This is a genomic window from Marinobacter pelagius, from assembly GCF_900114925.1.
GTDB classification, from domain to species: domain Bacteria; phylum Pseudomonadota; class Gammaproteobacteria; order Pseudomonadales; family Oleiphilaceae; genus Marinobacter; species Marinobacter pelagius.
This window is the reverse complement of sequence record NZ_FOUR01000003.1, coordinates 57,329-172,671: the sequence shown is the minus strand read 5'-3', so window position 1 is coordinate 172,671 and position 115,343 is coordinate 57,329. Positions and strand designations below refer to the sequence as shown.

98 protein-coding genes (2 of these 98 running past the window's edge) are annotated in these 115,343 nt (G+C 59.8%); 47 read left to right on the top strand and 51 right to left on the bottom strand.

Going from position 1 to position 115,343, the window contains the following annotated elements; all coding sequences use genetic code 11:
* Window positions 1–135, bottom strand: partial view of a trimeric intracellular cation channel family protein gene (locus BM254_RS07755; RefSeq protein WP_092001259.1) — the start only. The gene continues 483 nt to the left of window position 1, outside the view; the window shows 135 of its 618 coding nt (coding positions 1–135); it begins with the start codon at window positions 133–135; the stop codon falls past the left edge of the window.
* Between the two features lie 201 nt (window positions 136–336).
* Between BM254_RS07755 and BM254_RS07750 the strand changes: the two genes are divergently transcribed.
* Window positions 337–906: a BLUF domain-containing protein gene (locus tag BM254_RS07750; RefSeq protein WP_092001256.1), complete on the top strand. Its 570-nt coding sequence runs from the start codon at window positions 337–339 to the stop codon at window positions 904–906.
* A gap of 148 nt (window positions 907–1,054) precedes the next feature.
* The gene (locus BM254_RS07745; RefSeq protein ID WP_092001254.1) at window positions 1,055–2,035 is read left to right on the top strand and encodes an NADPH:quinone oxidoreductase family protein; all 981 of its coding nucleotides are present in this window, start codon (window positions 1,055–1,057) and stop codon (window positions 2,033–2,035) included.
* Window positions 2,036–2,429: 394 nt separating this feature from the next.
* Here the strand turns inward: BM254_RS07745 and BM254_RS07740 are convergent, their stop codons facing one another.
* The 8 genes from BM254_RS07740 to BM254_RS07710 all read right to left on the bottom strand — a co-directional run bounded on the left by BM254_RS07740 (window position 2,430) and on the right by BM254_RS07710 (window position 13,258).
* Window positions 2,430–4,256 carry a long-chain-acyl-CoA synthetase gene (locus BM254_RS07740; RefSeq protein ID WP_092001251.1) on the bottom strand — a complete coding sequence of 609 codons (1,827 nt, stop codon included), beginning with the start codon at window positions 4,254–4,256 and terminating at the stop codon, window positions 2,430–2,432.
* Window positions 4,253–6,208: an acetyl/propionyl/methylcrotonyl-CoA carboxylase subunit alpha gene (locus BM254_RS07735; protein ID WP_092001247.1), complete on the bottom strand. Its 1,956-nt coding sequence runs from the start codon at window positions 6,206–6,208 to the stop codon at window positions 4,253–4,255. The genes BM254_RS07740 and BM254_RS07735 overlap by 4 nt, the downstream gene beginning before the upstream one ends.
* Complete coding sequence (locus tag BM254_RS17750; RefSeq protein ID WP_175497219.1) at window positions 6,202–6,366, bottom strand: hypothetical protein; 165 nt, start codon at window positions 6,364–6,366, stop codon at window positions 6,202–6,204. Before BM254_RS17750 ends, BM254_RS07735 begins: the two co-directional genes overlap by 7 nt.
* Entirely contained in the window at window positions 6,363–7,184 is an 822-nt protein-coding gene (locus BM254_RS07730) for an enoyl-CoA hydratase/isomerase family protein (RefSeq protein WP_092001244.1), read from the bottom strand. The genes BM254_RS17750 and BM254_RS07730 overlap by 4 nt, the downstream gene beginning before the upstream one ends.
* A gap of 160 nt (window positions 7,185–7,344) precedes the next feature.
* Window positions 7,345–8,505 carry a citronellyl-CoA dehydrogenase gene (gene atuD / locus BM254_RS07725; RefSeq protein ID WP_092001241.1) on the bottom strand — a complete coding sequence of 387 codons (1,161 nt, stop codon included), beginning with the start codon at window positions 8,503–8,505 and terminating at the stop codon, window positions 7,345–7,347.
* Window positions 8,506–8,956: 451 nt separating this feature from the next.
* A complete protein-coding gene (locus BM254_RS07720) occupies window positions 8,957–10,573 on the bottom strand; it encodes an acyl-CoA carboxylase subunit beta (protein WP_092001238.1) in 1,617 nt (538 codons plus the stop codon).
* A gap of 10 nt (window positions 10,574–10,583) precedes the next feature.
* Complete coding sequence (locus tag BM254_RS07715) at window positions 10,584–11,450, bottom strand: SDR family oxidoreductase (RefSeq protein WP_092001235.1); 867 nt, start codon at window positions 11,448–11,450, stop codon at window positions 10,584–10,586.
* Window positions 11,447–13,258, bottom strand: a complete 1,812-nt coding sequence (locus BM254_RS07710; protein ID WP_092001231.1) for an acyclic terpene utilization AtuA family protein — start codon at window positions 13,256–13,258, stop codon at window positions 11,447–11,449. The genes BM254_RS07715 and BM254_RS07710 overlap by 4 nt, the downstream gene beginning before the upstream one ends.
* A gap of 140 nt (window positions 13,259–13,398) precedes the next feature.
* Between BM254_RS07710 and BM254_RS07705 the strand changes: the two genes are divergently transcribed.
* Window positions 13,399–14,022: a TetR/AcrR family transcriptional regulator gene (locus BM254_RS07705; RefSeq protein WP_092001227.1), complete on the top strand. Its 624-nt coding sequence runs from the start codon at window positions 13,399–13,401 to the stop codon at window positions 14,020–14,022.
* Here BM254_RS07705 and BM254_RS17745 read toward each other — a convergent pair.
* The 4 genes from BM254_RS17745 to BM254_RS07685 all read right to left on the bottom strand — a co-directional run bounded on the left by BM254_RS17745 (window position 13,983) and on the right by BM254_RS07685 (window position 16,802).
* Window positions 13,983–14,372, bottom strand: a complete 390-nt coding sequence (locus BM254_RS17745; protein WP_175497218.1) for a hypothetical protein — start codon at window positions 14,370–14,372, stop codon at window positions 13,983–13,985. The genes BM254_RS07705 and BM254_RS17745 overlap by 40 nt on opposite strands.
* A 205-nt stretch (window positions 14,373–14,577) precedes the next feature.
* Window positions 14,578–14,937 carry a hypothetical protein gene (locus BM254_RS07695; RefSeq protein WP_092001224.1) on the bottom strand — a complete coding sequence of 120 codons (360 nt, stop codon included), beginning with the start codon at window positions 14,935–14,937 and terminating at the stop codon, window positions 14,578–14,580.
* Window positions 14,928–15,764: a hypothetical protein gene (locus BM254_RS07690; RefSeq protein WP_092001221.1), complete on the bottom strand. Its 837-nt coding sequence runs from the start codon at window positions 15,762–15,764 to the stop codon at window positions 14,928–14,930. The genes BM254_RS07695 and BM254_RS07690 overlap by 10 nt, the downstream gene beginning before the upstream one ends.
* A gap of 15 nt (window positions 15,765–15,779) precedes the next feature.
* On the bottom strand, window positions 15,780–16,802 hold the full coding sequence (locus tag BM254_RS07685; RefSeq protein ID WP_092001218.1) for a carboxypeptidase-like regulatory domain-containing protein: 1,023 nt from the start codon (window positions 16,800–16,802) through the stop codon (window positions 15,780–15,782).
* Between the two features lie 1,036 nt (window positions 16,803–17,838).
* Between BM254_RS07685 and BM254_RS07680 the strand changes: the two genes are divergently transcribed.
* Window positions 17,839–18,729, top strand: a complete 891-nt coding sequence (locus BM254_RS07680; protein WP_092001215.1) for a LysR family transcriptional regulator — start codon at window positions 17,839–17,841, stop codon at window positions 18,727–18,729.
* Here BM254_RS07680 and BM254_RS07675 read toward each other — a convergent pair.
* The 6 genes from BM254_RS07675 to BM254_RS07650 are packed head-to-tail and all read right to left on the bottom strand — an operon-like array spanning window position 18,711 to window position 23,005.
* Window positions 18,711–19,175 (bottom strand): GNAT family N-acetyltransferase, encoded by a 465-nt coding sequence (locus BM254_RS07675; protein ID WP_092001211.1) that lies wholly within the window; start codon window positions 19,173–19,175, stop codon window positions 18,711–18,713. The two genes, BM254_RS07680 and BM254_RS07675, sit on opposite strands and share 19 nt — an antisense overlap.
* Complete coding sequence (locus BM254_RS07670) at window positions 19,172–19,555, bottom strand: hypothetical protein (RefSeq protein WP_092001208.1); 384 nt, start codon at window positions 19,553–19,555, stop codon at window positions 19,172–19,174. Before BM254_RS07670 ends, BM254_RS07675 begins: the two co-directional genes overlap by 4 nt.
* Window positions 19,552–20,532 (bottom strand): aspartate-semialdehyde dehydrogenase, encoded by a 981-nt coding sequence (locus tag BM254_RS07665; RefSeq protein WP_092001205.1) that lies wholly within the window; start codon window positions 20,530–20,532, stop codon window positions 19,552–19,554. The genes BM254_RS07670 and BM254_RS07665 overlap by 4 nt, the downstream gene beginning before the upstream one ends.
* Complete coding sequence (gene rarD / locus BM254_RS07660; protein WP_092001202.1) at window positions 20,529–21,449, bottom strand: EamA family transporter RarD; 921 nt, start codon at window positions 21,447–21,449, stop codon at window positions 20,529–20,531. Before rarD ends, BM254_RS07665 begins: the two co-directional genes overlap by 4 nt.
* A 48-nt stretch (window positions 21,450–21,497) precedes the next feature.
* Window positions 21,498–22,253: an iron-containing redox enzyme family protein gene (locus tag BM254_RS07655; protein ID WP_092001198.1), complete on the bottom strand. Its 756-nt coding sequence runs from the start codon at window positions 22,251–22,253 to the stop codon at window positions 21,498–21,500.
* A 17-nt stretch (window positions 22,254–22,270) separates the two neighbouring features.
* Window positions 22,271–23,005: a HalD/BesD family halogenase gene (locus BM254_RS07650; RefSeq protein WP_092001195.1), complete on the bottom strand. Its 735-nt coding sequence runs from the start codon at window positions 23,003–23,005 to the stop codon at window positions 22,271–22,273.
* 406 nt (window positions 23,006–23,411) lie between these two features.
* Here BM254_RS07650 and BM254_RS07645 point away from each other — a divergent pair, with 406 nt between their 5' ends.
* Window positions 23,412–24,116, top strand: a complete 705-nt coding sequence (locus tag BM254_RS07645) for a TIGR02391 family protein (protein WP_092001192.1) — start codon at window positions 23,412–23,414, stop codon at window positions 24,114–24,116.
* 355 nt (window positions 24,117–24,471) lie between these two features.
* Here BM254_RS07645 and BM254_RS07640 read toward each other — a convergent pair whose 3' ends face one another.
* Window positions 24,472–24,912 (bottom strand): penicillin acylase family protein, encoded by a 441-nt coding sequence (locus tag BM254_RS07640; RefSeq protein WP_175497217.1) that lies wholly within the window; start codon window positions 24,910–24,912, stop codon window positions 24,472–24,474.
* A 631-nt stretch (window positions 24,913–25,543) separates the two neighbouring features.
* Between BM254_RS07640 and BM254_RS07635 the strand changes: the two genes are divergently transcribed.
* From BM254_RS07635 to BM254_RS07605, 7 genes are all read left to right on the top strand, one after another.
* On the top strand, window positions 25,544–26,608 hold the full coding sequence (locus tag BM254_RS07635) for a hypothetical protein (protein WP_092001186.1): 1,065 nt from the start codon (window positions 25,544–25,546) through the stop codon (window positions 26,606–26,608).
* A 59-nt stretch (window positions 26,609–26,667) separates the two neighbouring features.
* A complete protein-coding gene (locus tag BM254_RS07630) occupies window positions 26,668–27,678 on the top strand; it encodes a putative solute-binding protein (protein WP_092001182.1) in 1,011 nt (336 codons plus the stop codon).
* Between the two features lie 15 nt (window positions 27,679–27,693).
* Complete coding sequence (locus BM254_RS07625; protein ID WP_092001179.1) at window positions 27,694–29,745, top strand: TRAP transporter large permease subunit; 2,052 nt, start codon at window positions 27,694–27,696, stop codon at window positions 29,743–29,745.
* 173 nt (window positions 29,746–29,918) lie between these two features.
* Window positions 29,919–32,573: a S8 family serine peptidase gene (locus BM254_RS07620; RefSeq protein ID WP_092001176.1), complete on the top strand. Its 2,655-nt coding sequence runs from the start codon at window positions 29,919–29,921 to the stop codon at window positions 32,571–32,573.
* Between the two features lie 2 nt (window positions 32,574–32,575).
* On the top strand, window positions 32,576–33,061 hold the full coding sequence (locus BM254_RS07615; RefSeq protein WP_092001173.1) for a protease complex subunit PrcB family protein: 486 nt from the start codon (window positions 32,576–32,578) through the stop codon (window positions 33,059–33,061).
* A 67-nt stretch (window positions 33,062–33,128) separates the two neighbouring features.
* Entirely contained in the window at window positions 33,129–35,024 is a 1,896-nt protein-coding gene (gene parE, locus BM254_RS07610; RefSeq protein ID WP_092001170.1) for a DNA topoisomerase IV subunit B, read from the top strand.
* Between the two features lie 95 nt (window positions 35,025–35,119).
* Window positions 35,120–36,895 carry an SLC13 family permease gene (locus BM254_RS07605; RefSeq protein WP_092001167.1) on the top strand — a complete coding sequence of 592 codons (1,776 nt, stop codon included), beginning with the start codon at window positions 35,120–35,122 and terminating at the stop codon, window positions 36,893–36,895.
* On the opposite strand, the gene BM254_RS07600 is transcribed toward BM254_RS07605, so the two are convergent.
* Window positions 36,882–38,177, bottom strand: coding sequence for an EAL domain-containing protein (locus BM254_RS07600; protein WP_245777395.1), 1,296 nt, complete (start codon window positions 38,175–38,177; stop codon window positions 36,882–36,884). The two genes, BM254_RS07605 and BM254_RS07600, sit on opposite strands and share 14 nt — an antisense overlap.
* Before the next feature lie 442 nt (window positions 38,178–38,619).
* Here BM254_RS07600 and BM254_RS07595 point away from each other — a divergent pair, with 442 nt between their 5' ends.
* Both BM254_RS07595 and BM254_RS07590 read left to right on the top strand, forming a co-directional pair.
* Window positions 38,620–39,165: a cytochrome b gene (locus tag BM254_RS07595; RefSeq protein WP_092001164.1), complete on the top strand. Its 546-nt coding sequence runs from the start codon at window positions 38,620–38,622 to the stop codon at window positions 39,163–39,165.
* A 68-nt stretch (window positions 39,166–39,233) separates the two neighbouring features.
* Entirely contained in the window at window positions 39,234–39,818 is a 585-nt protein-coding gene (locus tag BM254_RS07590; protein ID WP_092001161.1) for a YceI family protein, read from the top strand.
* 95 nt (window positions 39,819–39,913) lie between these two features.
* On the opposite strand, the gene BM254_RS07585 is transcribed toward BM254_RS07590, so the two are convergent.
* Window positions 39,914–40,153 carry a hypothetical protein gene (locus BM254_RS07585; RefSeq protein WP_092001157.1) on the bottom strand — a complete coding sequence of 80 codons (240 nt, stop codon included), beginning with the start codon at window positions 40,151–40,153 and terminating at the stop codon, window positions 39,914–39,916.
* A 256-nt stretch (window positions 40,154–40,409) separates the two neighbouring features.
* On the opposite strand from BM254_RS07585, the gene parC reads away from it, so the two are divergent.
* The gene (gene parC, locus BM254_RS07580) at window positions 40,410–42,704 is read left to right on the top strand and encodes a DNA topoisomerase IV subunit A (protein ID WP_092001154.1); all 2,295 of its coding nucleotides are present in this window, start codon (window positions 40,410–40,412) and stop codon (window positions 42,702–42,704) included.
* Entirely contained in the window at window positions 42,697–43,929 is a 1,233-nt protein-coding gene (gene serB / locus BM254_RS07575; RefSeq protein ID WP_092001152.1) for a phosphoserine phosphatase SerB, read from the top strand. Before parC ends, serB begins: the two co-directional genes overlap by 8 nt.
* 55 nt (window positions 43,930–43,984) lie before the next feature.
* Here serB and BM254_RS07570 read toward each other — a convergent pair whose 3' ends face one another.
* The 3 genes from BM254_RS07570 to epmB all read right to left on the bottom strand — a co-directional run bounded on the left by BM254_RS07570 (window position 43,985) and on the right by epmB (window position 49,273).
* Window positions 43,985–46,069 carry an EAL domain-containing response regulator gene (locus tag BM254_RS07570; RefSeq protein ID WP_092001150.1) on the bottom strand — a complete coding sequence of 695 codons (2,085 nt, stop codon included), beginning with the start codon at window positions 46,067–46,069 and terminating at the stop codon, window positions 43,985–43,987.
* A 195-nt stretch (window positions 46,070–46,264) separates the two neighbouring features.
* Window positions 46,265–48,076, bottom strand: a complete 1,812-nt coding sequence (locus BM254_RS07565; protein ID WP_092001147.1) for a GTPase — start codon at window positions 48,074–48,076, stop codon at window positions 46,265–46,267.
* 156 nt (window positions 48,077–48,232) lie between these two features.
* Window positions 48,233–49,273, bottom strand: a complete 1,041-nt coding sequence (gene epmB, locus BM254_RS07560) for an EF-P beta-lysylation protein EpmB (RefSeq protein ID WP_092001145.1) — start codon at window positions 49,271–49,273, stop codon at window positions 48,233–48,235.
* 45 nt (window positions 49,274–49,318) lie between these two features.
* Between epmB and efp the strand changes: the two genes are divergently transcribed.
* Together efp and epmA are read left to right on the top strand one after the other, a co-directional pair.
* Window positions 49,319–49,894, top strand: a complete 576-nt coding sequence (gene efp, locus BM254_RS07555) for an elongation factor P (RefSeq protein ID WP_092001142.1) — start codon at window positions 49,319–49,321, stop codon at window positions 49,892–49,894.
* Between the two features lie 7 nt (window positions 49,895–49,901).
* Window positions 49,902–50,870 (top strand): EF-P lysine aminoacylase EpmA, encoded by a 969-nt coding sequence (epmA, locus tag BM254_RS07550; RefSeq protein ID WP_092001139.1) that lies wholly within the window; start codon window positions 49,902–49,904, stop codon window positions 50,868–50,870.
* Between the two features lie 2 nt (window positions 50,871–50,872).
* Here the strand turns inward: epmA and asd are convergent, their stop codons facing one another.
* Window positions 50,873–51,727: an archaetidylserine decarboxylase gene (gene asd, locus BM254_RS07545; RefSeq protein ID WP_092001136.1), complete on the bottom strand. Its 855-nt coding sequence runs from the start codon at window positions 51,725–51,727 to the stop codon at window positions 50,873–50,875.
* 82 nt (window positions 51,728–51,809) lie between these two features.
* Window positions 51,810–52,865: a small ribosomal subunit biogenesis GTPase RsgA gene (gene rsgA / locus BM254_RS07540; protein ID WP_092001133.1), complete on the bottom strand. Its 1,056-nt coding sequence runs from the start codon at window positions 52,863–52,865 to the stop codon at window positions 51,810–51,812.
* A 254-nt stretch (window positions 52,866–53,119) separates the two neighbouring features.
* On the opposite strand from rsgA, the gene orn reads away from it, so the two are divergent.
* Window positions 53,120–53,662, top strand: a complete 543-nt coding sequence (gene orn / locus BM254_RS07535; protein ID WP_092001130.1) for an oligoribonuclease — start codon at window positions 53,120–53,122, stop codon at window positions 53,660–53,662.
* On the opposite strand, the gene queG is transcribed toward orn, so the two are convergent.
* Window positions 53,652–54,737 carry a tRNA epoxyqueuosine(34) reductase QueG gene (gene queG / locus BM254_RS07530; RefSeq protein ID WP_092001127.1) on the bottom strand — a complete coding sequence of 362 codons (1,086 nt, stop codon included), beginning with the start codon at window positions 54,735–54,737 and terminating at the stop codon, window positions 53,652–53,654. The two genes, orn and queG, sit on opposite strands and share 11 nt — an antisense overlap.
* 147 nt (window positions 54,738–54,884) lie before the next feature.
* Between queG and BM254_RS07525 the strand changes: the two genes are divergently transcribed.
* The 11 genes from BM254_RS07525 (at window position 54,885) to BM254_RS07475 (ending at window position 67,835) form a co-directional block, all read left to right on the top strand.
* Window positions 54,885–56,444 (top strand): NAD(P)H-hydrate dehydratase, encoded by a 1,560-nt coding sequence (locus BM254_RS07525; protein WP_092001124.1) that lies wholly within the window; start codon window positions 54,885–54,887, stop codon window positions 56,442–56,444.
* Window positions 56,441–56,938: a tRNA (adenosine(37)-N6)-threonylcarbamoyltransferase complex ATPase subunit type 1 TsaE gene (gene tsaE, locus BM254_RS07520; RefSeq protein ID WP_092001121.1), complete on the top strand. Its 498-nt coding sequence runs from the start codon at window positions 56,441–56,443 to the stop codon at window positions 56,936–56,938. Before BM254_RS07525 ends, tsaE begins: the two co-directional genes overlap by 4 nt.
* A gap of 36 nt (window positions 56,939–56,974) precedes the next feature.
* The gene (locus tag BM254_RS07515) at window positions 56,975–58,330 is read left to right on the top strand and encodes an N-acetylmuramoyl-L-alanine amidase (protein ID WP_092001118.1); all 1,356 of its coding nucleotides are present in this window, start codon (window positions 56,975–56,977) and stop codon (window positions 58,328–58,330) included.
* Between the two features lie 20 nt (window positions 58,331–58,350).
* A complete protein-coding gene (gene mutL, locus BM254_RS07510) occupies window positions 58,351–60,261 on the top strand; it encodes a DNA mismatch repair endonuclease MutL (protein ID WP_092001115.1) in 1,911 nt (636 codons plus the stop codon).
* 10 nt (window positions 60,262–60,271) lie between these two features.
* Window positions 60,272–61,300 carry a tRNA (adenosine(37)-N6)-dimethylallyltransferase MiaA gene (gene miaA / locus BM254_RS07505; protein ID WP_092001111.1) on the top strand — a complete coding sequence of 343 codons (1,029 nt, stop codon included), beginning with the start codon at window positions 60,272–60,274 and terminating at the stop codon, window positions 61,298–61,300.
* 36 nt (window positions 61,301–61,336) lie between these two features.
* A complete protein-coding gene (hfq, locus tag BM254_RS07500; RefSeq protein WP_008170056.1) occupies window positions 61,337–61,588 on the top strand; it encodes an RNA chaperone Hfq in 252 nt (83 codons plus the stop codon).
* A 119-nt stretch (window positions 61,589–61,707) separates the two neighbouring features.
* The gene (hflX, locus tag BM254_RS07495; protein WP_092001107.1) at window positions 61,708–63,006 is read left to right on the top strand and encodes a ribosome rescue GTPase HflX; all 1,299 of its coding nucleotides are present in this window, start codon (window positions 61,708–61,710) and stop codon (window positions 63,004–63,006) included.
* 78 nt (window positions 63,007–63,084) lie between these two features.
* Complete coding sequence (hflK, locus tag BM254_RS07490) at window positions 63,085–64,284, top strand: FtsH protease activity modulator HflK (protein ID WP_092001105.1); 1,200 nt, start codon at window positions 63,085–63,087, stop codon at window positions 64,282–64,284.
* Between the two features lie 3 nt (window positions 64,285–64,287).
* The gene (gene hflC / locus BM254_RS07485; RefSeq protein WP_092001101.1) at window positions 64,288–65,166 is read left to right on the top strand and encodes a protease modulator HflC; all 879 of its coding nucleotides are present in this window, start codon (window positions 64,288–64,290) and stop codon (window positions 65,164–65,166) included.
* A 177-nt stretch (window positions 65,167–65,343) separates the two neighbouring features.
* On the top strand, window positions 65,344–66,525 hold the full coding sequence (locus tag BM254_RS07480) for an ATP phosphoribosyltransferase regulatory subunit (protein WP_092001099.1): 1,182 nt from the start codon (window positions 65,344–65,346) through the stop codon (window positions 66,523–66,525).
* Between the two features lie 14 nt (window positions 66,526–66,539).
* Entirely contained in the window at window positions 66,540–67,835 is a 1,296-nt protein-coding gene (locus BM254_RS07475; RefSeq protein ID WP_092001096.1) for an adenylosuccinate synthase, read from the top strand.
* A 56-nt stretch (window positions 67,836–67,891) separates the two neighbouring features.
* On the opposite strand, the gene cmoB is transcribed toward BM254_RS07475, so the two are convergent.
* The 5 genes from cmoB to BM254_RS07450 are packed head-to-tail and all read right to left on the bottom strand — an operon-like array spanning window position 67,892 to window position 71,497.
* Window positions 67,892–68,884 (bottom strand): tRNA 5-methoxyuridine(34)/uridine 5-oxyacetic acid(34) synthase CmoB, encoded by a 993-nt coding sequence (cmoB, locus tag BM254_RS07470; protein ID WP_092001094.1) that lies wholly within the window; start codon window positions 68,882–68,884, stop codon window positions 67,892–67,894.
* Window positions 68,885–68,898: 14 nt separating this feature from the next.
* Window positions 68,899–69,663 (bottom strand): carboxy-S-adenosyl-L-methionine synthase CmoA, encoded by a 765-nt coding sequence (gene cmoA / locus BM254_RS07465; RefSeq protein WP_092001091.1) that lies wholly within the window; start codon window positions 69,661–69,663, stop codon window positions 68,899–68,901.
* Window positions 69,656–70,015, bottom strand: coding sequence for a PA3694 family proteiin (locus tag BM254_RS07460; RefSeq protein WP_092001088.1), 360 nt, complete (start codon window positions 70,013–70,015; stop codon window positions 69,656–69,658). Before BM254_RS07460 ends, cmoA begins: the two co-directional genes overlap by 8 nt.
* Window positions 70,016–70,047: 32 nt before the next feature.
* Window positions 70,048–71,064 carry a serine/threonine protein kinase gene (locus tag BM254_RS07455; protein ID WP_092001086.1) on the bottom strand — a complete coding sequence of 339 codons (1,017 nt, stop codon included), beginning with the start codon at window positions 71,062–71,064 and terminating at the stop codon, window positions 70,048–70,050.
* Window positions 71,065–71,074: 10 nt separating this feature from the next.
* Window positions 71,075–71,497, bottom strand: coding sequence for a hypothetical protein (locus BM254_RS07450; RefSeq protein ID WP_092001083.1), 423 nt, complete (start codon window positions 71,495–71,497; stop codon window positions 71,075–71,077).
* Window positions 71,498–71,602: 105 nt separating this feature from the next.
* On the opposite strand from BM254_RS07450, the gene BM254_RS07445 reads away from it, so the two are divergent.
* A complete protein-coding gene (locus BM254_RS07445) occupies window positions 71,603–72,718 on the top strand; it encodes an NAD(P)/FAD-dependent oxidoreductase (protein WP_217647743.1) in 1,116 nt (371 codons plus the stop codon).
* A 17-nt stretch (window positions 72,719–72,735) separates the two neighbouring features.
* On the opposite strand, the gene BM254_RS07440 is transcribed toward BM254_RS07445, so the two are convergent.
* A complete protein-coding gene (locus BM254_RS07440; protein ID WP_245777394.1) occupies window positions 72,736–73,296 on the bottom strand; it encodes a ComF family protein in 561 nt (186 codons plus the stop codon).
* 224 nt (window positions 73,297–73,520) lie between these two features.
* Between BM254_RS07440 and bioB the strand changes: the two genes are divergently transcribed.
* The 6 genes from bioB (at window position 73,521) to BM254_RS07410 (ending at window position 81,725) form a co-directional block, all read left to right on the top strand.
* Window positions 73,521–74,579: a biotin synthase BioB gene (gene bioB / locus BM254_RS07435; RefSeq protein WP_092001073.1), complete on the top strand. Its 1,059-nt coding sequence runs from the start codon at window positions 73,521–73,523 to the stop codon at window positions 74,577–74,579.
* 184 nt (window positions 74,580–74,763) lie between these two features.
* On the top strand, window positions 74,764–75,942 hold the full coding sequence (gene bioF, locus BM254_RS07430; protein ID WP_092001070.1) for an 8-amino-7-oxononanoate synthase: 1,179 nt from the start codon (window positions 74,764–74,766) through the stop codon (window positions 75,940–75,942).
* The gene (bioC, locus tag BM254_RS07425) at window positions 75,933–76,754 is read left to right on the top strand and encodes a malonyl-ACP O-methyltransferase BioC (protein ID WP_092001067.1); all 822 of its coding nucleotides are present in this window, start codon (window positions 75,933–75,935) and stop codon (window positions 76,752–76,754) included. Before bioF ends, bioC begins: the two co-directional genes overlap by 10 nt.
* 179 nt (window positions 76,755–76,933) lie before the next feature.
* A complete protein-coding gene (bioD, locus tag BM254_RS07420) occupies window positions 76,934–77,626 on the top strand; it encodes a dethiobiotin synthase (protein WP_092001063.1) in 693 nt (230 codons plus the stop codon).
* 303 nt (window positions 77,627–77,929) lie between these two features.
* Window positions 77,930–79,729 (top strand): acyl-CoA dehydrogenase C-terminal domain-containing protein, encoded by a 1,800-nt coding sequence (locus BM254_RS07415; protein WP_092001060.1) that lies wholly within the window; start codon window positions 77,930–77,932, stop codon window positions 79,727–79,729.
* Between the two features lie 205 nt (window positions 79,730–79,934).
* A complete protein-coding gene (locus BM254_RS07410; RefSeq protein WP_092001056.1) occupies window positions 79,935–81,725 on the top strand; it encodes an acyl-CoA dehydrogenase C-terminal domain-containing protein in 1,791 nt (596 codons plus the stop codon).
* 86 nt (window positions 81,726–81,811) lie between these two features.
* Here BM254_RS07410 and BM254_RS07405 read toward each other — a convergent pair whose 3' ends face one another.
* A complete protein-coding gene (locus tag BM254_RS07405; protein WP_092001053.1) occupies window positions 81,812–82,447 on the bottom strand; it encodes an endonuclease in 636 nt (211 codons plus the stop codon).
* Window positions 82,448–82,574: 127 nt separating this feature from the next.
* Here BM254_RS07405 and BM254_RS07400 point away from each other — a divergent pair, with 127 nt between their 5' ends.
* Window positions 82,575–83,720, top strand: coding sequence for an RNA-guided endonuclease InsQ/TnpB family protein (locus BM254_RS07400; RefSeq protein WP_092001050.1), 1,146 nt, complete (start codon window positions 82,575–82,577; stop codon window positions 83,718–83,720).
* A 221-nt stretch (window positions 83,721–83,941) separates the two neighbouring features.
* Here the strand turns inward: BM254_RS07400 and BM254_RS07395 are convergent, their stop codons facing one another.
* The 4 genes from BM254_RS07395 to leuS all read right to left on the bottom strand — a co-directional run bounded on the left by BM254_RS07395 (window position 83,942) and on the right by leuS (window position 88,494).
* Window positions 83,942–84,205, bottom strand: a complete 264-nt coding sequence (locus BM254_RS07395; protein ID WP_092001047.1) for a hypothetical protein — start codon at window positions 84,203–84,205, stop codon at window positions 83,942–83,944.
* A 110-nt stretch (window positions 84,206–84,315) separates the two neighbouring features.
* Window positions 84,316–85,323 (bottom strand): DNA polymerase III subunit delta, encoded by a 1,008-nt coding sequence (holA, locus tag BM254_RS07390; RefSeq protein ID WP_092001044.1) that lies wholly within the window; start codon window positions 85,321–85,323, stop codon window positions 84,316–84,318.
* Window positions 85,320–85,907: an LPS-assembly lipoprotein LptE gene (locus BM254_RS07385; protein ID WP_092001041.1), complete on the bottom strand. Its 588-nt coding sequence runs from the start codon at window positions 85,905–85,907 to the stop codon at window positions 85,320–85,322. Before BM254_RS07385 ends, holA begins: the two co-directional genes overlap by 4 nt.
* 1 nt (window position 85,908) lies before the next feature.
* A complete protein-coding gene (gene leuS / locus BM254_RS07380) occupies window positions 85,909–88,494 on the bottom strand; it encodes a leucine--tRNA ligase (RefSeq protein WP_092002178.1) in 2,586 nt (861 codons plus the stop codon).
* Between the two features lie 433 nt (window positions 88,495–88,927).
* Here leuS and BM254_RS07375 point away from each other — a divergent pair, with 433 nt between their 5' ends.
* Window positions 88,928–89,476 carry a zinc ribbon-containing protein gene (locus BM254_RS07375; RefSeq protein WP_092001037.1) on the top strand — a complete coding sequence of 183 codons (549 nt, stop codon included), beginning with the start codon at window positions 88,928–88,930 and terminating at the stop codon, window positions 89,474–89,476.
* 254 nt (window positions 89,477–89,730) lie between these two features.
* On the opposite strand, the gene lnt is transcribed toward BM254_RS07375, so the two are convergent.
* The 5 genes from lnt to miaB form a co-directional block, all read right to left on the bottom strand.
* Window positions 89,731–91,281, bottom strand: coding sequence for an apolipoprotein N-acyltransferase (gene lnt, locus BM254_RS07370; RefSeq protein WP_092001033.1), 1,551 nt, complete (start codon window positions 91,279–91,281; stop codon window positions 89,731–89,733).
* Window positions 91,271–92,116, bottom strand: a complete 846-nt coding sequence (locus BM254_RS07365; protein ID WP_092001030.1) for a CorC family transporter — start codon at window positions 92,114–92,116, stop codon at window positions 91,271–91,273. Before BM254_RS07365 ends, lnt begins: the two co-directional genes overlap by 11 nt.
* The gene (ybeY, locus tag BM254_RS07360; protein ID WP_092001027.1) at window positions 92,113–92,586 is read right to left on the bottom strand and encodes an rRNA maturation RNase YbeY; all 474 of its coding nucleotides are present in this window, start codon (window positions 92,584–92,586) and stop codon (window positions 92,113–92,115) included. Before ybeY ends, BM254_RS07365 begins: the two co-directional genes overlap by 4 nt.
* Window positions 92,583–93,569 (bottom strand): PhoH family protein, encoded by a 987-nt coding sequence (locus tag BM254_RS07355; protein WP_092001024.1) that lies wholly within the window; start codon window positions 93,567–93,569, stop codon window positions 92,583–92,585. Before BM254_RS07355 ends, ybeY begins: the two co-directional genes overlap by 4 nt.
* 491 nt (window positions 93,570–94,060) lie before the next feature.
* Window positions 94,061–95,407 carry a tRNA (N6-isopentenyl adenosine(37)-C2)-methylthiotransferase MiaB gene (gene miaB, locus BM254_RS07350; RefSeq protein WP_092001021.1) on the bottom strand — a complete coding sequence of 449 codons (1,347 nt, stop codon included), beginning with the start codon at window positions 95,405–95,407 and terminating at the stop codon, window positions 94,061–94,063.
* A 359-nt stretch (window positions 95,408–95,766) separates the two neighbouring features.
* Here miaB and trmH point away from each other — a divergent pair, with 359 nt between their 5' ends.
* Window positions 95,767–96,468, top strand: coding sequence for a tRNA (guanosine(18)-2'-O)-methyltransferase TrmH (gene trmH / locus BM254_RS07345; RefSeq protein WP_092001017.1), 702 nt, complete (start codon window positions 95,767–95,769; stop codon window positions 96,466–96,468).
* Between the two features lie 191 nt (window positions 96,469–96,659).
* Here trmH and BM254_RS07340 read toward each other — a convergent pair whose 3' ends face one another.
* The 4 genes from BM254_RS07340 to BM254_RS07325 all read right to left on the bottom strand — a co-directional run bounded on the left by BM254_RS07340 (window position 96,660) and on the right by BM254_RS07325 (window position 101,325).
* Entirely contained in the window at window positions 96,660–97,676 is a 1,017-nt protein-coding gene (locus BM254_RS07340) for a nucleoid-associated protein (RefSeq protein WP_092001014.1), read from the bottom strand.
* A 273-nt stretch (window positions 97,677–97,949) separates the two neighbouring features.
* Window positions 97,950–99,608, bottom strand: a complete 1,659-nt coding sequence (cysN, locus tag BM254_RS07335) for a sulfate adenylyltransferase subunit CysN (RefSeq protein ID WP_092001012.1) — start codon at window positions 99,606–99,608, stop codon at window positions 97,950–97,952.
* 234 nt (window positions 99,609–99,842) lie between these two features.
* Window positions 99,843–100,757: a sulfate adenylyltransferase subunit CysD gene (gene cysD / locus BM254_RS07330; RefSeq protein ID WP_342714226.1), complete on the bottom strand. Its 915-nt coding sequence runs from the start codon at window positions 100,755–100,757 to the stop codon at window positions 99,843–99,845.
* Between the two features lie 151 nt (window positions 100,758–100,908).
* Entirely contained in the window at window positions 100,909–101,325 is a 417-nt protein-coding gene (locus BM254_RS07325; protein WP_092001006.1) for a PilZ domain-containing protein, read from the bottom strand.
* A gap of 291 nt (window positions 101,326–101,616) precedes the next feature.
* Here BM254_RS07325 and rimO point away from each other — a divergent pair, with 291 nt between their 5' ends.
* Window positions 101,617–102,957: a 30S ribosomal protein S12 methylthiotransferase RimO gene (rimO, locus tag BM254_RS07320; protein WP_092001003.1), complete on the top strand. Its 1,341-nt coding sequence runs from the start codon at window positions 101,617–101,619 to the stop codon at window positions 102,955–102,957.
* Between the two features lie 502 nt (window positions 102,958–103,459).
* Here the strand turns inward: rimO and gatB are convergent.
* The 3 genes from gatB to gatC are packed head-to-tail and all read right to left on the bottom strand — an operon-like array spanning window position 103,460 to window position 106,751.
* Window positions 103,460–104,926 carry an Asp-tRNA(Asn)/Glu-tRNA(Gln) amidotransferase subunit GatB gene (gene gatB / locus BM254_RS07315; RefSeq protein WP_092001000.1) on the bottom strand — a complete coding sequence of 489 codons (1,467 nt, stop codon included), beginning with the start codon at window positions 104,924–104,926 and terminating at the stop codon, window positions 103,460–103,462.
* A 22-nt stretch (window positions 104,927–104,948) separates the two neighbouring features.
* A complete protein-coding gene (gene gatA / locus BM254_RS07310) occupies window positions 104,949–106,406 on the bottom strand; it encodes an Asp-tRNA(Asn)/Glu-tRNA(Gln) amidotransferase subunit GatA (RefSeq protein WP_092000997.1) in 1,458 nt (485 codons plus the stop codon).
* A gap of 57 nt (window positions 106,407–106,463) precedes the next feature.
* Entirely contained in the window at window positions 106,464–106,751 is a 288-nt protein-coding gene (gene gatC / locus BM254_RS07305) for an Asp-tRNA(Asn)/Glu-tRNA(Gln) amidotransferase subunit GatC (protein WP_092000994.1), read from the bottom strand.
* A 410-nt stretch (window positions 106,752–107,161) separates the two neighbouring features.
* On the opposite strand from gatC, the gene BM254_RS07300 reads away from it, so the two are divergent.
* The 6 genes in view from BM254_RS07300 to BM254_RS07275 are tightly spaced (at most 39 nt apart) and all read left to right on the top strand, a layout consistent with a single transcriptional unit that may run on beyond the window.
* Window positions 107,162–108,202 carry a rod shape-determining protein gene (locus BM254_RS07300; protein ID WP_092002175.1) on the top strand — a complete coding sequence of 347 codons (1,041 nt, stop codon included), beginning with the start codon at window positions 107,162–107,164 and terminating at the stop codon, window positions 108,200–108,202.
* Between the two features lie 29 nt (window positions 108,203–108,231).
* On the top strand, window positions 108,232–109,098 hold the full coding sequence (mreC, locus tag BM254_RS07295; protein ID WP_092000992.1) for a rod shape-determining protein MreC: 867 nt from the start codon (window positions 108,232–108,234) through the stop codon (window positions 109,096–109,098).
* Window positions 109,098–109,577: a rod shape-determining protein MreD gene (gene mreD / locus BM254_RS07290; protein WP_092000989.1), complete on the top strand. Its 480-nt coding sequence runs from the start codon at window positions 109,098–109,100 to the stop codon at window positions 109,575–109,577. Before mreC ends, mreD begins: the two co-directional genes overlap by 1 nt.
* Before the next feature lie 2 nt (window positions 109,578–109,579).
* Window positions 109,580–110,182 carry a Maf family protein gene (locus BM254_RS07285; protein WP_092000986.1) on the top strand — a complete coding sequence of 201 codons (603 nt, stop codon included), beginning with the start codon at window positions 109,580–109,582 and terminating at the stop codon, window positions 110,180–110,182.
* Window positions 110,179–111,660 (top strand): ribonuclease G, encoded by a 1,482-nt coding sequence (gene rng, locus BM254_RS07280; RefSeq protein ID WP_092000983.1) that lies wholly within the window; start codon window positions 110,179–110,181, stop codon window positions 111,658–111,660. Before BM254_RS07285 ends, rng begins: the two co-directional genes overlap by 4 nt.
* A 39-nt stretch (window positions 111,661–111,699) precedes the next feature.
* A protein-coding gene (locus tag BM254_RS07275; protein ID WP_092000980.1) for a YhdP family phospholipid transporter crosses the window boundary here: on the top strand, window positions 111,700–115,343 show its 5' portion. It continues 91 nt past the right edge of the window; 3,644 of the gene's 3,735 nt are visible here — the first part of the coding sequence; the start codon lies at window positions 111,700–111,702; the stop codon falls past the right edge of the window.

Below are 115,343 nucleotides of genomic sequence, written 5' to 3'. Positions count from 1 at the left end.
GCCACCGAGGGCCGTGATAAAGCCGATGGTAAACACACCCACAGGGTCCATGTTCTTGGAGCGCGCCACGATCATGCCGGAAATGGCAAAGGCGACGACCCCGATCATCTCAAGCAGGTAGATAATGTCGAACATGGAAGATCCCGGCAAACAGACAACAGAACGGGCGCAGGCCCGCGACAGGTGCGCGAAGGATAGCCGAAATCGTCCTCTGATTCATCTCCGGCCCCCACACCGGCATCGGGTCGAAGCATACCTGTGATCCGAGGCGACAGGTTCCAGCGTATCTTGCAGCCAACTTACTCTTTTCCCTTCGCCACTCAATGGAGACGCAGTATGTCCCTGATACGCCTGGCTTATGCCAGTGAAGCCACGTTTGATGCCCAGCCCGTCGAAAAAGGCGTAGAGCCCCATGTTGCCCGGATCCTGCTGACGTCCCGCAACAACAACGCCAAAGCAAAGCTGGTGGGAGGCCTGTACTACGGTAATGACCGGTTCTTCCAGTATCTGGAGGGGGAAGAAGAGGAAGTCCGGAAGACCTTCGACCGCATCAAGCGGGACAATCGGCACAGGAACATCCTCACCCTGATCGAAGAGCCCATCGAGGCGCGCACCTTCAGCAACTGGTCCATGAAATACGTACCGCTGTCGGCCGACGTCCGAAAGTTTCTGGAACGCCACGGGCTGGACAAGTTCAATCCCCAGGCATTCTCTGCCGATCAGTGTGAAGAGATGATCGAGCTTATCCGGGACTCCAACCATGACCAGAAGCTGGTCAACCACGACGAATCGGTTACTGCTCCCGCCGGCAAACCTTCGGGTTTTTCCCCGGCCCTGAAGTTCGGCCTGATCGCCGCGGCGCTCTGCCTGGTTGGCGCGCTCATCTATGCCGGATCGCTGCTCTGAGCACGCGCGGAACAGCCCGACAATAAGCCGCGTTTATTCTGAAAAATAAAGGATCCTGATTTGCCTCATGGCCCGGGAGTGTTTAGTTTGACCTCTATCAAGAATTCCGGAACCGCCGGTCGAACAATAAACAATCTCGGGAGAATCCATGAAAGCCATACTCTGCAAGGAATACGGGCCCGCCGACAAACTGGTCATTGAAGAAGTAGCCAGCCCGGAAGTGAAGGGCAGAGGCGTGAAAGTCCGCGTCAAGGCAGCGGGCCTGAACTTCCCCGACACCCTGATCATCGAGAACAAGTACCAGTTCAAACCGCCCCTGCCGTTCTCGCCGGGCGGCGAAATGGCGGGCGAAGTTATCGAGGTGGGCGAGAAAGTCACCCGCTTCAAGATCGGTGACCGGGTCGCCGGCCTCACCGGTCACGGCGCCTTCGCAGAGGAAGTGGTGACCGCAGAAGACAACCTCCTGCCAGTGCCGGACGGCATGTCCGATGAGAAAGCCGCCGCCTTCACCATGGTATACGGCACGTCCTACCACGCCCTCAAACAGCGGGCCAACCTCCAGCCGGGCGAAACCCTGCTGGTGCTCGGCGCCAGCGGCGGCGTGGGCCTGGCCACCGTTGAACTCGGCAAAGCCATGGGTGCAAAAGTCATCGCCGCAGCCAGCTCGGCCGAGAAACTGGCGGTCGCCAAAGAAGCCGGCGCCGATGAGCTGATCAACTACTCCGAAGAACCCCTGAAGGAAACCGCCAAGAAACTCACCAAGGGCAAAGGCGTGGATGTCATCTACGACCCCGTCGGCGGCGACTTCACCGAACAGGCCCTGCGCGCCATGGCCTGGAACGGCCGCCACCTCATCGTCGGCTTCGCCGCCGGCGAGATTCCGAAGATTCCGGCAAACCTGACGTTGCTAAAGGGCTGTTCCGTGGTTGGTGTATTCTGGGGCGACTTCACCCGTCGCGAGCCGGAGGTCAGTGCCCAGAACATGATGGATCTGATGAAGCTTTTCTCCGAAGGCAAGATCGATCCCAAAATCAGTGCCGTCTACGAATTCGAGGATTACGTGGAGGCCTTGGGGGCGCTCACTGGTCGCAAGGCTACCGGTAAGGTGGTGCTCAAGGTCGGTTCTTGAGTGGGCCGTGAATCTGGGCCCTAGCCTGCTGGATTCGGAGTAGGCCCTGCTGGGGCGGACTTCCCAAAAACCGCTACGAGCACGTCCATGTGCGCTTGTTTCAGGCCATCCCTGGCCTTCAACATTTTTGGGAAGTCCGCCCCAGCAGGGCTTTCGAATCTTTCGGGATAGTCGTCAATGAACGGCCGGGTGTTTTCCGCTCATGCCTTTATGACTATATCTCTGAAGCCTGACGGTGAGGGTGGGTGGCCCCTCCCAAAAATGTAGAGGGCCAGGGACGGCCCGAAACAAGCGCACACGGACGTGCTTGTAGCGGTTTTTGGGAGGGGCCGCCCACCCTCACCACACCGCTAACCCAGAAGGCTAGGGCCAAAACAAACGGGCCCGCCAAAAGTCAGAACCGAACCTCCCCAGCATCAATCCGAGAAACCAGCTCAGAATCAACCAAGGTGTAGCCAGAAGTCCCCGGCAACCAGGCGTAGACCTCTTCACGGGGTCGGAGCGAGTAACCGAGCTTCTGGATATCAACCTTCCGGTACTTGAAGGTACCCGTTTTCTCGATGGCGCGGGTTACGCGGACAAACACCGGTACCGCGTAGGGCGGCAAATTGGCCTGCAGGTAGGCGAACAGACGGTTGACGTCGAAATCCTTGCCGTTGTTGTGGGGCACCAGGGTGACCATGCCGGCCTTGCCGTTCGTCCCGGGGATCTCCACACCATAGACAATGGCTTCCTCCACCATGCCGGAGCCATCGATGATGTTCTCCACCTCCGTGGTCGAGACGTTCTCCCCCTTCCAGCGGAACGTGTCTCCCATCCGATCCACGAACTGCAGGTGTCCGAAACCGATCTCCTTGAGTACGTCGCCGGTATTGAACCAGGCATCGCCCTTCTTGAAGGCATCCCGGAGGATGGATTGCTCCGTGGCTTCCTTCTGGGTGTAGCCCTCGAACGACCATTTTTTGGTGATTTCACCGATCAGCAGGCCCGGTTCGCCCTTTTTGACCTCTTCCAGTTTGCCTTTGCCGTTGCGAATCGGGTCCCGGGTGCCTTCGTGGTACTTCACCAGTTTGTAGGGCGCGGTGGAGAAGCCAACGGTGTTGTCCATGTTGAAGAAGTTGCTGAAGCCGATATTGCCCTCGGACGAGGCGTAGAGTTCCGCCACGGTCTCGATACCGAAGCGCTCCTTGAATTCTTTCCAGATGGACGGGCGCAGGCCGTTGCCGATCATCTTGGTCAGGCTGTGGTTGCGGTCCTGGTCACTCGGCGGCTGGTTCAGCAGGTAGCGGCAGAGTTCGCCCACGTAGCCGAAGGTAGTGGCGTTGTAGCGGCGCACGTCGTCCCAGAAGGCGGTGGCGGAGAACTTGCGGCGCAGGGCGATGGCGGAGCCGCCGGCCAGTACCGAGCCCCAGCACACCAGCAGGGCGGTGCCGTGGTACAGGGGCAGAGTGCAGTAGAGAACGTCCTCCGGCTCCATGGCCAGGGACATCATGCCGAAGCCGCCGTAGGCTTTGACGAACTTTCGGTGCGAGCCGGGGGCGGCCTTGGGCAGGCCGGTGGTGCCGGAGGTGAACAGGTAGATGGCGGTATCGCCCATGGTGGGCGGGTTGCTTACCAGTGGACGGGTGCCTGAATAGCTGCTGATCTGCTCCGCCATGTTGGTATAGCCGGCTGGAGCGTCGCCGAAGCTGTTCATGGTGTTGGTGTCCGCCAGGAACTGGAATGGCTGACTGTGCCGGGGGCGAATGTCTGCGCGGATGTCCTCGATGTGTTCCACCAGCTCTTCACCGACCACCACCATGCGAGGCTGGATCAGGTTGATGCTGTGGGCCAGTACCTTGCCCTTCTGGGACGTGTTGAGCATGGCACAGGCAATGCCGACCTTGGCCGCGCCGGCGACTACGGCCAGCAGTTCGGGCCGGTTCTCCAGCAGTACGGCAATGGCCTCGCCCTTTACCAGCCCCTTGTCTTTCAGATAGTGGGCGATGCGGTTGCTCCAGGTATCGAGTTCGCTCCAGGTGATGGATCGGTCCTCGAACAGGATGGCGGGCCGGTTGCCGTACTTCTCAGCGTTCTGCTCGATCAGCTTGCCCAGGGTCAGGTCTGCGTTCTCATCCTTCACGGAGTAGTAGTACAGTCCCTTCGCAATGGCGGGAAACCGGCGGAGGACGCCGGGCAGGCTGCGGAAGATGTCTCGGGCAGATACGGTGTCTTGGTTCATGTTTTCTCTTCAATAACGGTGATTTCCACCAGGAGTTGGCTGCGTCTGACCTGTTCCCCGGCACGGGTATGCACGCCGGCGACCACGCCAGGCCGGTCGGCCTTGACCGGGTGTTCCATTTTCATGGCTTCGAGGATGACCAGGGTCTGGCCCTGTTCCACGGTGTCGCCTTCGGCCACCAGTACATCAATGATAGCCCCGTCCATGCTGGCCTGGAGCTTTCCGCTCCCGGTGCCGGCGCTGCCAGCCGCTGGTTGGTGGGTCACATCCCGCACCGACCAGGACTGGCCGAACGCCTGCAAATATAGGGAATCGCCTTGCCGGTGGTATTGGCAACGCTGACGAACACCATTGTCGATAATGCATAACAGGCCATCGCAGTGGCTATGGACCTCCAGATGGTATTCCTCGTCACCATGGCTCACGGACAGGCTGGTGCCGCTTTTGCGAACCTTCAGTTCGAGGGTTTCGCCTTGGACCTCCAGCTTGATTGGTATCACCGTGGCGGGCGCGTTACTCCAGCCGCCTTGGCCCGAATTGCCAAGGCCCAGGGCGCAGGCGCTCAGGGCCAGTTCCCGGATGCTGAGTTTTTGCGGTGACAGGGAGGGATCGTCGGCGAACGCGCTTTGCAGGAAGCCCGTGGTGGCTTCACCAGCGCCGAAGGTGTCATCGGCGATGATCCGACTGAGGAACCAGCGGTTGGTGGTGACACCGAATACGGTTGTGTCTTCGAGAGCGCGGATCAGCCGGCGGCGGGCCTCGTCCCGTGTCTGGCCCCAGGCGATGACTTTAGCCAGCATGGGGTCGTAATGGGGACTGACCGTATCGCCCGAGCGGACACCCGTGTCGTAGCGCAGGCCTTCACCTTCAGCAGGTTCAAACCGGTGGATTTCCCCGGTTTGCGGGGTGAAGCCGTGGGCCGGGTCCTCAGCGTAGAGGCGCACTTCGATGGCATGGCCATTGAGTGTGATCTCCTCCTGGGTCAGCGGCAGGGGCTGCCCCTCGGCAACGGCAAGCTGCCAGGCGACCAGGTCCTGGCCGGTGATCAGTTCGGTGACCGGGTGTTCCACCTGCAGGCGGGTGTTCATTTCGAGGAAGTAGAAGTTGCGGTCCATGTCTACGAGAAATTCCACCGTGCCGGCGCCTTCATAGCCACAGGCCAGCGCGGCCCGCACGGCGGCTTCACCCATGGCCTGTCGGAGCTCGGGAGTGACGAAGGGGGAAGGCGCTTCCTCGACCACTTTCTGATGGCGCCGTTGCACGGAGCAGTCCCGCTCGCCCAGGTAGACGGCGTTGCCGTGGCGGTCTGCGAACACCTGGATTTCCACGTGCCGGGGTTCGATAACCGCTTTTTCCAGGATCAGTTCGTCGTCACCGAAGGCCTGTTTGGCCTCGGAGCGGGCTCGTTTGAGGTTGTCAGCCAGTTCGGCTTCGCTTTCAACCAGCCGCATGCCCCGGCCGCCACCGCCGGCGGAGGCCTTGACCATCAGCGGGAAACCGATATCGGTTGCGGCCTGGATCAGCTCGTCGTCGCTGGCGTTGTCACCCTCGTAACCGGGAACGACGGGGACGCCGGCTTCCTGCATGGCGATCTTGGAGCGGCGTTTGCTGCCCATCAGTTCAATGGCGGATTCGGGCGGGCCGACGAAGACCAGGCCGGCGTCTTTGCAGGCTTTGGCGAAGGCGGAGTTCTCCGAAAGGAAGCCGTAACCGGGGTGAACGCAGTCGGCACCGGTTTTCCGTGCCGCATCGAGTATGGCTTCGGCATTCAGGTAGGAAGCTGAGACCTGCGCCGGGCCGATGCAGACGGCTTCGTCGGCCAGTTCCACGTGCATGGCGTTGGCGTCCGCTTCGGAGTAGACCGCGACGGTGCGGTAGCCCAGGGCTTTGGCAGTGCGGATCACCCTTACGGCGATTTCGCCTCGGTTGGCTATCAGGAGTTTTTTTAGCATTGTGGTTTTCTCTGAGTTGGGTGCAAGTCCGCAGCGGTGTGCCGGGAGGCGTTCCAGAAAACCGCTACGAGCACGTCCATGTGCGCTTGTTTCAGGCCATCCTTGGCCTTCAACATTTTCTGGAACGCCTCCCGGCACACCGCTGCTTCCGCGATCATTCGGTGTCGCCTGCCCACTTTGGTTCGCGTTTTTGCATGAACGCCATGGTGCCTTCGGCACCTTCCGCACCACGGATGGCCTCTGCGAATTTTTCCGCAGCGCTGTCCAGGAGTTTATGCATCGGTTCGTGGCCGACCCGGTGCAGCAGCGCCTTGGTCTCGGCCGTGGCGTTGGGGGCGCAAAGGCGGACGCGTTCAAGGGCCTGTTCCAGGAGTTGGTCTAGCTCTTCGTCTGTTTCCGCAACCTGATGGACGATGCCCAGGGCGCAGGCTTCTTTGGCGTCGATTCGAAGGCCGAGCAGGGCCAGCCGCCGCGCCTGAGTCAGACCAATGCGTTCCACTACGAACGGAGCGATCTGTGCCGGGATAACGCCCAGGGTGGTTTCCGGCATCCCGAATTTAGCCGTGGGTCCGGCGATGGCGACGTCGGATACGCAGGCCAGGCCGAAGCCTCCACCCATAACCGCACCTTCGGTCACCGCGATAACGACTTTTGAGGATTGGTTGACTTGCTCGATCATCTGGCCGAAGGCCCGGTTCAGTTTGTAGAACGGGTCGTGCTGGCCCTCTTCCGGTTTCTGGCCCCGCGCCCCGGCCATGTCCTTGATGTCGCCGCCGGCGCAGAAATGGCCTCCGGCACCGCGGATGACGACGGCGCGGATGGTTTCGTCGTGTTCGATCTGGGTGAAGATCGTCGCCAGCTCCGCCACCATTTGCAGGCTCATGGCGTTGCGGACATCGGGGCGGTTGATGGTTAAAAACAGGGTTGGGCCCTGTTTTTCAAGAAGAAGCGTTTCGCAATGAGGTAACTGTTCCATTTGTGACTCCACGCACTAAATTTGGGGTCGGCAGCCCGGAAGCACTTGCCAGGACCGTTGAGGGCCAAGGACGGCCCGAAACGAGCGCACATGGACGTGCTCGTAGCGTGTCCTGGCAAGTGCTTCCGGGCTGCCGACCATGCACCGAGTTTGGCTCTGGTCAGTCGCGCCGCTTACCAGGCAACGTGCCCATCAGCTTGCAGATAATCCCGAGCATGATTTCGTCGGCACCACCGCCGATGGACACCAGGCGGACATCCCGGTAAGCCCGTGACACGGGGTTGTCCCACATGTAACCGTTACCACCCCAGTACTGCAGGCAGCTGTCCGTCACCTCGCGACCCAGACGCCCGGCCTTGAGCTTGGCCATGGACGCCAGCCTGGTCACGTCCTTGCCGGCAATGTGAAGCTCGCAGGCCTGGTAGGTCAGCGCCCGAAGGGCCTCCACCTCGGTCTGCAGCTCAGCCAGCCGGAAATGGATGTACTGGTTATCCAGCAGCGGCTGACCGAAGGTCTTGCGCTCCCGGCAGTACTCGATGGTCTTGTCGATACAGACCTCCAGCGCCTTGATGACATTGGCCGCGCCCCACATCCGCTCCTCCTGGAACTGCAGCATCTGCATCATGAAACCTGTGCCCTCGGCCCCGATCCGGTTACGCTGGGGCACCCGGACATCGTCGAAGAAGATCTGGGCGGTTTCCGAGGAGCGCATGCCCAGTTTGTTCAGATGCGGACTGAAGGTGATGCCAGGGGAGTTCATCGGCACCACGATCAGAGACTTATTCTTGTGCGGCTTGTCGTCGCTGGTGTTGGCCAGCAGGCAGATGAAGTCCGCCTTGGGCGAGTTGGTGATCCACATCTTCGAGCCGTTGATGATGTAATCATCGCCGTCTTTCTTAGCGGTGGTCTTCAGACCGGCAACGTCCGAACCGGCGCCGACCTCGCTTACGCCGATGCAGCCCACCATGTCACCGGCAATGGCCGGGGCCAGGAAGTCTCGTTTAAGTTCGTCGGAGCCGAACCGGGCGAGGGCGGGGGTGCACATATCGGTCTGCACACCGATGGCCAGTGGCACGCCACCACAGAGCGCCGTTCCCAGTTCCTCGGCCGCCACCAGGTTGTAGCTGTAATCGAGGCCCATGCCCCCGTATTCCTCGGGCTTCTGGATGCCGAGGATGCCGAGGTTGCCGAGTTTCTTGAACAAATCATGGATGGGAAACTCGCCGGCTTCTTCCCACTCGTCGCAGTAGGGGTTGATCTCTTTTTCGACGAAGTCTCTTACCGTTTTCCTCAGGGCTTCGTGTTCGGCTGTGAATTTCACGTTCTTGTTCTCCGTTTTTGTTAGTCCTGGCCTGCTCCTATGGGTGCAGGTCCGTTAACCTGGGTGGCGGCTGTGGGGGTGGGGCTTCAGAAAACCGCTACAAGCACGTCCATGTGCGCTTGTTTCGGGCCATCCATGGCCCTCTACATTTTCTGAAGCCCCACCCCCACAGCCGCTCCAATCCTCAAATTTGTTGCTGCATTCTGGCAGTTTGTTTGCTTTGTTCCCCGTTCTTCGAATTCTGAAATCGGCGCTTTGATGACCGAGTCGCGTTAACTCGTGACTTGGTCGCGCTGTCTGGGAAACGGTGGCCAAAAATGTTGAAGGCCAAGGATGGCCTGAAACAAGCGCACATGGACGTGCTCGTAGCGGTTTTTGGCCACCGTTTCCCAGACAGTGCACCCCCGATACTCGCAGTCTTGCATTAGGAGTCGGACTCCCGAGGCAGACTTTAAAACCGGGCCACACCATAACTATTGGGCCGTAGCTGCCGCTGTTCCGCCTCGCGACAGACTGACAGAACCAGAGCCAGAACCCGCCGGGTATCCCGTGGGTCAATCAGGCCGTCATCCCAGAGACGGGCTGTTCCGTACAGAGCCGTAGACCCATCCTCCAGTTTCTTGGCCGTCGCCTGCTCCAGGAAATCCAGAGTCTTCGCATCCGGCTCCATGCCGCCCCGGCGCTGCTTCTCCTCCGCTACGATGCGCATCACCTTGCCCGCCTGCGCAGGACCCATGACGGCCGTCCGGCTGTTGGGCCAGGCGAAGATGAAACGGGGATCGAGGCCACGGCCGCACATCGCGTAGTTACCTGCACCATAGGAACCGCCAACCACAATTGCGAACTTGGGCACCCGGCAGTTCGCCACCGCCTGAATCATCTTTGACCCGTGTTTGATGATGCCGTTCTGTTCCGAGTGGGTCCCCACCATGAAACCGGTGGTGTTGTGCAGGAACAGGATCGGGGTGCCGGCCTGGTCGCAGAGCTGGATGAACTGGGCGGCCTTGGTGGAGCCTTCGGGGGTGATCGGGCCGTTGTTGCCGATGATGCCGACGGAATGGCCTTCAATCCGGATGGTGCCGCACACAGTCTGGTCGTCGTAGCCGTTCTTGAAATCCAGGAACCGCGAGCCGTCGGCGATGCGGGCGAGGATTTCCCGGACGTCGTAGGGTTTCTTGGAATCGGCGGGGATCACGCCCATTAGTTCTTCGGCCGGATACAAAGGCTGTTCCCACGCCATTTCCCGCTGGGGCGGCAGGTGTTCGTTCCAGGGCAGGGCGCCGAGGATTTCCCGGGCCTGGCGGATGCCGTCGGCATCGTCTTCGGCCAGGTATTCGGCGGTGCCGGCGACGGTGGCGTGCATTTCGGCGCCGCCCAGCTCCTCATCGGTGGCCACTTCGCCGGTGGCGGCTTTCAGCAGGGGCGGGCCGGCCAGGAACATCTTGGCCTGTTCGCGCACGGTGATCACATAGTCCGAGAGCCCGGGCTGGTAGGCGCCTCCGGCAGTGGCGTTGCCGTGGACCACGGTGACCTGGGGGATGCCGGCGGCGGACATGCGGGCCTGGTTGGCGAAGCCTCGGGCCCCGAGCACGAAAATGTCGGTGGCGTAGTTGAGGTTGGCGCCGCCGCTTTCGGACAGGGACACCACTGGCAGTTTGTTTTCCATGGCGATCTGCTGCAGCCGCAGGGTCTTGTCCAGGCCGGCCGGGGTGATCGTGCCGCCCTTGATGGCGCTGTTGCTGGCCACGACCAGGCAGCGGACGCCGCTTACTGTGCCGATGCCGGCAATAATGCCGCCGCCGGCCTGGGAGCCGTCCTTGTCGTCGTGCATCTTGTAGCCGGCCAGGGAGCAGAGTTCCAGGAATTCGCTGCCCCGGTCCAGCAACCGGTTGATCCGGTCACGGGGCAGGAGTTTGCCCCGTTTGGTGAATTTTTCCCGTGCCGATTCGGCCAGGTCCAGCACTTTCTGCTCCACCTCGCGGAATGTGCGGATGTGGGCTTCCATGGCTTCGGCGTTGGCCCGGAAGTCGTCGGACTGGGGATTTACCGTGGTTTCTAGTACCTGCATATCTGTTTCCTCAGTCCTCGCTCAGTACCTTCGGCGTGACGGCGCGGTGGAAGCCGTTCCAGGCCTCGTTGTTCTTGGCTTTGGGCATGGGCCAGACCCGGCCACCCTGGGAAGCGGCACCGTCAATTCTCAGGCAATCACCGGAGATGAAGGCCGCGGCCGGGCTGAGCAGGAAGCAGATGGCGGCGCTGACTTCGGATTCGGTGCCCAGGCGCTTGATCGGCACGGCATCGGCCAGGCTGCGGATCCAGTTCTTCATATGGGCGGGATAGTTGTCCATGCCGCTGGAGGCGATCCAGCCCGGAGCCACGGCGTTGACACGGACACCGGACGGAGCCCATTCCACAGCGGCGGTCTGGGTGAAATTGACCATGCCGGCCCGGGCTGCGCCGGAGTGGCCCATGCCGGGCATGCCGCCCCACATGTCGGCGACAATATTGACGATGGCGCCGCCGGTTTTACTCAGGGCCTGGGTGTAGGCCTCACGGGCCATCAGAAAGCCGCCGGTGAGGTTGGTCCGGACCACGGTTTCCCAGCCTTTCTGGTTGATGCCGGTCAGGGGTGAGGCAAACTGGCCGCCGGCATTGTTCACCACGCCGTTCAGGCTGCCGTGTTCGGTGATAATGGCGGCGACCGTGGCTTTGACCGACTCTTCTTCGCGGATATCGCACGCATGAGCGGAAGCGGTGCCGCCGTCCTCGGTGATCTCCGCCTTCACCGCATCAACTTTCTCCTGCTTGCGGCCTACCAGCGCGACCCGGGCGCCCAGGGCGGCCAGTTCGTGGGCGGTGCACCGGCCGATACCGGAGCCACCGCCGGTGACGATGTAGACGTGGTCTTTGAACAGGTCCGGCTGGAATACAGAGCGATAACTCATCGTTTTTGTCCTTTTTCATACACGGCCCGACTGATGGGCACGGGGAATTCCAGAAGTTGCTGGGCGAAGGCCTTGCCTTGGGGATCGATGCGCAGGCTCGCGACACCGCCGCCCCCGAGGCTGTGTTCCAGCAGGAAGTTGAAGGCATGCAGCCCGGGCATGGCCCACCGGGTCACCTTGCCGGTTTCGGGATTCAGGGTATGGGCCATCCAGTCCGCGACGGCGGCTTCGGTCAGGGCGGAAGCGATGTAGGGCTTGAAGGCCGGGTCGCGGGCGATGACGCCGATGTTGCTGTGATCGCCCTTGTCGCCGCTACGGGCCCAGGCCAGTTCGATCAGGGGAACGACCAGATCGGTTTCCGAAACAGTGTCGGACTCGGCAAGCTCTGGCAGTTTTTCAGGGTCGAAACCGCCATCGGTGCGGATGTCGACCGGCGACTGTTCGCCTTCCAGATCCACGGTCACCGATACGTCGGTCTTTGGAACCAGGCAGGACCAGAGCCGGATCTTGGGCCAGACGGTCGGCCGCCCGCCCACTATACCGGTGATCCCCGGCGCCATACCGGTGGCGGCCTGGGCGATTTCCCGGGAGAACAATACCAGGGCCTCTTTCTTCGGGTGGGCGGTGCTGATCTTAACCACCACTTCCCGGCAATCCTGACCCCGGGCATGGGCGCCGTAGGTGGTCTCGGTGCCCAGCAGTTCGATGCTGGTTTCGGAGTAATCGGGCAGGCTCCGCTCGCTGAACATGTGGGAAGTCTTCGCGAGAATAGCCTCGGCCACGGTCTGCGCCTTGTTGCGGGCATCGAGACCGGCCAGCAGGAAGGTGACGGTGCATTTGAATCCGTCTGGCCAGGTGCCGGAGACCTTGTAACTGTCGGTGGGAGCCTGGCCACGGGCCCCTTTGACCGTTACCCGGTCGGGGCCGGACTCTTCGAGGGTGACGCCGGTGAAATCACACACCACGTCGGGGAGCAGGTAGGCACGAGGGTCGCCGATTTCATAGACCAGTTGTTCCGCGACGGTGCCCCGACTGACCATGCCGCCGGTACCCTCGGGCTTGGTGATGGCAAAGTCGCCCGAGGCGCTGACCTCGGCAATCGGGAAACCCATGTCGGCATAGCCTTCGGCGACGTCCTGCCAGTCGGTGAAGTTACCGCCGGTTGCCTGGGCGCCGCATTCCAGCAGATGGCCGGCGAGGCTGCCCTGGGCGAGTTTGTCGTAGTCGTCCCATTGCCAGCCGAACTCATGCACCAGCGGTGCCAGCACCAGCGCGCTGTCCGCCACGCGGCCGGTGATGACAATGTCGGCCCCCTGTTCCAGAGCGGTCACGAGGCCTGGTGCGCCCAGGTAGGCATTGAGGCTGACCATCATGGCCGGCATGGGCTGGCCGGTGGTCATCTCGGTGATGCCGGCGTCGGAGAGTTTTTTCTTCTTCATCAGCAGGTCGTCACCGAGTACCAGGGCGATCTTGAGATCGACACCCGCCTTCTCACACAACGCCTGGAGGGCATCGCGGCAGGCCACCGGATTCACGCCGCCGGCATTGGCCAGTACCCGGATACCTTTCTCTTTGATCTCGCCAAGCAAGGGGCCCATCACGGTCTGGACAAAATCCCGGGCATAACCCTGGGTGGGGTCCTTCATCTTCTGGCCGGCCATGATCGACATGGTGATCTCGGCCAGGTAATCCGCCACCAGGTAGTCGATATTGCCCTTCCTGACCAGCTGGGCGGCGGCGGTCTCGGTGTCGCCCCAGAAGGCGGCGGAGCAGCCGATGCGCACGGTGTTGCGGTTGGAATCTGACATCTTCTCTGCCTTGTTTTTGTCGCCCGCATCCCGCGGGTTTATCGGAGGATGGAAATGACAATACCAAGCAAGCGCTTGGTTTGTAAACAGGCAAATTTGAGGTAGTATTAAAGGCCTCATCAGCCAACCGGACAGCCTTAGTGAGCCAGAATCAGATCCTCCAGTCCCTCATTGCCGAAAACCTCGTTTCCGACCCCAAAGGAGCCCGTGGGCGGTTGTTGAAGGAAGCAGCCCGTTTGTTCCGGGAGAAGGGGTATGAGCGCACCACGGTCCGGGATCTGGCCGCTGCCGTGGGCATCCAGTCCGGCAGCCTGTTTCACCATTTCCGCACCAAGGAGGAAATCCTCAAGGCGGTGATGGTGGAGACCATCCGGTTGAATACCGCCCTGATGCAGGCGGCCATGGAGGCGGCCGAAACCCCGAAAGACAAGCTCCGGGCACTGGTTCGTGCCGAGCTGGAATCCATTAATGGCCAGACCGGTGAAGCCATGGCGGTTCTGGTCTTCGAGTGGCGAAGCCTCTCCGCGGATTCCCAGGCGGACGTTCTGGAGCTGCGGGATATCTATGAAGCGCTCTGGCTGGATGTGCTCGGTGCCCTGCGAGACCAGGGCCGGCTACTGGCGGAGCCTTTCGTGGTTCGGCGCATGCTGACCGGCGCCCTGAGCTGGACCGTCACCTGGTACCGGCCGGAGCGGGGTGGGCTGACCCTGGATGGGCTCACCGATCAGGTCATGGCCATGCTCGGATTTCCGGCAACGCCCTGAAAGGCGTCTGCAAGAGCGACGCCAACATGCTCAAGAACTAAACCCAAATTGTCATCGACAAGCGCCCCACTGCGTATAGCGAAGCCCAGTCCGAAACGAGCGCCGAGTTGCTCCCGTCCTTGAAAGGCATTTGCTCCGACAACGGGATTAAGGCGTTGCAGACCGTCTTGACGGATGAATGGCTGGACAAGCTCGGTTTTCAAGCGAATGTCCTGGGGCAGGTAAAAGATGGGGTCGGTACGGAAATATTGCCTCTCGGCTTCATGAAAGCCATCAAAAGATACTGGGTGAGATTGATTAGTGATGGCCGGGAATAAACAGAAGCGAACATTCGCGCGCCCAAGATCCACAAGAGGGCTTGGCTCGATAGGAATAGCTGACCACTACACACACGCGAGCAGGCGGAAACATCTAATTGTCCGCGTTACTCAAACAGGGATGTTTGCAATTCCAACTCCCTCGGAGGATGCGATTGAAGCATATCAACGTTTAGCCATCCGATTTGTTGGTGCTAGGAATAAAACGGGGGACAAATAATGTCCCCCGTCCAAGCCTCTATTCAGACCTTACAAGATAAGGTTCGATCGCGGCTTTAAGCTCTGGTGATGGGGTCCTGATGACCAATCGTTCCGATGCCATATCATGAACGACCATCATTGAAAGAGCCTCATGGCCGAGCACGCGGATCATGACCTGACTGCCCAGGTTGTCCTTTGCTGTGGCAGCCAGTTGGCTGCTTCCACTTGGTGTAAGCTTCAGCCAAATAGCCCCCTCAGAGATAACCGCAGCTTCAATGGCCTCGCTGGTTAAATTAACCATCAGGCCTTCGCTCTCTTGAGCATTCACGGGTTGCGATTGGACACTGCAAGCAGACCCGATAATCACCAGGGTGAAAACACACAGTCTTAGTAACATGGATTAGGTGGCATCCCTTCGGTCCAAGTTGATTCGACACCATATGAAACGACGAAGGCATCAGATTTTGTTGATACCTCAAAGTTCCACCCCATTGGTTCTTCCCCGAAACTGGAGAACGTGAAGGTTACGCTCTGCTGAGGCAGGATGATCGACTCTTTCGTTTCTCCAAAAGGCCCAGTATCTTTCACAGATATGGTGGTGCCCAGAATATTCTGGTTCTTGAACGTCAGCTTTACTGCCTGACCGTAGGAGCCACTGATAGTCGCAGAGCCTGTCAATGCACCACCTTCACCTGGAACCGGTACAAATTGCTCTGTGCGCAAGATCTTCACAGCGTCGACTGCCAGGGCAGAATCGACAATCGTATCGCCGACATCTTGAACTTCATACGCCAGCTGCACGGTTTTTCCTACCAGTCCTGATAGATCAACGTTGTAATTGATCTCGGGCGTTGCGCCATTGTAGCCAAGCATACCTGACGACCAGCTGGAGCTGTTAACGTTACCACTCGCGATGATTTCGACCTTCCCAGGAGCCGTTAAACGCGCAAGATAAGTATCGTTGTACTCGGTGCCGTAATACTGTGGCCACTCACTAGAGAGAAACCGGAGCCTGCCGGAGACGGCTTCATAGGCGGGTGGAACTACAAACGCTTGGCTCAGAGTACCTTTAGCTGATTGAGAGCCGGCATTGCTAACAACCGCGGCTTGGGTAACTGGACATCCATCCGCTGCGGTTGCTCCTTGTGCTCCGGCGAGAAGCATTAATGCGGTACATGGGACCACAGCGCTGATTGCTGGCAATCGGAACTTCGTCATATCCATATCGTTAACTCTCCCTTAGTTGCCTGAGTCCGGAGTGGTGAAAACAAGGTCGCGATCGATGATGGTGACGGAACCCTCTGTCGACCATCCGTCCAGTCCATTTTCGAAACCGCTGTTGAGGAGTTCGGCATTAACTGTCTCAGGCGCTTTGAGTGTCAGATTGCGCGTGATCTGGGAGGTGTAACTGGAGAGGACACCGGTAGTTGAGCCGCTAGCGCCGGTATCATTTTTGAAACCAACGAGGATCAAGGTGCCGTCGCCATGGACGTTCATCAGAGAAAAAGAGCCATCGGCGGAAGAGGTTGTTGAATATTTTCTGTCAGTGTCGGGGAAAATGGCAGTTACCAACGCACCTGGTACGGGCTGTCCCGAGCTGTCAAAGACGGTCCCATAGATTGCACTGCTACCAGCCAAATCAACGGTTACAAGCACTGATGATGAGCTTTCTGTTTCAAGCAAGCTGCCCTGGGCACTGCCTGTTCGACCGTCCGATGTTGTGACGTCAGCAACGTAAACCCCGGACTCTGTGAGATCAGTGATTGAAAAGAGACCATTGCTGTCAGTAGTTACCGTGAAGCTTGAGCCAGATTCAATAAACGACACGGTGACTGTCGCCCCTGCGACAGGTGCTTGGTCGCTATAACCGAAAACTCCCCCGTTAATCGCCATAGTGTCAGGTTCGAAAGTCCCAGTAATGATTGAAATCACTCGCTCAGCCTCAGATACCAAGGCAGCTGCGTAGCTTTCTTCAATGGACTTTCCGCTTCCCTGGTTTATGCCAGCAATGTACTTGTTGAGCTCTTGAATCGCTTTGTCGTCGGAGCCTTTTTCAAAGTGCTTTTCAGCATTGGCTACTCGGTGGCAAAGCCCTACTTGGGGTGGGTTTTCAACAGATGGATCCAGGGTCATTGTCGCGAGCTGCTGAAAAGGCTCTGGAAGAGCTTCGCAAGCAGCGGTTCCGTTGTTGCTTGCGTAGGTTTGGAGAGGAATGAGTGAAATGGTTAATAAAGACGAGAATAAGACTATTAGTCTTAGCATCTAAAGCCTCCTTGTTAATTTCGGTCCTTTTAGCTGCTACTCCCCGTAGAGTTGCAAGGGGCAGTAGCAAGCTAGTTAGAATATTAGATGAGGATTTGAATTTCCGTGTAACGGTTTGTATTTTCATTGTTAAGTTGTGACGCCCAGATGTTTTTCCCCTGTTTGGGGTGGGCGGGCCGACGTGAGTTCGTAAAGCTTTTCTAAGCTGTCCTGAAGTGAAACTTGGAGAAGTTGGAATTCTGCAGCTCGAAATAACTCTCCTGCTTGAACTCGTTTTCAACCCCTTTAGATCCTCACCGGTCTAGTGGTTCAACGATTCTGGACAGATCAGCAGTTTGATTAAATGCTGGGGACCGGTCAGAGAGTGAACAATGGTTAGAGAATCCCTAACAAGTGACTATGGTTTTGCACTGCGACTGAACGTTCGCTGTGCGACCAGCCCTTACTGGGTTTAAACAAAAAGCGAACATTCGCGACGCTCCAAATTGATGGCTTTTTTCCCACCAAAAACGGGCGAAATGAAGCGCATTATGATCCTGGCAATCGATCAAATGGACTCACTGTTCCAGTCCGTCGATCACCCAATATATGCGTGTAGATTTCGGTTGTTCTGACATTGCTGTGTTCGAAAATTTTCCTGAGCTGTTCGAATATCACTTCCTGATCTCAACAGCTCCGTTGCAAAGGCATGCCTGAATGAGCGGAACGGCTCATCGGGATGAGTGCCTCCTGATGCGAGCCAGATGCACGCAACACCAAGGATAAGTAGCGGTGCGCCGAGGGCGCATGATTAAAGCCAGAGCTAGCCCCCGATCTCTGTATCCTCACTCAGTTTTTGACCGCCACAGCGGCCCGTTTTGACGCAGTGAAACCAACCGGAGTTTACTCAGGTTGTGCTTTTGCCAACCCCATCACACCATAGAGAACTGTGTAAAAAAACGATGAAGAGTTAATGAATTACCATTGTTTTTTGCCATTCACTCTCCCTAATATTGAGGGTTCTTTTTGCCCACCTGGTTGAAGGACGTTGTACTCCATGGATATCGGATCGCTGGAATCTTTCGTTTTGTTTTCCGAACTTGGCTCGTTCGCCAAAGTTGCAGAGAAACGATTTAGAACCAATGCCGCGATAAGCGCACAAATGAAGCGGCTGGAGGAAGAGTTTGAAGTTCAGCTTTTCCGGAGAGAAGGACGGAACGTGGTCTTGACTCAGGCCGGCGAGGATTTATTGCCCTTTGCTCAGTACATGCTAGACCTGAATCGTCAGGCGAAAGACCGCTTGCAACAGAACAGCAAACCGCTGACGCTTGTGATTGGCACGCCCAGTGACTACGCCAACGAGTTCTTGATGGTGATTCTGAACTATGTCCAGGAGATCGTACCCGACCTCTTGACCAAGCTTGTGATCCGACCGACGGAAGAACTTAAGACGGCGTGGGAGAACGATGAGATTGATATCATGCTGTTCAGCAGTGCGTCGCCGAGCGGCGAGGCCTCCGTCATCGGGAAGATCCGAGGAGTCTGGGTCAAATCCCAAGGCGTTACGGTCTCCGGCAACCCTTGGCCCGTCGTGCTTTACGATGACTCGTGCTTGTTTAACCGCCACGCCATTCGTGGATTTAAAGAGGCCGAGATTGACTATCGGGTGGTCTCAACCAGCTCCGATACCAACGTGATCCACCATCTGCTGCACAAAAACAGTGTGATCGCGGCGATGGGGGATGCCTGTTTGACCAGTGGATTAGAGCAGGTAACGTCACCGCAGTTGCCGCCATTGCCTACCGTCTACCTCATGGTTCGCGTGTCCCAGCGGTTTTCCGAAATTGATCAGGACAATTTGGCACAGGCGATGCTGGGGATCTTGGACGACAAGATTGCGGCCTACCTGACACCGCGATCGGGGACGACTCAGAGAGAGATGGCGTAATCGATCGCTGCGTCCGACTTGTCGGCGCGAATCTTTTGATAAAAGCGTTGAGCGCCAACATTGGTTTTCAGCGCTTGCCATCGAAGCTCCCGACACGCCAAACCCTTTGCGATAGTTTTCAGCTCATCGATAACCTTCTCTCCCAGACCGCGTCGGCGGGCGCTTTCCTTCAGGTAAATATCGTCGATGAAAAGAATTGGCTGTGCTCTGGAGGAATTGATGCCGGTGTATCCGGTGACGTAGCCGACGATTTCTCCATCGAAATTGATAAACCACGCAAGGCCGGGTTCACCCGAGAGAAAATTCTCTCGGATGTCACTTTCCTTGGCACTGACCGGGTGTCGCAGCTCGATCGTCTTCGCCATTTCCACGAACAGTTCTTTGAGCAGTCCAGCTTTGTCCGGCTGGACAGGGACCAGGCATAACTCTTTAGTGGCAACGCTCACGCTGAGACCTCCGAGTCCATAACCGAGCCCAAACGTCGTCGAGAGGGCTTGGCCGCTTCCAGCTGCTCAGCCAATCTCTCTCGCAGAGCGCTTCGGATTTCCGCTGCGTCTTCTCGGTCAAGAATGTAGCAGTGCACCTCTTTCACGTCGTAACAACATTGCTCAATGCTGAACGTCATCTGATAGAAGAGGCATCCCACGATCTGCAGTTCCTTGCGAGCAACCAGTGCTTTGAGGCAGTGATGGCGCCCAAATAAGACATCGTCCAGGTGATCGAAGGAGATCAGGTTGCGCGAGTTGCCCTTTTGGCAACGTACCACCAGATCAACGATGGCCTCGATATCAAACGGTGCAACTGTCTTCACATGGACATTGCTCATCGCTCCAGCTCCCGCGCAATTCTTACCGCATTCCATGCCGCGCCTACCCAGAGGTTGTCTGCAACGACCCATAGCCACAAACCGTTGCGAGCGTCTGGCTCTCGACGGATCCGACCTACGTAGACGTCTTCTTTATTCGCGATAGTCCGAGGGGTAGGGAAGTCCTCCGGATTTTGAGCAACCTTGATTCCCTGCCCCACCAGCGCAGCCTTGACTGCACCCATATCCAACGCTTTGTCGGTCTCAATGTAGGCCGCCACGCTGTGGCCACGGAAAACCGGGACACGCACCGCAGTGCAAGTCACAAACATGTCCGGCTCGTTCAGAATCTTCCGCGTCTCAAACCGAACTTTCTCCTCTTCGAAGGTAAAGCCGTTATCCATGAAGCGGTCAATTTGAGGAATGACGTTATGGGCAATGGGACGGCTGAACGGCGAAGAATCGCCGGCACCCTCTGAGTCCACCAGAGAGGCATGAAGGCCATTAACGCCCTCGTTGCCCGCACCGGAGACGGCCTGATAGGTGGACGCAATAACTTTGCGCACACCAAACCGCTCATGAATCGGCGCCAGTGCACGAACCAGCTGGATCGTCGAGCAGTTCGGGTTGGAAATCAGCTTCTGGCCGGTGTAGGCAGACCGATTAATCTCCGGAATGATCAGAGGCACCGTATCCTGCATCCGGAATGCGCTCGTGTTATCAATCACGATCGCACCCTGAGCAGCGGCTTTGGGCGCCCATTCCCGGCTGACGTTTCCGCCAGCTGAGAAGAAGGCGTATTTCACCTGAGAGAAATCAAACTGCTCGATATCAACGACTTCGTAGTCGCCGAACACCGTTTTCAGGACTTTACCTGCAGAGCGCTTGGAGGCGATAAGATGAAGCTGCTCAAACTCGAACCCCATTTTTTTCAGGACCAGCAGGAACTCGGAGCCAACAGCTCCGGTTGCACCTACGATCGCGATCACTGGCTTCATTGTTCACCCGCCGCAAGAGTCTTTCGTGAAAATACTTTCGCCTGATCCAGCAAGTACACAAGGCTGGCTAGGAACACCAGTGCGAAGGTCACTTGGTGGTGCTCTGTGAATTCCTCTCCAAAGAGGAACACCGCGAAGATGAAGTTGCAGGTAGGCGGAATCAGCTGAAAGAACGCCAGTGTAATCATCTCCAGGTTCTGCGCGGCGACGGTATACCACCACAGGGGCAGGACACTGATCAGGCCAACGATCGCTAGAACCGCCCACTGAGTCGTGATTGTCTCAGCACCGAAGCTGGGGCCACCCTGAAACGCCAAGAAGATGAAATAGCCAATGGCAAACGGAAACAGGAATATGCACTCGATCGTCAGTCCCGGCAGAGGCTTGATCGCCACACCCTTTCGAATGGCTGCGTAAAGCGAGAAGCACATACCAATGATCAGCGCGATCCACGGCGTTTCGCCGTAGCCTGCGATCAGGTTCAGGATTGCCGCCGCCGTCAGGATGATGGCGAACCACTGGACCATACTAGGCCGCTCTTTAAACACCAGGAATCCAAACATCACGGAGAAAATCGGGCTGATGTAATAGCCGAGCGAAGCTTCCAGAACCATATTGTTGGTCACCCCAATGATGTAGGTGAGCCACCAGATTCCTGAGATTGCAGCACTGCATGCCAAAACCAGCCGGGCCCGCTTGTCCTTCAACAACGCTTTCACGTCAAAGAACGAGGCGTTCTTTGCCATCCCCAGAAGAATCAGAACAAACAGAAGCGAGCCGACCACTCGGACAGCCAGAACATCGACCGAATCGATACCTTTAAGAGGGCTGTACCACAGCGGGTAAGAACCCCACAGCAGGGTGGCCATCAAGGCGAAGACCACGCCCACAGAATTATTGGCTTGATTGTTTTGCATATCGGATTCCCTTTGGGTGCGATCGCACGCACCCGTTGATTTTACCTATCAGGCGCACGCCGCTGCCGTTTCTTGCACGCGCAACTCAACGTTGTCCCAGAACTTTTCCATCAGCTGCAGGTAATGAGCAATGCCAGACTCGAAACGCTCCTTGCCTTCATCGTCGGTTACATAGGGACCGAGGATGTTGTAGATGGCATTGCTGTGACCGATTTCCGCTTCAATGTGCAGCTCCCAGAAATGCCGGGTACGGGCGTCATAGCCCTGATTCTTTAGGCCTTCGTTGTAGCGCGAGCACATCGCTGCAGACTGGGTCTCGTCGGCGAATAGAGCGCCAAGCGCACGTTCCAGAGGCAGGCTGTTGTAGATTTCCTTGATGCCCTCGTTCAGTGCCACCGAGGATTCCAGAGGCTCGTAGGCCTCGATGTCCTCGGAGGTGATATCAAGCATGTCCAGGAATTGCGCAAACATGTCACTGTGCGATTTCTGGGTACCTAGCTCATCCGTAGAGTTATGGAGCACCTCGCGAAGCACTGCTTCGTCTCGCGTGATGGTCGAGATGTTCGCCACGTAAAATGGCAGGTACTTGAAATAGGCGTTCGTCTCCAGATACAGCTGCTTTTCCTGTTCCTTGGACAAAGCATTCTCGCCATACCACGCCAGAAATGGGTGATTGACCGAACGGTGAGCCAGGATCTCTTCCACTTTCTGGTCGAGATACGCTTTGACTGACTCAGACACGCCCGATGATCTCTGCATGACTTTGAAGTCGTTCTCTTGGAAGTCTTTTGCTAATACAGTCATTGATTCAATTCCTTTTATTAAATGAACGCCGCGACCATGGTTTCGTGCTCGACCTGCTCGCGCTTGTCGTTCGCACTCGCCCAGCACGTATTGAGAATAATCCGGGTGACTTCACCTTTCATCGGCGTGACCCGGTGCAGAGTAGTGTCCGACTTCAGGAAATACGCCTGTCCGGTGACGTGGTAATAAGAACGAATGGGGTTATCGACGATGTACTGGTCGATCTGAGGGTTTTGCTTATCCCAGGTGGTGTGAGGGATACACTGCAGGATACCGCCGTGCTCGATCGCCGGTGCTTCCAGAATCCAGATCACGGTGTAGGGGTAGTCGCCCCAGTGCCAGCCGTGGGTGTCGCCTTCCCGCTCCAGCTTGTTGATCAGGAAATGCTCTTCTTCCCAGCAATCCGCTAGCTCGTCACCCGCGATGCTGCCAAGCAATCCACGCAGCGCGGGAGACTTATACAGCGCGTTGATGATGGTGCCGTGATCCCGAATGCCCTGCGCTGTTACATTGCTCATGAAGCGCTTGCTGTATCCGATTGATGCGACTTTAACGTCACGGCGAATGCTGTGCTCTTCAAGCAGCTGATCAGATTCAGCAATCACTTGGTCGAACAGCTGGGCCGGAATGAGCTCCCCAATATCAAATTTTAGATAGCCATTGCGAGAAAACTCCTCGGCACGCGTTTTCAGCTTCTGTGCCGGGAAAGCATCTCGATGATGTGTCTCAAGCAGACTTTCAAGATTTTCCATTGCTAATCCCTAAATTGCGTTTTTGTGCTTCCTTGTCAGTGTTAAACAAGTGATAGCTACTTTACTGAGCGGCTAACCGCATGAATAACCAAAAATTTTTAGGGATCGCCAAATATTTCTTGCCGATTTTATGCTGATATTTGTGATTCAGTTCCTCGCCACTCAATGTCCTCAATACAATTGCCAAGCATGCGAGACGATAATCTGGCGTTCAACCGGATGCCAAACTCGCGGCGCTTTTGGTTCTCTGCGCTGGCGCTTCGGCGCCGGTTACCTCAGCGCTAGGTTATTATCGCCAAATCTGAATGTTCGCTTTGCGACCGACGCCTCCTGCTTTGCTCCGCAGAACTGCCTGCGGTTTAATGCGAATTCAAACTAATAAGCTGATAGATGCCACGAGGAAAAAATGAGCAAGGTAAGATCCGAAGCGCTGTCGAATCTCTTAGAGGAGCTGGAGGGGTTTGAGCTAAATCTCAATCAATACTACGATGACGCCGAGCCGCAGAGTATTATCGACAGTCACCTCAGTGGAAAGCTCGAAGCCCTTGCCCACTATTGTCAGGCGTTCGGCTGGTCTGAACTCGCGGAAACAATCGACAAACAACTTCCACTTCGCTGTTCGGCCCAAGAAACGTTGTCCGTAATTCAGGGCTACGTGCTGCCGGAAATACGGCACCTTGTGGAGCAAGTGGATGTCGACTCTGAACCGGCTCCAACAGATTGGTTCTGGAACTTTGTTCATCCTCGGGTCAAGGCTTTAGCTCAGCCAAGATTTGAAGCGGGCTTTTTTGGTGATGCCGTCGAGGCCTCGTTCAAAGAAGTAAACGATTCGATTAAACGCTTTTTCGCAGAATCCGAAGGTCGGGAGGCTGACGGTGCTGGGTTGATGAATACAGCCTTCTCCCCAAATAACCCAGTGATCAAGCTCGCTGAACTTGATTCTGAAACGGGGCGCAACATTCAACAGGGCTACATGCAGATCTTTGCGGGCGCGATGACAGGCATTCGCAATCCAAAAGCGCACGGCAACCTCAACCCGGACTCGAGGAAAGCGTTGCACCTTATTGCCTTAGCCAGCCTTCTCATGTGCAAGACTGATGAACGCATATAACAAGTTGCTGCAAGCGGATAAATTACTCGCTGCGCTCCTAATTTACCGGTGAGCAAAGCGTTATCGCACCAGCTGAATGTTCGCTTTGCGACCAAGACGCACTTATTACCGCCCATCAGCTTGCCCATCCGTTCAGCGCTAGCTACAAAACGCCTCCCGTGAATCGCAGCACATATGGCGAGAGGGCAGAGCCCTCCACAAAGCTCACGGTATTTTTTTACATACGTGCTTACATACTGTGTAAAAAATAGAAATGCCCCGAGAGCAGCTGCTCGCGGGGCATTCAGTCACTCACCAACTTACATAAAGTTTACTATTTACTTTGACGGGGGCCCTTTGTTCGTTCCAGACCGGATTAATCGCGAGCCAGTTCCACGAGCCGGTATTCCACCAGGTTCGGATCGGAACGGATGGCTTCCTCGGTATAGGGGAAGGTAATCCACTGCTTCTCGGAATAGGCCTGAGTCATATCCTTGAAGTAGGGGGAGGCCGGGTCGGTGGACTGGGAGTAGGTCACAAATCCCTCGGCCTTTGGCATGCCATTTTCTCCCCAAGTGACGGTCTGGATGTAGCTGTTGCCGTAGTTCACATCATAGCGCCCATCACTGAGATCATTCGGTCGGGAACTGGCGATGGTAAAGCTGCCTTCGAAACCCTCACCGCCGAAGATGGGGATGGGCGTGTCGTGGATCCCGGACAACTGGATATCCCTTACGGAAGCATCCAGCGCGATCGGCGAGTCCTGAATTCGTTTCACGCCATCGGCGAAGGCGGTCTGGATCAGGGGGCTTGCCACATTGAGATTCGCCGGTACGGCTCGCCTCAGCAGACAGGCCATACATGTTGCTGCCGATTGGCAGCTCTGTGCTGAAGGGGAAGGGCAGGCTTTCGCCGTCCTCGCCCTCCAGAGCCGAGAGCAGATCCTCGGCGGTGGGCGGGGTGGTATCGGTGGTTTCCGGTGGCTGCGCAGTCGCTATGCCATCAACGAATACCGACGAACTAGCCAGTACTGCAAGCCGCAGGTAGCGCCGGGTCACTGTCGGAAATGCATCCGGTCAGGATAAAGGGAATCAGTGCCAGTTGAATTGCTTGTTTCGGGTTCATCATCGTGTCGCCTTGTTTTGTTGTTTTGGCAACGCAGGGAACGGGGCGAACCGGCAAAAGGTTCCGGACTTTGGCTGTGATATTCTTCGTTCGCCTACCGCATAGCCGACACACCTGAACGTACTGTTCCTCTGAATGCATTGATACGTATCAAAAAAATGGATATGCAGTCCTTTCCATGAGGGCCATTGGCCTCATCGGCATATCCGCTTCGGCATTCGAGCCATTTTTGTCTGACAGTTTTGATCGCATCCTTGCACCCAAGGACGATGAGGGTAGGGATACCTTTCAATCTATAAAAACAATGCAAAGCAGGGCGAATTATGATTTCCACTCTGGTTAACTCTTTCCGCCGCATTCCCGTGGCTCCTCAGAAACTCCTGACCGCCGGGGCGTTGATCCTGCTTGCCGGCTGTTCCGCCAACCCGATCTACACCACCACCGGTGTGGTGCTCTCGAACTATTCCGAGGGCGAAGCCACCCCTTATGTGCTGCAGATGTCCGATCCCAGGATGGCTTGTGCATTGGGTGAAGGCATTGATCCGCTGCTCTATTCCTTCTCGCGAGTGACCGATGCACCGGACAGCACCGGTTCTTTGCTGATGCTGCTGGCGGGTAACTGTGCCGAGTACAAGGCCTGGGAGGCGGAGCTGGCCTACCTGCGGGCGGACTACCAGGGCAATGTTGAAGCTGCCAAGGACGCCAGGGAGGAAGCAAAACGCCTGAACGCTCTGACCGCCAAGCGCCGCTATGCCTCCTTCCAGCGGGCGATGGCCGCCTATGAATTCGATCCTTCGGCCGAGCCGGTGGAATGCCCGTTCCTGTTCAGCGAGCAGGACGAGCTCACCTTCCTGCTGGGGCTGCTGACCGGCATGCAGGCCATCGTGAACGATGCCAACTCCGGTGCCATGGCGGGCGTGCCCAAAAACATTGCGCCCCAGGCCGAGCGCGCCGCCACCTGCCTGGATAATGAAAAGTGGGGCGGCATGCCCAACGCGATCCGTGCCCTGGTCTGGCTGCTGCTGCCTGACACCCGGCCAGCGCTGTCTCCGGATCCCTGGCAGGTGCTTGAGCACAGCACGGAGCTTGGCGTCGAAAAAGGCATGCGGGTTCCCCACGCCCTGCAGGCCGTGGCCGCCGAAACCTTCGGCCGGCCGGACAAGCTCGAGGAAGCCATCGCCTCCTTCGTCGAAGCCAACGCAACTATTGATGTCTGGGACGAGTACCGTCTGGTGGATGAAGTGGCCGCGGGCGTAATCCGCTTCTCCTCGGACAAGCACTGGTCCGCCAACTACGGCTACCGGACCCCGCAGACCTACTTCGGAAAGATGAGCCCGGAGCGGGAAACCGAGAACGTTGAAACCATGAGTCTGGACGGCCTGCTGTAAGGCGGGCTGTCATTACCCTCTGAACAATTGATAAACACAAGAATGACCCGGAGGTCGTTATGATCCGCAAATCCCTAACCGCCATGGCCCTTGTCGCAGCATCTCCCTTTGCGTCGGCACAGAGCGTTTCGATGTGTGTGTTTGATGTCATCGGTGCCAACGGTGACTTCTACAACTTCGTCAAGGATTACGCCCTGGAGATGAAGAGCCACGGGGTGGATTTCCAGCTGAAACCCTATACCGACGAGGGTGTTGCGATTGGTGACTTCAACGCCGGCCAGTGTGACGCGGTGGCGGCAACCGATATCCGGATCCGGCCGTTCAACAAGTTCACCGGCAGCATCAGTGCCGTGGGTGCCATTCCCACCTACGACAACCTGAAAACCCTGCTGGCGACCCTGGCTCAGCCCAAGGCAGCCCCGTTGATGAAGGATAACGGCTATGAGGTTCTGGGCATTGTGCCGGTGGGCGCGGGCTATCTCTTCGTGAACGATCGGAGCATCGACACCGCCGGTGAGCTGGCGGGCAAGCGAATGGCCACACTGGATTACCAGAAAGATGCCATCCACATGGTGAACTACGTGAAAGCGACGGTAGTTCCGTCCGATATCACCAACTTTGCCGGCAAGTTCAACAATGGCTCAGTCGACACTGCCTACGCGCCGGCTTTTGCCTATGAAGCCCTCGAACTTTACAAGGGCATCGGCGACCAGGGTGGCGTTGTGGACTACCCGCTGGCACAGCTGACCCTCCAGATGGTCGCCCGGGATGAGGTCCTGGATGACGAAACCGCTCAAAAAGCCCGTGAAGTTGCCTGGGGCATGTTCCCGCAGGCCATGAACCTGATCGAGAAGCAGGAAGCTGCGATTCCGGACGAAAAATGGGTCCGTATCCCCGAGAAAGACATTCGTGGCTACCAGGAGATGTTCCGGGAGAACCGCATCGAAATGCGGGATGGCGTGAACGGCGCCCCGGACGTATACCACCCGAAGATGATGGGCCTGCTTAGCAAGATCCGCTGTGCCAGCAATCCTTCGGCTGCCGAATGTACCGCGGCCAACCGCGAATAAAAGGGCGGAACGAGCATGAACTGGCGAGCACTGACCGCTCCGGCCGCTAAGACCCTCTACCCCGTGCATCGCATGCACGGGGCAGTCCTCCTGCTCCTGCTGCTGTTTACCCTGCTGCTGGGCATGGGGAACTCCCTGCATTCCCGGCTGTTGTGGGTCGGTGAGCAGACGTGGCCGAACTACTACCTCCTGAACCCGGATGCCACGGAACCCTCGTGCCAGCTGGAAATGGACATCGATGCGGAAGTGGCCAAACGGGTAGCCGCCTATAAGCCGGACCCCGATGACCTGTTCAGCTCACCGCCTGATCCGGACGCGATCCGCAAGTCGCTGGAGAGCAACCTGGAACTGTGCGAGCAGAGGTACGCGGTATACGAGCAGAACCTGAAACACGCCACCCCGGCGCTGGGCGTGTTCAAAACGGTGGAGCAGGGGCTGGCCGAGTACCTGCTCGACAACATTGAACTGACCAAGTACCTGTTCATTGCCATGTTCGCCATGGCGGCAGCGATTGCCGCACTGGACACCGACCACATTGCGCTGCGCCTGCCCCGGAACCGGGCCGAATGGCGTTTGAGCCAGGGTGTGCAGTTTGTGGTCAACGGCCTGATGGTCCTGTCCCTGAATGCCTATCTCGGCAAGCTCGCCACCTCGCCAGGCTCCGAGGACACCATGAGTCTGCAGTATGCCTGGGCCGGGGTGTTTGGACTGTTCATGGTGATCAATGCGATCCGGTTCCTGAACGTTCCGGACCGGATCCGTGCCGGCAAGCTCAGGGCATCCTCGGGGCTTGTGATACCGCTGTATTGCGGTATGGGCCTGATCGCCATGAGCTATTTCTTCCTGGTGGACGGTTACGCCTCGGGCCTGGCCATCTACTTCGGGATGATGTCCAACCTCTCATCGATGTTCATCAACATCGGCCTGTACGTGCTGGTGGGCATGATGCTCAAGCAGACCCGGATCCCGGAACTCCTGCTGAACGTCATCAAGCCCTTCAACCTGCCGGCGCCACTGCTGGCGTCAGTGATCATCTTTGCCACCGCCTTCCCGACGGCCTTTACCGGTGCATCGGGCATCTTCATCCTGGCGGTCGGTGGTGTGGTCTACGACGAGCTCCGCCGGGCCGGCGCCGGGCGCCAGCTCTCGCTGGCTACCACCGCCATGTCCGGGAGCCTGGGTGTCGTACTTAATCCCTGCCTGCTGATCGTTGTGGTTGCGGCCCTTAACAAGGAAGTGACCACCACCGAGATGTATGGTTGGGGTTTCTGGGTCTTCATCATGTCCGCGAGCCTGTTTTCGCTGATCGTGTGCAAGACCGAAGGCAACTGGAAACCGCGGCCTGCCCCCGGTGCTTTCCGGGCGGCCATCGGCGAAACCCGGGCGCTGCTGCCCTACGTGATCGCGGGTGCCATCGTCATTCTGGCGATCTGGGTCATCCTGGGGCTGAAGTTCAACGAGTACAGTGCGCCCCTGATTCTGCCCCTAGTGATGTTGGCCCTGGTGCTGCTGGATGCTGGCCGGGACAGCCGGGAAGACGGCGAGACCCGCGCCCAGGCATTCTGGAGCCGAAGCTCTGCGGCCGCCAGCGATTCCGCGGTGCATATTGGCGCGCTGCTGGCCCTGATCGGCTTCTCGATTTGTCTGGGCGGTATCCTGGAGCGTTCGGACATCGTCCATGCGCTGTTCCCGGAAGATCTGACCAGTCCCTGGTTTGCGATGCTGGTGATCGTGGTGATGCTGACCGTTATCGGCATGGTGATGGATCCTTTCGGTGCCGTCATCCTGGTCTCTGCAACCATTGCCCAGCCTGCGATCCAGCTGGGTATCGATCCGCTGCATTTCTGGATCGTGTGTCTCGTTGCCTTCGAGCTGGGGTATCTCAGCCCGCCGGTGGCGTTGAACCACCTGCTGACCCGGCAGGTGGTAGGGGAAACGGAAGTGCTCGCTGCCGAGCGCACCGGTTCCTTCTGGCACCGCTATGAGCGTCTCCTGCTGCCCCTGGCGGTCATGGGGCCGACACTCCTGCTGGTCGCCTTTGTTCCGATGTTGTTCTACGCGCTTTGACTTCACTTCGATAGATTGAAGTAACCGCCACCGGTCCCGCCGCTGGCGGTTTTTTCATCCGTGGGGGGTGAAATCCCGTACTCGCTCAAAGGCGCGGTAATAAAGTCGGGGGATGGTGTATGCTTCAATTGGCAGACGGAAAAGGCAGATTGGAAGAAGGAAAGGGACCCGGGATGTTTCGGAAAAGCTTGGTAGTGGGCCTGGCAGTGGCTTTGGCCGGTTGTGGTGGTGGCTCCGGTGATGGCGAAAGCGCGCCAGTGGACGTGGCACTGTCCGGGGTTATTGATATCGAGGCGGGTACGCGTGTGGATGTCGATACTGCCGATTCACTTTCCCTGAATCCGTCTCCGTCTGACTATGTGCCGACATTGCCAGCGGAATTCATTCTCGCCGGCTATGTGAGTCGCGAGGAAGGAAGCTATCCGACTGTCGGCGGGTTTCCCGGCACCGACTACTTCATTGATGCCCTCGATCGGTTTGCATTGAACCTGGCTCCGGACCAGCGGGTGTCGCTGCAGGCGTTTGCAACCCGGGCCGGCCGCTCCAATGTAACCCTGAGGTTATTGGATCCCGAATCAGGTGAGCTGATCGCCAGCGCCAGTACCAGTGATACCAGCTCCCAAGTGAGCGTCAGCCTTGCTGATGACACCACCCCCTGGCCGGAAGACACCTACCGGATTGAGGTGCTGGCCGACTCCACCCCCATGCTTTATATCCTATCGTCGTCTGCGTCCGGCCTGTCTGCCCAGTCTGTCCATGAATGGCCCAACCATCAGTTTGCCGAGGGCGAGGCCATAGTTGCCCTGGAACAACAGCAAGGTTTTTCCGGGGCAGCGTCTGCGCAGATGTCCGCGCTCGGGATGACCAAGGCCCAGGGGCTTGGCCGGGGCCTCTGGCGAGTACGCATGGCCGAGACTCTGAGTCAGGGCCATGGGAATCGGGCAAGTCAGACTCTGGCGTGGATTGAGAGCTTGCGTAAAGAGGGAGCGGTAAAAAGCGCCGTGCCCAACTACCTGGTCAGATCCCAGGAGACGCCAGTCAGTGAGCCCCTTTATGCGGACCCGGCTTTGGGTCAGCAGTGGCATTATGAGTTGTTGAATGCTCCCATTGCCTGGCAGCTGGCTCCTGGTGGTGGACTTGGTGTGGATGTCGCGGTTCTGGATACTGGCCTCTTTGGCCAGCCCGGTAACTGGCACCTGGACCTGAACGCCAACGTCGGTATTACTGAAGATTTTGTCTCCGGCGAATACGACAACGACGGGGACCCCGAACCCGACGATAATCCGTCCGACCCCGGCAACAGTGTGGGTGGTAGCGTCTACCACGGCACCCATGTGGCGGGCACGGTAGCTGCGGCTGTCAACAATCGAGGCGGGGGCGGTATTGCCTACCAGTCAACGCTGGTGCCTGTCCGGGTGTTGGGCGAGGGTGGTACCGGATCCTCGTTGGATTTGCTCAATGCAATCAACTGGGTGAACGGTGATGGTACCGGTCACCCCATGGCGGATATCGTCAACCTGAGCCTGGGCGGCCTGCCTTTTCTCCGGCACTTGCAGGATGCCATCAACGCGGGCACAGAACGTGGTGTGATCTATGTGGCCGCCGCGGGCAATGCCGCGTCCAGCACGCCGTCCTATCCGGCGGCCTTTGATAATGTGTTTGCTGTCAGCGCGGTGGATGGAGCCGGGGTTTTATCCACCTATTCCAATTTCGGCTCCTGGGTCGATCTGGCGGCGCCGGGCGGTGATGCCAGCCGGGACGGCAATGCCGATGGCCGGGGCGACCTGGTCAGCAGTACCAGTGCCGCCGTGATTGACGGTACCCTCACGGCTACCTATGCCGGCCTTCAGGGCACCTCCATGGCCGCGCCGCACGTTTCCGGTGTGCTGGCGTTGATGAAGAACGAGAACGCTTTGCTTGATTATACGGCGGTCAATGCAATGCTTCAGGCTGGCAAGCTCACGGTTTCCAGTTGTGGGACTGCTTGCCGAAACGACGAGCTTGGCTGGGGGCTGATGGATGCAGCCAAGTCGGTGTTGGCGGCTTCGGAGGCACCGGTGACTGACCTGCTAACGGCGTCTCCCGCCATTGTCACCCTGTCCAACGAAGGTGTGCCTGCCGTCACGGTATCGTTGGAGGTGTATGGTGATTCGCCTACCACGGTCACCATTGATTCTGTTGAACTGGAATCGCCAGCGGCCTGGCTGGAAGTGGGAGCTGTAGAGCCATCTGACTCGGGAATCAGTTTTACGATTGATCTCTCCCTGATACCTGAGGCATTGGAGGAAGGGGTTTCGGAGCGAACAGCACTTCAGATCAATTATACCGGCGATGAATCCCGCACTCTCGAAATCCCGGTCATCGGCCAGCAATTGGCCGACCAGGCGCTCCGCAACGCTGGCCGTCACTTTGTCCTGCTGGTAGACCCGGTCCCGGAAGGCGACATCTTCACCACGGTATCCCAGGCCACGGTAGACGTGGTTGAAGGCCAGTACCAGTTCAGCTTCCGCCCGGACGACGGCATCGAACCCAGATACCTCTCCGAAGTCCCGCCCGGAACCTACTTCCTGGTGGCCGGCTCGGACCTCGATAACGACGGTCTGATCTGTCATGCTGGCGAGGCCTGTGCCGAGTACCCGGTCTCCGGTCTTCGGGAGGAGATCACCATTACCGCAGGCGAAGCCATCCAGGGCATCCGGATGACCACCAGCTACTCGAGGCCGACGATTTCCGCCCAGTCCCCCGACGTGCTCCCGCGCCCGGGATTTGAAGGCTATCGTCTGCTCTCGGCACCGCCGGATAACCAAACTACCAAGAGTATTCGCTGATCATGACGTTGTTGTCCCGTTGTCTTTCTCTCACCCTCGCCGGCGCCAGTTTGTTGGTTGCCGGCTGTGCAACCAGTGAGCCCCAGGTGCAGACCGACGAGGGCGCGCCCCTGGCCAGGCAGATCAGCCAGTCATCCCACTGCGGGCTGACGGCCCCCGGTCATGTACTTCTGAAGAGTGAAACCGATGTCGGCCGTCTGGATGGGTTGCAGGGCCGGACCTTGCCCCTGGCACCACTCCGGGCCGTGGATTTTGACCGGGAGCGGGTGGTGCTTGCAGCCCTGGGCCAGAAACCCACGGGCGGTTATAGCGTCACCCTGGTGTCCTCTGCCATCGAGGATGACACCCTGGAGCTTGTCGTCAGTATCCGCGAACCGCAACCGGGCATGTTGGTCACCCAGGCGCTGACCACTCCCTGCGCCGCCATTGCCGTCACTGCCAGCGGCTGGAGTGACATCCGTATCACGCCTGAGCAAAACAACCGTTGATCTTTGCCGTTGAATCCCTAAGCTATGGCTCAGCTTTTCTGACCAATTGCGGAGTCACTTCCTGACTATGAGCCAGCAACAGTACAACGCCGACGCCATTGAAGTCCTGAGCGGTCTGGATCCGGTGCGCAAGCGCCCGGGTATGTACACGGACACCTCGCGCCCGAACCACCTGGCCCAGGAAGTGATCGATAACAGTGTCGACGAGGCCCTGGCCGGCCACGCCCGACGTATTGATGTGATCCTGCACAGCGACGGCTCCCTCAGTGTCGAGGACGACGGTCGTGGCATGCCGGTGGATATTCACAAGGAAGAGGGGCTCTCGGGTGTCGAGCTGATCCTGACCCGACTGCACGCTGGCGGCAAGTTCTCCCAGGGCAACTACAACTTCTCCGGCGGTCTGCACGGGGTGGGTGTCTCGGTGGTCAATGCCCTCTCTACCGAGCTGGAAGTGACAATAAAGCGCGACGGCCAGCTGCACCGGATGACCTTTGCAAACGGCGACAAGGTCACCGAACTGGAAGTGATCGACACCGTCGGCAAGCGCAATACCGGCACCCGGCTGCGCTTCAAGCCGGATCCGAAGTATTTTGACAGCCCGAATTTCTCCATCAGCCGCCTGCGCCATAACCTCCGGGCCAAGGCGGTCCTGTGCCCGGGTCTGATCGTCACCTTCCTGCAGGAAAAAACCGGCGAGAAGGATGAATGGTTCTATGAGGATGGCCTGCGGGATTACCTGCGCTCCGCGCTGGCGGACATCGAGGCGGTTCCCCTGGAACCGTTCACCGGCAGCTTCTCCGGTAACAAGGAGGCCGTGGACTGGGCCATCCAGTGGTTGCCGGAGGGCGGCGAAGCGGTCATGGAAAGTTATGTGAACCTGATCCCGACTGCCCAGGGCGGTACCCACGTCAACGGGCTTCGGACCGGTCTGCTCGAGGCCATGCGGGAGTTCTGCGAGTTCCGCAACCTGCTGCCGCGGGGCGTGAAGCTGTCGCCGGAAGATATCTGGGAGCGGGTGGCCTACGTGCTGTCGTTCAAGATGCAGGAGCCCCAGTTCTCGGGGCAGACCAAGGAACGCCTGTCTTCCCGGGAGGCTGCCGCCTTTATCTCTGGTGTGGTGAAGGATGCCTTCAGTCTCTGGCTGAACCAGCATACCGATGTCGCCGAAGCGCTGGCTGAGCTGTTCATCAACAATGCCCAGCGCCGCCTGCGGGCGAGCAAGAAGGTGGCCCGCAAGAAAGTGACTTCGGGCCCGGCGCTGCCCGGCAAGCTTGCCGACTGTTCCGGTGGCGATACCGCCCGTTCCGAACTGTTCCTGGTGGAGGGGGACTCCGCCGGTGGTTCCGCCAAACAGGCCCGGGACCGGGAGTTCCAGGCGGTGATGCCCCTGCGGGGCAAGATTCTCAATACCTGGGAAGTGGACTCCGGCGAGATCCTGGCGTCCCAGGAAGTCCATGACATTGCCGTGGCCATCGGTGTGGATCCGGGCTCGGACGACCTCGCCGGCCTGCGCTACAACAAGATCTGCATCCTGGCGGATGCGGACTCCGACGGGCTGCACATCGCCACCCTGCTGTGCGCGCTCTTCGTGAAGCACTTCCGTCCACTGGTGGCTGCCGGCCACGTCTTCGTGGCCATGCCGCCTCTGTACCGTGTCGATCTGGGCAAGGAAACCTTCTATGCTCTGGATGAGCACGAGAAGCAGGGCATCATCGATCGCCTGGCGGCGGAGAAGCGCAAGGGCAAGATCCAGGTCACCCGGTTCAAGGGTCTGGGCGAGATGAACCCGCTGCAACTGCGTGAGACCACCATGGCACCGGACACCCGCCGGCTGGTCATGCTCACGCTGGAGGAGGGTGACCAGACCGATGAACGGATGGATATGCTGCTTGGCAAGAAGCGGGCTTCGGACCGCCGGGCGTGGCTGGAAACCTACGGCAATATGGCCGACGTCGCGGTTTGATATTCTATAAAGTGCTTTAAAAATCGCGCTTTATTCTTTTTAAGTATTCCAAATAGTCGCTATGCTGCCAGTTTTCATAACGGGGAATACCGGATATGGACTGGCAGGGCTGGTTCGCGTTGGGTCTGTCCGGCGCGGCATTACTACTGATGAGTTCAGGACGCTTTGCGCCCCACATGGTCATGATGGGGGTGCTGGTGGTGTTGAGCGTCAGTGGCCTGATTTCCCCGGAACAGGCCCTGGCCGGCTTCAGTAACACCGGCCTGATAACCGTGGTGGCACTGTTCGTGGTCGCCTCGGGCATTCACCATTCCGGCGGCGTTGATCTCCTCGTCCGGCACCTGCTTCGTTCCCCCAAAACCGTCCGCAGTGCCCAGGCCCGCATTGCCCTGCCGGTGTCCCTGCTCAGCGGGTTCCTGAACAACACACCGGTGGTGGCGACCATGATTCCGGCGGTGCATGCCTGGTCCCGAAAGATCGGGATTTCACCGTCCAAGCTGATGATTCCCCTGAGCTATTCCGCCATTCTCGGCGGTACCCTGACGCTGATCGGCACCAGTACCAACCTGGTGGTGAATGGCCAGTACCAGCAGCTGACCGGCGGCGACGGCTTCTCCATATTCTCCATCACCATGGTGGGCCTGCCGGTGGCTGTTATTGGGCTGGCCGTCATGCTGCTGGTGATGCCCCGTGTACTGCCGGACCGGAAAGACCAGCAGAAATTCGGTTCCATGCGGGAATTCACCCTGGAAGTGGCGGTTTCGGTCGGTGGCCCGCTGGTGGGCAAAACCGTGGGCGAGGCGGGGCTGCGAGAGCTCGAGCGCCTGTACCTGGTGGAAATCGAACGGGATGGCAGCGTGGTGACGGCCGTACCTTCGGAAGAGCATTTGCGTGGAGGCGACCGGCTGGTCTTTGCCGGCGATACCCAGGCCATCTCCGATCTGCTGCGGATCAACGGCATCGTGCCCTCCGTGCATGAGGATGAACCTTCCCTGAGCAAGGACCGGACCGAGCGGCGGCTGGTGGAAGCGGTACTGTCGCCCCAGTCTGACGTACTCGGGCTGACCATCCGGGATGCCCGCTTCCGGGACCGCTATGGTGCGGTGGTACTGGCAGTGGCCCGCGGTGGCGAGCGGGTATCCGGCAATCTGGGCAATATCCGTCTGAAGCCGGGGGATGTCCTGTTGCTGGAAGCCCGGCCAGCCTTCGTCAGTCGGCAGCGTTATAACAAGGATTTCCTGCTGATCAACGATCTGGATACCGATACGCCCCGCCATGATCGGGCCTGGCTGTCCTGGACCATTCTGGTGGTGCTGGTGGGCCTGGCGGCCTGCGGGATCATGAGCATGCTCAACGCGGCATTGCTGGCGGCCGCATTGATGATTCTGACCGGATGCTGTTCCGTAGGGCAGGCCCAGAAATCGGTGGATGTGCCGGTGGTTCTCACCATTGCCGCCTCGTTCGCCCTTGGGGCGGCCCTGCAGGAAACTGGAGCCGCCAGTTACCTGGCCGAGGGTATCCTGGGGCTCAGTCATGGCCACATCCTGCTGGCGATCCTGCTGGTCTATTTTGCCGTCTCCACCCTGACCGAGATGGTGACCAACAACGCCGCGGCAGTGCTGGTGATACCCGTGGTGCTGTCCATGACCACGGCCATGGGGGCACCCGCCGAACCTTTCGTGATTGCGGTCATGATGGCCGCATCCGCCAGTTTTGCCACGCCCCTGGGGTATCAGACCAACATGATGGTGTTCGGCCCCGGCGGCTACCGCTTTGCCGATTTCGTGCGGGTCGGGTTGCCCATGAACCTGTTTATCGGCCTGGTGACGGTGGCAGTGATTGCGGTGGTCTACGGGATCAGTCTGTACTGATCCGGGGATCGATCGGGCTGGAGAGGATGTCGCAGCACAGTACCCTGAGTTCTCCGTTCTGGTAGAACCCCAGGGACAGTGTCACGCACATATAGGCGCCGGTGACACACAGGTAAGGTGCGGTCACCTGCAGCGTCTCCGGCTGCGCCAGGGCCTGGCGGAGGTACTGCTGGCGGTACCAGTCGGCGCTGCTGCTGTCTTCCAGCGGCCGGAACCGGGGGTCAAGGTTGCGTGTGCCGGCATTCGATACCAGGGTTGCATCGATCTGAATGCCGTTGGCGTCCACCAGATAGCAGCGGGAAACCGTCGGGTGGTTGAGGAGGTCGGTGCAGGCCTCTGCCATGGTGGCGCCGGACCACATCCGGTCAACGGCTCTCAGGAAGAAGCGTTCGAAGTAATTCACCACCTGCCGGGTCGGATCAAAGCTGATCTGGTTGCGTTGCTTGTACTCGTCCAGTAACTGGCCAAAGTCCGCTGGCGATGTTTCCAGGCCGCTGAGCTCGGTGCTCGGCTTGCGGAAATAGAAACCCTGGACGAAGTCCACGCCGGCATCAATGGCGATCATGGCCTGGCTCCGGGTTTCCACACCCTCCAGTAATACCAGGCACGCCGACTGGTGCAGCAGGGAGACGATGCCGTTGAGAATCTGCCGGGCCTTCGGATCCTCGGTGGCCCGTGTCAGCAGGGTCCGGTCCAGCTTGACGATGTCCGGCGACAGGTTCCAGATCCGTTCGAAATTGGAGTGGCCCGCTCCGAAGTCATCAATAGCTGTCAGGCACCCCAGTTCCCGGTAATAGGCCACGGTCTCCCGCAGTCGCTCGGCGTCATCCGTGGGCTGTTCGACGATTTCCATCACGATCCGGTGCGGTGGCAGCCCGGTTTTCTTCAGCAGCTGGCCAAAGAAGGAATCAGACGGGTTGCCAACCGTGGCCACCTTGGGCGAAACGTTCAGGAACAGCCAGTTCAGTTCATCCTTGATGCTGCCGTAGTTACGGATGTGCAGGTAGCGGCACAGCCGGTCCAGCAGGAGGTTCTCGAAATCCGAGGCTGGCAGCTTGAACAGGTCCACCGGCAGGATCTGGTTTGCTTTGGTATCGAAGGCCCGGATCAGCGCTTCGTAGCCGACGATCCGTTTGTGGGAAATGCTGTAGATGGGCTGCAGCGCGGTTTTCAGTGTCAGACCCTGGAAATCCGCGGTCCAGACATCGCCTTCCTGGTTGAGCATGGGGGAGAGCTGGTCAAGCTCGGGGGAGCTCAACTTGTGAGGCAATGGCTGGGGCATGGTTTCTTCGGGTCGTCGTTACGGCGCGAGACTGCATTCTTTCGCGGAGATTGCCAAAAAAATGCAGCCATTACCACAACTTCCCTGAAGAAACGGGAATCCGTCGGTGTTCTGGAGGGAGACAGCGGGATGAGAGAATGAAAAAAGCGGCCCGAAGACCGCTTTTACTCAGTTGTTGCTGGGAACAACAACGCTTTCGTCGAATTCGAGTTCCATGACGTTTCTCCTGGATTCATCCCGGCTGATTGAAAAGGTATGTGAGAAGTTTATCTTTGTCATGAATTTGAACAATCCGTATAACCCGTATACGACTAAAGGAATAGGTCAGAGCGGATGATCAGAATTTCTGATGTTCGGCAGCAAAACATTTTGATTTTATTCATCATCCGGTCTTTCTAGACTCTTTCCATCAACTCAGCAGACAGGGAGTGGTCTCCAGGCAATGCAGTTTCGAAACAGTATCGACCGTTATGGTGCGATCGCGATTCTTATCCACTGGCTGGTTGCTGTTGCAGTGATCGGGCTGTTCGCCCTCGGTTACTGGATGGTAGACCTGACCTACTATGACGACTGGTACCGTCGTGCCCCCGACATTCACCGGAGTGTCGGCATTCTGTTGCTGGCGGTCATGGTTCTCCGGGTGATCTGGCGTTTCATCAATCCGCCACCAGCGCCCCTGTCGGAGCACACGCGACTGGAAGTGTTGTCTGCCCATGCGGCGCATGCGGTGTTATACCTGCTGCTGTTTGTCGCAATGGTCAGTGGTTACCTGATAACGACGGCCGACGGTTCGTCCATCAGCGTCTTCGGCTGGTTCGATGTGCCTTCGGTTACCGGACAGGTGAAAGGCATGGAGGACATCGCCGGCACCATACATTACTGGTCAACCTGGGCGATTGTGGTGCTCGCCGGGCTGCATGCCCTCGCGGCGCTGAAACACCACGTTGTTGATCGTGACCGGACCCTGCTTCGTATGCTCGGTAAGTGAGTGGCGAGGCAACAAAGAAGTGACGCCCGATGACCGGGCTGGTTTACCAAATAAGGGAGAAACCATTCATGAAGAAAATATTGCTTGCATCCGCGGTATCCATGGCGCTGGTCGGCGGTGCCGCCCAGGCTGATGAGCACGGTGGCACCTACGCCTTCGACAACGAGGGTACACACCAGTTCATCACTTTCAAGATTTCCCATCTGGGTTATAGCTGGCTGTATGGCCGCTTCAACGATTTCGACGGTCAGTTTGTCTATGATGCCGAGAATCCCGAGAACAGCTCGGTCAACGTGACCATCGATACTTCCAGTGTTGATTCCAATCACGCCGAGCGTGACAAGCACCTGCGCAGTGAAGATTTCCTTTACGTGGACGAACACCCGGAAGCGTCTTTCACCAGCAAGCGTGTGGTTGTCGACGAGGATGGCGAAGCGGACATTATCGGTGACCTGACTCTTCGCGGTGTTACGAAAGAAGTTACCCTGGATGCCGAGATGATCGCCCACGGTGAGGACCCCTGGGGTGGCTACCGTATGGGCTTTGAGGCAGAGACCGAACTTCGGTTGAAGGACTTTGGTATTCCAATGGATCTCGGCCCGGCTGCCGAGACTGTTGAAATCATTATCTCTGTCGAGGGGATTCGACAGTAAGCCTGGCTGACCCTGCCAGATCCGGTTCCGGGCTCAGCCCGGAACCTTCCTGCCTTTCAAAGTCTTCCGCCAGAAGACAGGAATATTGCCGTTAATCAGATCGAGCCTGAGGACTCCCGGGAGGACGGGCAGTTCTTGCACAGGTGGCGTTGACGCCAGAACTGACCGGCAAAAATCACCAGCCAGATCAGCAGACCCGCCCACAGATAGGGCTCCGGTACCGCGAAACTCCCACTGATTGCAAACTCCACCAGGAGCATCAGCGCTACTGCCAGTACTGCATTGACCATGGCTGTCACCATGGCTTGCCCGCAGGCCTTGAGGTTGGGTTTCATAGTGTTCCGCTTGTTCGGGAGTGGAAACGGTCTTCTATTAACTGTTGGTGAGAATACGGTGACCCTTACAGTCTCTCCATGCGGGAATTCCGCTATTGGCGTTTGCGTACCCTCACTGGATCAGCACCGGATTGGTGTATCCGCCCCTGCGTCCATATAATGTGCCTTCTTCCTCTGCCCCCGTGTAATTCAGGGGCGCGGAGAGTAGCATCACAGCCATTCCAAACAACAGGCAATTCAGGCAAAAGGGGCATCCATGCCAGAATTTCAGACCACCGATGAAGGCTTCGAGCGCGTCTCGCTAAGGGATTACACGGAGAAGGCCTATCTCGATTACTCCATGTACGTCATCCTCGACCGGGCCTTGCCCAACGTCGGGGACGGACTGAAGCCGGTCCAGCGGCGGATTGTGTACGCCATGTCGGAGCTCGGGCTCAAGTCCACCTCCAAGTACAAGAAATCCGCCCGTACCGTCGGTGATGTCCTGGGTAAGTTTCACCCCCACGGTGACAGCGCCTGCTACGAGGCCATGGTACTCATGGCCCAGCCCTTCTCCTACCGCTATCCGCTGGTGGACGGGCAGGGTAACTGGGGTTCTCCGGATGATCCCAAGTCCTTCGCCGCCATGCGTTACACCGAGTCGCGGCTGGCTCCCTTCGCGGAGGTGCTGCTCAGCGAGCTGGGGCAGGGTACGGTCGACTGGGTGCCCAACTTCGACGGCACCATGGAGGAGCCCTCGGTACTGCCGGCGCGCTTGCCACACGTGCTGCTGAACGGCACCACCGGGATCGCGGTGGGGATGGCCACCGATATCCCGCCGCACAATGTCCGGGAGGTGACCGCTGCCTGTATCCGCTTGCTGGACAAGCCAGAGGCCGGTGTCGACGAGCTGTGTGAACACATCAAGGGGCCGGATTTCCCGACCCGGGCGGAGATCATCACGCCCCGCAAGGACATCCGCCAGATGTACGAGACGGGTCGCGGTTCCCTTCGCATGCGGGCCCGTTGGATCCGGGAAAATGGCGAAGTGGTGGTCACCGACCTGCCGCACCAGGTCTCCGGCAACCGGGTGCTGGAGCAGATTGCCCAGCAGATGCAGACCAAGAAGTTGCCGATGGTGGCGGACCTCCGGGATGAATCCGATCACGAAAACCCGACCCGGCTGGTGATTGTGCCGCGCTCCAACCGCGTCGACCTGGACGGGCTGATGGCCCACCTGTTCGCCAGTACCGATCTGGAGAAGACCTACCGGGTCAATATCAACGTCATTGGTAACGATGGCCGCCCGGGGGTGAAGGGTCTGCACCAGATCCTGACCGAGTGGCTGGCGTTCCGTCGCACCACCGTGACCCGCCGTCTCCAGCACCGCCTGGACAAGGTATTGGCCCGGCTGCACATCCTTGAGGGTCTGCTGGTCGCCTACCTGAATATCGATGAAGTGATCGAGATTATCCGCTACGAGGACAAGCCCAAGGACGAGCTGATGGCCCGGTTCGGCCTCTCGCCCGAGCAGGCGGAGGCGATCCTCGAACTGAAACTGCGCCATTTGGCTAAACTGGAAGAAATGAAGATCCGCGGCGAGCAGGACGAACTTTCCGCCGAGCGGGACGAGCTGCAGGCGATCCTGGGCTCCGAGGACCGGCTCCGGGAGCTGATCAAGACCGAGCTGCAGCAGGACGCCGAGACGTTCGGGGACGACCGTCGCTCGCCCATTGTCGAGCGTGAGGAAGCCCGGGCCTTCAGTGAAGTGGACCTGGTCTCCAACGATCCGGTCACCGTGGTGCTCTCGGAGAAGGGCTGGGTGCGCGCCGCCAAGGGCCACGATATCGAGCCCGAAGGCCTGAGCTACAAGGCCGGCGACCGCTTTGCCCTGGCCGCCCGTGGCCGCAACAATCAGCAGGCGATCTTCCTGGACTCCACCGGCCGTGCCTACGCCCTGATGGCGCACTCTCTGCCCTCGGCCAGGGGGCAGGGCGAGCCCCTGACCGGCAGGATCAATCCACCCTCCGGCGCCTCTTTTGCGGGATTGTTGATGGGTGACCCGGGCAGCAAGACCCTTCTCGTCACCGACGGTGGCTATGGTTTTGTCACCTCGTTGCAGGACATGATCAGCAAGAACCGTAATGGCAAGGCGGTGGTATCGGTACCCAAGGGAGCGAAGATCATGCCCCCGGTGATGGTGCCCAGGGCCGACAAGACCCTCTACCTCGCAGCCATTTCCAACGAGGGACGGATGCTGGTATTCCCCCTGAACGAGTTGCCGGAACTGGCCAAGGGCAAGGGCAACAAGATCATCAGTATCCCTTCGGCGAGAGTTCAGAACCGGGAGGAATTCGTGGTGGCCGTGGCGGTATTTGCCGAAGACGACCAGCTCGAGATCCGGGCCGGTAAACGCAAGATGGGGCTGCAGTTCAGTGACCTGGAGCATTACCTGGGTGAGCGCGGCCGGCGCGGCCACAAGCTGCCCCGGGGCTTGCAGCGGGTTGATGCCATTGATGTGATTCCTTCGGCGGCACGGGCCGGACAAGAGGAGAGCTCCGACAGTGAGTGAACTGGTACTGATTAATGTCTCCGGGCGTGACAAGCCGGGGCTGACTTCCGAGATTACCGGTATCATGGGCCGCTACCACGTGCGGATCCTGGATATCGGCCAGGCGGTGATCCACGACCACCTGACCTGGGGCATCCTGATCGAGATTCCCGACGAGTCCAAATCCTCACCGGTGATCCGGGACCTGCTGTTCCGCCTGCATGCCTTGGACCTCCAGGTCCACTTTGCTCCGATCACCGAGAAGGAATACCAGGCCTGGGCCGCCGGCCGGAACCGTGCCTGCTACATCGTTACCCTGCTGGCCCGGGACATCAAGGCGGAACAGATCGCCCGGGTTTCCGCGATCACCGCGCGCCACGGACTGAACATCGACAACATCAGCCGGTTGTCGGGCCGGCCATCCCTGAACCCCGCGGAGAACCGCATTGCCTGCGTGGAGTTCTCGGTGCGCGGAACACCTTCGGATCTGGAACAGCTTCGGGCGGATTTTCTGCAGATAGCCGGTGAGATGAACGTGGACATTGCCTTCCAGGAGGACTCCATCTTCCGCCGTAACCGGCGCCTGGTGGTGTTCGACATGGATTCCACCCTGATCGAGGCCGAGGTGATCGACGAGCTGGCGCTGGAGGCCGGCGTGGGGCCCCAGGTGGCAGAGATCACCGAAAGGGCGATGCAGGGGGAGCTGGACTTCAGTCAGAGCTTTGCCGAGCGCCTGGCGCTGCTCAAGGGGCTGGATGAGTCGGTACTTGAGGGTATCGCGGCCCGCTTGCGCATGACCGAGGGCGCAGAGCACCTGATCCGCAGCCTCAAGGCCCTGGGCTACCGCACAGCGATTCTCTCCGGTGGCTTCACCTACTTCGCGCGGCACCTCCAGCGTAAGCTGGGGATCGATTACATCTATGCCAACGAGCTGGAAATCGAGGACGGTAAGGTGACCGGGCGGGTCGCCGGCCAGATTGTCGATGGCAAGCGCAAGGCGGAACTACTGTTGGAGATTGCCGAGAAAGAGCACATTTCCCGGGAGCAGGTGATCGCCGTCGGGGATGGTGCCAACGACCTGCCCATGCTGAGCCAGGCGGGCCTCGGGGTCGCGTTCCGGGCCAAACCGCTGGTGAAGGAATCCGCCCGTCACTCGATCTCGACCCTGGGCCTGGACGCGATCCTGTACCTGATTGGCTTCAGGGAGCGGGAAACCACCCAGACCCTGCAGGATTCGGAGTTCTGAGGGCAGGTAGTAAGCTGCAATGAACAAGGGCGCCATCTGGCGCCCTTGTTGTTTCTCAGCCCTCGCCGAAATCGTAGTTCATTTCCGGGGCCGGGGCCTGCAGGTAGTAGCCCTGGATATAGTTCACGCCGGCCTGCCAGAGTGTGGCCAGGATACTGGCATTCTCCACCAGCGGAATGATCGAGAGCTTCCCGGAATTCTGCAGGGTCTTGATCATTTCCTTCACCTGTTCCTTGGCCTTGTCGCTCTTCTGGAGCTCCTCGGTGAAGGAGCCGTCCAGTTTCACAAAGTCCGCGTTCACATGCTTGAAGGTGTTGAAGGGGTTCAGGGCACAGCCGAACTGGGAAATTGACACCTTGCAGTGCAGCTCGTGAACCGCCCGGGTAAATTCCTTGGCTTGCTTCATGTAGTTGTTGGCATCGCCTTCCCGAACCTGGAGGATCAGGACATCGCCGGGCAGTCTCGCAGCCTTCAGGGCCACGCTCAGCCAGGGAGTAAAGGTCTTGTCCTGGAGGGTCTCTGCCGTGATATTGACGAACAGGCGGGTATCGTGGCCGTGGGAGCGGTGGTTGGCCAACTGCTTTATCGTGTTCAGGATCACCCAGCGATCGATCTTGATCGCGGTTTCGTTCGGGCCCACGGGCGGCAGGAAGTCATAGGGCGAGACTTCCTCGCCGTCCTTGTCGAGCATGCGCACGAAGGCTTCGTAGTGCTCCTCGCCTTCACCGCGCAGGTTGATGATCGGCTGGAACAGGAGGCGGAAACTGTTGTCCTCGAGGGCTTTCTGGATAGCCTCCACGGAGTTGCTGGAATCGAGGGTTTCGTAGTCTGCCGGGTTGTAGACCAGCACCCCGTTGCCCTGGGCATGGCCGTCCTGCTTTTTGACATCGGACGAGGCAGTGTGGGCCCGGCCGAGCAATTCTTCCGCCTTGGGTGAGTTTTCGGTAATCGCCGCCACGCCGATACTGACCGTCATCGGAACGGTTTTTCCGTTGATGTCGAACAGGTTGTCCTCGATGGCCTTGCGAACTCTTTCCGCCCGATCGGCCATGGATTTCTCATCGCAGGGCAGGCACATCATGCAGAAGGCATCATCACTCAGCCGCGCCAGGGTGGCATCCTCTCCGGCGGTTTCCTTCAGCAGTGCCGCCAGGTCGCCCAGGAGCAAATCGGCGCCGGCGATACCCACCTGCCCCTTCATGGTGATGAAGTTATCGAGTGCGATGTAGGCCAGGGCCCCGGTCTGGTTGTCCTTACCGGCCCGGGCGATGGTTTCTGAAAGGGCGTCCATCAGGTACTGCCGGTTATACAGGCCGGTGAGCAGATCCTGGCTGCTGATCTGGCGCAGCTTCTCCTCCAGTTCGGCATCGCTGTGCTCGGGCTGGAGTACAATCTGGGTGCAGAATTCACCATCGTAGGTAGCCGAAGACACGCTCATGGTGACCTTCAGTTCCTGGTCATCACTGCGCCGCGCCGTGCAGTTGAGGGTCATGCCGTCTTCGCCCTTCTCGGCGAAGCGCTTCATGAATTCCTTGTACCGCTCCTGGCTTTCGGGGGTGAGCGTATCGAGGACCGGAATGCAGATCAGGTCATCGATATCGTCGTAGCCGAGGAAGTCCATGTAGGACTGGTTGGCATAGATATGCATGCCGTCATTGATGTAGGCAATGGCATCCTTGGAGCTTTCCAGCAGCAGTTGGCAGCGCTGTTCCGCCTCCCGGAGGTGGGACTCCAGCACGCGCCGGCGCCGGCGCTCTTCCAGGGCGGAAATCTCACGGTTGACCGTCAGCACGAGCTGATCCGAATAGTCGAACGGCACTGCGTCCTGGGCGCCGGCCTTCATGATGCCAACTCTCCGTTCCCGGCTTTCTTCGGTCATCAGCAGGATGAACGGGATGTCCTTGTCCATCCGGCGAACCATTGCCAGGGCCTCGTCGGCACCGAATTCATCGTTCACATCCCGGGCCAGCAAAAGATCCCAGTTGCCGGTTTTCAGCACCTCTTCGAGATCTTCTTCCGAGGTGATGCGATGGGCCCGTGTGGCCTTCCCGGAATTCCTCAGCAGGCTGACCAGTGATTCAGCATCATTTTGAGATGGATCAAGAATCAGCAGGTGTACTGTGGCGTTCTTTTTCTGCATTCGTAAGAAGTCTCGTGCTACTCGTTTGCGGAGCCGGCTCCAGGGCAGCATTAAGATCTGCTTGTAAAACAGTGCCTTGAGGAAAACTGCTTGCCGAGAGTCAGAGGCCGGTCTATCACTTATGCAGAATGATGCAGGGGATAGGGGGTAATAACAACCCTCTGTTTGGCCAGTTCGCCACCCGCGTCTCGCTTATCAGAGCGACGGCCACAGCGAATCAAACTCATCCTCACTGGCCACCGGCGTATCGGTCTGGCTGGAGATATTCAGTGCCGTATTATTCTGAAGTTTCAGTTCGAACTGGCTGATACTGCCTGTGGACGAGACTTTGCGACCGAGTGTGCCCTGGTCCTGCCTGCCATCGTGCAGGAGGGAGATCCTGCTCCCGGACTGGAACGGCAGTCGGGGAGTGATCAGGGTGGCGGCCTGGTTGACTACGCTTATTTCCGGCAGCAGTAAACCACGGAGGTACTCGCTGTTGTTTCCGATTTTCTGGAGCAACCGGACCCCGCAGGGCGCAGCACTGGGGGCCAGCAGCTCAATGCCCACCTGGGTGCCCTGGTGTTTTACCTGCCGGATCCAGCGTACAACGGCAACGCTCCAGGGATGGGATTGCTGTTCGCGGACGCCGAGGATCTCACCGGCCTGGATGGACGGAGGCACATTGGTTTCCCAGCCAACACAGTAGCCGCCAGGGCTGGTGTTGATCAGCAGGGCCTGGTGGGAGCGGGGCAGATTCTTCTCCGGAATCGGATCTGCAGCGGGCTTGCCGAAATAGCCACCACGAAAGTTGATCGGGGTGTCTGGGGAGGAGTGCCGCTCCTCGCTGGGGCCGGCATCATGGGCGCCGGCCCAGGCATCTTCCGCTTTCTTCGATTCGGTCAGGAAGTGGTTGTCCTCTTCCTCCCGGGCGCTGGCATTACCACTGACGAATTCCGCGAAGGATTTTTCACCGGCGATGAAATAATGGACAGCGGTGAGGCCGACGCAGACCTCCAGGGTGCCCTGGCTGGCAATGCGGTTGAAGTTGCGTTTGGCCAGGATGCCGAGGGCCTGGCTCAGGTGAGTAAGCAGGGTGTCGCTGATATTGGCCGGGATACGCAGGGGATTTTCTTTTTCCTGGTGCGTGCGCCGGGCCTGGAGCGTCTCGGAAACCATGTTGGACAGCTCCCGGGTGTCGAAACCGAAGCTGTCGTCACCGGGCTGGTTATCGAGCAGGCTGCGATAGATCGGCGGATTGTCATGCTCCATGTTCACCACAAACAGGCTGTCTTCGCCAATATCCGGGCCGCACTGGGTGTGTTCCGTCCAGGTCTCGAACAGCTCGTACGCCTGGTTGAGTTCGGACTGCCGCAACTGGTTGGGGCGAGCGCAACCGAGCAGCAGAACCCGCTTGTAACTGTCGGCCAGGGAGCTGGTGCGGCGGGACTTCAGGGTGTTGTCTTCCACCTGAAGATGGGCCATGCCGTTGCGGTAGGCAAAACGATATAGACGATGGCATTCCAGCCAGCTGCGAGCAGGGCTCGGGCAATAAAGCTGATGGGAGCGCAGGATGGTGGCGGACAGCTCCGAGATGGCCCGGTGAATTGCCATGGTGACGGGCTTACGGTTCCTGTCCAGGCCGCCGTTGTCAAGGCCGTCTAGGATACAAATCTTGTAACCGGTGGCCAGGTGCATCTGCAGGGCCTGGGCCAGGTTGGCAATTTTGCGCTGCTTCTCCGGAAGGGCGACGGCCAGGCCCAGGTAATGCCGGGACAGCTCGTTGCAGACAAAATGGATCTTCTCCCGGATCAGTTCCAGAAACTGCAATCTCTGCTGGGGCGCGACCGAAAGGTGGTTCAGCTCGATGATCGCATGGTAGAGCTGTCGGGACACCTCGCCAATGTTGGCCATGGGCAACTGAGCCACCCAGTTGCGGAAGGGCTTCGGCGCCGTTTCGCAAAAGGACAGGGTCGTGGTTTTCTGTTCCGGTACTCGTAGATCAGGTTTCAGAATCGTGCCTTCCATGAATTCGCGCCAATGTCCGGGCCACCGTCGGTTTCCCTTATGTTTTTATTTGTAACCCATAGTCGACTGTAAAATAGCAAACGGTCGACGAAAAGCGAGAAGATCACGAGTTAACAAACTTTTGCAAGTGATCGACGTCCAGGTTTGTGATCTCGCTCACGACCACAGGTCCAGAGGCGTCTTGCTTTCTTCGCCCGGAACCTCTCTGACCAGTTTCGGAACCAGGAACCCGGGCAGCCGTTTGAGCAACTCCCGTACCAGCTCGCGGGCCTCATTATCACCCACATCAAAGTGATGTGCACCGGCCACCGGGTCGAAAGCATGCAGGTAGTAGGGCATCACCCCGGCTTCGAACAGGGTTTCGCTCAGGTCCTCAAGGGCGTCCGCCGTATCGTTGACGCCCCTGAGGATCACGCTCTGGTTCAGGAGTATGGCTCCGGCCGCACGCAGATAACCCAGGGCCCGGCGGGTCGGCTTGTCGATCTCGGCCGGGTGGTTGATGTGCAGCACGATGACCACCTGCAGCGGCGAGCTGCTGACCCACTTGAGCAGGGCGTCGCACACACGCTGGGGAATCACCACCGGAAGCCGGGTGTGCAGCCGGATCCTTCGGATGTGGGGCACCTTGGCGATATCCGCCGCCCAGCGGGCCAGCAGCCGGTCATTGACCGCCAGGGGGTCGCCCCCGCTGAATATGACCTCATTGATCTCGGGGCTGTCCCCAAGCGTGCGCAGTACCTGGTCCCGGTCCTCAGGGGTGAGACGTTGCTCTTCGTAGGGGAAATGCCGGCGAAAGCAGTAACGGCAATTGATGGCACACTGGCCGGTTACCATCAGCAGCGCCCGGCTACGATACTTCCGGATCAGCCCGGTGGTCTGGATAGCCCCATCTTCATGCAGAGGATCCCGGATGAAACCGGACACCTCGGCCGCCTCGTCCATTCGCGGCAGCACCTGGCGCAGCAGTGGGTCGTCAGGGTTTCCGGGCGTCATACGGGCGATAAAGGGCTCCGGAACCCGGATCGGAAACAGCCGGTGTCCGGCCCGCGCGCCCTCCAGCCAGGATTCGGCGGGCAGGTTCAGCCGCTTCAGCAGCGCCTCGGGCGTAGTGACCGAGCCTGACAGCAGCTCCTGCCAGCTACGGGAATCCTGTTCACAGATGTGGGCTTCTATACGGGCGGGGGTTCGCTGTATCATAGCGACCTTTGAAATTTTAACGACATTGTGTCAGGTGGACATTTCATGGCTTCATATTCTACCAACGAATTCCGCGGCGGTCTTAAGGTTTTGCTGGATGGCGACCCCTGTATCATTCTCGAGAACGAGTTTGTAAAACCGGGCAAGGGCCAGGCCTTCAACCGGGTAAAACTGCGGAACCTGATGACCAACCGCGTCTGGGAGCGGACCTTCAAGTCCGGCGAGAGCCTCGAGGCGGCCGACGTGATCGACCAGGACATGGAATACCTCTACACCGACGGTGAGTTCTGGCACTTCATGAAAACCGACGGATCTTTCGAGCAGTACCCGGCCGACGCCAAGGCGGTGGGCGATACCGTCAAGTGGCTCAAGGAGCAGGACGTCTATACCGTAACCCTGTACAACGGTGCTCCCCTGACCGTAACCCCGCCCAACTTTGTCGAGCTGGAAGTGGTGGATACCGATCCGGGTATGAAAGGCGACACCGCTCAGGGCGGCTCCAAGCCGGCCACCCTGTCCACGGGTGCCGTAGTCAACGTGCCCCTGTTCATCACCATCGGTGAAGTGCTGAAGGTCGACACCCGGACCGGCGAGTACGTCAGCCGCGTCAAGAGCAGCTGATTCGGCAATGACTGATCAACCTGTCTGGCAGCCCGCTGCCTCGCAGGCTGCCCTGGAAAGCCGTGCACAACAACTGGCGTTTGTGCGCGGCTTTTTTGCGCAAAGAGGGGTGGTGGAAGTCGAAACCCCGGTGCTGGGGCGCTGCGGCGTGACCGACGTGAACCTCGACGGCATTCCGGCGCAGGTATCCGCCTCCGGCATCGAGGGTGGCTGGCTGCAGACCTCCCCGGAATACCACATGAAACGCCTGCTGGCCGCGGGCTCCGGCCCGATCTATCAGGTCTCGAAGGTCTTCCGCAATGGTGAGCGTGGCCGGCGCCACAACCCGGAGTTCTCGATGCTGGAATGGTACCGGCCGGGATTCGATGACCGGGAGCTGATGACCGAGGTCGCCGACCTGGTCTGCGGCTGGCTGGGCTGCGAGCGACCGGAGGTCCTGTATTACCGGGATGCCGTGAAGACCTGGGCACACGTGGACCCGTTCGAGTCCTCGGAGCGGGAGCTGATGCGCCGCTGCGAGGAATGGCTGGAGCCGGAACAGCTGGCAGGGTTGGGACGGGATGGTTGCCTGGACTTGCTGATGAGTTTTGCAGTCGAGCCCAACCTGGGTATTGAGCGCCCGGTGTTTATCACCGGTTATCCCGCTTCCCAGGCGTCACTGGCCCGGGTATCGGAACATCAGGGCTACTCCGTGGCGCACCGTTTCGAGCTGTATGTCCGGGGACTGGAGCTGTGTAACGGCTACTGGGAGCTGACCGATCCGGTGGAGCAGCGGCGCCGGTTCGAGGCGGATAACCATCAACGCCGATTGTTGGGTAAACCTGAAATGCCCATCGACGACGCGTTCCTGTCGGCGCTGGAGCAGGGCCTGCCGGATTGCGCCGGGGTCGCCCTGGGGCTGGACCGGCTGCTCATGCTCAAGCTCGGAGCAACCGATATCTCGGACGTGCTGGCGTTCCCGTTCGAGCGCGCCTGAACTCAGGCGAGCTCGCCGAAAGCCTCACCCATGCGGACGGTCTTGCCGGCAACCTGATTCTCGTTCCAGCTGACAGCACCCTTGGGCATCACCATGATCACCGTGGAGCCCAGCCGGAACCGGCCCATCTCCTCGCCCTTGGCAAACTCCCGGGCCTGCTCGCCCTCATACTGGAAGTCGGTGACGAGACCATTGCCCGGCACCACCACGCCGGACCAGGTGGTCTCGACACTGCCGACAATCATCGCGCCCACCAGCACCATCGCCAGGGGGCCGGCGTCGGTATCAAAGATGCAGACCACCCGCTCGTTGCGCGCAAACAGGTTGGGTACATGCTCCGCCGTCACCGGATTGACCGAAAACAGCTTGCCGGGGATGTGCACCATCTCCCGCAGCTTGCCCGCCATAGGCATATGGATGCGGTGATAGTCGCTGGGAGCGAGGTAAATGGTGGCAAACTCGCCTTCGGAGAATGTTTCGGTGCGCTGCAGGTTATCCCCCAGCAGCTCATTCAGGCTGAAGGACTGACCCTTGGCCTGGAAAACCCGGTCACCGGTTACTTGGCCCAGCTGTGAAATGGTTCCATCCACGGGGCTGACAAGGGTTTGCTCACCCCCGGCAAGGGGGCGAATACCCGGCTTCAGCGCCCGGGTGAAAAATGCATTGAAACTCGGGTAAGCGGTCGGGTCCGGTTCCGCAGCTTCGCTCATGTCCACGCCATAGCGGCCGATAAACCACTTCACTACACGGTTCTTCAAAGCCTGATTGCCTTCGCTGTCCGCAAACCGACCAGCAATACGTGAAACAGCCAGTTGCGGAGTGAGGTACTGGCTCAGAACGAACAGTTTATCGAACATCAAAACGAACCCTTTACTTGAGAAGGCGCGCAGTTTAGCAAAACGGCGTAGGCGTGTAGATACGGTTTTACCGCTTTGCGAATCAGTCCACCTTCAGGCCCCGGGCCTGCTGCTCGGCCATATCCGCCAGAATCCGGTGAAAACTCTTCAGCCGCTCCGGACTTATCCGCCCGTCAGCTGCCGCCGCCTCCAGGGCGCACCCGGGATCTCCCATGTGCCGGCAATTCCGGAACTTGCAGGTACCGATCAACTCCCGGATCTCCCGGAAACCGTACTCGATCTCCTGCGGCGTCATATGCCACAGCCCGAACTCCCGGATACCCGGCGAATCAATCAGATCTCCACCCAGGGGCAGATGGAAAAGCTTGGCGGTCGTAGTGGTGTGAATTCCCTTGCCGGTACTTTCCGAAACCGCCCCGACCCGAAGCGATTCCCCTGGCAGTAGCGTCTGGATAATCGAGGACTTGCCGACACCGGACTGACCAACAAACACACTGGTCTGATCCTTCACCAGTGCAGCAACCTCCGGCGCCGGCTCATTACCGGATTCGGCGGCCGACGTACGGACAACTTCATAACCCAGGTTCTCATACCGGGAGAGCAACGATTCAATCTGCTCCCGGTTCTCATCGGTAATCAGATCCGTCTTGTTCAGCAGAATCACCGCCGGAATATCACTGGTCTCCGAAGCCACCAGGTATCGGTCGATCAGGTTATCGTGGGGTTCCGGCTCCGGGGCAATCACCAGAATGATGTGATCAATATTCGCCGCCACCGGCTTCAGTGCCCCAAAATTGTCCGGCCGCTGCAGCAGATTCTGGCGATCACAACGGGCAACGATCACACCCGTCTCACTCTTGCCCTTGCGCCAGATCACCCGGTCGCCAGTCACCAGACTGTCGATATTGGCCCGGACAAAACAGCGGAAAACCGTCCCGGAATCCTCGCCCTCCAGGGCCTCAACATCCAGCTGCTGACCATAGTGGGCGATGATCAGACCTTCCTGCTCCGGCCCCAGCTCACCGGCCTCGGCCTGCTGTTCAATGACCTTTTCTTTTTTGGCAGCACGGGCAGCCCGTTCCTGCTGGATCTTCTTGATCCGCCACTGTTGCTGTTTGTTCAGTCGCCGTTTTGCCATAAATGATTAGAGAGATCCCGTGAAAGTTCGTCATCGACCGTGCCATCATACTGGAATCACTTGTGGGTCGCTGTAGTATGTTGAAGACCTTAAAGACTATATCTCCGGATTATGAGCTAGCGGTGGGGTAGCCTCTTCGGGAATGTTGAAGGCCAAGGATGGCCTGAAACAAGCGCACATGGACGTGCTCGTAGCGGTTCCCGAAGAGGCTACCCCACTGCTAGCCTGCCCCCAAATCAGAAGGTTAGGAACACATGTCAGAAGGCAACCGCCTAGTTTGGATCGACCTGGAAATGACCGGCCTCGATCCGGAAAAAGAACGCATCATAGAAATGGCCACCATCATTACCGATGCCGAACTGAATATCGTCGCGGAGGGCCCCGTCATCGCAATCCACCAGCCCGACAGCCTCCTCGAGGCCATGGACGAATGGTGCACTAACACCCACGGAGCCAGCGGCCTCACCAAACGCGTCAAAGAAAGCATCATCACCGAATCGGCAGCCGAACAGGAAACCCTCGCGTTCCTGAAAAAACACGTGGGCCCCGGCGAATCACCCCTGTGCGGCAACAGCATCGGCCAGGACCGCCGCTTCCTGATAAAGTACATGCCGGAACTCGAGGCCTTCTTCCACTACCGTAACCTCGACGTCTCCACCGTTAAGGAACTGGCCCGCCGCTGGCGCCCCGACGTACTCGACGGCGTGAAGAAAAAAGGCAGCCACCTGGCGCTGGACGACATCCGAGACTCGATCAACGAACTGCGCCACTACCGGGACCACTTCTTCAAGGTGTAAGCCCGTGCCGGCGTAACGCCCAGTGCACATGCTCACGGACCATCTCTGACGGGTGGTCCGCCCGCTGCTTCAGCGCCTCCACCACCGGAATTGTGGTAGGCGCATTGCCCAGCCCTACCGCCAGATTCCGGAGCCAGCCCTCGTAACCGGTACGCCGGATAGCCGACCCTTCCGTCCGTTTCAGGAACTGCTCCTCCGTCCACAGGAACAACTCCGCCAGCGAACTGTTATCCAGCCCGTGCCGGGGCTGGAAATCCTGCTCCGCCGTCGGCTTGCTGAACTTGTTCCAGGGGCAGACCAGCTGGCAATCATCGCAGCCGAACACCCGGTTACCCATTTTCGGCCGCAATTCCTCCGGAATCGAACCTTTCAGCTCAATGGTCAGGTAACTGATGCAGCGCCGGGCATCGAGCAGGTGAGGACCGACAAAAGCGTCCGTGGGGCACACCTCCAGACAGGCGGAGCAGCTGCCGCAGTGTTCTGATTCGAAGGGCGGATCCACCGGCAGGGGAGCGCTGGTAAAAATCTCGCCCAGGAAGAAAAACGACCCGGCCTTCGGGTGAATCACCATGTTGTTCTTGCCGATCCAGCCCAGTCCTGCCCGTTGTGCCAGCGCCCGCTCCAGCACCGGAGCGCTGTCGACAAAAGCCCGGTACTCGAACCCACTGACCGCCTCATCGATCCATTTCGCCAGAGTGGCGAGGCGCTTGCGCATCAGCTTGTGGTAGTCCCGCCCCAGGGCGTAGCGAGTTACGTAGGCGGTTCCCCGGTCAGTGAGCGCTTGTTTCGGGTTATCCGGCGCCGGCAGATAATCCAGTCGTACCGAGATGATCCTCGCCGTGCCGGGCACCAATGAAGTCGGGGTGTAACGCTTGTCGCCGTGATGGCCCATGTAGTCCATCTCGCCCTGGTATCCCTCGGCAAGCCAGGCCTGCAGCCGGTCCGCGTGGGGACCGGTTTCCGGCAGGGTGATGCCAGCATCGGCAAAGCCCAGCTCTCGCGCCCATTGCCGGATTTTGCCTGGCAAATCATCGAGTTCGGGCGGTACTGGAGGAGTTTTTTGTGGCTTGGTCATGGATGGTTTGCCAGCGGGCGTTGTCCGGGTGGATTCACTGCGGAAGTTTAATTTGATTAAGTTATGACCTTTTCCCCTGTTTTGCTATGCTTTACAGGTATCTGGCCAATTTTCTTAAACCGGTTTCTGTAACGGGAGCTCAGGCTCATGCCGCCCATATCTGCGCACAGTCTACCAGACGACCTGTATTCCGCCGATGCTGTGCGGCAGATGGACCGCTACGTGATTGACGAACTGGGTGTGGACGGTTTCGAACTGATGCAGACGGCAGCCCATGCGGCTTTCCGGAGGCTGGTCCGCCGCTGGCCCGATTGCGGGCCGGTACTGGTGCTGTGCGGGGCGGGCAATAACGGTGGTGACGGTTACCTGGTGGCTGCCAACGCCAAGCGGCACGGACTCACAGTGTCCTGCATTGCCGTTGCCCCGACAGAAAAGCTTGCCGGCGATGCCCGGAAAGCCTGGCAAAAGGCCGTCGCAGACGGCGTCGAAGTGCGTGAACTGTCAGGGATTGATGAGGTAGCCCTCGATGCTTCGTTTGAGCATGCGGGCCTGATTGTCGATGCCTTGCTGGGGACCGGGGTCTCCGGAGCGCCCCGGGAGCCGTTTGCCGGCGTCATTGCCCGTTGCAATGCCAGTGGCGTGCCGGTGCTTGCGGTGGATGTGCCTTCGGGGCTGAATGCGACGACCGGTGTTGCCGACGGTGATGTGGTCCGGGCAACGATGACGGTCACCTTCATCGGCCTTAAATCCGGGCTGTTCACCGGCCAGGGCCCCGCGGTATGTGGCGAGGTCATGTTTGACTCGCTCGGAACCGAAAACGACATCGGTGCCAGTGGCCAGGCTCCCGTGGGCCGGTTACGGCACTGGGAAAGCGTGGGTCGCTGGCTCCCCGAGCGTGCGGCCAATGCCCACAAGGGGCGGTTCGGCCACGTGCTCATTATTGCCGGGGATCGTGGATTTGGCGGCGCCGGCCTGATGGCTGCAGAGGCGGCGGCCCGTTCCGGAGCCGGTCTGGTGTCACTGGCAACGCGCCCGGAACATATCTCGGCGGCGCTGGCCCGCTGCCCGTCGGTAATGGTGCACGGCCTTATTCATGGCTCTGAACTGCCACCGCTGCTTGAAGCCGCATCGGTCGTGGTATGCGGGCCGGGGATCGGCAAGAGTGCCTGGGGGCAGCAGATGCTTCAGCAGGTGCTGGCCAGTGACAAGCCAAGAGTGCTGGATGCAGACGCCCTGAACCTGATGGCGGCCCGGGTCGCCGTGCCTTCGGAACATCAGGTACTGACGCCGCATCCGGGAGAAGCCGCCAGGCTACTGGGGTGCAGCGTGGCGGAAGTCGAGGTTGACCGGATGGCGGCGGCGCGCAAACTGCAGTCCATATATGGTGGTGTGATTCTGCTCAAGGGCGCGGGAACGGTCATTGCCTCAGGGTCACAGACGGTGGATATTATCAGCGGCAGCAACCCGGGAATGGCCACCGGCGGCATGGGTGATGTGCTCGCGGGAATTCTCGGCGCCATGTGCGGTCAGTTGGATGGCTTGGCCCAGGCGAGCATCCTGGGGGCCTGTGCCCATCTGGCAGCGGCTGACCGGGCCTCGGAGGCGCGCGGCTATATGGGGCTGATACCAACCGATGTGATTGATAGCCTGCCGTCGGTATTCCGGCAAATCGAGTTTAACGATGTGCAGAAACGGGAGGATGGATGACGATTTACGGTAACGAGCGCCGCCTGTTTCTGGAAGGCGAGGCGGAAACCGAAAAGCTTGGCCATGAACTGGCGCGGCTGGTCATCGAGTCCGGGCAGGGATTGACGGTATTTCTGGACGGCGACCTCGGGATGGGCAAGACCACCCTGAGCCGTGGTGTCATGCGTGGCCTCGGGCACGAGGGCGCTGTGAAGAGCCCCACCTACACCCTGGTGGAGCCCTACGAGCATCTGAAGCCGCCGGCCTATCATTTTGATCTGTATCGCCTGGGCGATCCGGAAGAGCTGGAGTACATGGGTATCCGGGATTATTTTTCCGGAGACAACCTGTGCCTGATCGAATGGCCGGAGCGGGGCAAAGGTGTCCTGCCGGAACCGGACCTGGAGATCCACCTTGAGCGCGAGGGTGACGGGCGGTCCGTGGTCATCCGGGCCCGTTCGGCCCAGGGCGCCCATTTGATGAACGAGCTGGAACTGGTCGGTCCGGAACACTGACCGCCGGTGACAGCTGATATTTTGCAGGTAAGCGGTATGTTCAAGGGAAAACGCAGCCTTATCAATTTGCTGGCGCTGGTCACAGCCTGGGCCCTGGCTTGGGGAGCGGCAGCGGGTGACCGTGTCGAGGGTGCGCGGATCTGGCCCGCGCCGGACCACACGCGCCTGGTGCTGGACGTGACCGGCCCGCTACAACACAACATCTTCTCCCTGAGCGGCCCTTCACGGCTGGTGATTGATCTGAGTAATGCCTCGCTCAAGGCCGACCTGGACAATCTCGAACTTTCCGGCAGCCCGATCAAGCGGATTCGCAGCGCGCCGCGGAACGGTAATGACCTGCGGGTGGTGCTCGATCTCAAGAGCGACATCAAGCCCCGGAGTTTCCAACTGGAGCCCAATCAGCAGTACGGTCACCGTCTGGTGGTGGACCTGATCGACGAGAGCGGCAGCCGCCTGGAGCGGGCGACCCGGCCGACGGTAACCCAGGATTCTGCGGGCAAGCGGGATGTCATCGTGGTGATTGATGCCGGCCACGGTGGAGAGGACCCCGGAGCCATCGGGCCGAGAGGAACCCGGGAGAAGGACGTGGTCCTTAAAATGGCGAAAACCCTGGAGGCACTGATCAACAAGCAGCCGGGCTACACCGCCAAGCTGACTCGCACCGGTGACTACTACGTTGGTTTGCGTAACCGGACGCTGCTGGCCCGGAAATACAACGCAGACCTGTTCGTATCCATTCATGCCGACGCCTTCCGCACACCGCAACCGAAAGGGGCGTCCGTCTTTGCCCTGTCCCAGCGCGGAGCGACCAGTGAGACAGCCCGCTGGCTGGCCCAGAGTGAGAACCGCTCTGACCTGATCGGTGGCACCGGTGGCGTATCCCTGGAAGGTCGGGACGATATGCTCGCGGGTGTTCTTCTGGACCTGTCCATGACCGCCAGTATCAACGCCAGCCTGGGCGTGGGCAGCTCGGTGCTGGGTAAGCTGGACCGGGTGGCCAAGTTGCACAAGCCGGGCGTGGAGCAGGCGGCGTTTGTCGTTCTCAAGTCGCCGGACATCCCTTCGATCCTGGTTGAAGCAGGTTTCATTTCCAATCCCCAGGAAGAGAAGAACCTGGCGACGGACTGGTATCGCAGCCGGTTGGCCGGTGCCATCATGGAGGGCATCGAGGATTATTTCCGCAAGACGCCGCCGCCAGGCACGTTGCTGGCATGGCAGAAGCAGAATGGCAAGGGTGGCAATGACGTCAGTCAGTACCGGATCCAGCGGGGGGATACCTTGTCCCAGCTGGCCAAGGAAAACCAGATTTCCGTTAACGAGTTGATGCGATTTAACGGCTTGAGGGATGACCGTGTTATGGTAGGGCAAACCATTCGTATTCCCGCATCCTGAGTAAGAGGTTTTCCCGAAACATGCCCCACATTCATTTGCTCTCTCCCCGGCTGGCGAACCAGATAGCCGCGGGGGAGGTGGTGGAGCGTCCCGCATCGGTGGTCAAAGAGCTGGTCGAAAATGCCCTGGATGCCGGTGCCAGCCGGGTCGATGTCGAGATAGAGCAGGGTGGCGTCAAGCTTATCCGCGTCCGTGATGACGGCAGTGGTATCGAGGAAGATGACCTGCCTCTGGCCCTCAGCCGCCACGCGACCAGCAAGATCACCAGTCTCGATGACCTCGAAGCGGTTGCCTCCCTCGGGTTTCGCGGCGAGGCGCTGGCCAGTATCAGTTCCGTGTCCCGACTGACCCTGACGTCCCGAACCGAAAACCAGGAAGCCGCCTCCCGGGTGGAAGTCGAGGGCCGTGAAATGGACGCCCGGATTTCTCCCGCGGCGCATCCGGTCGGGACCACCGTGGAAGTTCGCGATCTGTTCTTCAATACGCCGGCCCGCCGGAAGTTTCTTCGTACCGAGAAAACCGAGTTCAACCATGTCGACGAGTGTATCCGTCGCCAGGCCCTGAGCCGGTTCGACACCGGTTTCACCCTGCGCCATAACCAGCGCGTGGTGCAGAGCCTGCGACCGGCCGAGTCACCGCTGGACCGGGAGCGCCGAATCGGTGCCTTGTGTGGCCAGCAGTTCATCGACAATGCCGTGGTCATAGATGCCGAGGCCACCGGCTTGCGGCTCTGGGGCTGGGTTGCCCTGCCCACGTTTTCCCGCAGTCAGGCGGACCTGCAGTACTTCTTCGTCAACGGCCGGGTGATCCGGGACAAGCTGGTGGCCCATGCGGTGCGCCAGGCCTATCGGGATGTGCTGTACAACAATCGTCACCCTGCCTTTGTGCTCTACCTGGAAGTGGATCCCGCCACGGTGGATGTGAACGTGCATCCCACCAAGCACGAGGTGAGGTTCCGGGACGGCCGCCTGGTCCATGATTTCATTTTCCGCACCCTGCACCGGGCGCTGGCGGATGTCCGGCCCGATGACCACTTCCGCGGTGCGGTGGCCCAGTCCTTTGGCCGGGAGGCTTCAGTCCAGCCGGCGGGGCCGGAAAATACCGGCACCATGAATCCGCAGCAGGGCTGGTCTTACCCGCCCCGGGAGAATGCCGGTCATGGTGGCCCTTCGCCTTCCGGTTTCAGTGGGAACCGGCCGCCGGAGCCGCAGCAGGAATGGCGTGCCAGTGACCAGATGGCGTTCTATCAGTCCCTGAACGCTGGCGGCGGGGTGACCGCCGAGTCCTCTCCCGGTTCGGCCGGACTGGCACAGGTGCAGGCGACGCCGCCCGCCGATAGTGAGGAGGAGCCTCCCCTGGGTTATGCCATCGCCCAGCTGCACGGAATCTATATCCTGGCCCAGAGCCGTGCCGGTCTTATTGTGGTGGATATGCACGCGGCCCATGAACGCATCACCTACGAGCGGATGAAGCGGGCACTGGCGGAGCAGGACCTGAAGAGCCAGCCGCTGCTTGTGCCGGTATCGATGGCAGTCAGCCAGAAAGAAGCGGCGCTCACGGAAACTCACGGTGAAGGGTTGCAGCAACTGGGTCTGCAGATCGAAAGGATCGGTCCGGAAACCCTGGCGGTCCGGCAGGTGCCGGCGCTCCTGCGTGGTGCCGACACCGAACAGCTGGTCCGGGATGTGCTGGCCGATCTCATCGAGCATGGCCAGAGTGACCGGGTCGAGGCCGTTACCCACGAACTGCTGGGCACCATGGCCTGCCACGGCTCGGTCAGGGCAAATCGGCAGCTGACCATCCCCGAGATGAATTCCCTGCTTCGGGACATGGAAGCAACGGAGCGCAGTGGCCAGTGCAACCATGGCCGTCCCACCTGGACCCTGGTGACCCTGAGCGAGCTGGACAAACTGTTCCTGCGCGGGCGTTGAGGCAGTCCTGATGACGACCAGTAATGCACCGGGCAAGCACCCGCCTGCCATTTTCCTGATGGGGCCAACCGCTTCGGGCAAGACCGATCTGGCGATCGCCCTTTGTGAGCACCTGCCCTGCGACATCATCAGCGTCGACTCCGCCCTGATCTACCGCGAGATGGACATCGGCACCGCCAAGCCTTCGGCCGAAGAACTGGCCCGGGCGCCGCACCGGCTTATCGATATCTGTGATCCGGCAGAAAATTATTCCGCCGCCGACTTCCGCCGCGACGCCCTGGCGGAGATGAAGAAGATTACTGAAGCCGGGCGCATCCCGCTGTTGGTGGGCGGCACCATGATGTATTTCAAGGCCCTGCTGCACGGCATGTCCGGGTTGCCATCCGCGAATCCTGAGTTACGAGCGCGGTTAGAGCGCGAGGCGGCCGAGAAAGGCTGGCAGGCTCTTCATGACGAGTTACAGCAGAAGGACCCGGTGGCGGCCCGCCTTATCCACCCCAATAACCGGCAACGACTGCTGCGGGCGCTGGAAGTGATCAGGCTGACCGGGAAACCTATCTCGGCGTTCTGGCAGGCGGAAAAAGGGGCATCGGGTGGAGCAGAAGTCGAGGATTACACCTATTTCACCCGGTGGCAGGCAGACGAAGGGAGTGCTCTGCCGTATACTATAACGCAACTTGCAATCGCACCCGGTGAGCGCAAAGTGCTTCATGACCGGATAGAACTGCGTTTCCGGCGAATGCTGGACGCCGGTTTTCTTGATGAGGTCCGGGCGCTTATGGCCCGGGGTGACCTTGATCCGGAACTTCCGTCAATGCGCTGTGTCGGTTATCGGCAGGCATGGGAACATCTTGCCGGCAACAGTGACTATGACGAGTTTGTGAGCAAGGGTGTGGCTGCTACCCGCCAGCTGGCAAAACGGCAGCTCACCTGGTTGAGAAAATGGTCCGATGTCCACTGGCTGGACAGCGACGATAAACTGGTCGCCGAAAAAGCCTTGAAAAAGCTCGGACTTCGCACCACATTAAAATCTGAATAACGACGATCTGCATCTACTAAAAACAGGAGAACACACATGTCAAAAGGGCATTCCTTACAAGACCCTTACCTCAATGCATTGCGCAAGGAGCGCATCCCGGTTTCCATCTTTCTGGTCAACGGTATCAAGCTTCAGGGCCAGATTGAGTCTTTCGACCAGTTCGTGATTTTGCTGAAAAACACTGTCAGCCAGATGGTCTACAAGCACGCAATTTCCACTGTGGTTCCTGCCCGCAATGTCCGCATTCCGCAGCAGGCTCCGGGAGGAGAGGGCGAGTCTGAAGACTGATACAGCCGCTTTCCCGGTATTGCCACCCGCGTTTCCGAAGAGCCGTCCCGCGGCTCCCAGGTGCGCGGGTGTTTGTTTTTCTGAGGGGTCGATTCTGATGACCCGGGAGTCTGTACAAGTTGTTTGAGCGTCCTGATGTCGGCGAACGGGCGGTTCTGGTTCACATCGATTTTACCGCCTATGAGGATTCCGAAGACCTGGAAGAGTTCCGGGAGCTGGTGACCTCTGCCGGTGTGGAGCCCGTGGCTGTGGTCACCGGTTCGCGCAAGCAGCCGAGCCCGCGATTGTTCGTGGGTGAAGGCAAGCTGGAAGAGATCCGTGATGCCATTACCGCCTCCGAGGCGGATGTGGTGCTGTTCAATCATGCCCTGAGTCCCAGTCAGGAGCGGAATATCGAGCGTGAACTCAAGTGCCGGGTGCTGGATCGCACCGGCGTCATTCTCGATATTTTTGCCCAGAGGGCCAGGACCCACGAGGGCAAGCTGCAGGTGGAGCTGGCCCAGCTCGAGCACATGTCGACCCGGCTGGTTCGCGGCTGGACGCACCTTGAGCGACAGAAGGGCGGTATCGGCCTGCGGGGCCCGGGTGAAACCCAGCTCGAGACTGACCGCCGCTTGCTGCGTGAGCGAATCAAGTCTATCCACAAGCGCCTGGAAAAAGTTCGCAGGCAGCGGAACCAGGGGCGCCGTGCCAGGCACAGGGCCGATATCCCCACTGTCTCGCTGGTGGGTTATACCAACGCCGGCAAGTCCACCCTGTTCAATCGGCTGACCACCTCCACCGTCTACGCTGCCAACCAGCTGTTCGCAACCCTGGATCCCACGCTGCGGCGTCTGGAACTTCCGGACATCGGTCCGGTCGTATTGGCGGACACGGTCGGATTCATCCGGCACCTGCCGCACAAACTGGTGGAAGCCTTCCGGGCGACCCTGGAAGAGACCACCGAAGCCAGCCTGCTGTTGCACATAATCGACTGTTACGATGGTCGTCGCGACGACAACATCGAGCAGGTTGAAAGCGTCCTGGCTGAGATCGGAGCGGACGAGATTCCCGTATTACAGGTGTTCAACAAGATCGACCTGCTGGACGGATTCACACCCCGGATAGACCGCAATGAAGAGGGTGTCCCGGTGCGGGTCTGGGTGTCGGCGGTAAGCGGAGAAGGGCTCGACATCCTGTATGATGCAATCGTTGAGCGCCTGGCCGAGGATGTCGTGCATCATTTCGTACTGCTCGGCCCTGCTGACGGAAAGTTGCGGGCCTTGCTGCACGAAGCCGGCTCAGTGCTCAGTGAAGATCATCGGGAAACGGGTGACAGTGTGGTGGAAGTGCGCCTGCAGAACCGGGACTGGCTCCAGTTGCTGAGCCGGGCGGGCGTGAAAGAACATGAAATTCGCCTTGAAGACAGCCACGCCTGAAAGCGTAAACGGTTGCCGGGGCGCGTATAAATCCCTAGTATTTGCAGCCATTCGACAAGTATAGGAACGGAGAGCACTATGGCCTGGAACGAACCGGGTGGAAACCGTAACGACAACGATCCCTGGGGGACCGGTGGTGGTCGTCGCGGCGGAAATGATCAGGGGCCGCCAGACCTTGATGAGGCACTGAAAAAGGGCCTGGACAAGCTCAACAAGATGTTGGGCGGTAAAGGCGGCAAGTCCGGGGGCGGTGACAGTGGCTCTGGCGGCAGTGCCGGAGGCTTCGGTGCGATTATTGCCCTGGCTGCGATACTGGTTGTCGGTTACGTCATCTACCAGTCCTTTTACACGGTGGACGAGCAGGAGCGGGCTGTCGTTCTTCGTTTCGGTGAGTATTCCCGTACCGAAGATCCGGGTCTGCGCTTCAAGGTGCCTCTGATTGATGATGTGCGCAAGGTTCGGGTAACCAACGTACGTAGCGCCGAGTCCGCAGGTCAGATGCTGACCCAGGATGAAAACCTGGTGACCGTAGACCTGCAGGTCCAGTACCAGGTCAGCAATGCCCGGGACTACGTGCTGAACGTGCGTGACTCCAACCAGGCGCTCGCTTTCGCTACTGACAGCGCCCTGCGCCATGAAGTAGGTAGTGCCACCCTGGATGAAGTGCTTACCGAGGGTCGTGCCGAGCTGGCGATCAACGTCGAACAGCGGCTACAGGCCTTCCTCCAGGACTACGGTGCCGGTCTGCGGGTCGTCCGGGTCAACGTCGAGAGCACCCAGCCGCCCGCGCCGGTTCAGGATGCGTTCCGGGAAGTTCAGCGGGCCCGGGAAGACGAGCAGCGTTCGATCGAGGAAGCCGAGACCTATCGGAACAAGATCGTACCGGAAGCTCGTGGTAAGGCTCAGCGCATGATCGAGGAAGCGAACGCCTACAAATCACGGGTGGTCGAGACCGCACGGGGTGAAACCGCCCGTTATCTGGATCTGCTGGCGGTCTATTCCGATGCGCCACGGGTTACCCGCGAGCGTATGTACATCCAGGCGCTGGAGAACGTGATGTCCAACACCTCCAAGGTATTTGTGGATACCGAGTCCTCCAACAACATGATGTACCTGCCGCTGGATCAGATGATCAAGCGCAATACAGTGACCGGTGGTCGTGACAGTTCCGGTAATACCGGTTCCATGGACGGCCAGGTGGATATCCAGTCACTGACCGACGAAGTGTTGCGTGAACTGCGCAATCGTCAGACTACCAATTCCAGAACGGGGAGATAATCAATGGGTCCGAAGAGTATTATCGGCCTTGCCGGTGCCTTGATCGTTGTTCTGGTGGTGTCGGCCAGTGTCTACATCATCCCGGAAACCCACCGGGGCGTGCTGCTGCGCTTTGGTGAATTGATTGAAACCAATATCCCGGCGGGCATCCACTTCAAGGTGCCGGTGATTGATCAGGTGCGGGAGTTTGACGTACGGGTACTCACCATGGATCTTCCGGCACGTCAGTACCTGACCGTCGAGAAAAAGCCGCTGGACGTGGATTCCTACGTCGCCTGGCAGATTGCCGATGTGGATACCTTCTACCGGTCAACCGGCGGTGACGAGTTCCGGGCCCAGTCCCTGCTGTCCTCCCGGGTGGATAACGGCCTGCGGAACGAGTTTGGCGTGCGTACCATGCACGAGGTGGTGTCCGGCCAGCGGGATGAGCTGATGCACACCTTGCGGGACCAGGTCAATGAAACCTCCGTCGCCGAGTTTGGTATCCGCGTGCTGGACATCCGGGTCAAGGCGATTGAACTGCCGCAACAGGTCAGTGAGAACGTCTATCGCCGGATGGCAACCGAGCGTGAAAAGCTGGCTCAGGAATTCCGTTCCCGCGGTCGTGAGGCAGCGGAAGGTATTCGCGCCGATGCTGATCGCCAGCAGACGGTGATCCTGGCGGAGGCCTTTTCCAAGTCCGAGCAGTTGCGAGGTGAGGGTGATGGCCAGGCGGCGCGTATCTACGCCGACGCCTATAGCCAGAACGAGGAGTTCTACAGCTTCTATCGCAGCATCACGGCGTATCAGAACGCGTTCTCCAGCAAGGATGACATCATGGTCATCGACTCGGACAGCGAGTTCCTCAGGTTCCTGAAGGATCCTCTGGGCACCACCAACTGATCCGGGTTTGAAGCAGGAAACCGGAATACCTTCGTATTCCGGTTTTTTTGTGCCCGACAACCGTGTAAAATTCGGCCGGTTTTGTATCGGGTTTTTCTGACCCACGACTTCGCCACAAATCCTGAGTGCTCCCCGCGGTCATCTGACTGTTGCGGGAATAACAGACAACGGAATCTCATGACAGTATCTGATCGCTGGTTACTGCCGGACGGGGTAGAGGATATTCTGCCGCCGCTGGCCGGACGGATCGAATCCCTGCGCCGGGACGTAATGGATACCTGCCAACGCTGGGGCTACCAGCTGGTCATCCCGCCCCTGATCGAATACCTGGAATCCCTGTTTACCGGGACCGGGCATGACTTGGAACTGCAGACCTTCAAGCTGACCGATCAGCTCACCGGCCGGATGATGGGCGTTCGTGCGGATATGACTCCCCAGGCCGCGCGCATCGATGCCCACACCCTGGGTCAGGAAGGTATTACCCGTCTGTGTTATGCCGGCCATGTGCTGCATACCCGCCCCCGCCATATGCTGACCGGGCGCACCCCGATCCAGGCTGGTTGCGAGCTGTTCGGCAGCGCCTCCGAGTCGGCGGATATGGAAGTGATCAGCCTGATGCTGGAAACCCTCCGGGTTGCCGGGCTGCCCCGTATTCACCTGGACCTGGCTCACGTGGCTATTTACGAGAGCCTGATCGGTGAGGCGGATTTCGACCGGGACACCGAAGAGACCATCTTTGATGCCATGGCCCGCAAGTCGGTGCCCGAACTGGACGAGCTCCTGGGTGACTGCCCGGAAGGCTCCGCCGGCAGCCGGCTCCGTAAGCTGGCGCGGGTGAGCGGTGGCCCCGAGGCGCTGGTCGAAGCCCGGAAGATCCTCAGCGGTGCCTCCGAGTCTCTGGATGCCGCCCTCGACAAGCTGGACCGTGTGGCGAACATGCTGACCCGGGACTTCCCGGAAGTGAGCTTCGGTTTCGATTTCTGTGAGCTTCGGGGCTACAACTACCACACCGGCCTGGTGTTTGCGGCCTATGTGCCCGGTCACGGGGATTCCGTTGCCAAGGGCGGCCGCTACGACGCCATTGGCAGCGACTTTGGCCGTCCCCGTCCCGCCACGGGCTTCAGTCTCGATATCCGGGCGCTGGTGTCCCTGGGCGAGCGGACAGTAAAGAAAAACGGCGCGGTTTGGGCGCCGGCAGACCAGGATCCGGCTCTGGAAGGGGCGGTTTCGGACCTGAGAAAAACGGAAACGGTTATCCGGGCATTGCCGGAGGATGAGGGGTGTAACCCTGCCACCCGCGGGTGTGACCGGCAATTGGTGAAGAAGGACGGCGAGTGGGTCGTCCAATCGCTGGACTGAATTGAGAGAGAATCATGGGTAAGAACGTAGTTGTGCTGGGCACCCAGTGGGGTGACGAAGGCAAGGGTAAGATTGTTGACCTGCTGACCGACAAGGTCGCCGCCGTGGTTCGTTTCCAGGGTGGCCATAACGCCGGCCACACACTGGTGATCGATGGCAAGAAGACCGCTCTGCATCTGATTCCCTCCGGTATCCTGCGTCAGGATGTCCAGTGCCTGATCGGCAACGGTGTGGTCCTGTCTCCGGAAGCCCTGCTCAAGGAAGTCCGGGAGCTGGAAGCCAACGGCGTTGCGGTGCGTGAGCGCCTGAAAATCAGCCTGGCCTGCCCGATCATCCTGCGTACCCATGTCCGCATCGACCAGGCCCGCGAGCGCGCCCGTGGCAACGACAAGATCGGCACCACCGGCCGTGGTATCGGTCCGGCCTACGAGGACAAGGTATCCCGCCGCGGTGTGCGCCTGGGCGACCTGTGCAATCCGGCAGACTTCGAGGAGAAGCTGCGGGAGATCATGAGCTACCACAACTTCGTGCTCACCGAGTACTTCAAGGAAGAGGCCGAGGACATCGATGCGGCCCTGGCCGAGCTCAGACAGATGGGTGAGGAAATCCTGCCCATGGCCGCCGACGTCACCGACCTGCTGCACGACTACCGCAAGCGCGGCGAGCACATCCTGTTCGAAGGCGCCCAGGGTTCGCTGCTCGATATCGACCTTGGCACCTATCCGTACGTGACCTCCTCTAACACCACCGCTGGCGGTACCGCCACCGGATCCGGTTTTGGCCCGCTGTTCCTGGATTACGTGCTGGGGATTACCAAGGCCTACACCACCCGTGTCGGTTCCGGTCCGTTCCCCACCGAGCTGTTTGATGATATGGGCCAGCACCTGGCGGTGAAAGGCAACGAGGTGGGTACCACCACTGGTCGCTCCCGCCGTTGTGGCTGGTTTGACGCCGTGGCCCTGCGCCACGCCATCCAGATCAACAGTGTCTCCGGCATCTGCCTGACCAAGCTGGACGTGCTGGACGGCCTTGAGACCGTCAAGGTATGTGTGGGCTACAAGACCCCGAACGGTGAGATCTTCCGCCCGCCCATCGGCTGTGACAGCTACAAGGACATCGAGCCTGTGTATGCGGACCTGCCGGGCTGGAGCGAGAGCACCGTGGGCCTGACCAGCATCGATCAGTTGCCGGAGAACGCCAAGGCGTACATCCGCTTCCTGGAGGAGCAGATCGAGGCGCCCATCGACATCATTTCCACCGGGCCGGACCGCATCGAGACGATCACGTTGCGCCATCCGTTCGGCGAGTAAGGAACAAGAGCTCCGCCATAAACAGAAAGCCCCGCAAATCGCGGGGCTTTCTGGTTTCAGGGTTTGGTGGCAATCACCGTGGCGCGTTTCGGGCCCGGATAGCCCTCCACGGTTTTCGAAGGATCCTCCGGATCGAGAAAATCCTGCAATGAATTGAACCGCATCCAGTCCGTGGATCGCTGCTCCCCGGTGGTGGTTTCGGTGACGTCCACCACTTTTGCGTCCCGGAACCCGGTGCGTTGCAGCCAGCGCAACAGGGTGTCGCAGCTGGGCAGGAACCAGACATTGCGCATCTGGCCATAGCGGTCCTCGGGCATCAGACTGTAGCCTTCCGGCCCGTCCACCACCAGGGTTTCCAGCACCAGTTCGCCGCCCCGGCGCAGGGTGCTCTTGAGTTCCAGGAGATGATCCAGGGGCGAGCGCCGATGGTAGAGCACGCCCATGGAAAAGGTGGTGTCGAAGATCTCCAGGTTGGTCGGCAGGTCTTCCATTCGCACTGGCAACAGGTCGACTGGAACCTCCCCGACATAGTTCTTCACCGCGAGGAACTGGAACAGGAACAGCAGTCCCGGGTCGATACCAATGACCCGCCGGGCACCGGCCCCATACATGCGCCAGCAATGGTAGCCGGAGCCACAGCCTACATCCAGGATTTGCCGGCCCTTGAGGTCGGACAGATGGGGAGCGACCCGGTCCCATTTCCAGTCTGATCGCCATTCGGTGTCGATGAAGGTATCAAAGAACCGGAACGGGCCCTTGCGCCAGGGCATCAGCCCCCGCAAACCCGCTTCCAGGTCCTGTTGTTCTGTTTCTGTCAGTGCCTGAGCGGTTTCCAGGGTGACGGCCGGAGCATTCAACTGCCCGCGAACATCCGGCAACCGGGGCAGGGTATCCACAGCCCGCAGCCACCGGCCCAGGTCTCCGTGGGGCGCTTCTTCGAATTTGTGGGTGAACTGTGTGCGCAGGCTCTCTGCCCAATCCTGCAGACCCTGGGCATCAAGCTCGGACAGAACCGGGTTGAAATAACGTTTCCAGTCGAAAGTTTTCATTGCAGATAGATAACTCAGTCGGCCTTGATGGCCAGCATGGAGACAAAGTTGAAACACTGGTACCACAACATCACCTGGTCGAAACCGGCGCTCAGCAACCGTTCCCGGTGCGCGGCCAGGGTCTCCGGAATCAGCACCTGCTCGATGGCTGAGCGCTTCTGGCTGATTTCCAGATCCGAATAGCCGTTTGCCCGCTTGAACTCATGGTGCAGCCGGGTCTGGATTTCCTGCTCCTGTTCCGACTCGAAACGGATCTTCTCGGACAGGATCAGCACCCCGCCAGGACGTGTCGCCGATGCGATGCGCGCCAGGAGTTCTGCCCGCTGTTCCGGTGGTACGAACTGAAGGGTGAAATTCAGAGTGGTAACCGAGGCATTGCTCAGTTCGGTATCCAGAATGTCTTCACAACGCAGGGTAACCGGAAGCGAGGAGTCGTCCAGGGCGATGTAATGCTCACAGCGTTCAATCATCGCCGCCGAGTTATCCACCCCGAATAGCTGGCAGTCATTGTCGTCAATACCATGGCGCATCGCCAGGGTAGAAGCGCCCAGGGAACAGCCCAGGTCATAGCAGTTGGAGCCGGATTGGGCATATTGCTCGGTAATCACCTCGATCATCGGAATGATGGTGGTGTAGCCGGGCACCGAGCGGCGGATCATGTCCGGAAACACCCGCGCCACGGACGCATCGAAGCGAAAATCCTCCGGCTTGCGCTCCGTGGCGAACAGGCGATCGGTGGCCTGTTCCGGAGGTGTCGGGGTGGGTCTTTCCTTACTCATCGGAGGCCCCTTGCTCCGGTACCGCAGGCCCGGTGGGTGAGGGCCGGGCACAGCGGACACCACGATTCTTGTAGTCCACCAGGATCCCCCGGAAGGACGGATCCACGTCGGCAGCAATCGCCAGGTAGCCATTCTCGCAGACCGCGTGCAGTTCCGAAGCCTTGGGCGACATCCGGAAGGGCTCGTCCGGCGTGACGTGGATGGCCTCGAATTCACCGACGGGCATGTGGTCTTTATTGCTGGAATGATCGATCCGGCCCGAAGTTTCTAGTACCAGGATGGTACCCACGATGGAGATCAAGGCGGTGACAATCAGGCTGCGGACGGTGTAACGGGCTTCACTCTGGCTCATGCCTACCTCGTTGTGAAGTGAATGAAATTAGGTTAGTACTGGCCGGGGATACTGATGGCCGGGGCCTGCAGGGCCGCCATCTGTTCCCGCAGGGACAGGATCTGGTCGGACCAGAACCGGGGCTGGGCAAACCAGGGGAAGAAGCGAGGAAAGGCGGGGTCATCCCAGCGTTTCGCCAGCCAGGTGCAATGGGCGATCTGCCGGTAGCAGCGCAGGGGCTCGATCAGGTGGCGTTCACGACGGTTGAAGTCCCGGAACATTTCATAGCCTTCCAGGAGTTCGCCGAGCTGGGCACCGCGTTCGTGATCTTCGCCGTTCAGCAACAGCCACATATCCTGGATGGCCGGGCCGGAGCGGCAATCGTCCAGGTCGACAAACAGCATCTGCTCATCCCGGCACAGGATGTTACCGGCGTGGCAGTCGCCATGCAGCCGCAGGGTGTCCACCGGGCCGGCATCGTCGATGCGGGCGGCGCACAGGTCCAGAAGTTGCGGGATCAGGCTGTCCCAGGCCGGCCGCAGGTCTTCCGGGATCCAGTCGCCCTCAACCAGCAACCGGTTGTTGGTCTCTATGCCCTCCATCAGGGAAAAGGCGGGCCGATGATGGAAAGGTTCGCGAGCCCCGATGTTATGGAGTTGCCCCAGCCATTGCCCTAATCGGAACAGCGTGTCGGTGACACTGGTATCCGGAGCGTGGCCGCCCCGCTGGGGGAAGACCGCAAACCGGAAACCGCCATGCTCTCCCAAGGTGTCTCCGCCCGGCATGATCATCGGTGCCACCACCGGGATGCCTGCTTCCTCCAGTTCCAGGGTAAAGCTGTGTTCCTCGCGGATGGCGGCCTCGCTCCAGCGGCCCGGACGGTAGAACTTGGCAATCACCGGAGTCTCGTCCTCGATGCCGACCTGATATACCCGATTCTCGTAGCTGTTCAGGGCAAACAGGCGCCCGCTGACCGGAAAGCCCACTTCTTCCAGGGCATCCAGGATGGCGTCCGGAGTGAGGGCGTCGTAGGGATGGCCGGATACGGCCAGTTGCAGGTCATGGGGCATAGGAGTGTGGTCAAAGGCCTTTGTCGGTTTTCGATTTCATGTGCAGCAGATGATACCAGTTTTCGTCCAGCTCCCAGCGGACATGGTCGATGCCCGGATCGCCGAGGACGATTTCACCGGCCCGGGCCTGCACCTGGGCCAGTTGCCGTTCCGCCCGTTGCCAGTCCCGGTGGTTGTCCGGAAGGTTCCGCATGCTCGGAAAGATCGCCCTGAGGGCCTCTTCCGTGGACACGGAGTGGGAGCGGAGTGAGCCCATGATGGCGGTGTCTCCCTCCACCCGGAGCACCCGGTGCTGGTAGGGATAACTTGCGACCGTTTCATCGGATTTCAGCAGTTCGTTAAGGCTGATGACCTCGAAACTGCGCCATCCCAGCCAGCCCACGAACAGTGCAGCGACAACCATAACGGCAATAAACTGTTTGCGGTCCGACATCCATGGGGCTCCGTTAAATTCTTCCTGGCTGCAAGTATAACGTTTATGGTGGTTCAGGTAATGTTTACCGGGTATTAGGAGTTATTTCGAGGGGAGACATTGCGGGTGACGGGATTGGAGACTCTGGAAACACAGACGGTGGTGATCGGTGCTGGCGTGGTTGGTCTGGCCGTGGCCCGGCAGCTGGCGATGGCTGGCCGGGATGTCATTGTCCTGGAATCCGCTAGTCGGTTCGGGGAGGGTATTTCTTCCCGCAACAGCGAAGTCATCCATGCGGGTATCTATTATCCCGAGGGCACCCTCAAGGCCCGTCTGTGCGTGGCTGGCCGTCGGCAGCTCTATGACTATTGCATCAGCCGCAATGTGGGGCACCGGAAATGCGGCAAATGGATTGTGGCAACCAGTGCCGACCAGCAGGCGAAGCTGTCGGGGATACAGGCCGCCGCGGCACTTAACGGGGTGCCTCTTGAGCTGGTAGAAGGCGCGGACGTTCGGGCACGGGTACCGGATATCCGGGTGGAGGCGGCACTGTGGTCCCCGGAAACCGGCATTATTGATTCCCACGGCCTGATGCTGTCGCTGCTAGGTGAGCTGGAAGATCATGGCGGGCAGCTGGTGTTGAAGTCCCCGGTGCTTTCTGCTGTGTCTGAGCGTGGTCGCCACCGCCTGACCGTGGGTGGGGATTCGGCCTGCACACTGGTTGCCGATGAGGTCATCAATGCGGCGGGGCTGGGAGCGCCAGCCCTGGCGGCAAACTGGCAAGGGCTACCGGACAGCCAGCGACCGGAGCAGTGGTTCGCCCGGGGCGTGTATTTTTCCTACAGCGGCCGGCACCCGTTCAACAGCCTGATCTACCCGGTGCCAGAAGCCGGAGGGCTGGGTGTTCACTTAACCCTGGACCTGGCCGGCCAGGCCCGTTTCGGCCCGGATGTGGAGTGGATCGAAGCCGAGGATTACACCGTGGACCCGCAGCGTGCCCACCGTTTTGCCGAAGGTATCCGGCAGTGGTGGCCAGGACTGGATGCATCGCGCCTGCAACCTGCCTATGCCGGGATCCGCCCCAAGCTAAAGGGGCCGGAAGACGGTTTCTTCGATTTCCGTATCGATGGCCCCGGGGAGCACGGCGTTCCCGGGCTGGTCAATCTGTTCGGAATCGAGTCGCCCGGGCTGACTTCCTGCCTTGCCATCGCAGGGCTGGTCCGGGACAAGCTGGCCCGGTAGACCTCCGCGGTCATTGCTCAGCCGGGCGTCCTGGCCAGTGCCCAGATTTCCACGTCCTGCGCGCCCGCTGCTTTGAGTTTCAGGGCCAGGGCCCGGGCGGTGGCGCCGGTGGTTACAACGTCATCCACGATCGCAACCCGCCCTGGTGGCTTGCCCCGCACCTCGAAAACATTCTTCAGGTTAGCCAGCCGCTGGGTTCTGTTCAGTTCGCGCTGGGACTGCACCTGTTTTACCCGCCGGACCAGGCCGGCATCAACGGGAATCCCGAGTTGCCGTCCCACCTGCTCGGCAATGTCTGTGGCCTGATTGAACCCCCGTTTCCGACGGCGTTTCGGGTGCATGGGTGCCGGCACCAGCAGGTCGGGTAGGCTGGCCGCGTCCTCGGCCAGCTGGTGCGCCAGGAACTGGCCGAAGTCGGCCACCAGGGGCCGGGCGAATTTCCGTTGGCCGTGGTACTTGTAGCGGCCAATCATGCCATCCACGGGAAACTGGTAGCGCCAGGGAATCCGGGCCCGCTCGAACGGCGGTGGTTCCTTGCTGCATTCGCCGCAGCGCAGGTTGTCTGCGGCCCAGGGCAAAGGTAGCCCGCAGGTGAAGCAGCTCCATCGGTTAACCGGCAGATCCGCCCGGCAGGGGGCGCACAGGCCATGGATAGCATTAGTAGACAGGCAGGCAACACAGCGGCCTGCTCTTGCGGCGCTGTTAACCTTTATGTCCTTTAAGGTTGACAGCAGGTTCAGTCCCTTTATCATCTGTTTCATCCGTAAACCCAGAGACCGGGAAAGGTTAACAGGACTTGAACATGACCGCGAATGAACTGCGTCACGATTGGACGCTCCAGGAAGCCCGCGCACTTTTCGAAATGCCTTTCAATGACCTGCTGTTCCGTGCCCAGAGTGTGCACCGTCAGCATTTCGATCCCAATGAGGTTCAGGTCAGTACCCTGCTGTCTATCAAGACTGGCGCCTGCCCGGAAGACTGCAAGTACTGCCCCCAGAGCGGTCATTACAACACCGGGCTGGAGAAGGAGAAGCTGCTGGAAATCGAGAAGGTGGTCGCCGAGGCCCGGGCTGCCCGGGAGAAAGGTGCTTCCCGCTTCTGCATGGGCGCCGCCTGGCGTAGTCCGACCAAAAAGGACATGCCCTACGTGCTGGACATGATCCGCGAGGTGAAGTCCTTGGGCCTGGAAACCTGCATGACCCTGGGCATGTTGCAGGAAGAGCAGGCGCAGGAGCTGGCGGATGCCGGTCTGGATTACTACAACCACAACCTTGATACCTCCGAGAAGTTCTACAACCACATCATCACCACCCGGACCTATCAGGATCGCCTGGATACCCTGGATAACGTGCGCAAGGCAGGCATGAAGGTCTGTTGCGGCGGCATCATGGGTATGGGCGAGGATGAGGATGACCGGGTCGGTCTGCTGGTTCAGCTCGCTAACCTGCCCCAGCATCCGGAGAGTGTGCCGGTGAATATGCTGGTGAAGGTGAAGGGCACGCCGCTGGAGGACGTTGAGGATCTGGATCCGTTCGAGTTCATCCGGATCATCGCGGTGGCGCGGATCATGATGCCGGCTTCTCATGTGCGGCTGTCGGCCGGTCGTGAGCAGATGAATGAGCAGATGCAGGCGCTTTGTTTCATGGCGGGGGCGAACTCGATTTTCTACGGCGAGAAGCTGCTGACCACGTCCAATCCGGAGGCGGATGCGGATATGCAGTTGTTCCGTAAGCTTGGGATTCGGCCTGAGCAGCGGGAACAGTGTGCGACCGAGGAGCAGGAGGAAGAGGCGATTGCCGAGGCGGTGGAGTATGAGTCGACCCGGCATATGTTTTATGACGCTACTAGGGAGTCTGCCTGAATCAGGCGTTGAGCTTGGGCTTCGGTGCTAGTGAAGGTCGGGACCCTCTTTCCGGGACACGCTACGAGCACATCCATGTGCGCTTGTTTCGGGCCGTCCATGGCCCTCAACAGTCCCGGAAAGAGGGTCCCGACCTTCACCCGAAGTTGGCAGTTAACTTCAACTCGTTAACGGTCTGACAGCGATGCGTAACTTTGCCAAAGAGATTGAAGAGCGGAAGCAGGCGGGGTTGTACCGTACTCGCCGGCTGGTATCCGGTCCCCAACAACCGGAACTGACAGCCGATGGCAAACCGTTGTTGTCGTTCTGCAGCAACGACTACCTGGGGCTGGCTAACCATCCTGCCAACATCGAAACCCTGAAAAACGCCCTCCCGGAAACCGGCCTCGGTGGCGGCGCCTCACACCTGATCTGTGGCCACCACGACGCCCACTATCAGCTTGAAGAACGCCTGGCAAAGTTCACCCGTCGCAGTTCAGCCCTGTTTTTCTCCACCGGCTATATGGCCAACATGGGCGTTATTTCCGCCCTGGCAGGCCGTGGCGATACGATTTTCTCGGACCGGTTGAACCACGCCTCGATCATCGACGGCTGCATCCTCAGCCGGGCGCGGATCCGGCGTTATGGGCATGGTGACGTGGCCGCTCTGGAGACCATGTTGGCGGAGACCAGTGGCCACAAGCTGGTGGTGACCGACGGTGTGTTCAGCATGGACGGGGATGTCGCGCCGCTGAGGGAGTTGGCCCGTGTGTGCCGGGAGCATGATGCCTTGCTGATCGTTGATGATGCCCATGGCATCGGTGTTCTTGGTCCGGAGGGACGCGGCAGTGTGCTGGATGCGGGACTTACCGAAGAGGACGTGCCGGTTCTGATCGGTACCCTCGGCAAGGCGGTCGGCACCAGTGGTGCCTTCGTGGCCGGTTCGGAGTTGCTGATGGATTATCTGGTCCAGAAAGCCCGGACCTATATCTACACCACCGCCATGCCGCCGGCTGTTGCCATGGCAACATGCACGAGTCTCGATGTGATTGAACGTGGCGATTACCTGCGTTCGCACCTGGAAGCCCTGATTGAACGATTCCGGACGGGGGCGAGGGCGCTGGGGTATGAACTGATGGCGTCCCACACCCCGATCCAGCCGATCATGGTTGGCACCAACGACGCCGCCCTGGCGCTGAGCAAGGCGCTGGAAGACCGGGGCCTGCTGGTAACCGCCATCCGCCCGCCAACGGTCCCCGCCGGCGAGGCGAGGCTAAGGGTGACTCTGAGCGCAGCGCATCGGATGGCGGACGTGGATCGCCTTCTGGCGGCACTGAAGGAGTGCCGGCCAATGATGGAAGCACCGGAGACCGCATGGGCGTAATCCGGACACCACCAGAATCACTGGACCGGCCCGTTCCGGCGGCCAAGAGCGATATTGCCCGGGAGTTTGGTAAGGCCTCCGGCACTTATGATCAGGCCTCCCGCCTGCAGCGCCTGATGGGGGAAGCCATGCTGGCGCGATTGGCTCAAAAAAACGTAGCTCCGCGTACCATCCTCGACCTCGGCTGTGGCACCGGCTGGTTTACCCGGGAGCTTCAGACTCGTTTCCCGGAAGCGCACATCGTCGGCGTGGACCTCTCGCCCGGAATGATCGAAAAGGCCAAGTCCTCAAGCCCGGAAAGCATCCAATGGCTCACCGCCGACGCCGAATCCCTGCCGTTCTCATCGGATACCTTTGACCTGATTTTCAGCAATCTGATGATCCAGTGGTGCCAACACCCTCAAACCGTCCTGGCTCAATGCCGCCGGCTTCTCCGGTCAGAAGGGCGGTTAGCCATTTCCACCTTGCTGGACGGAACGCTGTGGGAGCTGAAGCAGGCCTGGTCCGTTGCTGATCCCGGTCAGCCCCATGTGAACCGATTTGAGCAGCCAGAAATCTGGCGCGATATCACCGGTGATGTTTTAACGGGTTCGGATTTGGTCACTGAAACCATCCGTTTGTCTTACGACTCGCCTATGGCGCTGAATCGGGAATTGAAACTGTTAGGGGCTGGTTTCAAGGGTGAGGGACGGAGGAAGTCAGTTACCGCTCCAGGGCGTTTCAAATTGATGTCCCGGGCTTATCCATCGGAGGACGATGGTTGTATTCTCGCGACCTACGAATCCGCATTTGTTTTTTGGCGAGCTCCGTGATTCTAAGAATTCAGGGGCGATTTAACCACTGAAGTCTGGGTCTGACGCGGGGCAATCACTCCGGGACTGTTGAGGGCCATGGACGGCCCGAAACAAGCGCACATGGATGTGCTCGTAGCGTGTCCCGGAGTGATTGCCCCGTGGCAGACCTGCACCCAACATGCAGGTAAGCAAATAACATGGCCAAAAAAAGTTATTTCGTAACCGGCACCGACACCGGCGTCGGTAAAACCATGGTCTCCGCCGCCATACTCGAGGCCGCCAAAGCCCAGGGCAAGCGCACCCTGGCCATGAAGCCGATTGCCTCCGGCTGCGACCAGACCCCCGAAGGCCTCCGCAACGAAGACGCCCTGATACTCCAGCAGGCCATCACCGAAAAACTCCCCTACGACCAGATCAACCCCATCGCCCTGGAACCGGCCATCGCCCCCCACGTCGCTGCCCAACAAGCCGGCAAAAACGTCACCGCCCAAAGACTGATCGGCTTCTGCCGTGGCCTCCAGATCCAGCCCGCGGATCTGCTGCTCGTCGAAGGCGCCGGTGGCTGGCGCGTGCCCCTGAACGACCGGGAAACCTACTCCGCCATGCCCCGTGAACTGGACATGCCGGTCATCCTCGTCGTCGCCCTCAAACTCGGCTGCATCAACCATGCCCTACTGAGCGCCGAAGCCATCCGCGCCGACGGCCTGACCATTGCCGGCTGGGTCGCCAACCGGGTCGAAAGCGAAGCCATGGACTGCGAACAGGAAACTCTCAACTACCTGACCACCCATCTCGGCACCCCCTGCCTGGGCGTTCTGCCTTGGCTCGAACAGCCCGAGCCTGGCGCCCTGGCGCGCTACCTCAATATCGGCCCACTGTTCGAAGCCTGAACTGACCTGACGGTCTGCCGGCTGCTACCAAAGCGGCCGGCCACTTCGACCTCGCATCAGCCCTGAAACACTCTCCGACACCCTCTCCACGCCCACCGGGCAGGGGGATTTTGCTGTGTCCCGATGGCGGGCCACCCCACACAAATTTTCCATCCGGCTATTGACAATTCTGTGCCAGTAAACGTATGTTTCAAACAAGTGTTTAATTAAGGCCGCAGCGCGTGCCGTTGTGGTGTCTGAGCAAACCAAGGCCAAAGGCTGTTAACCCTGTTTCAGCTGAGACCGAGAACCGAGGTGGATTCCATGCCTGAATACAAAGCGCCCCTGCGTGACATCAAATTTGTTATGAACGAGCTGCTGGACAGCGAGCAGCATTACGCCAGTCTGGAAGGTGCCGAAGACGCCACTCCCGATATGGTGGACGCCATTATCCAGGAAGGTGCAAAGTTCTGTGAGCAGGTACTGTCTCCGCTGAACCAGGTGGGTGACCGGGAAGGCTGCACCTGGAGCGAAGACGGTGTGAAGACACCGACCGGCTTCAAGGAAGCATACCAGCAGTACGTCGAGGGTGGCTGGCCGTCCATGACTGCCGATCCCAACTACGGTGGCCAGGGCCTGCCGCATTCACTTGGCCTGGTCATGAGCGAAATGGTCGGTACCTCCAACTGGTCCTGGGGCATGTACCCGGGCCTGAGCCACGGCGCGACCAACACCATCGAAGCCCACGGCACCGAAGAGCAGAAGCAGACCTACCTGACCAAACTGATCAGCGGCGAGTGGACCGGCACCATGTGCCTGACCGAGCCGCACTGTGGTTCCGACCTGGGTACCCTGCGTAGTAAGGCCGAGCCCAACGCCGACGGCACCTACAGCATCACCGGTACCAAGATCTTCATCTCCGCCGGCGAGCACGACATGGCCGAGAACATCGTCCACATCGTTCTGGCCCGCCTGCCGGGTGCTCCGGAAGGTACCAAGGGTATCTCCCTGTTCATCGTGCCCAAGCAGCTACCGAACGAAGACGGCTCCGCCGGTGAGCGTAACGCGGTTTCCTGTGGCTCCCTCGAGCACAAGATGGGTATCCACGGTAATGCCACCTGCGTCATGAACTTTGACGGCGCCAAGGGCTGGCTGATCGGGCCGGAGAACAAGGGCCTGAACTGCATGTTCACCTTCATGAACACTGCCCGTATCGGTACCGCCATCCAGGGCCTGGGCGCGGCCGAGCTGGGCTTCCAGGGTTCGCTGGCGTATGCCAAGGAACGTCTGGCCATGCGCTCACTGAGTGGCCCGAAGAACCCGGAAGGTATCGCTGATCCGATCATCGTACACCCGGACGTGCGCCGCATGCTGCTGACCCAGAAGGTCGTGGCCGAGGGTGCGCGCGCCCTGATTTACCTGGCCGGCCAGCAGGTGGACGTGGTTCACAGCGGCAAGACCGAGGAAGAGCGCAAGCAGGCGGACGCACTGCTGGGCTTCCTGACTCCGATCGCCAAGGCGTTCCTGACCGAGATCGGTTACGAGTCCGCCAACCTGGGTATGCAGGTATTCGGTGGCCACGGTTTCATCTCCGAGTGGGGCATGGAGCAGAACGTGCGTGACTCCCGCATCGGCATGATCTACGAGGGTACCACCGGTATCCAGGCACTGGATCTGCTGGGCCGTAAGGTCCTGATGACCCAGGGCGAATCTCTCAAGGGCTTCACCAAGCTGGTACACGTGTTCTGCAAGGAGAACGCGGACAACGAGCAGCTGAAGGAATTCATCGAGCCGCTGGCAGCGATCAACAAGGAGTGGGGCGAGCTGACCACCAAGGTTGGCATGGCCGCCATGAAGAACCGCGAGGAAGTGGGTGCGGCCTCCGTGGACTACCTGATGTACTCCGGTTACGCCGTCTTCGCCTACCTGTGGGCCCGTATGGCCAAGGTGGCCCTGGACAAGATGGTCGAGGGTACCAGCGAGGAAATGTTCTACAACGCCAAGGTCCAGACCGCACGCTTCTACTTCAAGCGCATGCTGCCGCGGACCAAGGCGCACGCTGAAACCATGCTGGCCGGCGCGGATACGCTGCTGGACATGCCCGAAGAAGCTTTCGCCATCTGAGGCGGGCTTCGGTAGCGTTCTGAAACAGAAAGCCCGTGCTCCCCGGAGGCGGGCTTTTTTCATGTGTTCTGATGGGGTTTCGGGTAAAATACCGGCCCATAACAACATAACTTTCAGCGGACACATAGCCGAGCAGGCGCCGCGACCAGGGATATGACCTCCCGCGCCCTGCAAAGACTGACTGGAATCTTGTGGAGAGTTTCAAATGGCTGAATATCAGGCACCGTTACGTGACATTCGCTTCTTGCTGAATGAAGTATTTGATGCGCCTGCGCTTTGGGCATCCCTGCCCAAGGTGGCCGAGAATGTGGACCCGGAAACCGCGGATGCCATCCTCGAGGAGGCCGGCAAGATCGCCGGTGGCGTCCTGGCTCCCCTGAACCGCGAAGCGGACGAGCAGGGCAGCAAGTGGGATAACGGCGAAGTGACCGCGCCGGACGGCTTCAAGGAAGCCTACCAGACCATCGTGGAAGGTGGCTGGAATGGTCTGGGTGGCAACCCGGAATTCGGCGGCATGGGCATGCCCAAGACCCTGGTGGCCCAGTTCGAGGAAATGATGCAGGGCGCCAACATGGCGTTCGGTCTGGCCCCGATGCTGACCGCCGGTGCCTGCCTGGCCCTGGATGCCCATGGCAGCCAGGAGCTGAAAGAGAAATACCTGCCCAACATGTACTCCGGCGTCTGGTCCGGTGCCATGGACCTGACCGAGCCGCACGCCGGTACCGACCTGGGCATCATCCGTACCAAGGCCGAGCCCAACGACGACGGCTCCTTCAATGTCACTGGCACCAAGATCTTCATCACCTGGGGCGAGCACGACATGGCGGAGAATATTATCCACCTTGTGCTGGCCAAACTCCCGGATGCGCCGAAGGGACCGAAGGGCATCTCCCTGTTCCTGGTACCCAAGTTCCTGGTGAACGAGGACGGCTCCCTGGGTGAGCGCAACAGCTTCAGCTGTGGTTCCATCGAGAAGAAGATGGGCATCAAGGGCTCCGCCACCTGTGTCATGAACTTTGATGGTGCCAAGGGCTGGCTGGTCGGCGAAGAGAACAAGGGCCTGGCCGCCATGTTCACCATGATGAACTACGAGCGTCTGGGCGTGGGTATCCAGGGTATCGGCGCGGCCGAAGCATCCCTGCAGAATGCCCGCGAATACGCCCTGGACCGTATCCAGAGCCGCGCCCCGACCGGCGCCCAGCAGCCTGAAAAGGCCGCTGACCCGATCATCGTGCATCCGGACGTGCGCCGCATGCTGCTGACCATGAAGGGCTATGTGGAAGGTGGTCGTGCCTTCTCCACCTACGTGGCCCAGTGGCTGGATATCTCCAAGTACGCGGATGACGACGAGCGTCGCAAGCACGCTGAGGGTATGGTGGCGCTGCTGACACCGGTGGCCAAGGCATTCCTGACTGACCGGGGCCTCGAGGCCTGTATCCTGGGTCAGCAGGTATTTGGCGGCCACGGTTTCGTCCGCGAGTGGGGCCAGGAACAGCTGGTCCGGGACTGCCGGATTACTCAGATCTATGAGGGTACCAACGGCATCCAGGCACTGGATCTGATGGGCCGTAAGGTGGTTGGCAGCCAGGGCAAGCTGTACGAGCTGTTCGCCCAGGACGTGGCCAATTTCCTGGAGGAAAATGCCGACAACGAACACCTGCACCCGTTCCTGGAGCCTCTGGCCGCTGCGGTGGAGCGTCTCGATGACGTGACCGAGCATGTCCTTGGTCAGGCCGGCAACTCGCCGGATGCCGTTGGTGCCGCCTCGGTGGATTACCTGGACCTGTTCGGCCTGACAGCCCTGGGTTACATGTGGGCGAGGATCGTCAAGGCGGCTGCGCCCCAGGCAGCAGGTGACACCTCCGGCTTCTATTCCGGCAAAGTGAAGACTGCGCGCTTCTACTTTGACCGGCTGCTGCCGAAGACGGTCTCCCTGGCGGAAGGCATCCGCAGTGGCAGCGATGCCATGATGGCGCTGACCGCAGAAGAGTTCTGATCGCTGTCTGACGGTCTGGAACGTGAAAGGCAGGTCCGCGGACCTGCCTTTTCTTTTTCGGGCTGCTGCGCTTCGGGGCAATCTGGTCAGAGCTGTTCCAACTGCTCCGGATTATTTACAAACGGGTTTTCGTTGCCCTGGATTTCCGCGATCCGGCGGTGGCGGGTCAGTTCGTTGTCATCCGGTGGATCCTGCCGGTTCCAGCCCTTGAATACCGAGGTGGCCCCCAGCCAAGGCAGGTCATAGGTGCTGACCATGTAGGCCATGGTCCGCGCCACGTCGCCCTTGACGCGCCCGGGCGGCTCGAAAAACTGGGCACTGGCCCGGATACCACACTCATCGGGCTTGGCAACATCGCCGATGTTGTCGTAGCGAACGTTGCGGCGCTGCATCTCGATCCGGTTACGCACCGGGACCATGTTGTGCAGGTCCGAGGCGATCTGACGGTAGCGGTTGTTCTGTTCGCATTGCCGTGAGGTCCCGCAGGAAAGAGCGCTGCGAATATCCGCCAGGGGATACACATAGCCATCAGTCAGGAGGAAACCCTTGCTGGTGAACGGTGTGTTGCAGAAAAAGGATTGCCCGCCATCGGCGTACAGTTTGCCCCAGAACTCGTCCTTGATGACGGTATCCGGGTCACTGAACCGGGTATTCTGGCCGATAACGGCGGTTGTGGCGATCAGCAGGAGGAAGGCGGCGGAAAGGATCGGAAGTTTTTTCATCAATCTTTGCGCGAGAAACCCCATCGCTCAGGGCGGGGAGGGATAGCGCGTCGGTGTGAGCCGACCCCGTTCTCGCTGCCTCCTTTTGGTTGTTGCTATCTGTTGGTGCACTGTATAAATTAACAGTATGAAAAGACGCGCTTACAAGTACCGGTTTTATCCTACGTCCGAGCAGGCGGTGTTGCTTGCTCGGACGTTCGGATGTGTGCGTTTTGTCTACAACGCGGTGCTTCGGTATCGTACCGATGCCTTTTACGAGCGTCAGGAAAAGGTGGGCTATACCAAAGCCAATGCCCATCTGACGGCCCTGAAAAAAGACCCGGACCTGGCGTTCCTGAACGAAGTCAGTTGTGTGCCCCTGCAACAAAGCCTTCGGCACCAGCAAACCGCGTTCAAGAACTTCTTTGACGGTCGAGCTCGGTATCCCCGGTTTAAAAGCAAGCGGTACCGCCAGTCGGCAGAGTTCACCCGCTCGGCGTTCAAATACCAGGGCGGCCAACTGTTTCTGGCCAAGTCCAAAGAACCGCTGGCGGTTCGGTGGACCCGGGATCTGCCCTGTGAGCCGACCACGATTACCGTCTCCAAAGACAGCGCCGGACGCTACTTTGTGTCCTGTCTGTGTGAATTTGATCCCCAGACGTTGCCTGTCACCCCGAAGATGGTGGGCATCGATTTGGGCCTCAAAGACCTGTTCGTGACCAGCGATGGACATCGAATCGGCAATCCCCGCCACACGGCGAAATACGCTGCAAGGCTGGCAAAGGCGCAACGGCGCCTGAGTCGGAAGAAGCTCGGCTCCCGAAACCGGGCGAAAGCCCGGGGGAAGGTCGCTCGGATTCACGCCAAGCTCTCTGATTGCCGGATGGACAATTTGCACAAATTGTCTCGCAAGATCGTCAACGAGAACCAAGTGATCTGCGTCGAATCCCTGAAGGTCAAGAACATGCTGCGCAACCGCTCTCTGGCCAAAGCCATCAGCGATGCCGGCTGGGGCGAGTTCGTTCGCCAACTGGCGTACAAAGCGGAGTGGGCTGGCCGACAACTGGTGACTATTGACCAGTGGTACCCATCGAGCAAACGCTGCTCAGGGTGCGGCTTTGTGATGGACGCCATGCCTCTCAATGTCCGGCACTGGGCCTGCCCGGAGTGCGCAGCCGAACATGATCGCGACCTTAATGCCGCGATCAACATTAAAGCCGCCGGGCTGGCGGTGTTAGCCCTTGGAGAGAATGTGAGTGGCATGGAGTCAGTCTCCGTGTCCGGTTCTCGGTGAATTGGGAATACTCTTCCTTCAAGGGAGAGGAACAGTCAAACCCCATTTATACCTCGCAGTGTCTGTAAGCAGCCTGTCCTTTCAGGCCTGTCACCGCGGACAGTCTGAACTCACAAAGTCTGACGCTTCGTTCACTTGTACCGTGAAGTATGGCACAAAGACCCTCGATGCGAGGGTCTTCGGGGCAGGAATTTGCGACCCTGTGGCGGGTCGCGGTCGCTTTACTTGAGCTTTTTGCGGATATTCTGGTAACCGGTCTTCAGGTCTTCGCCGAGTTTTTGCGCAGTTTGACGGGCTTCCTGGCTGGCGTCGCCGGTATCGTGCAGGACCTGGTCAATCTTGTTGCGGAACCGGTCCCAGTCCTGTTCCAGGTCATCCCACTCGTCCTTGACATCCTCGCGGGCCAGATGGAGCTGAACCCGGGCTTCGTCCCGGTACTGTTTGACTTTTTCCGACAGTTTCTTGAGTTCTTCTTGAACACTCATTTCAGGCACCTCCTTGGTTAGTTGGTGGGATAACAATGCGCCTGAACCGGAAAAACTGTCAAGTACGGGCATGGCCTGAATATGAACGGATTTCAGCCGGTTGACTCAGGTCACGATTTTGCGGCGAGAAGTGCGGACATATCCCGGAGGTAATGCCAGGGGGAGAGATCATCGAAGCCCTTGGCCGCGCGGTCGATCTGGCTGCACAGGCGGGTGGCCTGTTGCAGCTGGCCCGGGCTCAGGCGGCGGGCGGCACGCTCGAGCACCCGTGCACGCTGGGGCTGGAACACACCCCGCTTCTTCAGGAAGGCGGCAGGGTTCTCTCCCTGGCCCGCGGCTGCGCGAAGCTCGGCCACCAGATTCAGGTCCCGGTTCAGCACGGCCAGCAGGCCCAGCGGATTCTCCCCTTCCTGCTGCAGCACACCGATCATTTTGCCGGCATGGGATGCTCTGCCCGCGAGCAGCTCCAGCACCAACTCGAAACCGTTGAAGCGGGAGCTGTCCTGAACCGCCTGCTCAATGGTTTCCTCGTCGATGGTGTTGCCGTTGGTCAGCAGGGCCAGTCGGTCCAGTTCCTGGCTGGCGGCCAGCAGGTTGCCCTCCAGTCGTTCGGCAAGCATGGCCAAAGCGCCCCGGGTCAGGTGCAGGCCCTGGCGATTCGCCCGCTGCTGTAGCCAGCCTTCGAACTTGTCCGCATCCACCGGCCAGACCGGGACGTGAACGCCCTTGCCCTGCAGCTCCTTGTACCATTTGCGCCGGGTCTCGGCGGCATCGAGGCGGGTGCTGATCAGCAGCAGGATGATGTCTTCGGGAGGCTGCTGGAGCACGTGTTCCAGCACCGGGCGGCCATCGCCGAGCTTGCCGGTGGGCAGGTGGATCTCGATACGACGCTTCTCGGCGAACAGGGACATGGCATTGAACTCGTCCGCCACCGTGTTCCAGTTGAGCTGATGGTCGGCATGGAAGGTCAGGCGGTCATGGAAACCCGCTTCCCGCGCCGCCTTGCGGATCTGGTCGCAGCATTCCTGCACCAGCAGGGGCTCGTCACCGGAAACCAGGTAGACCGGGGCCAGGCCTTTCTTGAGCAGTTGGGGGAGCTGGGCCGGCTGGGTCTTCATGGCTGGCCGGCGTCGGGTTCTGCCGGTGGGTTGTTGGCCCGGTAGTCCTCGCGGATTGCCTGGATCCGGGCTTCGGTCATCGGTGCCAGGCGGAACAGGATCTGCTGGGCCAGCCGGTCGTTCATGCGCTGCTCCAGCTCATCCTGTTCCCGTTGCTTGGCCAGGATATTGGTTTCATCGTACCGGTAGCTCTCCCGGACACTGAGCTCGGTGTCCGCGATTAGTGGGACCCGGTCATCGGTGATCAGCTCGATGCGCACGGCCTGGGTCAGGGTATATTCGGCGGCAGCCGCCCGGACGGTAATGGCCGAGGCGCGACGATCCTGGGAGAAGGACTTCAGGTCCAGAACATAGGCCGCATTGGTGGCTTCTGTGGTTTCAATCCCGCCGAGTTCCAGTTGCTCTTTCAATGACAGGCACAGGGTGTCGGGGATCTGTGAGCCGCATTTCACGGCCAGCGGCTGCAGTGCCGCCGGCACCGGCGAGGTACCCCGCAACTGAAAACCGCACCCGGCCAGCACGGCGGCCAGCGCGAGTGCAGTAGCCCGAACAGCCACGGTTCTCAGGGCAGGGCGGAATGCCATATCAGTTGGCCACCACGTTCACCAGCTTGCCGGGGACCACGATGACCTTGCGAACGGTCTTGCCTTCGGTAAAGCGCATGACGTTCTCGTTCTCCAGGGCCAGCTTTTCCAGGTCCGCCTTGGCGATATCCGCCGGAACGTCTTCCTTGGCCCGGACCTTGCCGTTGACCTGCAGCACCACCTGGATCTGGCTGCGGACCATCGCCTTCTCATCCGCTTCCGGCCAGGACGCCTGGACCACGGGCTCTTCGTGACCGAGGCTCTGCCAGAGCTGGTGGCAGATGTGCGGAACGATCGGAGACAGCACCAGAACAGCAGTGTCCAGGGCTTCCTGGCGAACCGCGCGGCTCTGGGGATCGTCATCACCCAGCTTGCCGACTTCGTTCAGTAGTTCCATCACGGCAGCGATGGCGGTGTTGAAGGTCAGACGGCGACTGATGTCGTCACTGACCTTGGCAATGGTTTCGTGGGTCTTGCGGCGCAGGTCTTTCTGGGCGTCGTTCAATGCTGCCACGTCCACAGCCGGAGCCGGGCCGCCGGCGGTGTGCTCGTTCACCATCCGCCACAAGCGCTTCAGGAACCGGTGGGCACCCTCGACGCCGCTGTCGGACCATTCCAGGGACTGCTCCGGCGGAGCCGCGAACATCATGAACAGGCGCACGGTATCGGCGCCGAACTCGTCAATGATGGCCTGGGGATCGATGCCGTTATTCTTGGACTTGGACATCTTGGTCACGCCACCGATCTCCACCGGCTCACCGTCGGAAGCCAGGACCGCACGGACCACCTGGCCCTTGCTGTCCCGCTCGACCGTGACATCCGCCGGATTGAACCAGGTCTTGCCACCGTTCTCGTCGTTACGATAGTAGGTCTCTGCCAGCACCATGCCCTGGGTCAGCAGACGCTTGAACGGCTCGGAGCTGTTTACCAAACCTACATCCCGCAGCAGCTTGTGGAAGAAGCGGGCATACAGCAGGTGCAGGATGGCGTGCTCGATACCACCGATGTACTGGTCAACCGGCAGCCAGTAGTTGGCCGCCGCCGGGTCCAGCATGCCCTTGTCGTAGTTGGGGCTGCAGAACCGGGCGTAATACCAGGACGACTCCATGAAGGTGTCGAAGGTATCGGTTTCCAGGGTGGCTGGCTGGCCGTTGTATTCGGTCTTGCACCACTCCGGATCCGCCTTGATCGGGGACTGGACACCGTCCATTTCCACGTCTTCCGGCAGGCGAACCGGCAGGCGGTCATCGGGCACCGGCATTTCGGTGCCGTCTTCCAGGGTCATCATCGGGATCGGCGCGCCCCAGTAGCGCTGGCGGGAAACACCCCAGTCACGCAGGCGGTAGTTGACGGTGCGCTTGCCGATGCAGTTGTCTTCCAGGTACTTCGCGATCTCGTCGAAGGCTTCCTCACTGGTCAGCCCGCTGTACTTGCCGGAAGAAACCAGAGTGCCCTTCTCGGTAAAGGCCTTCTCCTGAACATCGATTTCACGACCATCCAGAGCGGCAATGACCTGCTTGATCGGCAGACGGTATTTCAGGGCAAACTCGTGGTCCCGTTCGTCATGACCCGGTACCGCCATCAGGGCGCCGGTGCCGTAGTCCATCAGTACGAAGTTGGCGATCCACACCGGGATCTCTTCCTGGGTCAGCGGATGGATGGCCTTGAAGCCGGTATCAATGCCCTTCTTCTCCATGGTGGCCAGCTCGGCCTCGGCTACCTTGCTGTTACGGCACTCATCCACGAACTCGGCGACATCACGGTGGCGCTCCGCGGCCTCTTTTGCCAGCGGATGCTCGGCGGCAACCGCCATGTAACTAACGCCCATCAGGGTGTCCGGGCGGGTGGTGTAGACCGTCAGGCCTTCATCACGATCCTTCAGCGGGAATGTCAGCTCGGTACCCTCGGACTTGCCGATCCAGTTCCGCTGCATGGTCTTGACCTGCTCGGGCCAGCCTTCCATCTCTTCCAGATCGTTCAGCAGTTCCTCGGCATAGTCGGTAATGCGGATGAACCACTGGGGAATCTTCTTCTGCTCCACCAGCGCACCAGAGCGCCAGCCCCGGCCGTCAACCACCTGCTCGTTGGCCAGAACGGTCTGGTCCACCGGGTCCCAGTTCACGGTCGACATCTTCTTGTACACCAGGCCCTTTTCATACAGACGGGCAAAGAACCACTGCTCCCAGCGGTAATAATCCGGATCACAGGTGGCCAGCTCCCGGCTCCAGTCATAACCGAAGCCCAGCTGCTTGAGCTGCTTCTTCATGTAATCAATATTTGAGCGGGTCCACTTGGCCGGCGCGGTCTTGTTGGCAATGGCGGCGTTCTCGGCGGGCAGACCGAAAGCATCCCAACCCATGGGCTGCATGACGTTCTTGCCCTGCATGCGCTGGTAGCGGGAAATCACGTCGCCGATGGTGTAGTTGCGGACGTGACCCATGTGCAGCTTTCCGCTTGGGTAGGGGAACATGGAGAGGCAGTAGTACTTGGGCTTGCCCGGCTCTTCCGTCACCTTGAAGGTTTCGTTCTTCTCCCAGAATTCGCGGGCGGTCTGTTCTACTTCACGTGGGTTATATTGTTCGTCCATTCCTGCCATTACCAAAATTACCCTGTGTTCAGATAGAGGTTCGAAGGGGCCGAACATTCTAACGCACACGGGGCTTAACAGGTAGTCTGCCAAATTCCTCTCTATGTGCCAGACTTGTAGTTATGGAGAAGGTTGCTGGGTGGTACGGCTTCCCAGGACACGCCGTGAATACGTCCCTGTAGGCTTGAGTGCAGCATCCATGCTGCACACAGTCCTGGGAAGCCGTACCACCCAGCGCCCCGGACCTCAGCAGTGAATTCATGGAGGCTTGAACGCACGCAGAGAGTTCGGGAGTCAGGGTATGGAGAGCCTCTGCGGGACTGTGCGCAGCATGGATGCTGCGCTCAAGCGTACAGGGATGTATTTACAGCGTGTCCCGCAGAGGCTCTCCATACCCTGGCTCTTGCACCCAAACCCGAAGAAAGGAGCCGACATGACAGAACCAGAACGCAACCACCTATCAGGCAAGGCCCTCGAGGTCTACGACCGGATGCTCGAGCGGGTGCAGACCCGCATGAAAGAACTCCAGGAAACCTCCCTGGACACCCTGGAAGAAGAAATCCAGAAGGCTGTTGAATTCGAGTACGAGCTTGAAGAAATGACCCGGGAAGAGGCCGACCTGCTGGGCGCTTACCTGGAGCGGGACCTGAAACACCTGATGCACTTCGTGGACGAGACCGGCGAAGGCCTGAAAGAGTGGTTGCAGCTGGACATCTCCCTGCTGGAGCACCAGCTGGCAGACAGCCTGCTGTCAGTGGCCGACCAGACCCGGGTCGAAACCCTGGAGCTGAACCAGAAACTCGAGAACGATGACGCCGGCCACTACATCTCCGGCGAGGTGGCCACCGCGGGCATGTTCCGGTGCCTGAACTGTAACCACATGCGCTGCCTGACGGCGACCAGTCATCTGGAGCCGTGTGAGGCGTGTGGCTCGCATTACTATGAGCGGGTTACCAGTCGGTGGCCGCGGAAGACGGAGTAGGGTCGCTAAGACGGGGCCAGAAGCAACTCAGGGGTCTGATGAAAGCCTTCATCTGACCCCATTCTGGCTTCCAACTCGGGGTCAGAAGAACAAGTTTTTCAGACCCCTGTGCCACGCCTAACTCCGGGGTCTGATGAAAGCCTTCATCTGACCCCGTTCTGGCCTCCAACTCGGGGTCAGAAGAACGAGTTCTTCAGACCCCTGTGCCACGTCTAACTCCGGGGTCTGATGAAAGCTTTCATCTGACCCCATCTTCAGGCCGAACTCTTCGGAATCACCCGCTCCCGCACAAACACAATCAGAATCGCCGCCAGGGTCAACACCGGCCAGGACCCCGTCTGCATATACGGCGTGCTCCCCGTGGCGGTAAACACCTCCCCGGTCAGCGTCGCCCGCTCGAACTGCGGTATCCGTTCGGTAATCTGGCCCTTCTCGTCAATGATCGCCGTCACCCCGTTGTTGGTACCACGCAGCATGTAACGGCCGGTTTCGAGGGCGCGCATGCGGGCGATCTGCAGGTGCTGCAGGGGGCCGATGGAGTCGCCGAACCAGCCGTCGTTGCTGATGGTCAGCAGCAGGCCGGCGCCGCGGCTGTTGAAGGCGACGAAATCCGGGTAGGCCACTTCGTAGCAGATAAACGGCATCACGTTGATGCCGTTGGCCGTCAGCGGCTCCTGCCACTCCGGGCCCTTGCTGAAGCTGCTCATGGGCAGGTCGAAGAAGCCGATCAGGCCGCGGAGTACACTTTGCAGCGGCACGTATTCGCCGAAGGGCACCAGCTTCTGCTTGTGATACATACCGCCACCATTGCCGATGGCCATGATGCTGTTGTGGTAGGTAAAGTCTTCGATCCGGTCACTGAAACCGTACCAGGGAATGCCGGTGATCAGGGTGCTGTTTTCCCCAAGCTCTCCGTCAATATGCTCGATGATCTTGCCGGCCTGGTCCTGGGTGATCGGGATGGCGGTTTCCGGCCAGAGAATCAGGTCGGTGTCCCAGTGGTCCTCGGTCAGAGTCAGGTAGGTGACGATCTGGTCCCGGAGGAAGTCTGGGTCCCACTTCACCTGTTGGGGAATATTGCCCTGCATGGCGGCGAAGGTGGTGGGCTGGTCGCTGATCTCGGTCCACTCGATCCGGTTCATGGCCGGAGCAACGATCCAGGGAATCAGGGCAAGGACCAGCACTGCTCCGGATACTATCCGACGCTGACGCAGGAACAGCCAGCCGGCGGCATAGGCCGCAACGCCGGTGACGGTCACCCAGAAGGTAACCCCGTGCACGCCGGTCAAAGGCGCCAGCCCGGCGAGGGGGCCATCGGTGTGGGCGGTGCCGAGGTACAGCCAGGGAAAACCGGTCAGCAGCCAGCCGCGCAGCCAGTCGCCAAGGATCCAGATAGCGGGGAACAGGATCAGCCGTCGTACCGCGCTCTCTTTTGCCAGCTTGCCCCAGAACCAGAACGCCAGGGCGTGGAACAGCGCCAGCCCCATGACAAAGAGTACGGTGAGCAGGATGGCGATCGGAATGGAGGTGTTGCCGTGCTCACTGATGCTGATGTAAACCCAGCTGGCACCGGTGGCGAACAGCCCGAGACCGGTAAACCAGCCGGCCCGGAACAGTTGGCCGGGGGCGGCAGGAATAGTGACCAGGAGAATCAGGAATACCGACACCGGCCCCAACCACCACAGATTGAAGGGTGCGAAGGTCAGGGTCTGGAGGGCACCCGCAACAATGAGGGTGAGGGCGCCCAGCCAGGGAATGCCGTTCAGCGGGGTACTCAGGGTGGTGCGGGTGGCGTTACTGCTCACTTCGGTTTACCTGCAACAGACGAATGACACGGTTATCGGCGTTGGCAATAGTAAACTGCAAGCCACCGAATTCAACCGTTTCACCGCGTCTGGGCAGGTGACCGAATTCTTTCAGAACCACGCCACCGATGGTGTCGAACTCTTCCTCGTCCAGCTCGGTCTGGAAGAATTCGTTGAAATCGTCCACCGGCGTGACCGCCTTGACCGCAAAGGAGCCATCACCCCGGGCCTTGATGTTGGTTTCCTCGTCGAAGTCGTGTTCGTCCTCGATTTCGCCAACAATCTGCTCAAGCACGTCCTCGATGGTGATCAGGCCGGCAGTGCCGCCATACTCGTCCACCACGATGGCCATGTGGTTGCGGTTTTCCTTGAACTCCTTGAGCAGCTGGTTCAGACGCTTGCTCTCGGGCACGAAATTGGGCGGGCGCAGGATCTCGCGGATGCGGTTCCAGTTCAGTTCGTTGTTCATGGCCAGAGGTAGCAGGTCCTTGGCCAACAGAATGCCGATCACATCATCCTGGCTGTCGCCGATGACCGGAAAACGGCTGTGGGCAGAAGAAATGATTTCCCCGAGGAATTCCTTTGGCTCCTGGGAGGCTTTCACGGTGACCATCTGGGAGCGGGGGATCATGATTTCATCGACCCGCATGTCGATCACCTGCATGGCACCTTCGATGATGCTCATCGCATCGACATCGATGATGTTCTGGGACTCCGCGTCCCGCAGGATTTCCAGCACGTCCTCGACGGACTCAGGCCCGCTGGAGAAGGCCTGTGATATACGCTCCAGCCAGGACTTGCTGCCCTGACTGCGACTCGACTGATCGTCGCTCATGAGTCTTGTTCCGTTTCCTCTGCTTCGTAGGGGTTATCGTATCCGAGCTGTTTCATCAGCCGGATCTCGAGGCCTTCCATGACCTCGGCATCTTCATCTTCGATATGGTCGTAGCCCTGCAGGTGTAACATGCCGTGCACCACCATATGGGCCCAATGCGCTTCGATCGTTTTATGCTGTTCGCCGGCCTCTTTTTCAACAACCGGCGCACAAATCACGAGATCTCCCGCCAATGGGACCGTTATACCCGCTGGCGGCTCAAATGGGAAGGACAATACATTGGTCGGTTTGTCCTTGCCACGATACTCGTGATTCAGCTGTTGGCTCTCAAGCGCACCGACAATACGGATCGTCACCTCGGACGGATGCTCGCCCAGCCAGGCCGCCTGTGCCCATTTCTGGAACAGGGCTTCATCGGGCACGCCCTCGCCGTCATAAACGTTCTGGAAATCAACCGTCAGCTCGCTCACTGGCCCGTGGCACTCCCGTCATCAAAGGAATCGTATGCCTCGACAATGCGCTGCACCAGCGGGTGGCGGACCACGTCTTTGGCATCAAAGCGGGTAAAGCCGATACCGGACACCTTGCTCAGCACGTTGGCGGCATGGATCAGCCCGGAATTCTGCCCGCGGGGCAGGTCCACCTGGGTGGTATCTCCGGTAATCACCGCCGTGGAACCAAAACCGATCCGGGTCAGGAACATCTTCATCTGCTCCCGGGTGGTGTTCTGGCTCTCATCCAAAATGATGAACGAATTGTTCAGCGTCCGGCCGCGCATGAACGCGAGCGGCGCAATCTCGATCACGCTCTTCTCGATCAGGCGGGTGACCTGGTCAAAGCCCAGCATTTCATAAAGGGCGTCATAGAGTGGCCGCAGGTACGGGTCTACCTTCTGGGCCAGATCCCCGGGCAGGAAGCCCAGTTTCTCACCGGCTTCCACCGCCGGACGAACCAGCAGGATGCGCTTCACCTGCTCGTCCTTCAGCGCTTCCACCGCGCAGGCCACCGCCAGCCAGGTCTTGCCGGTACCGGCCGGGCCGATACCGAAGTTGATATCGTGGGTGCGGATGTTGTGCACGTACTTCTGCTGGTTCCGGCCCCGGGGCTTGGCGGTCAGCTTGGGTGTCTTGATGACCGTAACCTGGCCTTCGTCATAAGGCACGTCATCCGGGAGGCGCTCAATGCCGGTCTCCCGGATGAACAGGTGCACGGTATCCGGCGGGATATCGTCGGTAGCTTCTGTTTCCCGGTACAGGTGGCGGATGACCTCAACCGCGGCGGCGACGTGTTCGGTCTCGCCCTCGACGCGGAAGTGGTGGCCCCGACGGCCGACTTTTACCTGAAGGCGTTTCTCGATCATCTTCAGGTTTTCATCAAACTGGCCACACAGGGTGGCCAGGCGGCGCTGGTCTACCGGGTGCAGGTCGAATTGTCTTGTATCGTGTGTGTTCAATCTTGCTCCGTTTTTACTCCCCTGGATTCCTGGGGAGTCAGCTGTTCTGAATTTTGGAGTAGGTCCGGGGAGCGGGGCCCCTTTCACAGACACGCTACGAGCACGTCCATGTGCGCTTGTTTCGGGCCGTCCTTGGCCCTCAACAGTCTGTGAAAGGGGCCCCGCTCCCCGGCCGATCTCACTATTTGCAGGCCCGTTGGTTTAAAAACAAGTGGCTCGGGAGTGTTGATCTAAGATGGGGTCAGATGAAAGCTTTCATCTGACCCCTGTTTCACAACATCCGCCCCCGACGGACGGCTTGTTCAGTTCATACCGCCCCAGACTATCCTTGTGATGCCGGAAGGAGGCTGGTTGGAAGGGCTTCCCAAAAATGTGCGGAGCCATGGATGGCGGAGCCCAAGCGTCACAGGGACGTGCCGAAGGAGCGTTTTTTGGGAAGCCCTTCCAGCCAGCCTCCCAACGCCAGGCATCAAACGGATGCGTCCCGAGTTTCAGTGCAGCTCCGAATCCACCGGCACACCCCGCAAAGAATTGGGATAAGCCTCCACTATCTCAACGTCGATAAAGTTCCCAACCACCTCAGGATTCTCATGCCGGAAGTTCACAATACGGTTGTTCTCCGTGCGCCCCGCATACTCCCCGGGATCTTTCTTGGACAGGCCGGTCACCAGGATCCGTTGGGTAGTGCCCACCATCTTGCGGCTGATGTCCATCGCCTGCTGGTTGATCCGCTGTTGCAGAATCGCCAGGCGTTCCTTCTTAACATCCATCGGAGTTTCGTCCGGCAGGTCGGAGGCCGGGGTGCCCGGGCGCGCGCTGTAGACGAAGCTGAAGGACACGTCGAAGCCGATGTCGTTGATCAGCTTCATGGTGTCCTCGAAGTCCTTGTCGGTTTCGCCCGGGAAGCCGACGATGAAGTCGGAGGAGAAGCTGATGTCCGGGCGGATCTTGCGCAGGCGGCGCAGCTTGGACTTGTACTCCAGAGCCGTGTGGCCTCGCTTCATGGCTGCCAGGATACGGTCGGAACCGCTCTGGACCGGCAGGTGCAGGTGGCTGACCAGCTCCGGGACTTTTTCGTAGACGTCGATCAGGGCATCCGAGAATTCCACCGGGTGTGAGGTGGTGTAGCGGATGCGGTCGATGCCGTCGATGGTGGCGATAAGTTCGATCAGCTCGGCCAGGTCCATGACGTCGCCATCGTGGGTCTCGCCGCGGTAGGCGTTAACGTTCTGGCCCAGCAGGTTCACTTCCCGAACGCCCTGACCGGCCAGGTGGGCGACTTCGGCGATCACGTCATCCACCGGGCGGCTGACTTCCTCACCACGGGTATAGGGCACGACGCAGAAGGTGCAGTATTTGCTGCAGCCTTCCATGATGGAGACAAACGCGGACGGGCCGTCGGCGCCGGGCTCCGGCAGGTTGTCGAATTTCTCGATCTCGGGGAAGCTGACGTCCACCACGCCGACGCCGTTACCCTTCATGCGCACTTCGCTGATCATGTCCGGCAGGCGATGCAGGGTTTGCGGGCCGAAGACCATGTCCACGTAGGGGGCCCGGTCGATGATGGCCTGGCCTTCCTGGCTGGCAACGCAGCCGCCGACGCCGATGATCAGTTCGGGTTTCTTGCTCTTGAGGCTTTTCCAGCGGCCAAGCTGGTGGAATACCTTCTCCTGGGCTTTTTCCCGGATGGAGCAGGTGTTCAGCAGCAGGATGTCGGCGTCCTCCGGTGAATCGGTCATTTCGACGGTTTCGCCGGTTTTGAGCAGATCGGCCATGCGGGCAGAGTCGTACTCGTTCATCTGACAGCCGTGGGTTTTGATGTACAGCTTTTTGGCCATGGTTCTCACGTGATCTGGTGAATGTCGCGCCGGGACAGGTGGTTTGTGCGGGGCGCTAGCAAAAAGGAACTGGGTATTATAACGGGGTGATTATTCTTCAACCACCATTGTCTCGGCTTGTCGCTAGTTTCTCTGTGGTATTATCTCCGGGCTCTGTGTTTTGGGTGCATGAAGGGCTTGGCGGTGGGCTTTCCAAAACGCGCTCCTTCGGCACGTCCCTGTGACGCTTGAGCTCCGCCATCCTTGGCTCCGCACAGTTTTGGAAAGCCCACCGCCAAGCCCTTCCCGTACCGCGGAGTAATCCCGTCGGATACGCCCACGAGGTTTCCGGCAAGTATGAATAGATAAACCGACTAAACATGACTCCTGAACGCCTCGCCCGAATCAAACAAACCCTCGACACCCGCCAACCGGATCTCCGGGTCCTGACCGACCAGGTCCATAAACCCCGGAACCTGTCGGCGATCATTCGCTCCTGTGACGCCTTTGGCCTCGCGAACATGCACGTGGTCTGGCCGAAGGAGGGCTTCCGGGCTTTCCGCAAGACGGCCGGCGGCAGTTACAACTGGGTGACCACCCACACTCATCCGACCATGGACGATGCCGTGGCGGACCTGAAAGCGCAGGGGCACAAGCTGTATGCGGCCCAGCTTTCGGACCGGGCAGTGGATTTCCGGGAGGTGGATTATACGGTGCCGTGTACGGTGATCATGGGTAACGAGGTGGATGGGGTCAGCTCATCCGCGGCGGATCAGGCGGATGAGCATATTGTGATTCCGATGATGGGGATGGTGGAGTCCCTGAACGTGTCTTCGGCCTGCGCCATTATCCTCTCCGAGGCCCAGCGGCAGCGGAAGCTGGCGGGGATGTTCGAACAGCGGCGGCTGCCGGATGAGGAGTATAACCGCCTGCTGTTCTGCTGGTGTCAGCCGACGGTGAAGCGCTACTGCGATGACCGCAACCTGCCGTACCCGCCCATCGATCCGGAAACCGGTGAGCTGGTTGACGGGGTAGGGTGGATGAAGGAAGTGCGCAAGCAACGGCATCCCCACCTAGCGTAATGTCGGGGTCTGATGAAAACCTTCATCTGACCCCATCTTCAAACCAGACTCCACCACTAAAACCAGAGTCCGACGCTAAAAAGGGGTCAGAAGAAAGCGTTCTTCAGACCCCGACTTATCCCCGCCCCCGGGGTCTGATGAAAACTTTCATCTGACCCCATCTTTACCCTCAGGGCCCCGGGCCTGCTCCGTCACTCCTCCCGCGCTTCCAGATACCGCTGCAACTGCTCCCGCAACGCCTTCGGCAGCCGGGTAATCGTCAGCGCATCCTTCTCCCGATCATAATAAACCGCCTGATTCACCAGATCTGAGGAAAACGACACACTCATCCCACCACCGGAGCCGGCAATCCTTACCAGTTTCTTCACCTTACGATGGTCCGGATGCAACACCCCGGTTTCCGGGACTTCCGCATTCTGGCTGGCGAATTCCTTGAATCGCTGGGGCTCGTTCTCATCCAGGTAGCCGGACAGGGCCTCAATCTCCACGGGCTCGCCCAGGGCATGCTGTTCCTTGCAGAATTCGTAGGCGCGGGAGCGGACTTCGCCGGCTTTTTCCGGTTCGGAGGTCTTGGCGAAGGCTTCCACGGCGTCCAGAAAGGTCATGGTTTCCTTTTCCACGTCCACGTTGTTGGTGAAGCCGCACAACCGGATGAACAGCTCTCCCGGCTCACCGGTGCCGCGGCCGTGGACGAGGGTGAGGTAGTTTTCACTGCCGTTCTCGCCGAGCCAGTCGTCCAGTTCGATGCGCACGGCCAGGTTCAGGCGAGACAGGCTGAGCACGTCAGTGGCGTCCAGAGCCTGGTTGCCGTCAAAGCGCATGGCGCTGTCGGTCTCGAGGATCAGCAGGTAGACCACCTCGGCATCGGCCAGTGCCTCGTGGACGATCATCAGGTGGCCGTCGAATTCCTCCTGGCAGCCGGTGAGCAGCTCCTGCCACTGGCCGAACAGGCGGTCGGTCATGGCGCCGAAGCTCTGTTTGTCTTCCCGGTAATCCTTGAGCCAGCTGCTGAACGGACAATCGCCCAGGTCTTCGGAGAAACGACCGTACTTCTTGCCCGGTTTGCTGTTGAACAGGCGCTTCATCTGTTTGTGCAGGGCCTCGTAGTCGCCACCGGGTTCCTGCAGGGCCTCGCCACTGTTGAGGCGCGCGGGCTGGCCCGGCTGGTACTGGCTGGCAAAGGCGGTGCGTAGGTGTTTGATGGCCATGCGTGTTGTTCCCCGGTTGATGAACGACAAAGCCCCGAGGGCGGTACGCGCTCGGGGCTGTGCATTGTAGCAACTTGTGGGGGAAAGCGTGGGGGTGAAAATGGGGTCAGAAGAAGGCTTTCTTCAGACCCCTGGGGTTCCGAGGCCACCTGGAGCTCGCGGTGAAGTCGGGGTCAGATGAAAGCTTTCATCTGACCCCTTTTTCAAGGGGTCTGACCTAGAACGGGATACGTTGAAATCGGGGTCAGAAGAAAGCCTTCTTCTGACCCCTGTTTAGATCCGCTTACTCCGAACCAGACCCTGCGCCAGTTCCTGCACCGCCCCCGGAATCTCCTCCGCAGACTCGGCACTCACCGCCGCATTGGCAATATCAGTCCCCAGGTTCACGGCAATCGCAACCAGCCCGTGGGCGGTAAGCAATTGCGCCGTCCGGCGGCGCTCGTCGGCGTCTCCGGCGTTCTCTTCGCTGAGCACCACGGCCGTCTTACCCTGATCGAACAGGGCGCGCTCGACCGCCAGGGCCAGCGCCGGTGCCTGCTTGCCGTTGCAGGCAATAATGACAGGCTTCTGGGCCAGGCGGCGTTCGCGTTCTTCCGCGGTCACCGGATCCAGGGATTCGGAGCCGTCAGCCAGGCCAGCGATCATGCCCGCTCCGACAGTCACGTTGGTCAGCCGGTCGACAACGATGAAGCTGCCGGTGGCGTGGTTACGCTGGTAGGCGTCAAACGCGATCGGCTGGTTCAGGGTCAGCTCGCACAGGCCGATCTCGTTCAGCGCCAACTGGCTCGGGCTGGCCTGTTGCTCCAGAGTGTTCACATCGGTCTGGTGGTGGATCTTCTTGACCGTCCCGGAGGTGAAGGTGGGGCCGAGCTTGATGTCATACAGCCGCCCGGTTTCCAGCGGCGCGTCAGTCATCCACACGATGTTGGCGTTGAACCGGTTGGTCACTTCCGGCTCGTCTTCCACCTTCACCAGCATGTCGCCCCGGCTGACGTCGATTTCGTCTTCCAGCGTCAGGGTGACGGCCTGGTCGATATAGGCTTCCTCGAGCTTGCCATCGAAGGTCACAATGTCCTTTACCTTGCTGGTACGCCTGGAGGGCAGGGCCATGACCTGGTCGCCCGGGCGGATAACGCCGGAGGCGATGGTGCCGCAGAAGCCCCGGAAATCAAGGTCCGGGCGGTTGACGTACTGGACCGGGAAACGGAAGTGCTCCAGGTTCTTGTCCCGGGAGACTTCGACGGTTTCCAGGATTTCCATCAGCGGCTGGCCGGTGAACCAGGGCGTGTTCTCGCTCCTGTTCACCACGTTGTCGCCTTCCAGGGCGGAAATCGGTACGAAACGGATGTCCTTCAGTCCCAGTTTGGCGGCAAAGGCCAGGTAGTCGTCCTTGATTTCGTTGAAGCGCTCTTCGCTGAAATCCACCAGGTCCATCTTGTTCACCGCCACCACGATGTGCCGGATGCCCAGCAGGGAGGCGATGTACGAGTGCCGACGGGTCTGGGTCAGTACCCCGTAGCGGGCGTCGATCATCAGGATCGCCAGCTGTGCCGTGGACGCGCCGGTGGCCATGTTACGGGTGTACTGCTCATGGCCCGGGGTGTCCGCGATGATGAACTTGCGCTTGTCAGTGGAGAAATAGCGATAGGCGACATCAATGGTGATGCCCTGTTCCCGTTCGGCCTGCAGGCCGTCCACCAGCAGGGCGAGGTCCAGCTTCTCGCCGGTGGTACCCATCCTGGCGCTGTCGGTCTTCAGGCTGGCCATGTGATCTTCGTAGATCATCTTGGTGTCGTGCAGCAGCCGCCCGATCAGGGTGCTCTTGCCGTCATCGACGCTGCCACAGGTGAGCAGGCGCAGCAGCTCCTTGTTTTCGTGCTGTTTCAGATAGGCCTGGATGTCTTCGGCGATAAGATCTGAGGTGTGAGACATGCTTGGAACCCTTTTGGGTAAAGTCGGGGTCAGATGAAGGCTCTCATCTGACCCCATTTTCAATTCAACTCCGGGGTCTGAAGAACTCGTTCTTCTGACCCCATCTTCATGATTTCAACTCGGAGTCTGGCGCTAACTTGGGTCAGAAGAACGAGTTCTTCAGACCCCTGGAAGTCGGATCAGGCGTTAAGTCGGGGTCAGATGAAGGCTTTCATCTGACCCCATGTTCAGCTCCTAGAAGTAGCCTTCGCGCTTCTTCTGCTCCATCGAACCCGCGGAGTCATGGTCAATCACCCGACCCTGGCGTTCGGAACTGGTGGCCAGCAACATTTCCTGGATGATCTCAGGCAGGGTGTTTGCTTCGGACTCAATGGCGCCGGTCAGCGGGTAGCAGCCGAGGGTGCGGAAGCGCACCGATTTCATCATCGGCTCTTCACCTTCCTTCAGAGGCATGCGGTCGTCGTCCACCATGATCAGGGTGCCGTCGCGCTCCACCACCGGGCGCTTGGCGGCGTAATACAGGGGTACAATCTCGATGTTCTCGAGATAGATGTACTGCCAGATATCCAGCTCGGTCCAGTTTGAGAGCGGGAACACCCGGATGCTTTCGCCTTTGTTGATCTTGCCGTTGTAGATATTCCACAGCTCGGGGCGCTGGTTCTTGGGGTCCCAACGGTGATGTTCATCCCGGAATGAATAGACCCGTTCCTTGGCGCGGGATTTCTCCTCGTCCCGGCGGGCACCGCCGAACGCGGCGTCGAACTTGTACTTGTCCAGGGCCTGCTTCAGGGACTGGGTCTTCATCACGTCGGTGTGCTTGGCGCTGCCGTGGGTAAACGGGCCGATGCCCTGTTTCACACCTTCCTCATTAATATGCACGATCAGGTCCAGACCATACTCCTTCACCTTGCGATCCCGGAAGTCGATCATGTCCCGGAATTTCCAGGTGGTGTCCACGTGCATCAGGGGGAAGGGGGGCTTGCCCGGATAGAACGCCTTGCGGGCCAGGTGCAGCATCACGGCGGAGTCTTTCCCGATGGAGTAGAGCATCACCGGGTTATCAAACTCGGCGGCCACTTCCCGGATAATGTGGATGCTTTCCGCTTCCAGCTGTTTCAGGTGCGTGAGGTTATATGTGGTCATGATCATCCATTGCCGACGCAGGGCGTCGTAGGTGGCTGTGCAGTTACGTTTTGCAACTATAACAAGCCGGCAATGGCATAAAAAGAAGTGCGACTAGAATATCAAGCTATAAAAATATAGCGTTCATCCGTGTCTTGAGTGGTCCAGAATGGTGCTCTCAAGCCTCTGCAGGCTTGCGGCTGTCGGCCAGGAGTTTCGAGACGTAGCGGTCCAGGTAGTCGAAACCGTTACCTTCGAATTCGGCGAACTGGATGCCGAGATGGAATTCATCCCGCGCAACCCGGCGCATATTCACGATGCTGCCTTCGGCAATAACGGAAACCGGTTGAGTGGGCAACACAGGTACGGCAAACCGGGTTTTTACTGGAATCCAGTGGCCCGGAGCGGGCACTTTCCGGCCGGGTATGAGCTGCTTTACGGTTTCTTCCGTGCAGGAAATCATCACGCCGCTGCGGGAGAGGTTGGCGACCGAACAGGTCAGGCATTCACCATCGGGCTTTTCAATGGTGATTTCCGTCGAGACATCAACGCGCTGCTGGTTGCGCAGGTTGGGTTTTGCGGCTGTTGTTTTCATTCTTACTCTTCTGGCCTGATTGGTCTTAAAAGAGGCTGCCTTTCCCATAAAATCCTTCCAGAAAAAACACTTAAGCGTTCGAGATTCTATGTGTTTAAAATGTGAACAGCAAGACACCTGACGCATATCATGGCAGTTTTGTGAAATCGTTCTGCGTTAGACGTCAAAATTCTGGCACCGGATCCGTAGATTCCACCGGCCCGGCTGCAGTCCGGCGCTGTCGTGGGGTAAACTACGCGCTTTCATTCATTGCAGGGGCGATATGCCGCTCCGGGAATTCCTGTAGACGCTATGACCGACAAAACTGAAACGGCCGCCACCGGCGGCAAAGTAGGCTTCATCAGCCTGGGTTGCCCGAAAGCCCTGGTGGACTCCGAACGCATCCTGACCCAGCTTCGCCTGGACGGCTACGATGTGGTGCCCACCTACGACGATGCCGATATTGTCGTCGTCAACACCTGCGGCTTCATCGACGCGGCCAAGCAGGAATCCCTGGATGCCATCGGCGAGGCCATCAACGAAAACGGCAAAGTCATCGTCACCGGTTGCATGGGCGTGGAAGCGGACAAAATCCGCGAAACCCATCCCGGCGTGCTGGCCGTCTCCGGTCCCCATGCCTATGAAGAGGTCGTTGGCGCCGTTCACCAGTACGTGCCCCCGAAGAAAGAACACGACCCCTTCGTGGACCTGGTTCCGCCCCAGGGCATCAAACTGACCCCGCGGCATTACGCCTACCTGAAGATTTCCGAAGGCTGTAACCACCGCTGCACCTTCTGCATCATCCCGTCCATGCGCGGCGACCTGGTCAGCCGCCCGATCGGGGACGTGATGGACGAGGCCAAGCGCCTGGTAGATGCCGGCGTGAAGGAGTTGCTGGTCATCTCCCAGGACACCTCCGCCTACGGTGTGGATATCAAGTACCGCACCGGTTTCTGGCAGGGTCGTCCGCTGAAGACCAAAATGCAGGCCCTGTGCGAGGCCCTGGGTGAGCTGGGCGTCTGGGTACGCCTGCACTACGTCTACCCATACCCGCACGTGGACGACATCATCCCGCTGATGGCCGAAGGCAAGATCCTGCCGTACCTGGACATCCCGTTCCAGCACGCCAGCCCGAAAGTGCTCAAGGCCATGAAACGCCCGGCCCATGACAGCAAGACCCTGGAGCGCATCAGGAAGTGGCGGGAAATCTGCCCGGAACTGACCATCCGTTCCACCTTCATTGTCGGCTTCCCGGGCGAAACCGAGGAAGATTTCCAGTACCTGCTGGATTGGCTCGACGAAGCCCAGCTCGACCGCGTGGGTGCGTTTACCTACAGCCCGGTGGAAGGTGCCAGGGCCAACGAACTGGAAGGTGCGGTTCCGGAGGATGTAAAAGAAGAGCGCCTGGCCCGTTTCATGGCCAAGCAGGCCGAGATTTCAGCGGCCCGTCTGCAGGCCAAAATCGGCAAGACCATCGACGTTCTCATCGACGAAGTCGACGAGGAAGGCGCCATCGGCCGCTCCAAGGCGGATGCTCCGGAGATCGACGGCATGGTTTACCTTAACGGCGAGACTGACTTGGCGCCCGGTCAGATCGTCCAGGCCGTTGTGGAGCATGCTGACGAGCACGACCTTTGGGCCAACTTGGTATAGTTGGCCTCGGGCTGGGCTCCTAGCCTTCTGGTTTTGCGGGAGGGCCTTGGCGGGCGGTGCCTCCCAAAAACCGCTACGAGCACCCCTCCGGGGTCCTGCCAGCAATCACAGATTGCTGTCGCTCAGCCGCACACGAAGCTTCGCTTCATAAACGTTTGCTTCGCCCATGTGCGCTTGTTTCAGGCCATCCTTGGCCTTCAACATTTTTGGGAGGCACCGCCCGCCAAGGCCTCGCAACTTTCAGTGATAGTCAGCATTTCATAATGCCGTAGAGAAATTGAGCCGCCTTCGCTGGCATGATTTTCGGGACTATCACTCTGAATTTGGTAAGCGCGGGTGGGGCAGGCCTTCCAAAACTGTGCGGAGCCATGGATGGCGGAGCTCAAGCGTCACAGGGACGTGCCGAAGGAGCGGGTTTTGGAAGGCCTGCCCCACCCGTGCGATACCCCCAAACCAGAAAGGCCAGGGCCGCAGCAAGAAACCACGACCCAGAGCCAGCAGATTACCCCCCAAGCTTCTCAACAAGAATCTCGTTAAAGAGCTTCGGGTTCCCCTGACCTTTAGAGGCTTTCATCAATGGCCCCATAAAGCCACCAAGCATCTTCTTGCGCTTCTTGGGATCTTCCTCATTCTGGTACTGGGCCACCTGATCCGGCATGCCCGCCAGAACCTCGTCTACCATGGCCTCCAGGGCACCGGTGTCAGACACCTGCTTCAGACCCTTGGCATCAATGATGGCGTCCACATTGTCATTCTCGCCGGTCCAAAGCGCCTCGAATACCTTCTTTGCGCCAGCGGAAGAAACCGTGTTATCGGCAATGCGCACCACCAGATCGCCCAGCTGAGCCCCGGTAATCGGTGATTCGGCGACTGTCTTCTCTTCCGCGTTCAGGCGGGCCGAAAACTCGCCCTGGATCCAGTTGGCGGCCAGTTTTGCATCCTTGCCGTGCTCAACCGTTTCCTCGAAGAACGCAGCCAGCTTCGCGTCACCGGATAGCAGTCCGGCGTCGTAGTCGTTCAGGCCGTACTGCTCCTTGAAACGGGCCTTGCGGGCGTCCGGCAGTTCCGGCAGACGTTGGCGGGCGTCTTCGATGAAGTCATCGTCAATCACCACCGGCAACAGATCCGGGCAGGGGAAGTAACGATAGTCGTTGGCTTCCTCTTTGGTCCGCATGGACCGGGACTCGTCGCGGTCGCCGTTGTACAGGCGGGTTTCCTGGATGATGCGGCCGCCGTCTTCCAGGATGTCCATCTGCCGCTCCACCTCATGGGCGATGGCCTGTTCCATGAACCGGAACGAGTTCAGGTTCTTGGTCTCGGTGCGGGTGCCGAGCTGGTCGGAGCCCTTGGGCTTGAGGGAGATGTTGACGTCAAAACGCATGGAGCCCTGGGACATATCGCCGTCGCAGATGCCCAGGGAGGTCACGATGCTGTGCAGCTTTTTCGCGAACGCGACCGCTTCCTCGGCGCTGTTCATATCCGGCTCGGTGACCACCTCGATCAGCGGCGTGCCGGCCCGGTTCAGGTCGATGCCGGACATGCCGTGGCCGAGCTCGTCAAAAAAAGTTTCGTGCAGGGACTTGCCGGCGTCCTCTTCCAGGTGGGCGTGATGAATACGCACCCGCTTGGTCTCGCCGTTGGCCAGGTCCACATCCACATACCCGGGGCCGACAATCGGCTGCTCCAGCTGGGTGGTCTGGTAGCCCTTGGGCAGGTCCGGGTAGAAGTAGTTCTTGCGCTCGAAGACCGAGCGGCGGCCGATTTCGGCGTTCACCGCCAGGCCGAACATCACCGCGTAGCGGAAGGCGTTCTCGTTCGGTACCGGCAGGGTGCCCGGCATGGCCAGGTCAACGGCGTTGGCCTGGGTGTTGGGCTCGGCACCGTAAGCGGTGCTGGAGCCGGAAAAGATCTTGGTTTGGGTGGCGAGCTGAACGTGAATTTCCAGCCCGATCACGATATCCCACTGCATGTGTTCGTCTCCTCTCTCGGGCTTATTTCGGTTCACGCTGGTGCCAGTCGGTCACCTGCTGGAACTGGTGGGCGGCATTCAGCAGCCGGGCTTCGGCAAAGTAGTCACCGATGATCTGCAGGCCAACCGGCAACCCGTCGACAAAACCGGCCGGCACGGACATGGCCGGCAGCCCCGCGAGGTTGATCGCGATGGTGAAAATGTCCTCCAGATACATGGTGACCGGATCGTTGGTCTTTTCACCCTGAACGAATGCCGGAGACGGGGAGGTGGGGCTCATCAGCACATCCACTTCCTTGAAGGCATTGGCGAAATCCTGCTGGATGAGCCGCCGTACCTTCTGGGCCTTCAGGTAATAGGCATCGTAGTAACCGTGGGAGAGGGCATAGGTGCCCACCAGGATCCGGCGCTTCACCTCGGCCCCGAAACCTTCGGCGCGGGTCCGGGTATACATGTCCATCAGATCCTTCGGATCCTCGCAGCGGTAGCCATAGCGCACACCGTCAAACCGGGACAGGTTGGCGGAGGCCTCCGCCGGCGCGATCACGTAATAGGCCGCAATCGCCAGCTTCGCGTTCGGCAGGGATACTTCCTTCACCGTCGCGCCCAGCTTCTCGTATTCCTTCACCGCATTGCGAACCTGCTCCTCCATCGCCGGAGACAGCTGGTCGGTAAAGTATTCCTTCGGCAGCCCGATCTTCAGGCCTTTCAATGGCTCGTTTAGGGTGGCGGTGTAATCCGGCACCTCCCGATCGATGGACGTGGAATCCTTCGGATCAAATCCCGCCATCACGTTCAGCATCAGCGCGTTGTCCTCGGCGGTGCGCGCCATCGAGCCGCCCTGGTCCAGGGAAGAGGCAAAGGCAATCATGCCGTAACGGGACACCCGGCCATAGGTCGGCTTCAGGCCGGTCACACCACACAATGCCGCCGGCTGGCGAATCGAACCGCCGGTATCGGTTGCCGTAGCTGCCGGCACCAGACGCGCCGCCACCGCCGCCGCTGAACCACCGGACGAACCACCCGGCACCCGCTTCTCACCGGAAGACAGGCCCCACGGGTTGGTCACGGCACCAAAATAGCTGGACTCGTTGGACGAGCCCATGGCGAATTCGTCCATATTGGTCTTGCCCAGACACACCGCGCCGGCCTGCCGGAACTTCTCGGTCACCGTCGCATCGTACGGCGGCACGAAGTTCTCCAGCATCTTCGAGCCACAGGTGGTGCGAACGCCGTTGGTACAGAAAATGTCCTTGTGGGCAAAAGGCACCCCGGTCCAGGCCGTCGCCTTGCCAGCAGCCCGCAGCTCATCAGCCGCTTTGGCCTCGGCCAGCGCCTGCTCTTCGGTGATGGTAATAAAGCTGTTGTACTTGCCGTCTTCCTGCTTAAGACGGTCCAGGAACTGCTGGGTCAGCTCCACACTGGAGATCTTGCCGCTTTCCAGTTCTCGGGAAAGCTCTGCTACAGACTTGTTATGCATGATGAATCCTGAAATCGCTGGTCGTCAGATGGTCCGATGATTGATTCCCGCCCGGGGTCACTCAATAACCTTCGGAACCAGATACAGACCGTCCTCGGTCGCCGGCGCGATCGCCTGGAACGCCTCCCGCTGATTGGTCTCGGTCACCTCATCCGGCCGCAACCGCTGAACCGCATCCAGCGGATGCGCCATCGGCTCCACGGAATCGGTATCTGCGGCACTCAGCTGATCCACCAGATCCAGAATGTTGCCCAGATCCTTCTCCAGTGCCGAAACCTGCTCGTCGTCCACCTTGATGCGGGCGAGCACGGCAACTTTTTCAATGTCCTCGCGGGAAATGCTCACGTGGCCTCCAGTCTGTGAAGATTATTTAATGAAAAGTCGAGTCGGTGCCTGTGCTTCCGGGTTGAAGGCAACTCACAAGCCCGGGAATGCTTGGGGGACGGCTTTCCAAAACTGTGCGGAGCCATGGATGGCGGAGCCCAAGCGTCACAGGGACGTGCCGAAGGAGCGTGTTTTGGAAAGCCGTCCCCCAAGCATTCTTGCACCAGGCCCTGAGGGCCTTTTCACCGAAGTCAGAATCAATCGACTATGGTAACAGATTCGAACAATCGCGGGAGGGCCTGAAACAATTCGGAAAATGTGACAATGGTAAGGCTGGGGCCCCGATGGCGCCTTGCCTGAGTAGGTGCTCACTGCTAAAGTTGCCGCATTCTTTTCGCAACCGCAACTCTCAGGTTGAAACTACACGAATGTTGATCAAAAGACTCCGAGGCATCTTCTCCAGCGACCTGTCCATCGACCTGGGCACCGCAAACACCCTTATATATGTGCGAGAGCGGGGTATCGTCCTGAACGAGCCATCCGTGGTTGCCATCCGCACGAGTGGTTCCCAGAAAATGGTCGCCGCCGTCGGCTCCGAAGCCAAGCGCATGCTCGGCCGTACACCGGGCAACATCACCGCCATCCGCCCCATGAAAGATGGTGTGATCGCCGACTTCGTCGTCACCGAAAAAATGCTCCAGCACTTCATCCACAAAGTGCACGAGAACAGCTTCATCACCCCGAGCCCGCGCGTGCTCGTGTGTGTGCCCAGCAAATCCACCCAGGTGGAACGCAAGGCCATCCGTGAATCCGCACTCGGCGCCGGCGCCCGGGAAGTATTCCTGATCGAAGAGCCGATGGCCGCCGCCATCGGTGCCGGCCTGCCGGTTGAAGAAGCCAGCGGCTCCATGATCGTCGACATCGGCGGTGGTACCACCGAAATCGCCATCATCTCCCTGAACGGCATCGTCTACGCCGAATCCGTACGGGTCGGTGGTGACAAGTTCGACGAAGCCATCGTCACCTACGTGCGCCGCAACTACGGCAGCCTCATCGGTGACTCCACCGCCGAGCGCATCAAGCACGAGATCGGCTGTGCCTACGAAGGCCTGGAAGTCCGCGAGATCGACGTGCGCGGCCGCAACCTGGCCGAAGGCGTGCCCCGGGCCTTCACCCTGAACAGCGAAGAGATTCTCGACGCCCTGCAGGAATCCCTGGCCCAGATCGTCCAGACCGTCAAGAGCGCCCTGGAACAGTCGCCCCCCGAACTGGCCTCCGACATCGCCGAGCGCGGCATCGTGCTGACCGGCGGCGGCGCCCTGCTGCGTGGACTGGACAAACTCATCAGTGAAGAGACCGGTCTGCCGGTGATCATCGCCGAGGACCCGCTGACCTGCGTCGCCCGGGGTGGCGGTAAGGCACTGGAAGTCATTGATCGCGGTGGCATCGGAATGTTCTCCCAGGAGGGCTAAGCCCGTGGGGAGGACTGGCCATTAAAACCATCTTTGTCCAGGGCCCCGTACCGGGGTTCAGACTCTTCCTGATCATACTGGTATCGGCAGCGTTAATCGTTGCCGATGCTCGTTTTGACAAGCTCTCATCGGTGCGCAGTACCATTGCCACCGGTCTTGCCCCCGTGTACTGGCTGGGCAATGCCCCCTACGAATTCAGCGACTGGTTTTCCGGTCTTTTCGTGTCTAAAGAAGACCTCCAGCAGGAAAACGAAGACCTCCGCGCGCGCCTGCTCATCCTCGAGCGTCGTGCCCTCAAGTACGCGGCACTGGCCTCCGAAAATAACGAACTGCGCCGGCTGATGAATTCCTCGGAAGTGCTGGATGATCGAGTCATTGTTGGCGAAGTGGTGGGCGTGTCGCCCGACCCCTTCTCCCATGAAATCATTATCAACAAGGGCCTGAGTGACGGCGTCAATCCGGGTCAGGCGATCCTTGATGCCCAGGGTCTGATGGGGCAGGTGGTGCAGGCGAGCCAGATCACCTCCAGGGTGTTGCTGGTCTCCGATAGCAGCCACGCGGTGCCGGTGGAAGTGGTCCGCAACGGCCTGAGGGCGGTCCTGCTGGGTACCGGCAATCCGGAATCCCTGGAACTGGTGCATGTGCCGGACACTGCCGATATCCGCGAGGGCGACCTGCTGGTCAGTTCGGGCCTCGGTGGTCGCTTCCCCCGGGGATATCCGGTGGCCGAAGTGTCACGAATCAACAAGGAGCCGGGCGAGCCGTTTGTTTCCATCCAGGCCACCCCCAAGGCGGAGCTGAACCAGAGCCGCCTGGTCCTGGCGGTTTTCCCGCCCGAGACCAGTGAGCCGGAAGAAACCGCCGACCAGGCTCCTGAATCCGGGGAGGACAGCTGATGTTGTCGGTAATCAGTTATCCGGTCTTCGTGCTATCCGTGGTGCTGGCTCTGGTGCTGAGCATCTCCCTGTTCCCGGTGGGCTGGTTCGAGTTCCGTCCCGAGTGGCTGGGTCTGGTGGTGTTTTACTGGACCTTCCGGGCCCCCGCCCAGTTCGGCATTCTCCTGGCCTGGTTTCTGGGGCTGCTGCTGGATGTGCTCGAAGCGACCCCCCTGGGCGTGAATGCCCTGGCCATGGGCCTGATTGCCTTCCTGGTGCTGACCATCCACCAGCGCCTGCGTATGTACCCCATGCCCCAGCAATGTCTGATGGTGTTCCTGTTGCTGGGTATCAACCAGATGCTGGTGCATTTCATCAAGCAGCTGCTCGGGGCCGAAGGGGATTCCGGGTTCGGTTACCTCTGGCCGGCCGCGACCAGTGCCTTGATCTGGCCGGTGGTCTGTGTACTCCTTGATAACATAAACCGGAAACTGGGTTAGCGATGTCGCACCTCATTCTTGCCTCCGCCTCACCGCGCCGGGCGGAACTGCTGAAGCAGATCGGGCTGGACTTCACAACCCGGCCGGCCGATGTGGACGAAACCCCGGAACCGGCCGAGTCGGCCGAAGCCTACGTCGAGCGTCTGGCCAGGGAAAAAGCCCTGGCGGTGGCCGCGGAGCACCCGGAGGCACTGGTTATTGGTTCCGATACGTCGGTGGTCCTCGGCGGAGAGATCCTGGGTAAGCCGGTGAACCGGACTGATGCCTGCGCCACCCTGGCGCGGCTCTCGGGCGAGGTTCATCAGGTGATGACCGCAGTGGCGCTGGCACACCGCGGGCAGTGCCGATCCTGCCTGGTGGTCACTGATGTACAGTTCCGGAAACTTGGCGGGGACGAGATCAACGCCTATGTTGCCAGTGGGGAGCCCATGGACAAGGCCGGAAGTTATGGAATCCAGGGTCTTGGTGGTATTTTTGTGAAGGAACTCAGGGGAAGTTACAGCGCCGTGGTCGGACTGCCGTTGCAGCAGACCGCCGAACTTCTGGCCCAGGCCGGCTTCCCGGTATGGACGAACTGGCCAAGCAGTCTGGAGAGCCAAGAATGAGTGAAGAAATCCTGATCAACGTTACGCCGGTGGAAACCCGGGTCGCCCTGGTGGAAAACGGCATGTTGCAGGAGGCCTACATCGAGCGCACCAGCCGCAAGGGCATCGTGGGCAACATCTACAAGGGCAAGGTTGTCCGCGTGCTGCCGGGCATGGAGGCCGCGTTCGTCGATATTGGCCTGGAACGCGCCGCCTTTATCCACGCCTCGGATGTGATCACCGGCCAGTCCGGAGCAGAGGAACTGACCGAAGGTCCTAAAACTGTCCCGGATATCCGTACCCTGCTGCGGGAAGGCCAGTCCCTGGTGGTGCAGGTAACCAAGGACCCCATTGGCACCAAGGGCGCCCGCCTCACCACCCAGTTGTCGATTCCGTCCCGGTACCTGGTGTTCATGCCGGGCGTCAGTCACATTGGTATCTCCCAGCGCATCGAAGACGACAACGAGCGGGAACGGCTCAAGACCCTGCTCGAGGAAGCCTCTTCAGAAAGCACCGATGTGAAGGGCGGGTACATCATCCGGACCGCTGCCGAGGCAGCCCCGGCCGAGGACCTGATCGGTGACATGAAATACCTGCACCGGCTGAGCCAGTCCATCCAGGAGCGCATCGCCAAGGTCCAGGCCCCGGCGGTGGTGTACCAGGATCTGCCACTGTTTATCCGCACCATCCGCGACCTGGTTCGGCCCCAGACCGAGAAGGTCCGGATCGACAGCCGGGAGAGCTACCAGCGGGTGATGGAGTTCGTCCGGGAGTTCGTCACCGAGTTCGCGGACATGGTGGAGTACTACCCGGGTGAGCGTCCGATCTTCGATCTGTACTCGGTGGAGGATGAGATCCAGAAGGCCCTGAGCCGCAAGGTTCAGCTCAAATCCGGCGGTTACGTCATCATCGACCAGACCGAGGCGATGACCACCATCGATATCAACACCGGTGCGTTCGTGGGCCACCGGAACCTGGAAGAAACTATCTTCAAGACCAACCTGGAAGCGGCCCGGGCGATCAGCCGTCAGCTGCGGCTGCGCAACCTCGGTGGCATCATCATCATCGACTTCATCGACATGGAGGATTCCGAGCACCAGCGCCAGGTCCACCGTATGCTGGAGAAGATGCTGGAACGGGATCACGCCAAGACCAAGATCACCGGCGTGTCCGAACTGGGTCTGGTGGAAATGACCCGCAAACGCACCACCGAAAGCCTGGGCCAGGTACTGTGCGAACCCTGCCCGGTGTGTGACGGCCGGGGCTTCCTGAAAACCGCGGAGACCGTCTGTTACGAGATCTTCCGGGAAATCCTCCGGGTCAACCGGGCCTACGATGCCGAGAGTTACCTGGTGATGGCCTCCCAGAAGGTGGTGGATCGGTTGCTGGACGAAGAGTCCGACAACGTGGCCGACCTTGAGACCTTCATTGCCAAGACCATCCGCTTCCAGGTGGAGCCTTTCTACAGCCAGGAGCAGTACGATGTTGTCCTGCTCTGATACCCGCGCAGGTTACCGGCCCGGGGAGTAACGAAATCCATGTCCTCAGCCGATCACGGGCCGCCGCTGTCGGACCTGCCCCCCGAAAGCCGGCCGGTACGCCTCGCCGCACGGCTGTCGAGCCTGGTGTGGTGGTCCCTGCTGGCGGTGCTACTGCTGTTCGCGCTGTACGCGGGCATCGGACGGCAACTGACCCAGAATATTGACAGCTTCCGGGACGACCTCGAACTCGAACTCTCGGCGCGCACCGGCAAGCAGGTGGAGATCGGTGGCCTCGATGCCCGCTGGAACTGGCTGGATCCGACCGTGCTGGCGCGGGATATCGACATCATCGAACCCGGCACCGGTGACTATGTCGCCCGCCTGCAACACCTCCGGATCCGTCTGGACTTCCTATCCTCCCTGTTCCGCTTCCGTGTGATCTTCGAAGCCTTCGAGGCCGATGGTCTGGAGTTGACCCTCAATCAGACCCCCGATGGCGAGGTTGGTGTCGAGGGTGCCGAGTTGCCGGCACCCGCCCGGAACCAGTTCCAGGAATGGCTTGATCTGGCGGGGCGCTGGCTGTCCGATCCCTACGTCAAACTCACCCGCGTCAATCTGGCGATCCGGGACAACCAGGGCCAGTTGCGTCATCTCGAGATTCCCCAGCTGGATCTGGTCTACCATCGCGGGTTGTTCCGGGCCTCGGGGCGAGCCATGCAGCCGGGCACCACACAGCAACTGGCCAGCTTCAGCCTGGTCGGGCGGCACTTCTTCCGTGGTGACTTCACCGGCCAGCTATACCTGGATGTCGCTTCCGGCCGGCTGTTCGATGGCCTGATTGATGACTACCAGTGGCGAACCCTGCGGGTGGAGGGCTTTGATCTTGGCGGGCAGCTCTGGCTGACCTTCCGGGACGGCCTGTTACAGCAGGCAAGTGGCTCGGTTCAGACGCCCTATCTGCAACTGGGTGCGGGCAGCGAGTCGTTGGCGCCGATTGAGAACATCAGTGCCCGTTTCGGCTGGCGCCGGGCGGAGAACGGCGGAAACGCTGTGGTTTCACGGGGAGAACTCCACCTGCAGGAACTCCAGTGGACCTGGGATGAGGTCACGGTGCCGCCGTTCAGTGTGCGCTTGATGCCCCGGGAGGGCGGGGATGTCGAAGTGGTGGCGGATGCACTGCCCCTCGGGCCCCTGCGTCATTTGCTTGCGGTCCTGCCCCTGCTGCCTGAGCGAGCGGGTCGTGCGTTGCAGAATTATCGTCCGGCAGGTTATCTGGATCGGGCGCATCTGAGGCTTCCGGCCCGGGAGCTGGCGGAATTCGAGCTCACCGGCGTGCTTCGTGACGTCCGGGTCCAGGCCCACGGCGGCGCGCCCGGCGCCTCCGGTCTTAATGGCCGGATCTCCCTGCGCCGTAATTCCGGTTCCGTGGAGCTGGTACCCTCCGGAGAGTCAGTCAGCCTCGGCTTTCCCCGGCTGTTCCTCGACGACTGGTCATTCCGGGAAGTTAAGGGCACGGTCGCCTGGCTGCTGGACGGTCCCATCACCCGGGTGTATTCAGACAATATCCGCATGGGCTATGGCGACAACACCACCCTGACCGGCGCCTTTGATCTGCGCATGGACCGTGAGGGTGAAGACAACCTGGGCCTGCGCATCGGAATCGAGGACGGGCGAGCCGGGATGCTGGCAGATTTCGTGCCGGCAAAGGTAGTGAACCCGGGCCTGTATGAATGGCTGACCACGGCGATCACCGAAGCGCGGATCACCGAGGGTGTCTACTATGGCCATGGCCAGATCGGCCGCGATGCGCCCCGGGGGGCGTTCGTCTCATCCATGTGGTACACCTTCGAGGACGCGACGGTGCGTTACGACGAACGCTGGCCGGAAGTGACGTCGGCGCGGGGCAGGGTGGATATCCACAACGGCAACACCGACGTTCAGCTGGAATCTGGACGGACCGGCGGTCTGGAACTCCGCCCAAGCCGGGTGAAGGTGATTCCCGGTGAGGGCACCCGGCTCTATGTGGATGCCGCCGCCCGTGTACCCGGCGATGCCGTACCCTTCTGGATGGACAACAGCCCGCTGGGCGAGATGGCCGGGGCCGAAGCGCGCAGCCTGGAGTACGGAGGTGACTACGACCTGAACCTGGATCTCGAGTTGCCCCTGGGCGACGGGGGCGAGCCGGTGGTCCAGGCCCGGGTTCAGACGTCCAATGGCTCGGTGCGTTATCCCGGCGCCGATCTGAGCTGGACGGAGCTCTCGGGCGATCTCACCTATCATACCGTCGATGGCTTCTCCGGCGGCCCCATCCAGGCCCGGTTCTTTGGTGACCCGGTTGCGGTCAGCCTCAGTGTCGGAGCAGAGGGCCAGGGTCTTGCCATTCGCCAGGATGGTCAGCTCACGGTGCCGGAGGTCTTCCGCCAGGCCGGTCTGGAGAGTGACAGCGGATTCGGCCTCAACGGTACCCTGGATTATTCCGCTGCGTTGACGGTCGGGGCCGATACCACATCCGGTATCCAGGTACGTTCCAATCTCGAGGGGCTTGAGGTGGACTGGCCGGAACCACTGGCCAAGAGCGCCGAGGAACAGGCGCCGCTCGAGGCGACCATTGACCCGAGGGCGGAAGAGGGGCTGCGGATCGCGGGCAGCTGGGAGAACCGGATGGGCTTTGATTTCCTCTGGCACGACACCGGTTTTGACCTGACCCTGGGCCACCTTTACCTGGGATCCCATACCCTCAGGAATATCACGATCAATGCGCTTGAACTGGAGGATCGCTGGGTCGTCAGCACCCGTTCCGAGCGGGCGGTGGGCCGGGTCGTGCTTCCGGACAGCGACGAGCCGGTCAAGGCCGATTTTGAGGTGCTAAGACTGGTCCGCGACGATGAACAACGGGAAGCCCAGCCTGAATTGCTGACCCTTGAAGAGCAACTGGAAGCGTTTCGGGCGCTGGATATGGGCAGCTGGCCGGACATCGATGTCAGCATTGCCGACCTTCAGCTCAACGATGAGAGTCTGGGCACCTGGACTTTCTTTCTGCGCCCGGAGCCATTTCAGCTCAAGGTCAACGACATCGAGGGCCGCCTGAACTCCCTGACTCTGTTGGGGGAAATGACCTGGAGCATCGCTGCTGACCGGGAAGTCAGCCGCTTTGCCGGCTCGGTCACGGGGGGTGCCCTGACCGACCTGAACCAGTTGTTCGGCACCGAAATTCCGCTGGAAAACCAGCAGACCAATATCGAGCTGGATCTGGACTGGCCCGGCCGGCCGGATGATTTCTCTATGCGGGAGGTGAGTGGAACCGTCAGCCTGCGGCTGGACGAAGGCATCATCCTGGAGCAGAACAACACCGCCCAGGTGTTCCGTATTTTTAACCTGCTCAATACGGACACCCTCTGGCGACGCCTGCAACTGGATTTCTCGGATCTTTACGAACGCGGTGTGGCGTTCGACGCCATTTCAGGCAAGGCCCGGATCACCAATGGTCTGGTGACCATGAATCCGGAACTGCAGATTGTCGGTCCCTCGGGCGCGTTCAAACTCAGCGGCAACACGGACTTGTCCGAGGAAACCCTGGATATGCGGCTGGTGGTCGTGTTACCGCTCACCCAGAACCTGCCGCTGGCAGCCCTGCTGATGGGGGCCGGCGCGCCAATCGGCGGTGCGCTGTTCGTACTGGACAAGGTTCTCGGCGACCCGTT

What these genes read in the sequence shown, in the direction of transcription:
- BM254_RS07750 (WP_092001256.1), top strand. Translation starts at nt 337, where the DNA reads ATGTCCCTGATACGCCTGGCTTATGCCAGTGAAGCCACGTTTGATGCC.
- BM254_RS07745 (WP_092001254.1), top strand. Translation starts at nt 1,055, where the DNA reads ATGAAAGCCATACTCTGCAAGGAATACGGGCCCGCCGACAAACTGGTC.
- BM254_RS07740 (WP_092001251.1), bottom strand. Translation starts at nt 4,256, where the DNA reads ATGAACCAAGACACCGTATCTGCCCGAGACATCTTCCGCAGCCTGCCC.
- BM254_RS07735 (WP_092001247.1), bottom strand. Translation starts at nt 6,208, where the DNA reads ATGCTAAAAAAACTCCTGATAGCCAACCGAGGCGAAATCGCCGTAAGG.
- BM254_RS17750 (WP_175497219.1), bottom strand. Translation starts at nt 6,366, where the DNA reads ATGATCGCGGAAGCAGCGGTGTGCCGGGAGGCGTTCCAGAAAATGTTG.
- BM254_RS07730 (WP_092001244.1), bottom strand. Translation starts at nt 7,184, where the DNA reads ATGGAACAGTTACCTCATTGCGAAACGCTTCTTCTTGAAAAACAGGGC.
- BM254_RS07720 (WP_092001238.1), bottom strand. Translation starts at nt 10,573, where the DNA reads ATGCAGGTACTAGAAACCACGGTAAATCCCCAGTCCGACGACTTCCGG.
- BM254_RS07715 (WP_092001235.1), bottom strand. Translation starts at nt 11,450, where the DNA reads ATGAGTTATCGCTCTGTATTCCAGCCGGACCTGTTCAAAGACCACGTC.
- BM254_RS07710 (WP_092001231.1), bottom strand. Translation starts at nt 13,258, where the DNA reads ATGTCAGATTCCAACCGCAACACCGTGCGCATCGGCTGCTCCGCCGCC.
- BM254_RS07695 (WP_092001224.1), bottom strand. Translation starts at nt 14,937, where the DNA reads ATGTTACTAAGACTGTGTGTTTTCACCCTGGTGATTATCGGGTCTGCT.
- BM254_RS07690 (WP_092001221.1), bottom strand. Translation starts at nt 15,764, where the DNA reads ATGGATATGACGAAGTTCCGATTGCCAGCAATCAGCGCTGTGGTCCCA.
- BM254_RS07685 (WP_092001218.1), bottom strand. Translation starts at nt 16,802, where the DNA reads ATGCTAAGACTAATAGTCTTATTCTCGTCTTTATTAACCATTTCACTC.
- BM254_RS07680 (WP_092001215.1), top strand. Translation starts at nt 17,839, where the DNA reads ATGGATATCGGATCGCTGGAATCTTTCGTTTTGTTTTCCGAACTTGGC.
- BM254_RS07670 (WP_092001208.1), bottom strand. Translation starts at nt 19,555, where the DNA reads ATGAGCAATGTCCATGTGAAGACAGTTGCACCGTTTGATATCGAGGCC.
- BM254_RS07665 (WP_092001205.1), bottom strand. Translation starts at nt 20,532, where the DNA reads ATGAAGCCAGTGATCGCGATCGTAGGTGCAACCGGAGCTGTTGGCTCC.
- rarD (WP_092001202.1), bottom strand. Translation starts at nt 21,449, where the DNA reads ATGCAAAACAATCAAGCCAATAATTCTGTGGGCGTGGTCTTCGCCTTG.
- BM254_RS07655 (WP_092001198.1), bottom strand. Translation starts at nt 22,253, where the DNA reads ATGACTGTATTAGCAAAAGACTTCCAAGAGAACGACTTCAAAGTCATG.
- BM254_RS07650 (WP_092001195.1), bottom strand. Translation starts at nt 23,005, where the DNA reads ATGGAAAATCTTGAAAGTCTGCTTGAGACACATCATCGAGATGCTTTC.
- BM254_RS07645 (WP_092001192.1), top strand. Translation starts at nt 23,412, where the DNA reads ATGAGCAAGGTAAGATCCGAAGCGCTGTCGAATCTCTTAGAGGAGCTG.
- BM254_RS07635 (WP_092001186.1), top strand. Translation starts at nt 25,544, where the DNA reads ATGATTTCCACTCTGGTTAACTCTTTCCGCCGCATTCCCGTGGCTCCT.
- BM254_RS07630 (WP_092001182.1), top strand. Translation starts at nt 26,668, where the DNA reads ATGATCCGCAAATCCCTAACCGCCATGGCCCTTGTCGCAGCATCTCCC.
- BM254_RS07625 (WP_092001179.1), top strand. Translation starts at nt 27,694, where the DNA reads ATGAACTGGCGAGCACTGACCGCTCCGGCCGCTAAGACCCTCTACCCC.
- BM254_RS07620 (WP_092001176.1), top strand. Translation starts at nt 29,919, where the DNA reads ATGTTTCGGAAAAGCTTGGTAGTGGGCCTGGCAGTGGCTTTGGCCGGT.
- BM254_RS07615 (WP_092001173.1), top strand. Translation starts at nt 32,576, where the DNA reads ATGACGTTGTTGTCCCGTTGTCTTTCTCTCACCCTCGCCGGCGCCAGT.
- parE (WP_092001170.1), top strand. Translation starts at nt 33,129, where the DNA reads ATGAGCCAGCAACAGTACAACGCCGACGCCATTGAAGTCCTGAGCGGT.
- BM254_RS07605 (WP_092001167.1), top strand. Translation starts at nt 35,120, where the DNA reads ATGGACTGGCAGGGCTGGTTCGCGTTGGGTCTGTCCGGCGCGGCATTA.
- BM254_RS07600 (WP_245777395.1), bottom strand. Translation starts at nt 38,177, where the DNA reads ATGCCCCAGCCATTGCCTCACAAGTTGAGCTCCCCCGAGCTTGACCAG.
- BM254_RS07595 (WP_092001164.1), top strand. Translation starts at nt 38,620, where the DNA reads ATGCAGTTTCGAAACAGTATCGACCGTTATGGTGCGATCGCGATTCTT.
- BM254_RS07590 (WP_092001161.1), top strand. Translation starts at nt 39,234, where the DNA reads ATGAAGAAAATATTGCTTGCATCCGCGGTATCCATGGCGCTGGTCGGC.
- BM254_RS07585 (WP_092001157.1), bottom strand. Translation starts at nt 40,153, where the DNA reads ATGAAACCCAACCTCAAGGCCTGCGGGCAAGCCATGGTGACAGCCATG.
- parC (WP_092001154.1), top strand. Translation starts at nt 40,410, where the DNA reads ATGCCAGAATTTCAGACCACCGATGAAGGCTTCGAGCGCGTCTCGCTA.
- BM254_RS07570 (WP_092001150.1), bottom strand. Translation starts at nt 46,069, where the DNA reads ATGCAGAAAAAGAACGCCACAGTACACCTGCTGATTCTTGATCCATCT.
- BM254_RS07565 (WP_092001147.1), bottom strand. Translation starts at nt 48,076, where the DNA reads ATGGAAGGCACGATTCTGAAACCTGATCTACGAGTACCGGAACAGAAA.
- epmB (WP_092001145.1), bottom strand. Translation starts at nt 49,273, where the DNA reads ATGATACAGCGAACCCCCGCCCGTATAGAAGCCCACATCTGTGAACAG.
- efp (WP_092001142.1), top strand. Translation starts at nt 49,319, where the DNA reads ATGGCTTCATATTCTACCAACGAATTCCGCGGCGGTCTTAAGGTTTTG.
- epmA (WP_092001139.1), top strand. Translation starts at nt 49,902, where the DNA reads ATGACTGATCAACCTGTCTGGCAGCCCGCTGCCTCGCAGGCTGCCCTG.
- asd (WP_092001136.1), bottom strand. Translation starts at nt 51,727, where the DNA reads ATGTTCGATAAACTGTTCGTTCTGAGCCAGTACCTCACTCCGCAACTG.
- rsgA (WP_092001133.1), bottom strand. Translation starts at nt 52,865, where the DNA reads ATGGCAAAACGGCGACTGAACAAACAGCAACAGTGGCGGATCAAGAAG.
- orn (WP_092001130.1), top strand. Translation starts at nt 53,120, where the DNA reads ATGTCAGAAGGCAACCGCCTAGTTTGGATCGACCTGGAAATGACCGGC.
- queG (WP_092001127.1), bottom strand. Translation starts at nt 54,737, where the DNA reads ATGACCAAGCCACAAAAAACTCCTCCAGTACCGCCCGAACTCGATGAT.
- BM254_RS07525 (WP_092001124.1), top strand. Translation starts at nt 54,885, where the DNA reads ATGCCGCCCATATCTGCGCACAGTCTACCAGACGACCTGTATTCCGCC.
- tsaE (WP_092001121.1), top strand. Translation starts at nt 56,441, where the DNA reads ATGACGATTTACGGTAACGAGCGCCGCCTGTTTCTGGAAGGCGAGGCG.
- BM254_RS07515 (WP_092001118.1), top strand. Translation starts at nt 56,975, where the DNA reads ATGTTCAAGGGAAAACGCAGCCTTATCAATTTGCTGGCGCTGGTCACA.
- mutL (WP_092001115.1), top strand. Translation starts at nt 58,351, where the DNA reads ATGCCCCACATTCATTTGCTCTCTCCCCGGCTGGCGAACCAGATAGCC.
- miaA (WP_092001111.1), top strand. Translation starts at nt 60,272, where the DNA reads ATGACGACCAGTAATGCACCGGGCAAGCACCCGCCTGCCATTTTCCTG.
- hfq (WP_008170056.1), top strand. Translation starts at nt 61,337, where the DNA reads ATGTCAAAAGGGCATTCCTTACAAGACCCTTACCTCAATGCATTGCGC.
- hflK (WP_092001105.1), top strand. Translation starts at nt 63,085, where the DNA reads ATGGCCTGGAACGAACCGGGTGGAAACCGTAACGACAACGATCCCTGG.
- hflC (WP_092001101.1), top strand. Translation starts at nt 64,288, where the DNA reads ATGGGTCCGAAGAGTATTATCGGCCTTGCCGGTGCCTTGATCGTTGTT.
- BM254_RS07480 (WP_092001099.1), top strand. Translation starts at nt 65,344, where the DNA reads ATGACAGTATCTGATCGCTGGTTACTGCCGGACGGGGTAGAGGATATT.
- BM254_RS07475 (WP_092001096.1), top strand. Translation starts at nt 66,540, where the DNA reads ATGGGTAAGAACGTAGTTGTGCTGGGCACCCAGTGGGGTGACGAAGGC.
- cmoB (WP_092001094.1), bottom strand. Translation starts at nt 68,884, where the DNA reads ATGAAAACTTTCGACTGGAAACGTTATTTCAACCCGGTTCTGTCCGAG.
- cmoA (WP_092001091.1), bottom strand. Translation starts at nt 69,663, where the DNA reads ATGAGTAAGGAAAGACCCACCCCGACACCTCCGGAACAGGCCACCGAT.
- BM254_RS07460 (WP_092001088.1), bottom strand. Translation starts at nt 70,015, where the DNA reads ATGAGCCAGAGTGAAGCCCGTTACACCGTCCGCAGCCTGATTGTCACC.
- BM254_RS07455 (WP_092001086.1), bottom strand. Translation starts at nt 71,064, where the DNA reads ATGCCCCATGACCTGCAACTGGCCGTATCCGGCCATCCCTACGACGCC.
- BM254_RS07450 (WP_092001083.1), bottom strand. Translation starts at nt 71,497, where the DNA reads ATGTCGGACCGCAAACAGTTTATTGCCGTTATGGTTGTCGCTGCACTG.
- bioB (WP_092001073.1), top strand. Translation starts at nt 73,521, where the DNA reads ATGACCGCGAATGAACTGCGTCACGATTGGACGCTCCAGGAAGCCCGC.
- bioF (WP_092001070.1), top strand. Translation starts at nt 74,764, where the DNA reads ATGCGTAACTTTGCCAAAGAGATTGAAGAGCGGAAGCAGGCGGGGTTG.
- bioC (WP_092001067.1), top strand. Translation starts at nt 75,933, where the DNA reads ATGGGCGTAATCCGGACACCACCAGAATCACTGGACCGGCCCGTTCCG.
- bioD (WP_092001063.1), top strand. Translation starts at nt 76,934, where the DNA reads ATGGCCAAAAAAAGTTATTTCGTAACCGGCACCGACACCGGCGTCGGT.
- BM254_RS07415 (WP_092001060.1), top strand. Translation starts at nt 77,930, where the DNA reads ATGCCTGAATACAAAGCGCCCCTGCGTGACATCAAATTTGTTATGAAC.
- BM254_RS07410 (WP_092001056.1), top strand. Translation starts at nt 79,935, where the DNA reads ATGGCTGAATATCAGGCACCGTTACGTGACATTCGCTTCTTGCTGAAT.
- BM254_RS07405 (WP_092001053.1), bottom strand. Translation starts at nt 82,447, where the DNA reads ATGAAAAAACTTCCGATCCTTTCCGCCGCCTTCCTCCTGCTGATCGCC.
- BM254_RS07400 (WP_092001050.1), top strand. Translation starts at nt 82,575, where the DNA reads ATGAAAAGACGCGCTTACAAGTACCGGTTTTATCCTACGTCCGAGCAG.
- BM254_RS07395 (WP_092001047.1), bottom strand. Translation starts at nt 84,205, where the DNA reads ATGAGTGTTCAAGAAGAACTCAAGAAACTGTCGGAAAAAGTCAAACAG.
- holA (WP_092001044.1), bottom strand. Translation starts at nt 85,323, where the DNA reads ATGAAGACCCAGCCGGCCCAGCTCCCCCAACTGCTCAAGAAAGGCCTG.
- BM254_RS07385 (WP_092001041.1), bottom strand. Translation starts at nt 85,907, where the DNA reads ATGGCATTCCGCCCTGCCCTGAGAACCGTGGCTGTTCGGGCTACTGCA.
- leuS (WP_092002178.1), bottom strand. Translation starts at nt 88,494, where the DNA reads ATGGACGAACAATATAACCCACGTGAAGTAGAACAGACCGCCCGCGAA.
- BM254_RS07375 (WP_092001037.1), top strand. Translation starts at nt 88,928, where the DNA reads ATGACAGAACCAGAACGCAACCACCTATCAGGCAAGGCCCTCGAGGTC.
- BM254_RS07365 (WP_092001030.1), bottom strand. Translation starts at nt 92,116, where the DNA reads ATGAGCGACGATCAGTCGAGTCGCAGTCAGGGCAGCAAGTCCTGGCTG.
- miaB (WP_092001021.1), bottom strand. Translation starts at nt 95,407, where the DNA reads ATGGCCAAAAAGCTGTACATCAAAACCCACGGCTGTCAGATGAACGAG.
- trmH (WP_092001017.1), top strand. Translation starts at nt 95,767, where the DNA reads ATGACTCCTGAACGCCTCGCCCGAATCAAACAAACCCTCGACACCCGC.
- BM254_RS07340 (WP_092001014.1), bottom strand. Translation starts at nt 97,676, where the DNA reads ATGGCCATCAAACACCTACGCACCGCCTTTGCCAGCCAGTACCAGCCG.
- cysN (WP_092001012.1), bottom strand. Translation starts at nt 99,608, where the DNA reads ATGTCTCACACCTCAGATCTTATCGCCGAAGACATCCAGGCCTATCTG.
- cysD (WP_342714226.1), bottom strand. Translation starts at nt 100,757, where the DNA reads ATGATCATGACCACATATAACCTCACGCACCTGAAACAGCTGGAAGCG.
- BM254_RS07325 (WP_092001006.1), bottom strand. Translation starts at nt 101,325, where the DNA reads ATGAAAACAACAGCCGCAAAACCCAACCTGCGCAACCAGCAGCGCGTT.
- rimO (WP_092001003.1), top strand. Translation starts at nt 101,617, where the DNA reads ATGACCGACAAAACTGAAACGGCCGCCACCGGCGGCAAAGTAGGCTTC.
- gatB (WP_092001000.1), bottom strand. Translation starts at nt 104,926, where the DNA reads ATGCAGTGGGATATCGTGATCGGGCTGGAAATTCACGTTCAGCTCGCC.
- gatA (WP_092000997.1), bottom strand. Translation starts at nt 106,406, where the DNA reads ATGCATAACAAGTCTGTAGCAGAGCTTTCCCGAGAACTGGAAAGCGGC.
- mreD (WP_092000989.1), top strand. Translation starts at nt 109,098, where the DNA reads ATGTTGTCGGTAATCAGTTATCCGGTCTTCGTGCTATCCGTGGTGCTG.
- BM254_RS07285 (WP_092000986.1), top strand. Translation starts at nt 109,580, where the DNA reads ATGTCGCACCTCATTCTTGCCTCCGCCTCACCGCGCCGGGCGGAACTG.
- rng (WP_092000983.1), top strand. Translation starts at nt 110,179, where the DNA reads ATGAGTGAAGAAATCCTGATCAACGTTACGCCGGTGGAAACCCGGGTC.